This window comes from Oerskovia flava, assembly GCF_026163685.1.
Lineage (GTDB): Bacteria > Actinomycetota > Actinomycetes > Actinomycetales > Cellulomonadaceae > Oerskovia_A > Oerskovia_A flava.
This window is the reverse complement of sequence record NZ_JAOXSR010000009.1, coordinates 56,911-172,253: the sequence shown is the minus strand read 5'-3', so window position 1 is coordinate 172,253 and position 115,343 is coordinate 56,911. Positions and strand designations below refer to the sequence as shown.

The 115,343-nt window shown below is 71.5% G+C and carries 101 protein-coding genes, 3 tRNA genes and 1 other RNA gene (1 of these 105 running past the window's edge); 59 read left to right on the top strand and 46 right to left on the bottom strand.

The window, feature by feature from the left end; all coding sequences use genetic code 11:
* Window positions 1-88, top strand: partial view of a nucleoside deaminase gene (locus tag OHL10_RS14920; protein ID WP_265523046.1) — the 3' portion only. Its footprint begins 344 nt before the window's first position; only the last 88 of its 432 coding nucleotides appear in the window; its start codon lies beyond the left edge, outside the window; the stop codon is at window positions 86-88.
* Between the two features lie 36 nt (window positions 89-124).
* On the opposite strand, the gene OHL10_RS14915 is transcribed toward OHL10_RS14920, so the two are convergent.
* Window positions 125-967: an NAD-dependent protein deacetylase gene (locus OHL10_RS14915; RefSeq protein WP_265523016.1), complete on the bottom strand. Its 843-nt coding sequence runs from the start codon at window positions 965-967 to the stop codon at window positions 125-127.
* Between the two features lie 155 nt (window positions 968-1,122).
* Between OHL10_RS14915 and OHL10_RS14910 the strand changes: the two genes are divergently transcribed.
* Complete coding sequence (locus OHL10_RS14910; RefSeq protein WP_265523015.1) at window positions 1,123-2,802, top strand: glycosyl hydrolase family 18 protein; 1,680 nt, start codon at window positions 1,123-1,125, stop codon at window positions 2,800-2,802.
* Window positions 2,803-2,889: 87 nt separating this feature from the next.
* Here OHL10_RS14910 and OHL10_RS14905 read toward each other — a convergent pair whose 3' ends face one another.
* The 3 genes from OHL10_RS14905 to OHL10_RS14895 are packed head-to-tail and all read right to left on the bottom strand — an operon-like array spanning window position 2,890 to window position 6,061.
* Window positions 2,890-4,638 carry a carbohydrate-binding domain-containing protein gene (locus OHL10_RS14905; RefSeq protein ID WP_265523014.1) on the bottom strand — a complete coding sequence of 583 codons (1,749 nt, stop codon included), beginning with the start codon at window positions 4,636-4,638 and terminating at the stop codon, window positions 2,890-2,892.
* The gene (locus OHL10_RS14900; RefSeq protein WP_265523013.1) at window positions 4,638-5,462 is read right to left on the bottom strand and encodes a polyphosphate polymerase domain-containing protein; all 825 of its coding nucleotides are present in this window, start codon (window positions 5,460-5,462) and stop codon (window positions 4,638-4,640) included. Before OHL10_RS14900 ends, OHL10_RS14905 begins: the two co-directional genes overlap by 1 nt.
* Window positions 5,459-6,061, bottom strand: a complete 603-nt coding sequence (locus tag OHL10_RS14895; RefSeq protein WP_265523012.1) for a DUF4956 domain-containing protein — start codon at window positions 6,059-6,061, stop codon at window positions 5,459-5,461. The genes OHL10_RS14900 and OHL10_RS14895 overlap by 4 nt, the downstream gene beginning before the upstream one ends.
* Window positions 6,062-6,246: 185 nt before the next feature.
* Here OHL10_RS14895 and OHL10_RS14890 point away from each other — a divergent pair.
* Window positions 6,247-6,336: transfer RNA gene (locus OHL10_RS14890), tRNA-Ser, on the top strand.
* 124 nt (window positions 6,337-6,460) lie between these two features.
* On the opposite strand, the gene OHL10_RS14885 is transcribed toward OHL10_RS14890, so the two are convergent.
* From OHL10_RS14885 to OHL10_RS14860, 6 genes are all read right to left on the bottom strand, one after another.
* Window positions 6,461-7,708 (bottom strand): DUF2625 family protein, encoded by a 1,248-nt coding sequence (locus OHL10_RS14885; RefSeq protein WP_265523011.1) that lies wholly within the window; start codon window positions 7,706-7,708, stop codon window positions 6,461-6,463.
* 147 nt (window positions 7,709-7,855) lie between these two features.
* Window positions 7,856-8,350, bottom strand: coding sequence for a phage integrase central domain-containing protein (locus tag OHL10_RS14880; protein WP_265523010.1), 495 nt, complete (start codon window positions 8,348-8,350; stop codon window positions 7,856-7,858).
* Window positions 8,351-8,353: 3 nt separating this feature from the next.
* Window positions 8,354-8,581, bottom strand: coding sequence for a helix-turn-helix transcriptional regulator (locus tag OHL10_RS14875; RefSeq protein WP_265523009.1), 228 nt, complete (start codon window positions 8,579-8,581; stop codon window positions 8,354-8,356).
* A gap of 211 nt (window positions 8,582-8,792) precedes the next feature.
* Window positions 8,793-10,385 carry a replication initiator gene (locus tag OHL10_RS14870; protein WP_265523008.1) on the bottom strand — a complete coding sequence of 531 codons (1,593 nt, stop codon included), beginning with the start codon at window positions 10,383-10,385 and terminating at the stop codon, window positions 8,793-8,795.
* Window positions 10,378-11,889 (bottom strand): P-loop NTPase family protein, encoded by a 1,512-nt coding sequence (locus OHL10_RS14865; RefSeq protein WP_265523007.1) that lies wholly within the window; start codon window positions 11,887-11,889, stop codon window positions 10,378-10,380. Before OHL10_RS14865 ends, OHL10_RS14870 begins: the two co-directional genes overlap by 8 nt.
* Window positions 11,886-12,317, bottom strand: coding sequence for a plasmid replication, integration and excision activator (locus OHL10_RS14860; RefSeq protein WP_265523006.1), 432 nt, complete (start codon window positions 12,315-12,317; stop codon window positions 11,886-11,888). Before OHL10_RS14860 ends, OHL10_RS14865 begins: the two co-directional genes overlap by 4 nt.
* Window positions 12,318-12,483: 166 nt before the next feature.
* Between OHL10_RS14860 and OHL10_RS14855 the strand changes: the two genes are divergently transcribed.
* From OHL10_RS14855 to OHL10_RS14840, 4 genes are all read left to right on the top strand, one after another.
* Entirely contained in the window at window positions 12,484-13,251 is a 768-nt protein-coding gene (locus tag OHL10_RS14855) for a GntR family transcriptional regulator (protein WP_265523005.1), read from the top strand.
* 22 nt (window positions 13,252-13,273) lie between these two features.
* Complete coding sequence (locus OHL10_RS14850; RefSeq protein WP_265523004.1) at window positions 13,274-13,900, top strand: YdcF family protein; 627 nt, start codon at window positions 13,274-13,276, stop codon at window positions 13,898-13,900.
* A gap of 146 nt (window positions 13,901-14,046) precedes the next feature.
* On the top strand, window positions 14,047-15,909 hold the full coding sequence (locus OHL10_RS14845; RefSeq protein ID WP_265523003.1) for an HsdM family class I SAM-dependent methyltransferase: 1,863 nt from the start codon (window positions 14,047-14,049) through the stop codon (window positions 15,907-15,909).
* Window positions 15,902-17,074, top strand: a complete 1,173-nt coding sequence (locus OHL10_RS14840) for a restriction endonuclease subunit S (RefSeq protein WP_265523002.1) — start codon at window positions 15,902-15,904, stop codon at window positions 17,072-17,074. Before OHL10_RS14845 ends, OHL10_RS14840 begins: the two co-directional genes overlap by 8 nt.
* A 261-nt stretch (window positions 17,075-17,335) precedes the next feature.
* On the opposite strand, the gene OHL10_RS14835 is transcribed toward OHL10_RS14840, so the two are convergent.
* From OHL10_RS14835 to OHL10_RS14825, 3 genes are all read right to left on the bottom strand, one after another.
* On the bottom strand, window positions 17,336-19,801 hold the full coding sequence (locus OHL10_RS14835) for a TIR domain-containing protein (protein WP_265523001.1): 2,466 nt from the start codon (window positions 19,799-19,801) through the stop codon (window positions 17,336-17,338).
* Window positions 19,802-21,052: 1,251 nt separating this feature from the next.
* On the bottom strand, window positions 21,053-21,628 hold the full coding sequence (locus OHL10_RS14830) for a small multidrug efflux protein (RefSeq protein WP_265523000.1): 576 nt from the start codon (window positions 21,626-21,628) through the stop codon (window positions 21,053-21,055).
* A gap of 13 nt (window positions 21,629-21,641) precedes the next feature.
* Window positions 21,642-22,589 (bottom strand): protein kinase domain-containing protein, encoded by a 948-nt coding sequence (locus OHL10_RS14825; RefSeq protein WP_265522999.1) that lies wholly within the window; start codon window positions 22,587-22,589, stop codon window positions 21,642-21,644.
* A gap of 373 nt (window positions 22,590-22,962) precedes the next feature.
* Between OHL10_RS14825 and OHL10_RS14820 the strand changes: the two genes are divergently transcribed.
* Together OHL10_RS14820 and OHL10_RS14815 are read left to right on the top strand one after the other, a co-directional pair.
* Window positions 22,963-23,613: an NAD(P)H-binding protein gene (locus tag OHL10_RS14820; protein ID WP_265522998.1), complete on the top strand. Its 651-nt coding sequence runs from the start codon at window positions 22,963-22,965 to the stop codon at window positions 23,611-23,613.
* A gap of 86 nt (window positions 23,614-23,699) precedes the next feature.
* Window positions 23,700-24,074: a helix-turn-helix domain-containing protein gene (locus OHL10_RS14815; protein WP_425499018.1), complete on the top strand. Its 375-nt coding sequence runs from the start codon at window positions 23,700-23,702 to the stop codon at window positions 24,072-24,074.
* 6 nt (window positions 24,075-24,080) lie between these two features.
* Here the strand turns inward: OHL10_RS14815 and OHL10_RS14810 are convergent, their stop codons facing one another.
* Window positions 24,081-24,668 carry a ClpP family protease gene (locus OHL10_RS14810; RefSeq protein WP_265522997.1) on the bottom strand — a complete coding sequence of 196 codons (588 nt, stop codon included), beginning with the start codon at window positions 24,666-24,668 and terminating at the stop codon, window positions 24,081-24,083.
* Window positions 24,665-25,294 (bottom strand): ClpP family protease, encoded by a 630-nt coding sequence (locus OHL10_RS14805; RefSeq protein WP_265522996.1) that lies wholly within the window; start codon window positions 25,292-25,294, stop codon window positions 24,665-24,667. The genes OHL10_RS14810 and OHL10_RS14805 overlap by 4 nt, the downstream gene beginning before the upstream one ends.
* A 204-nt stretch (window positions 25,295-25,498) precedes the next feature.
* Here OHL10_RS14805 and OHL10_RS14800 point away from each other — a divergent pair, with 204 nt between their 5' ends.
* From OHL10_RS14800 to OHL10_RS14770, 7 genes are all read left to right on the top strand, one after another.
* Entirely contained in the window at window positions 25,499-26,530 is a 1,032-nt protein-coding gene (locus OHL10_RS14800; protein WP_265522995.1) for a LacI family DNA-binding transcriptional regulator, read from the top strand.
* 90 nt (window positions 26,531-26,620) lie between these two features.
* A complete protein-coding gene (locus OHL10_RS14795) occupies window positions 26,621-27,895 on the top strand; it encodes a sugar ABC transporter substrate-binding protein (protein WP_265522994.1) in 1,275 nt (424 codons plus the stop codon).
* A 46-nt stretch (window positions 27,896-27,941) separates the two neighbouring features.
* Window positions 27,942-28,922 (top strand): carbohydrate ABC transporter permease, encoded by a 981-nt coding sequence (locus OHL10_RS14790; protein ID WP_265522993.1) that lies wholly within the window; start codon window positions 27,942-27,944, stop codon window positions 28,920-28,922.
* Entirely contained in the window at window positions 28,922-29,749 is an 828-nt protein-coding gene (locus tag OHL10_RS14785; protein ID WP_265522992.1) for a carbohydrate ABC transporter permease, read from the top strand. Before OHL10_RS14790 ends, OHL10_RS14785 begins: the two co-directional genes overlap by 1 nt.
* Window positions 29,750-29,843: 94 nt before the next feature.
* Entirely contained in the window at window positions 29,844-31,727 is a 1,884-nt protein-coding gene (locus OHL10_RS14780; protein ID WP_425499020.1) for a glycoside hydrolase family 127 protein, read from the top strand.
* Between the two features lie 240 nt (window positions 31,728-31,967).
* Window positions 31,968-35,831: a LamG-like jellyroll fold domain-containing protein gene (locus OHL10_RS14775; protein ID WP_265522990.1), complete on the top strand. Its 3,864-nt coding sequence runs from the start codon at window positions 31,968-31,970 to the stop codon at window positions 35,829-35,831.
* A gap of 196 nt (window positions 35,832-36,027) precedes the next feature.
* Window positions 36,028-37,203: a polysaccharide deacetylase family protein gene (locus tag OHL10_RS14770; RefSeq protein WP_265522989.1), complete on the top strand. Its 1,176-nt coding sequence runs from the start codon at window positions 36,028-36,030 to the stop codon at window positions 37,201-37,203.
* Between the two features lie 38 nt (window positions 37,204-37,241).
* Here the strand turns inward: OHL10_RS14770 and OHL10_RS14765 are convergent, their stop codons facing one another.
* Window positions 37,242-39,533, bottom strand: coding sequence for a choice-of-anchor I family protein (locus OHL10_RS14765; protein WP_265522988.1), 2,292 nt, complete (start codon window positions 39,531-39,533; stop codon window positions 37,242-37,244).
* 170 nt (window positions 39,534-39,703) lie between these two features.
* On the opposite strand from OHL10_RS14765, the gene OHL10_RS14760 reads away from it, so the two are divergent.
* Window positions 39,704-40,180: an NUDIX hydrolase gene (locus OHL10_RS14760; RefSeq protein WP_265522987.1), complete on the top strand. Its 477-nt coding sequence runs from the start codon at window positions 39,704-39,706 to the stop codon at window positions 40,178-40,180.
* A gap of 6 nt (window positions 40,181-40,186) precedes the next feature.
* On the opposite strand, the gene OHL10_RS14755 is transcribed toward OHL10_RS14760, so the two are convergent.
* The 7 genes from OHL10_RS14755 to OHL10_RS14725 all read right to left on the bottom strand — a co-directional run bounded on the left by OHL10_RS14755 (window position 40,187) and on the right by OHL10_RS14725 (window position 46,571).
* Entirely contained in the window at window positions 40,187-40,315 is a 129-nt protein-coding gene (locus tag OHL10_RS14755; protein ID WP_265522986.1) for a hypothetical protein, read from the bottom strand.
* A 114-nt stretch (window positions 40,316-40,429) separates the two neighbouring features.
* On the bottom strand, window positions 40,430-41,590 hold the full coding sequence (locus tag OHL10_RS14750; protein WP_265523044.1) for an acetyl-CoA C-acyltransferase: 1,161 nt from the start codon (window positions 41,588-41,590) through the stop codon (window positions 40,430-40,432).
* Window positions 41,591-41,772: 182 nt separating this feature from the next.
* A complete protein-coding gene (locus OHL10_RS14745) occupies window positions 41,773-43,026 on the bottom strand; it encodes an acyl-CoA dehydrogenase family protein (protein ID WP_265522985.1) in 1,254 nt (417 codons plus the stop codon).
* Between the two features lie 96 nt (window positions 43,027-43,122).
* Window positions 43,123-43,803 (bottom strand): nicotinamide riboside transporter PnuC, encoded by a 681-nt coding sequence (pnuC, locus tag OHL10_RS14740; RefSeq protein ID WP_265522984.1) that lies wholly within the window; start codon window positions 43,801-43,803, stop codon window positions 43,123-43,125.
* A 112-nt stretch (window positions 43,804-43,915) separates the two neighbouring features.
* Window positions 43,916-44,704: a TetR/AcrR family transcriptional regulator gene (locus tag OHL10_RS14735; RefSeq protein WP_265522983.1), complete on the bottom strand. Its 789-nt coding sequence runs from the start codon at window positions 44,702-44,704 to the stop codon at window positions 43,916-43,918.
* 10 nt (window positions 44,705-44,714) lie between these two features.
* Entirely contained in the window at window positions 44,715-45,377 is a 663-nt protein-coding gene (locus tag OHL10_RS14730) for a DUF1684 domain-containing protein (protein ID WP_265522982.1), read from the bottom strand.
* Between the two features lie 75 nt (window positions 45,378-45,452).
* The gene (locus OHL10_RS14725; protein WP_265522981.1) at window positions 45,453-46,571 is read right to left on the bottom strand and encodes a class I SAM-dependent methyltransferase; all 1,119 of its coding nucleotides are present in this window, start codon (window positions 46,569-46,571) and stop codon (window positions 45,453-45,455) included.
* A 160-nt stretch (window positions 46,572-46,731) separates the two neighbouring features.
* Here OHL10_RS14725 and OHL10_RS14720 point away from each other — a divergent pair, with 160 nt between their 5' ends.
* Both OHL10_RS14720 and OHL10_RS14715 read left to right on the top strand, forming a co-directional pair.
* Window positions 46,732-48,195, top strand: coding sequence for a 3' terminal RNA ribose 2'-O-methyltransferase Hen1 (locus OHL10_RS14720; RefSeq protein ID WP_265522980.1), 1,464 nt, complete (start codon window positions 46,732-46,734; stop codon window positions 48,193-48,195).
* Window positions 48,192-50,834: a polynucleotide kinase-phosphatase gene (locus OHL10_RS14715; protein ID WP_265522979.1), complete on the top strand. Its 2,643-nt coding sequence runs from the start codon at window positions 48,192-48,194 to the stop codon at window positions 50,832-50,834. Before OHL10_RS14720 ends, OHL10_RS14715 begins: the two co-directional genes overlap by 4 nt.
* A gap of 30 nt (window positions 50,835-50,864) precedes the next feature.
* On the opposite strand, the gene OHL10_RS14710 is transcribed toward OHL10_RS14715, so the two are convergent.
* Both OHL10_RS14710 and OHL10_RS14705 read right to left on the bottom strand, forming a co-directional pair.
* The gene (locus tag OHL10_RS14710) at window positions 50,865-51,044 is read right to left on the bottom strand and encodes a hypothetical protein (protein WP_265522978.1); all 180 of its coding nucleotides are present in this window, start codon (window positions 51,042-51,044) and stop codon (window positions 50,865-50,867) included.
* A 172-nt stretch (window positions 51,045-51,216) separates the two neighbouring features.
* Window positions 51,217-51,429, bottom strand: coding sequence for a hypothetical protein (locus OHL10_RS14705; protein WP_265522977.1), 213 nt, complete (start codon window positions 51,427-51,429; stop codon window positions 51,217-51,219).
* Window positions 51,430-51,483: 54 nt separating this feature from the next.
* On the opposite strand from OHL10_RS14705, the gene OHL10_RS14700 reads away from it, so the two are divergent.
* Window positions 51,484-51,804 (top strand): hypothetical protein, encoded by a 321-nt coding sequence (locus tag OHL10_RS14700; RefSeq protein ID WP_265522976.1) that lies wholly within the window; start codon window positions 51,484-51,486, stop codon window positions 51,802-51,804.
* A gap of 1 nt (window position 51,805) precedes the next feature.
* Here the strand turns inward: OHL10_RS14700 and OHL10_RS14695 are convergent, their stop codons facing one another.
* Window positions 51,806-52,693 carry an LLM class flavin-dependent oxidoreductase gene (locus tag OHL10_RS14695; RefSeq protein WP_265522975.1) on the bottom strand — a complete coding sequence of 296 codons (888 nt, stop codon included), beginning with the start codon at window positions 52,691-52,693 and terminating at the stop codon, window positions 51,806-51,808.
* Window positions 52,694-52,760: 67 nt separating this feature from the next.
* Between OHL10_RS14695 and OHL10_RS14690 the strand changes: the two genes are divergently transcribed.
* The 7 genes from OHL10_RS14690 (at window position 52,761) to OHL10_RS14660 (ending at window position 62,868) form a co-directional block, all read left to right on the top strand.
* Complete coding sequence (locus OHL10_RS14690) at window positions 52,761-54,308, top strand: phytoene desaturase family protein (protein WP_265522974.1); 1,548 nt, start codon at window positions 52,761-52,763, stop codon at window positions 54,306-54,308.
* Between the two features lie 22 nt (window positions 54,309-54,330).
* A complete protein-coding gene (locus OHL10_RS14685) occupies window positions 54,331-55,254 on the top strand; it encodes an LLM class F420-dependent oxidoreductase (protein WP_265523043.1) in 924 nt (307 codons plus the stop codon).
* Window positions 55,255-55,722: 468 nt separating this feature from the next.
* Window positions 55,723-57,480, top strand: a complete 1,758-nt coding sequence (locus OHL10_RS14680) for a glycosyltransferase (protein WP_265522973.1) — start codon at window positions 55,723-55,725, stop codon at window positions 57,478-57,480.
* Complete coding sequence (locus OHL10_RS14675) at window positions 57,477-58,208, top strand: efflux RND transporter periplasmic adaptor subunit (RefSeq protein WP_265522972.1); 732 nt, start codon at window positions 57,477-57,479, stop codon at window positions 58,206-58,208. Before OHL10_RS14680 ends, OHL10_RS14675 begins: the two co-directional genes overlap by 4 nt.
* The gene (locus tag OHL10_RS14670) at window positions 58,205-60,349 is read left to right on the top strand and encodes a glycosyl hydrolase (RefSeq protein ID WP_265522971.1); all 2,145 of its coding nucleotides are present in this window, start codon (window positions 58,205-58,207) and stop codon (window positions 60,347-60,349) included. Before OHL10_RS14675 ends, OHL10_RS14670 begins: the two co-directional genes overlap by 4 nt.
* 49 nt (window positions 60,350-60,398) lie before the next feature.
* A complete protein-coding gene (locus OHL10_RS14665; RefSeq protein WP_265522970.1) occupies window positions 60,399-61,757 on the top strand; it encodes a uracil-xanthine permease family protein in 1,359 nt (452 codons plus the stop codon).
* A 178-nt stretch (window positions 61,758-61,935) separates the two neighbouring features.
* The gene (locus OHL10_RS14660; RefSeq protein ID WP_265522969.1) at window positions 61,936-62,868 is read left to right on the top strand and encodes a type IV toxin-antitoxin system AbiEi family antitoxin domain-containing protein; all 933 of its coding nucleotides are present in this window, start codon (window positions 61,936-61,938) and stop codon (window positions 62,866-62,868) included.
* A gap of 107 nt (window positions 62,869-62,975) precedes the next feature.
* Here the strand turns inward: OHL10_RS14660 and OHL10_RS14655 are convergent, their stop codons facing one another.
* The 9 genes from OHL10_RS14655 to OHL10_RS14615 all read right to left on the bottom strand — a co-directional run bounded on the left by OHL10_RS14655 (window position 62,976) and on the right by OHL10_RS14615 (window position 72,870).
* On the bottom strand, window positions 62,976-63,602 hold the full coding sequence (locus tag OHL10_RS14655) for a GNAT family N-acetyltransferase (protein ID WP_265522968.1): 627 nt from the start codon (window positions 63,600-63,602) through the stop codon (window positions 62,976-62,978).
* A 52-nt stretch (window positions 63,603-63,654) separates the two neighbouring features.
* Window positions 63,655-64,290 (bottom strand): LytR C-terminal domain-containing protein, encoded by a 636-nt coding sequence (locus tag OHL10_RS14650; protein WP_265522967.1) that lies wholly within the window; start codon window positions 64,288-64,290, stop codon window positions 63,655-63,657.
* A 25-nt stretch (window positions 64,291-64,315) separates the two neighbouring features.
* A complete protein-coding gene (locus tag OHL10_RS14645) occupies window positions 64,316-64,612 on the bottom strand; it encodes a type II toxin-antitoxin system VapB family antitoxin (RefSeq protein WP_265522966.1) in 297 nt (98 codons plus the stop codon).
* A 170-nt stretch (window positions 64,613-64,782) separates the two neighbouring features.
* Window positions 64,783-65,463 carry a response regulator gene (locus tag OHL10_RS14640; RefSeq protein WP_265522965.1) on the bottom strand — a complete coding sequence of 227 codons (681 nt, stop codon included), beginning with the start codon at window positions 65,461-65,463 and terminating at the stop codon, window positions 64,783-64,785.
* The gene (locus OHL10_RS14635) at window positions 65,460-67,991 is read right to left on the bottom strand and encodes a DUF4118 domain-containing protein (protein WP_265522964.1); all 2,532 of its coding nucleotides are present in this window, start codon (window positions 67,989-67,991) and stop codon (window positions 65,460-65,462) included. Before OHL10_RS14635 ends, OHL10_RS14640 begins: the two co-directional genes overlap by 4 nt.
* 7 nt (window positions 67,992-67,998) lie before the next feature.
* Complete coding sequence (gene kdpC, locus OHL10_RS14630; RefSeq protein WP_265522963.1) at window positions 67,999-68,574, bottom strand: potassium-transporting ATPase subunit KdpC; 576 nt, start codon at window positions 68,572-68,574, stop codon at window positions 67,999-68,001.
* A 23-nt stretch (window positions 68,575-68,597) separates the two neighbouring features.
* The gene (gene kdpB / locus OHL10_RS14625; protein WP_425499016.1) at window positions 68,598-70,682 is read right to left on the bottom strand and encodes a potassium-transporting ATPase subunit KdpB; all 2,085 of its coding nucleotides are present in this window, start codon (window positions 70,680-70,682) and stop codon (window positions 68,598-68,600) included.
* Window positions 70,679-72,343, bottom strand: a complete 1,665-nt coding sequence (gene kdpA, locus OHL10_RS14620) for a potassium-transporting ATPase subunit KdpA (protein WP_265522962.1) — start codon at window positions 72,341-72,343, stop codon at window positions 70,679-70,681. Before kdpA ends, kdpB begins: the two co-directional genes overlap by 4 nt.
* Window positions 72,344-72,781: 438 nt before the next feature.
* Window positions 72,782-72,870 (bottom strand) — tRNA-Ser (locus tag OHL10_RS14615).
* A 153-nt stretch (window positions 72,871-73,023) separates the two neighbouring features.
* On the opposite strand from OHL10_RS14615, the gene ffs reads away from it, so the two are divergent.
* The 8 genes from ffs (at window position 73,024) to OHL10_RS14575 (ending at window position 80,779) form a co-directional block, all read left to right on the top strand.
* Window positions 73,024-73,120: signal recognition particle sRNA small type (gene ffs / locus OHL10_RS14610), an RNA gene on the top strand.
* Window positions 73,121-73,576: 456 nt separating this feature from the next.
* A complete protein-coding gene (locus tag OHL10_RS14605) occupies window positions 73,577-74,491 on the top strand; it encodes a MetQ/NlpA family ABC transporter substrate-binding protein (protein WP_265522961.1) in 915 nt (304 codons plus the stop codon).
* Between the two features lie 50 nt (window positions 74,492-74,541).
* The gene (locus tag OHL10_RS14600; RefSeq protein WP_322645570.1) at window positions 74,542-75,843 is read left to right on the top strand and encodes a methionine ABC transporter ATP-binding protein; all 1,302 of its coding nucleotides are present in this window, start codon (window positions 74,542-74,544) and stop codon (window positions 75,841-75,843) included.
* Window positions 75,840-76,496, top strand: coding sequence for a methionine ABC transporter permease (locus tag OHL10_RS14595; protein ID WP_265522960.1), 657 nt, complete (start codon window positions 75,840-75,842; stop codon window positions 76,494-76,496). The genes OHL10_RS14600 and OHL10_RS14595 overlap by 4 nt, the downstream gene beginning before the upstream one ends.
* Before the next feature lie 48 nt (window positions 76,497-76,544).
* Complete coding sequence (locus tag OHL10_RS14590) at window positions 76,545-79,190, top strand: DNA polymerase III subunit gamma and tau (protein WP_265522959.1); 2,646 nt, start codon at window positions 76,545-76,547, stop codon at window positions 79,188-79,190.
* On the top strand, window positions 79,183-79,608 hold the full coding sequence (locus OHL10_RS14585; RefSeq protein WP_265522958.1) for a VOC family protein: 426 nt from the start codon (window positions 79,183-79,185) through the stop codon (window positions 79,606-79,608). Before OHL10_RS14590 ends, OHL10_RS14585 begins: the two co-directional genes overlap by 8 nt.
* A gap of 9 nt (window positions 79,609-79,617) precedes the next feature.
* Window positions 79,618-80,217 carry a recombination mediator RecR gene (recR, locus tag OHL10_RS14580; RefSeq protein ID WP_265522957.1) on the top strand — a complete coding sequence of 200 codons (600 nt, stop codon included), beginning with the start codon at window positions 79,618-79,620 and terminating at the stop codon, window positions 80,215-80,217.
* The gene (locus OHL10_RS14575; RefSeq protein WP_265522956.1) at window positions 80,210-80,779 is read left to right on the top strand and encodes a DUF5063 domain-containing protein; all 570 of its coding nucleotides are present in this window, start codon (window positions 80,210-80,212) and stop codon (window positions 80,777-80,779) included. Before recR ends, OHL10_RS14575 begins: the two co-directional genes overlap by 8 nt.
* 41 nt (window positions 80,780-80,820) lie before the next feature.
* Here OHL10_RS14575 and OHL10_RS14570 read toward each other — a convergent pair whose 3' ends face one another.
* A complete protein-coding gene (locus OHL10_RS14570; RefSeq protein WP_265522955.1) occupies window positions 80,821-81,981 on the bottom strand; it encodes an ABC transporter permease in 1,161 nt (386 codons plus the stop codon).
* The gene (locus tag OHL10_RS14565) at window positions 81,978-82,952 is read right to left on the bottom strand and encodes an ABC transporter ATP-binding protein (protein WP_265522954.1); all 975 of its coding nucleotides are present in this window, start codon (window positions 82,950-82,952) and stop codon (window positions 81,978-81,980) included. The genes OHL10_RS14570 and OHL10_RS14565 overlap by 4 nt, the downstream gene beginning before the upstream one ends.
* A 116-nt stretch (window positions 82,953-83,068) precedes the next feature.
* Here OHL10_RS14565 and OHL10_RS14560 point away from each other — a divergent pair, with 116 nt between their 5' ends.
* The 8 genes from OHL10_RS14560 to OHL10_RS14525 all read left to right on the top strand — a co-directional run bounded on the left by OHL10_RS14560 (window position 83,069) and on the right by OHL10_RS14525 (window position 91,671).
* The gene (locus tag OHL10_RS14560) at window positions 83,069-83,884 is read left to right on the top strand and encodes a TSUP family transporter (protein ID WP_265522953.1); all 816 of its coding nucleotides are present in this window, start codon (window positions 83,069-83,071) and stop codon (window positions 83,882-83,884) included.
* Between the two features lie 119 nt (window positions 83,885-84,003).
* A complete protein-coding gene (locus OHL10_RS14555) occupies window positions 84,004-84,702 on the top strand; it encodes a DUF2625 family protein (protein WP_265522952.1) in 699 nt (232 codons plus the stop codon).
* Between the two features lie 84 nt (window positions 84,703-84,786).
* The gene (locus tag OHL10_RS14550; RefSeq protein ID WP_265522951.1) at window positions 84,787-85,467 is read left to right on the top strand and encodes a GntR family transcriptional regulator; all 681 of its coding nucleotides are present in this window, start codon (window positions 84,787-84,789) and stop codon (window positions 85,465-85,467) included.
* A 15-nt stretch (window positions 85,468-85,482) separates the two neighbouring features.
* Entirely contained in the window at window positions 85,483-87,015 is a 1,533-nt protein-coding gene (locus OHL10_RS14545; protein WP_265522950.1) for an MmgE/PrpD family protein, read from the top strand.
* Window positions 87,015-87,920, top strand: coding sequence for a methylisocitrate lyase (gene prpB, locus OHL10_RS14540; RefSeq protein WP_265522949.1), 906 nt, complete (start codon window positions 87,015-87,017; stop codon window positions 87,918-87,920). Before OHL10_RS14545 ends, prpB begins: the two co-directional genes overlap by 1 nt.
* 58 nt (window positions 87,921-87,978) lie before the next feature.
* Entirely contained in the window at window positions 87,979-89,139 is a 1,161-nt protein-coding gene (locus OHL10_RS14535; protein ID WP_265523040.1) for a bifunctional 2-methylcitrate synthase/citrate synthase, read from the top strand.
* 177 nt (window positions 89,140-89,316) lie between these two features.
* Window positions 89,317-90,585 carry an aspartate kinase gene (locus OHL10_RS14530; protein WP_265522948.1) on the top strand — a complete coding sequence of 423 codons (1,269 nt, stop codon included), beginning with the start codon at window positions 89,317-89,319 and terminating at the stop codon, window positions 90,583-90,585.
* 12 nt (window positions 90,586-90,597) lie between these two features.
* Window positions 90,598-91,671 (top strand): aspartate-semialdehyde dehydrogenase, encoded by a 1,074-nt coding sequence (locus OHL10_RS14525; protein WP_265522947.1) that lies wholly within the window; start codon window positions 90,598-90,600, stop codon window positions 91,669-91,671.
* 74 nt (window positions 91,672-91,745) lie between these two features.
* Here the strand turns inward: OHL10_RS14525 and OHL10_RS14520 are convergent, their stop codons facing one another.
* Window positions 91,746-92,423 (bottom strand): hypothetical protein, encoded by a 678-nt coding sequence (locus OHL10_RS14520; RefSeq protein ID WP_265522946.1) that lies wholly within the window; start codon window positions 92,421-92,423, stop codon window positions 91,746-91,748.
* A gap of 192 nt (window positions 92,424-92,615) precedes the next feature.
* Between OHL10_RS14520 and OHL10_RS14515 the strand changes: the two genes are divergently transcribed.
* From OHL10_RS14515 to OHL10_RS14480, 8 genes are all read left to right on the top strand, one after another.
* The gene (locus OHL10_RS14515) at window positions 92,616-93,002 is read left to right on the top strand and encodes a GntR family transcriptional regulator (RefSeq protein WP_265522945.1); all 387 of its coding nucleotides are present in this window, start codon (window positions 92,616-92,618) and stop codon (window positions 93,000-93,002) included.
* A 4-nt stretch (window positions 93,003-93,006) separates the two neighbouring features.
* Window positions 93,007-93,933: an ATP-binding cassette domain-containing protein gene (locus OHL10_RS14510; protein ID WP_265522944.1), complete on the top strand. Its 927-nt coding sequence runs from the start codon at window positions 93,007-93,009 to the stop codon at window positions 93,931-93,933.
* Window positions 93,930-94,733, top strand: a complete 804-nt coding sequence (locus OHL10_RS14505; protein ID WP_265522943.1) for a hypothetical protein — start codon at window positions 93,930-93,932, stop codon at window positions 94,731-94,733. Before OHL10_RS14510 ends, OHL10_RS14505 begins: the two co-directional genes overlap by 4 nt.
* A gap of 84 nt (window positions 94,734-94,817) precedes the next feature.
* Window positions 94,818-95,837 (top strand): ABC transporter ATP-binding protein, encoded by a 1,020-nt coding sequence (locus OHL10_RS14500; protein WP_265522942.1) that lies wholly within the window; start codon window positions 94,818-94,820, stop codon window positions 95,835-95,837.
* Complete coding sequence (locus OHL10_RS14495) at window positions 95,834-96,646, top strand: ABC transporter permease (protein ID WP_265522941.1); 813 nt, start codon at window positions 95,834-95,836, stop codon at window positions 96,644-96,646. The genes OHL10_RS14500 and OHL10_RS14495 overlap by 4 nt, the downstream gene beginning before the upstream one ends.
* Before the next feature lie 83 nt (window positions 96,647-96,729).
* Window positions 96,730-97,464 carry a glutamine amidotransferase gene (locus OHL10_RS14490; RefSeq protein ID WP_265522940.1) on the top strand — a complete coding sequence of 245 codons (735 nt, stop codon included), beginning with the start codon at window positions 96,730-96,732 and terminating at the stop codon, window positions 97,462-97,464.
* 52 nt (window positions 97,465-97,516) lie between these two features.
* Complete coding sequence (locus tag OHL10_RS14485; RefSeq protein WP_322645569.1) at window positions 97,517-98,311, top strand: alpha/beta fold hydrolase; 795 nt, start codon at window positions 97,517-97,519, stop codon at window positions 98,309-98,311.
* Entirely contained in the window at window positions 98,308-99,852 is a 1,545-nt protein-coding gene (locus OHL10_RS14480; RefSeq protein ID WP_265522939.1) for a PP2C family protein-serine/threonine phosphatase, read from the top strand. The genes OHL10_RS14485 and OHL10_RS14480 overlap by 4 nt, the downstream gene beginning before the upstream one ends.
* 22 nt (window positions 99,853-99,874) lie before the next feature.
* On the opposite strand, the gene OHL10_RS14475 is transcribed toward OHL10_RS14480, so the two are convergent.
* Window positions 99,875-100,372 carry an NUDIX hydrolase gene (locus OHL10_RS14475; RefSeq protein WP_265522938.1) on the bottom strand — a complete coding sequence of 166 codons (498 nt, stop codon included), beginning with the start codon at window positions 100,370-100,372 and terminating at the stop codon, window positions 99,875-99,877.
* Window positions 100,373-100,799: 427 nt separating this feature from the next.
* Between OHL10_RS14475 and OHL10_RS14470 the strand changes: the two genes are divergently transcribed.
* From OHL10_RS14470 to OHL10_RS14455, 4 genes are all read left to right on the top strand, one after another.
* Window positions 100,800-101,888: a 3-deoxy-7-phosphoheptulonate synthase gene (locus tag OHL10_RS14470; protein WP_265522937.1), complete on the top strand. Its 1,089-nt coding sequence runs from the start codon at window positions 100,800-100,802 to the stop codon at window positions 101,886-101,888.
* A gap of 91 nt (window positions 101,889-101,979) precedes the next feature.
* Entirely contained in the window at window positions 101,980-102,765 is a 786-nt protein-coding gene (locus tag OHL10_RS14465) for a hypothetical protein (RefSeq protein WP_265522936.1), read from the top strand.
* A 199-nt stretch (window positions 102,766-102,964) separates the two neighbouring features.
* A complete protein-coding gene (sigK, locus tag OHL10_RS14460) occupies window positions 102,965-103,540 on the top strand; it encodes an ECF RNA polymerase sigma factor SigK (protein WP_265522935.1) in 576 nt (191 codons plus the stop codon).
* The gene (locus tag OHL10_RS14455) at window positions 103,533-104,306 is read left to right on the top strand and encodes an anti-sigma factor (protein WP_265522934.1); all 774 of its coding nucleotides are present in this window, start codon (window positions 103,533-103,535) and stop codon (window positions 104,304-104,306) included. The genes sigK and OHL10_RS14455 overlap by 8 nt, the downstream gene beginning before the upstream one ends.
* A gap of 195 nt (window positions 104,307-104,501) precedes the next feature.
* Here the strand turns inward: OHL10_RS14455 and OHL10_RS14450 are convergent, their stop codons facing one another.
* On the bottom strand, window positions 104,502-105,218 hold the full coding sequence (locus OHL10_RS14450; protein WP_265522933.1) for a fasciclin domain-containing protein: 717 nt from the start codon (window positions 105,216-105,218) through the stop codon (window positions 104,502-104,504).
* A 138-nt stretch (window positions 105,219-105,356) separates the two neighbouring features.
* Here OHL10_RS14450 and OHL10_RS14445 point away from each other — a divergent pair, with 138 nt between their 5' ends.
* On the top strand, window positions 105,357-107,336 hold the full coding sequence (locus OHL10_RS14445; protein WP_265522932.1) for a cytochrome c biogenesis protein DipZ: 1,980 nt from the start codon (window positions 105,357-105,359) through the stop codon (window positions 107,334-107,336).
* Between the two features lie 77 nt (window positions 107,337-107,413).
* Window positions 107,414-108,241, top strand: a complete 828-nt coding sequence (locus OHL10_RS14440) for a formate/nitrite transporter family protein (protein WP_265522931.1) — start codon at window positions 107,414-107,416, stop codon at window positions 108,239-108,241.
* A 3-nt stretch (window positions 108,242-108,244) separates the two neighbouring features.
* Here OHL10_RS14440 and OHL10_RS14435 read toward each other — a convergent pair whose 3' ends face one another.
* The 5 genes from OHL10_RS14435 to OHL10_RS14415 all read right to left on the bottom strand — a co-directional run bounded on the left by OHL10_RS14435 (window position 108,245) and on the right by OHL10_RS14415 (window position 113,751).
* Window positions 108,245-109,489, bottom strand: a complete 1,245-nt coding sequence (locus OHL10_RS14435) for an NAD(P)/FAD-dependent oxidoreductase (RefSeq protein ID WP_265522930.1) — start codon at window positions 109,487-109,489, stop codon at window positions 108,245-108,247.
* A 133-nt stretch (window positions 109,490-109,622) separates the two neighbouring features.
* Window positions 109,623-110,066 (bottom strand): methyltransferase family protein, encoded by a 444-nt coding sequence (locus tag OHL10_RS14430; RefSeq protein WP_265522929.1) that lies wholly within the window; start codon window positions 110,064-110,066, stop codon window positions 109,623-109,625.
* 228 nt (window positions 110,067-110,294) lie between these two features.
* Window positions 110,295-110,368 (bottom strand) — tRNA-Pro (locus OHL10_RS14425).
* Between the two features lie 114 nt (window positions 110,369-110,482).
* Entirely contained in the window at window positions 110,483-111,394 is a 912-nt protein-coding gene (locus tag OHL10_RS14420; protein ID WP_265522928.1) for a metallophosphoesterase, read from the bottom strand.
* Between the two features lie 47 nt (window positions 111,395-111,441).
* On the bottom strand, window positions 111,442-113,751 hold the full coding sequence (locus OHL10_RS14415) for a transglycosylase domain-containing protein (protein WP_265522927.1): 2,310 nt from the start codon (window positions 113,749-113,751) through the stop codon (window positions 111,442-111,444).
* A gap of 122 nt (window positions 113,752-113,873) precedes the next feature.
* Here OHL10_RS14415 and sp36 point away from each other — a divergent pair, with 122 nt between their 5' ends.
* Together sp36 and OHL10_RS14405 are read left to right on the top strand one after the other, a co-directional pair.
* On the top strand, window positions 113,874-114,038 hold the full coding sequence (gene sp36 / locus OHL10_RS14410) for a Sp36 family protein (RefSeq protein ID WP_265522926.1): 165 nt from the start codon (window positions 113,874-113,876) through the stop codon (window positions 114,036-114,038).
* The gene (locus OHL10_RS14405) at window positions 114,038-114,526 is read left to right on the top strand and encodes a RidA family protein (protein ID WP_265522925.1); all 489 of its coding nucleotides are present in this window, start codon (window positions 114,038-114,040) and stop codon (window positions 114,524-114,526) included. Before sp36 ends, OHL10_RS14405 begins: the two co-directional genes overlap by 1 nt.
* 102 nt (window positions 114,527-114,628) lie before the next feature.
* On the opposite strand, the gene OHL10_RS14400 is transcribed toward OHL10_RS14405, so the two are convergent.
* On the bottom strand, window positions 114,629-115,306 hold the full coding sequence (locus OHL10_RS14400) for a Crp/Fnr family transcriptional regulator (protein WP_322645568.1): 678 nt from the start codon (window positions 115,304-115,306) through the stop codon (window positions 114,629-114,631).
* Window positions 115,307-115,343: the final 37 nt, after the last annotated feature.

The window sequence follows — 115,343 nt, the reverse complement described above, 5'->3', positions numbered from 1 at the left end:
GGCGACGCACCGGCCCGAGGTGATCGGCGGGGTGCGGGCCGAGGAGTGCGGCGCGCTCATCCGGGAGTTCTTCGCGACGCAGCGCTGACGCGGGAGTGTCTGACGCGGGCGAGCCGGCGCGTCCTCAGAGCCGGGCGGCGAGCGCCGTGAGCGTCTCGGAGACGCCGGTCTCGAGCTTGAGGGTCGCGAGGTCGTCGCCGCGCGTGGCACCGCGGTTGACGATCACGACGGGCTTGTCGGTCTTCGCGGCGTGCCGCACGAACCGCAGCCCGCTCATCACGGTCAGCGAGGAGCCGGCCACGAGGAGGGCGTCGGCGTCGTCGACCATCGCGAACGCCCGCTGGACGCGCTCGCGCGGCACGTTCTCGCCGAAGTAGACGATCTCCGGCTTGAGGACACCGCCGCAGAACTCGCACGGCGCGGGGTGGAAGTGCGCGGTCTGCTCGATGACGGCGTCCGCGTCGGGGGCGATCTCGATGTCGGCGACCTCGCCGACCGACTCGAGGAACCCGGGGTTGAGCGCGCTGAGGCGCTCGGCGAGGTGCTCGCGGGAGATCACCCGACCGCACTGCAGGCAGATCACCCGGTCGTAGCGCCCGTGCAGGTCGATGACGTTGCGGCTGCCCGCGTCCTCGTGGAGCAGGTCGACGTTCTGCGTGATGAGGCCGACGAGGATGCCGCGGTCCTCGAGCGTGGCGAGCGCGCGGTGCCCGGCGTTCGGGTGGGTGCGGTTCACGTGCTGCCAGCCGACGTGGTTGCGGGCCCAGTAGTGGCGGCGGAAGGACTCGTCGCCGACGAACTGCTGGTAGGTCATCGGGGTCCGGGGCGGGGAGTCCGGGCCGCGGTAGTCGGGGATGCCGGAGTCCGTGGAGACGCCCGCGCCCGTGAGGGCGGTCAGCCGCTTGCCGCGGAGCAGGTCGAGGACGTCCTCCACCGTGGCGGTGGGCCGGTCGGTGTCGGAGCGCACCCCCCGAGCGTACGACGGGTGCCACGAGGTCGGCATGTGACGAGTTGGTTACCACTCTGGTCAAATGTGCTCCGCGTCACTAAAGTGCTAGGGGTCCGAACAAATGCTCGCACCCAGTCCCCGGGTTCGACCCGGAGAGAGCGATGAGGCCCTCCATGAGACGCATCCCCCACCCCCGACGAGCGATCGCGATCGGCGCCGCGCCACTGCTCGCGGTGTCGCTGCTGGCAGCACCGGCCGTCGCCGCACCGCCGTCCGCGCCCACCCTGGCCGGCCCCGACGACATCAACGGCTACCGCAGCGTCGGCTATCTCATGGCGGACACCCCCGTCACCCGCGACTTCCAGATCGCCGACCTCCTGCACACCGGCGCGATCGAGGACGTGACGCACCTCAACTACGCCTTCGGCAACGTCACGACCGACCTCGTCTGCGACATCCTCGACGAGCCCGGCGAGGGCGACGCGCAGAACGACTTCCTCCGGCTCGTCTCCGCGGCGGACTCCGTCGACGGCACCGCCGACAGCCCTGACCAGGCGCTCGCGGGCAACCTCAACCAGCTCCGGAAGCTCAAGGAGGTCAGCCCGGACACCAAGATCCTCATCTCGCTGGGCGGCTGGACCTGGTCGGACAACTTCTCCGAGGCGGCCTCGACCGCTGAGGGTCGGACGGCGCTCGTCGAGTCCTGCCTGAGCATCTACATCGACGGGAACCTCCCCGTCATCGACGGCAAGGGAGGCGAGGGCGTCGCGGCCGGCATCTTCGACGGGATCGACGTCGACTGGGAGTGGCCGGTCACGGGCGGCGAGACCGCCAACGCGCGCCCTGAGGACAAGGAGAACTTCCTGCTCCTCATGGAGGAGTTCCGTGCGGAGCTCGACGCGCGCGGCGCCGCAGACGGCGAGGAGTACCTCCTCACGGCGTTCGCACCTGCCGGCGGCTGGAACGCCGGCCAGGGCGGCTGGCTCGACCCGCGCCTGTTCGCGGTCGTCGACTTCCTCAACGTCCAGGGCTACGACTTCCACGGTGGCTGGGTGCCCCAGCAGACCGGTCACCAGGGCAACCTGTACCCGGACGGTGACCAGAACTGGGGCCTCGGCCTGACGGGCGCCATGGGCATGTACGTCGACGCCGGCGCCGACCCCAGCCAGCTCAACGCCGGTCTTGCGGCCTACGGGCAGGGCTGGTTCGGCGTCGAGAACGGCGAGGAGGCCTGGCAGCCCGCCGAGGGGACCCTCGGCACGGACTACTACGCCAAGCTGCGCGACGTCGGCACGGCGTACTTCGACGAGAGCCTCGGGGCGTCGTGGCGTTACGACGGCGACGCGTGGTGGAGCCTGGACGACCCGAAGTCCGTCACCGCGAAGGCCGAGTGGCTCGCGGTGCAGGGCTACGGCGGGGCCATGTGGTGGGACCTGTCGGGCGACTACAAGAACGAGCTCGGCGGGACCCTCGGCTCGACGCTGCGTGCGGCGACACCGGGCCCCGGCGTCGGCGGCGAGTGCGCCGCCCCCTGGTACTCCTCGGGCGTCTACACCGGCAGCGACGTCGTCTCCCACCAGGGCACGGAGTACGCCGCGAAGTGGTGGACCCGTGGGATCGCCCCGGCCGCGACGTCGGGCAACCCGTGGAAGGAGCTCGGCCCCTGCGGGACCGCGCCGGCCGTCGAGCTCGAGCCCTGCGGGCCCGCGTGGTCGCGCGAGACCACCTACACCGGCGGCCAGACCGTCTCGCGGGCCGGGGTGAACCACACCGCCCAGTGGTGGACGCGCGGCGAGGTGCCGGGCTCCACGACGTGGGGCGCGTGGGACGCCGGGTCGCCCTGCGAGGTGTGATCCGCACCTGAGCAGGACCTGAGCAGGACAGCACCGCCCGGTGGTGGGTCTCGACCCACCGCGGGGCGGTGCTGCGTGGTGGACCGGTCAGGCCCCCGGCGGTGTGCCGTGCCGCGGCCCGCCGGCGGGCGCATCGCCCGCGGTCACGCTGGTGGACTCGGTGCCGTCGGCGAGCACGGTGTAGGTCTCGCCGCTCGTGACGTCGTCCGCCGAGTAGACGAGGTTCCCCGTGTCCTTGGTGAGGGTGGAGGTCACGACCTGGGTGCCGTCGTCGGACACGATCTCGATCTCGGTCCCGGCCGCGAGGGTGGTGTCGAACGTGGCGGAGAGCCAGCCCTGCGCGGAGTCCGTGTCCGGGGCGGCGGCCATCCCGGAGCTGCCCGCCGTGAGAAGGGTGCCGCCCGAGACGATGAACGCGCCGTCGACGTCGAGCGCGCCGTCCCCGGCGCCCGTGGGGCCCTGGACGACCGTGTCGCCGCCGCTGACCGTGAGCGAGCCGTTCGAGTCGATCCCGTCGCCGTCCGCGTCGATCGTGAGGGTGCCGCCGGTGATCTCGAGCCAGATCTCGGAGCCGTCGCCCGCGGCGTTCACGCCGTCGTCGGAGGCCGCGACGGTGAGGTCGCCGCCCGCGAGCGTCATGGTGGACGCCTCGAGGCCCTCGACGGACGTCGTCACCTCGAGCGTCCCGCCACTGACCGTCAGGTCGCCGTCCGCGTGCACACCGTCGTCCCCGGCGGCCAGCGTCAGGTCGCCGCCCGTGAGCGCGATCGCGCCGTCCGAGTGCAGGGCGTCGTCGGCGGCGTCGACCGTCACGGTGCCACCGCCGATCACGACCCCGACGTCGCCCTTGAGGCCCTTGGCGGACGCGTCGTCGGCGACCGTCGCACCCGCGCCGCCCGCGGCCTCGACCGTCAGGTCGCCGTCCGCGACGATCACGTCGGTGGCGGCCTGCACGCCGTCGTCACCCGACGTGACCTTGACCGAGCCGCCGAGCAGCGCGACGTAGCCGGTGGTCGCGTCGTCCTCGTCGTCGGACGTCAGGCCGTCGCCACCGGCCGTCACCGTCACGTCGCCGCCGGTGAGGACGAGGTAGTCCTTGCCGCGGATGCCGTCGTCGGCGGCCTCGACCGTGATGGTCCCGCCGGCCACGACGAGCCCGTCCTTGCTCGTGATGCCGTCGTTCGTGTGCCCGACGACGGTCAGCTCGCCCGTGCCCGTGATCGCCAGGTCCGCGGTGGAGTAGAGGGCGGCGTTGGGCGCGTCGTCGCTCTCGTCGGTGGCGTACGCCTCGGCGTCCTCCAGGGAGTTCACCGAGCCGTCCGCGAGGACGATCACTGCCTGGTCGGCGTCCTCGACGACGAGCGGTGCGCCCGTCGAGCTCGTGATGTCGGCGCCGTCGAGCACGAGGCGCACCTCGCCGTCGGCCGCCGAGGAGACGACGACCTGGCCGTCGGCGAGCGTGCCCGAGACCCGGTACGTCCCCGGTGCGTTGATCGTCACGACCTGGTCGTCGACGCTCACGCCCGCGCCGTCCTGGGCGGTGTCGAGGTCGGACAGGTCGATCGCGACCTCGTCCGCCTCGTCCCAGGTCTCGTCGGCGAGGTCGGCGGTCTCGGAGGGGTCGGCGTTGTCGGCCATCGCCTCCTCGGGGGTCAGACCCGCGGCGGCGGTGGACGCGGCGGCCTGCTCGGTGGTGCTGGTCGAGCTCGTCGTGCCGGAGGTACCGGAGGTGCCGGCCGCGGTCGTGCCGGCCGAGCAGCCCGCGAGGGCCGCCAGGGCGAGGACCGCGGCTGCGGCGGTCGTGGTGGTGGAGCGTCGGTGTCGAAGGGGTCGCATCATGGTGTCCTGTCGTGAAGGAGGGGAGCTGTGCTCGTGGTCAGAGCGGGGTCCAGGTGGCGGCGGATCACGCGGCGCCACGGGGTCCCCGGGAGGTCGGGGCACAGGACCGCGAGGCCCGTGCCGTACTTCGAGATCCGCACGGGTCGGTGGCCGTGCGTCCACAGGAGACGGTCGAGGGCCGACGCCGTCGACCCCGTCTTCGTCTCGACGATGACGGTGTCCCGCGAGACCGCGGACACGCCGGGGCGATCGGCCGTCCGCAGGCTCCAGGTGAGACCGGTGTCGACCGTCGCCCGGGCGCACGCACCCGGCAGGGCGAGCGTCGTGCGGGAGTAGCGCGTCACGAGCCCGGCGTCCAGGTCGAGGTGAGTCACGCCGTCGACCCCCGCCCCGGTCAGGACCTGGTCGACGAACGCCCGTCCCGCCCCGAGGCGGGTGCGCTCCCCGACGGGGTGGGGGACGCGCTCCTTCACGGTCGCGCCGCGCGGGCCGCGGGTCTTCACCTCGAGCCACGTCGTGCCGGAGTCGAGGTAGGTCCGGGTGCGGACCTTAAAGCGGCGCCGGCGGCGGTGGGCCGCGAGGTGGTAGCTCGTGAGGTCCGGGGTGTCGAAGTACACCGACTCGTAGGCGAAGTCGCGACGCCCGTCGATCTCCAGGACCCGCGTCCCCGGCCCGAGCTCGGCGAGCACCCGCCGGGCGGCAGCGCCGTCGAGGACGTACTTGCGGTCGACGCGCGTCTGGAAAGAGGCTGTGCCGACGAGCTCCTCCAGTCCGATCGGGTCGAGCGCGAGGTCGGCGGCCCGGATGGACGAGGCGCTCATGCGAGCGCCCCGGCGGTGCGGGCCGGGGTCCGGACCGGGGCGGCGGGGGACCCGCCGCGGGGGAGCTCGAAGCGGACCTCGACGGTCGTGGTGTCGTTGACCAGGTCGAGGCGCTGGACGCTCACCGAACGGACCCGGCCGCCCAGCAGACCCTCGAGGTGCGCGGTGAGCGCGGCCTCGTCGCTGAACGCGTGATCGAGCACCACGAGCTGGCTGCGGTGCCGGTGCAGCAGCCGCGGGTGGTCCCCGACCGCCATGACCACGAGGATCATCCCCATCCCCACGACACCGAGCCACCCCGTGCTCGACGACAACCCGCCCAGCAGACCGATCGCCAGCGCCGCGAAGTAGTACGCGACCTCGTGCTGCGACAGCTCGTTCGACCGCAACCGGATGATCGACAGCACCCCGAACAGGCCCAGGCCGAGACCCGCACCGACCGCCGAGGACGCCAGGGTCGTCGCGACCACCAGGACACCCACGTTCACCCCGAGGTACGCGACCACCAGGTCCCGGCGCCGGTGGCGTGGGAAGTAGAGACCGAACGTGAGGATCGTGACCGCGACGAGGTCGACGGCGTACAGGGCGAGAGTCGGCATGAGGTGCTCCGTGGGTCTGGCTGGTGGGACTCCGTCAGTAGGCGCTCGCAGTCTGTGGACGGGCTGTGCGGAACCGCAGCGGCGTGTATGAGCTGTCCCAGGGGCCGTCGTCGACGGCGCTGCGCAGCCGGATTCGGCTCAGCGGCTCAGACCAGGTAGTCTTCTGCGGCCGGGTACTCCGGCTGGGTAGCGTGTCCGAGCGGCCTAAGGAGCACGCCTCGAAAGCGTGTGTGGGTGAAAGTCCACCGTGGGTTCAAATCCCACCGCTACCGCCACCCGAAGGGCCCCACCCGCGAGATTCCGCGGATGTGGGGCCCTTCGTCGTTCCCCGCACTCCGCTTTGCCCGCAGGCCGCGTTGAGAGAAGGGCCAGACCCGGCTCTCGGAACGTGTCGAGCGGTCAGAGCTTCGCCGAAGCTTCGTCGTAGAAGGCGAAGAGCTCCGAGAGCGGTACCGGGCGGCGTGAGACGTTGTCCAGATCGCGACCTTCCTCGCTGAAGGGTGGCGGATACATGCTGAACCCCTGGTCGGGTCCCAGGGCTTCGACGTCGCGCTGCCACGTGCTCCAGCGGAGGTCGGCGAACGTCTCGCCCATCGCTCCGGTGATGACCGCTTCCACGAAGGCGGAGTGTCCACCGCCGAGTCCGTCCCACTGCAGAGTGTCCGGGCCGAAGTAGCAGACCTGCCCGGGCGCCACGCCCAGACCGCCCCCGTCGATCGCGAAGCGCCCACCCACTGCGTCGTACCCCACCAGCATGTACGGGGGCGGCGTGGGGTTGTCGGGGCTCAGCTGGTTGGCCGTTGCGAGGTCCGGCAGGCCGTCTCCGCCACCCCCGAGAAGGCGGAACCATCCGTGGTCGGCGGTGATCGCGCCGCAGTTGAGGGCGAGGGCACCGAGGGTCGACCGGGCGGTGACCTGAAGAGACTCCAGCGTGCGCAGGCCCTGAGCGCTCGAGACGGGCAGAGCCCGCGTACTGGGCGCGGTATCGATGAGTTCGCGGAGCCTGGGCCACGCGGGGTCGTCGACGTCGGCAAGCTGGGCACCGCTCTGGAGAACCATGGCGCCAGTATGCAGCGTGGGTCGCGGAGGACCTTCCGTGGTCGCTGCCGCCTCGGCGACGAGCTGGTCGATGACGATCCGCAGGTCCGGCGCCACGTGGGTTCGCTTCACGTAGTGCCGCACGGTGGTGCCCTCGTCGGCATGACCGAGCAGCGCCGTCGCGTTCCCGATCGTCGTCGAGTTCGCGACCTGCGTCGCCACGTTGCGTCGGAAGTCGTGCGGAGTAACCGTAGTGCCGATGGCGGCCTGCGCCTCGCGGAGCTGGTCGCGCACCCGGCTGGGGGAGCGGGGCGTAGCCCGGGTGGAGGGGAACACCAGGCCGTCTGAGCCGCCGTCCAGGCCGAGGTCCAGCGCCTCACGGATCGCGGCGACGACGAACGTGGGGAGCCTGATCGTGCGCCGCAACGAGTCGGACTTCGGCTTGGGCTGCCGCACGAGCCGGCCGTCGGCCCGGACGACGGTCCCGGTCACGGTGAGCGTCGGGACCTCGGCGTCGAGGTCGACGTCCGCCTCCCGCAGAGCCAGGCACTCGCCGATCCGCAGCCCGGTGCCGAGCATCGTGTCCACGATCTGCGGCAGAAGCCTCACGTTGCGGCGACCACGGGCGAGCGCGGGACGGTCCTCCCACTCGCGAACGGCCTTGCGCAGCAATGCGATTTCCTCAAGCCCGAGCGTGCGCACCTCGGCCCGCCGTGGCTTGCGAACGGTCACCGCGTCACGGACCGGGTTGAACGGCTAAGCGCCGTAGCGGACGCACATCATCATGACCTGGGACATGACGTTGCGAGCCTGCCTCGCGGTGTCGTACTTCTGCGCCGTGCTCAGCGCCATGAGCACGCGGTTCACCGCGACGGGTGTGACCTCCCGGACCCGCAGCAGGCCGAGCGCGGGCCGCAGGTCCCGATCAAGAACGCCGCGGTACGTCTCGAGCGACTGCATGGTGATCTGGCCCTCGACGCGCTTCTCCGCGATCCAGTGATCGAAGACGACACCCATGCGGGTCGTCGGGGTGATCGTCGCCGTCCCGGGGACCGTGGCCTCGCTGCTCGCGTGGTGCAGCTTGTCCTCCAAGGCTCGCTGCGCTGCGGCCCCCGACGGACCTCGCGACTCGTACTTGTGCAGCACGCCCGTGAAGTCGCGGTACTGCGCCTGCGCACGCCACACGCCAGGGGTGATCTCCTTGCGGCTGATTCGGCCCCACCGGCCGGGCTCGATGGGCTTGCGTGCCATGCCTCAGCCCGCCGCGCCGGAGTCGGTCACGCGGTCGAGCCACTGCTCGACGTCGGCGGGCCGGTACCGGAGCCGCGCCCCGACCCGCACGACCTTCGGGCCGCCGCCGCGGCTGGACCACGCGTACACGCAGTGCAGCGTCACACCGAGGTATTCGGCCAACTCCTCGGGCGTCATGAGGCGTCGGCGGGTCGCCGCGCCGTCGATCTGGCTCACGCTGGTGGTGCTCATGGTGGTTACCCCTACGTCGTTGTGGTGATGGGTGATCTGTTCTCGTGCCGTCGCGGCGGCGCGGTTCCGTAAAGACCTGTTGGCGGCCAGAGTCGGCGGTCTAGGCTCTCCTCGAACCCGCCCAAGGCGCGCCTACCCGGTAACAGCGCGTCCAGCCCGCAGTGTGGAGAGGGTGGCAGCCCGTTCGAGCCGGGCCGGGTCCGGGAGACCCTCACGCTGCGGGCGTGATCGGGACTCCGCCCCGTTGGGGGATGCCCAGCTGCGGTCGCTGGCCGGCGCGTTCCTGCGCTTTCCACTGCGCGTACTCGCGGGCGCGTGCTGCGGCCGCGTCGGCCAGCGCCTTGTCGCCGGGATTGGTCCACCCGGAGCCCACGTAGGACCAGGAGCCGACGACGAGAGTCGTCTCGTCCTCGGCGAGCAGGCGGGCCTCGAGGTCGGTGATGTCCATCGGGGTTCCGTCCCGCTCGGCATCGGCCTTGAGCCGCTGGAACCGGAGGCGAGCCCGGCGCAACCGCCCGAGCGGGATCGAGTAGCGCCGCGACTTGCTCGAAAAGTGACCGCGGAAGCCCAGCATGTGCGCCCACTTCGCGAGCAACCGGTACGGGCCGTCGGCGCACTGCCCGCAGACGCAGCCCTCGTCGTCCTCCAGGTCCGGGCCGGTGAGGCCACGGCAGGCGGTACGGGCGCGCTCGGCGAGCCACCTGCACGTGCGGACCATGCGCTGGTGGTGCGGACGCGGCGACGCGAGGTCGGTGCCCGTTCCCTTGGTCGAGTACTTCGCAAGGTAGCCAGCCACCTGCTCGGGCCGCAGGTCGTCGGAACCGTCCTCGTTCTCCGGTACGCCAGTGCGCACGCACCGCACGTCGAGCTGCGTACCGAAGCGCAGCACGCGCGGGACGTCCGCACCGTCCACCGGAGGAGCCGTGACGACGACCGCTCGGGCGGCAGCCCGCGCCGCATGCGCAAGGGTTGCGCCGTCGAGGGGAGCGGGACTGCCCGGGCCGTCGGGACCGTCGAGCCGAATGAGGGCGTGGAAGTGCACGAGGCCGCGCACCTGGTACTCGGCGACCTTGGCGAACTGCGAGGAGGCCACCGTGCCGAGCGCCGACTCGCGGACGCCCAGAGCCTCGGCGACCTGACGTCGCAACGCGATCGTGAAGCGCCGCCACAGTTCCGGGGCGTGCCACTGCCACACGACGGCCGAGTGCCAGTCGTAGCAGGCCTCGCACAGCGGCGACCCGACGAGAGGATCGATGTCGGAGTGCTGCGTGGTGCACGCGCGCGGGCTGCCGTGTGGACATGTCCCGGTCCCGTGCGGTCGGCAGCGGGCGGACCTGCCGTGCTTGGAGCGGACGCCGTGGACATGGCCGAACGACGGGGCGGTGAGGGTCGCGAAGACCAGCGGGTTGTCCGCGACGGCGGTCGGCACGGTCTTGCCACCCAGGAGGCCCGCCCGGATCATCTCGAACGTGTCGCGCGCATAGACGCGGGAGCAGGCCGGGCAGACGGATTCGCGCCGGCTACCGCACGCCCGGTACAGCAGGCCGAGCGGCGCGTCGTCGGAGCTGAACTGCGACAGGACCTCACCCGTGGCCGCGTCGACTGTGGTCGAGGAGCCGCGCAACCGGATCGGGTGCGAGCAGAAGCCCGTACGGGCGGCGGCGTCGGAAAACGCTGCGGCGGTGCGGTCGCGCAACCGTGCAGAGATCCCGGCGACCGCCGCCGGGGCAAGGTTCCCGAGGTCGAGCGGGGCGTCCAGCCCGAACCCCGGGAACCCACCCTGCGCGGGAGAGACGTCAGTCATTCGACGCCTCAGCGGCGGACGTCGTACGGGTCGCCGTCTCGCGCGGCTTGCGAGGAGAACGCGGCTTGCGCGGTGCGCGAGGGACTCGCTGCTCCTCGGCCGGGACCCTCGTGGGAGTGTCCGCCTTGTCGTCGACGACGGGCGTCGGCGGGCCGACGAAGATCGGCGGCGGCACGTACCGGTCGGGCGCCGGGTACGTGTGGGCGACCATCCGGATGAACGTGTCCTCCCAGAAGTCCGCCCGGACCCGCTCCACGTTCCCGTCGTCCGCGACCACGTAGCCCGTGCCGGGGTGCGCCGGGCTGATCTGGTGCGCGGGTGCGACGTCGGCCATGCCCTCGCCGAGCACCATCGCCGTCTCGGACGCGGAGCGCAGCCGCAGCGCGACAGTCTGCGTGAACAGGCCGCGCATCGCCACGGTCTCCTTGCGCGGGTCCTGCACGAACGCGACGACGAGCACACCGAGCGCACGACCCTGGGTGAGGACGCGCCGCAACAGGTCGGATGCCTCGCTCTGCACCTGCTTGGACGCGTAGGCGGTCAGGACGGCGAGCTCGTCGATGAGGAGCACGTGCACCGGGTCCCCGGGCGACGGCACGAAGTCGCGCGTCCTCCCGTACATGGCCCTCTGCCGCAGGTCGACGACGGAGAGCAGGTCCCGCAGCGCATCGACGGCCTGGTGCTCGTCGGTGCTCACGCGGTAGAACAAGCCGTCACCCATGCCGATCTCGATGCCGCCCTTGAGGTCGATGCCCCAGAGCCGCACGATGCCCGCCTGCACGGCCGGGGCAAGGTTTCCGGCGATGCCCCAGAAGACTGAGCCCTTGCCGGAGCCCGAGCACCCCACGACGAGCGTCTGCAACCCGCGCAGCGTGAGCCGCCACCGGTTGCCGTCCTGGATACGGCCGAGCTGCACCCCGGTCGGGTCGACGTCGCTCGGGATCGTCGCGTAGAGCGGCTGGTCGAGGAGATCGGCCATCGTCAGCACGATGTCGAGCACCCCGGGACGCACGCGACGGCTCGTCGACGCCTCGGCGCCCATGATCGTGCCGACCGCCTCGACGGCACCACGCAGGTCGTCGAGCGTCTGACCCGAACGGGCGCGGACACGGATCGTCAGCGCGTTGTCGTGTGCCCGGACCCGGAGCAGCCGCGGGACCGTCCGGTTCTCCCGAACGACCCGGTCAGCGAGCCCGCAGGACTCCGCCATCGAAGGCCACTGCTGACGCACGTACCTGCGCCACCTGTGACGACGCAGCGGGCCGCCGAGCAGCGGCTCGTACGTCATCGGGCTGAACACCGCCCAGAATGCGCGGACGAGGTTCCAGGCAGGGACAGACCAGTAGAACGCCGTCGACAGTGCGTCGTAGCCGAGGAGGCCGAACACGCCGCCCGCGAGCAGCGTCGCTGCGATCCACCGCCACGCTCGGACGGTCCACCGCAGCGCGAGCCACATCGCGGACAGGACGCGGCGGACCCCCTGCCAGAGCCGCGCGGTGATCACGCCGCGGCCTTCGGGCTCGTCTTCGCCGCCTCGCGGGACTGGCCGGGCGCGACGAGGTCGGATGCACGGAACGACCAGGCGATACGCGGGCGCATCCCGTTGTCGTCGACGTAGGGGAGGGCCGTCAGGCCCACGAACTCGACCGGCGTCCACGGGAACCCGGACTTGTTCTCCGGCGGGACCGGCTGGTACTTGGCCGCGAACTTCACCGTCACGCCGATCTCCTTGCGGCCGGCGTCCTCGTCACCGTCGATCACGACGCACTGCCACAGTGGCAGGCCCGTCTCCTTGTCGTGCTGCTGCGGGCGCGTACCGTCCGGCCGCTGCGCCGCGTTGAAGTCCGCCACGGGCTCGACCTCCCCGCGCAGGAACGCACCCTTCGGGAACGCCACCGAGTGCTCGATGTCGAACCGCTGCTTCATCGCCATGCTGGTAGCTCCTTCGCCATGTGCCCGCCTGGACCGGGCTGACCCCTCCGAGATAGAGGTGGTTCTAACAGAACGTAGCAGACTCGCATGGATAGAACCACCCCTACTCTCCAAGTGTCGTCGACGAAGGTGTTAGCACTACCCTTAAGTGCTAGGAGGTGAGGTTGTGGCACACGGCTACAGGGAGCTCGCGGGTATCCTGCGGGAGGGCATCCATCGAGGTGACTACCCGCCGGGCTCAACGCTGCCCAAGCAAGCCGACCTCGCCCGCGACTACGCGGTCAACATCAAGACCGTCCGCAACGCTGTCGCGCTTCTGGAGTCCGAAGGTCTCGTCACGCCCGTGCGTCGGCGTGGAACCGTTGTCCGGTCGCGCCCTCCGATGCGTCGTCTCGGCATGGAGCGCTACGCCAAGAGCAACTGGAAGTTCGGTGACCGCGTTGCGTTCGTCGCCGACCGCGAGACCAACGGGCAGACGTGGCACCGGAACGACCAGACTCAGACGGTGGAGCGGCTCACGGCTCCGACGCACGTGGCGGACGCGCTGCAACTTGAGCCCGGGTCGGAGGTCTACGCGCGAGCGCGCCTCGTACGCCACGAAGGCCAGCCCACTCACACCCTCACGAGCTACTACCGTGCCGAGGACGTGGCGGGCACGCCCCTCGCCGATCCATCGCCGGGTCCCGCCGGGCGCGGGGGAGGATTCGCCGTGCTCACTCTGCAGGGCCTCGAGCCGGACGAGATCACTGAAACACTAACGGCACGCATGCCGACGCCGAACGAGTCCGCCGTGCTCGAGATGCCCGTCGGTGAACCAGTCATGGTGCTGCACCGAACGACCAAGACCAGAGGTGGACGTGTTGTCGAGTACGCCGAGGGCATCCACGCGGCTTCCCGGTTCGCATGGACCTACACCTTCACGATGCCCGACTGATGAGAGGTCTCGCATGACCGTGATGGAAGACGCCCAGGTCCTCTGGGACTACCACCAGCTACACCACGAGCCCCGGGACACCGACATAGCGATTGGCCTAGGCAGCCACGACATCGGCGTTGCAGAGCATGCCGCAGAGCTCTGGCACGAGGGTCGTTTCCCCCTCATAGTCTTCTCGGGTGCGAACGCACCCACGACAGTCGGCGTCTTCCCTCGTGGCGAGGCCGTGCACTACACCGCGCGGGCCAGGGAGCTCGGAGTGCCAGACGACGCGATACTCACCGAGACGCGCGCCACAAACACCGGCGAGAACTTCACCTTCACCCGTGAGCTATTAGATCGACTTGAGGTGCGTCCAGCGTCAGCCACGATCATCAGTCGGCCGTACCAGCAACGCAGAGCCATTGCAACTTCCCGAAAGGTCTGGCCCAGTCTTGACGTCGTCGGGTCAGCTAGGGCGCAATCCCTTGAGGAATACATTTCTTCGGTCGGTGACGAAGAGCGGGTCCTCAACATGCTCGTCGGCGATACGCAGAGAATCTGGGTATACGCCGAAGCCGGCTTTGCCGAGCGTCAGCATGTTTCCCAATCCGTACTTGAAGCATATCGCCGCCTTGTCGATAGAGGCTACAAGAGTAGACTTGTCTAGCTATGCCCGGTACACGACTTCGGGCGCTGGGGCGGCTCGAAGGTCAAGCCACTACTGGCGCTGAAAGGTGCCTGGGATAGCCTTGAACATCCATCAGCGGGGCCAACCTACCTCCCGCATACATTTCGATCTAGAGGAGCCAACGCGTGGCGGAGAGCACGACAGAGAACCTGTTCCGTGAATTCTATGGGGCCTCAACGTTTACAGAGAAGCGTGACATCCCCAAGAAGTTCGGGTTCCAGTCCAAGCGCGCGACTTCGACGGTTGACGGATTTCCAGATTTCTTCAAGGACATGGGCTCATGGCTTATTGTTGTAGAGGCCAAATCAGGCGCTCAAGGGCCCAAATCAGACCACGCGGCCGCCGAGGCTGACATTCGCAGCTATATGACTACGAACGCGGTGCCGCATGTTGACATCGTCGGCATCGCTGTCTCCGGGCAGGCCCAGGAGTCGCTTCGCGTTACCCACTTCCTTCGCAGGGGCGGTACGGACGAGATTGAGGAGCTCGCCGAGCCGCGCAGCCTCGTAAGCCTCGCCGCCTTGACGAAGCACTATGAGACCGCCGCCTTTGGCGACCCGCTCTCTGACGCCGAACTGCGCCGGTTCCTGGTGCAGATAAACGAGCGATTCCACAAGGATTCTCGCGTCCGTGACACCGAACGGTCGCTCTTCTTTTCAGCCCTGATGATCGCGCTCGACGACCAGCAGTTTCGCAATGTCTACATGTCGATGGGTAAGCCCGAAGACGAACGTCTTGTTGAGGCGCACTACCTCAACAACCAGGTTATCGATGCCGTCCGTCGCCAGCTGGTCAAGAAGGTAAACTCAGAGTCGAAGAAGATTGACTGGGGCGATCGCTTTGCGTTCGTCAAGACGGTCGATATTCCGCTGGCGGAGTACAAGAAGATCGTTAGTGACATTGACGAGCGAGTTCACCAGCCGTCGAAGAACGCGACGAAGCGGGACATCCTGGGTCGAGCATACAAGGTGTTCTTATCTCGTGCAGGCAAGATGGATAACAAGAATATTATCCTGACGCCGGACCATATCAAGACCCTCATGGTCGATTTGGCATCGCTCGTTCGCGACGACGTCGTCCTTGACACCTGCATGGGGGCTGGGGGCTTCCTCATGGATGCGATGGAGCAACTCGTCGACCAGGCGCACGGCGACGAGAAGCGGATCGACCACATTCATGAACGCCAGCTGATTGGTATTGAACTCGATCCGATTCTATTCGCCCTGGCTTGCTCAAATATGTTCCTCCACGGTGACGGGCGATCCAACCTCCTATTCCGGGACTCTTTGGTCACGCGCGGTAGAACGTTTGCTGTCGCGGCCCCGGATCTCCGACTACGCGACTATATCAAGAGCCTAAAGCCCACAAAGTGCATAATAAATCCCCCGTACGAGAATGACCTTGCGATTCCCTTTACTATGTCGGCGATTGAGTACCTCGAGGAGGGAGGTCGGCTCGTCATAATCATGCCGAACAACACCCTCTCGAAGGCGAGCAGCGAGAAGGCGGCCCTTGCGATTCTCGGCAGGGCTCGTCTCGACTTCGTGATCGATATGCCGCAGCAACTCTTTTTCGAACAGAACCGCGGCGTAAAGACCTCCATCTTTGGCTTCACAAAGACTAGTACTGGTCATACCCAGGACGCACTGGTGACCTTCGTTGACATGACCGAGGACGGCCACAAGGTGCAGGTGCACTACGGCAGGCGTGACACCGGGGCGTGGCCGGCGATTAGCCGGAACGTTAGGCGAGCTATTCGTGACAGCGTTGAGGACGAGGCGGCGAGGTCGTGGCGTACTCCGATCTTCACCGACTCCGGCCGGTTGGTGGCGCGTGGCGTCTGTCCCAATCCGTGGCCACAGGCCGAGTCGCACGATCTGGATTCGGCGATCGCGGATTGGCAGGAGGCGCGCGCGACCCGGGAAGAAGCACAGGCCGCAATGGATGCAGTGCTGACAGAAGCTGGCATCGGAGGATTCGATGGCTGAGTGGCCTCTGACTACCGTCGGTGAGCACGTCGCTCGGAGTCGGGAGAAGGTCTCGGTCGAGCCCGAGACCGAGTACGACACGATGGGTGTCCGGTGGTACGGGAAGGGCGCGTACCTCCGTCCTCCCAGCAGGCCGAAGACCAAGTCCCTCGGCATCGCCCGCGAGAGCGACTTCGTCTTCTGCCGTATCGACGCTCAGAACGGTCCCTTTGCAGTAGTGCCTCCCGAGCTCGATGGTGCGTTGGCTACAAATGAGTTCCCGCTCTACAAAGTTGACCCGGATGCGTTGGATTCGCGTTTTCTGGTGTTGTGCTTCTCGAACCGAGCCACGCTTGACCAGATCGACGGCCTCAGGGAGGGTCGAGATGGCAGGGCTCGTTGGAAGGAGCCAGACTTCGAGGCGTGGCAAGTCCCGCATCCGCCGGTGCCGGTTCAGAAACGTATCGTGACTGTCATCTCGGCTGTCGATAAGACCATCGGAGCTCTCGAGGGCGAGATCGAGGCGACCGGGGCTGTTCGCGCCGCTCTATTGCATGAGCTCCTTCAGCGGCGGGACGAGACTTGGGAAGATCTTCCCGTTGGGAAGCTAGGTCCGCTCACGCGAGGCAAGCGCTTCGTCAAAGCGGACTATGTACCCGAAGGCATCGGCTGTATCCACTACTCACAGATCCACACGGACTTCGGGGCCTACACGCGGGAAGTCGTCTCGCACTTGCCGGAGACGATGCGTTCGAGGTTGCGCTTCGCAGAACCGGGCGACCTGGTGATCGCAGGAACCAGTGAGAACGTGGAAGGTGTGCTCAAGGCGGTTGCTTGGTGTGGAGAGGAGCCGGTCGCTGTCCACGACGACGCGTACATTCTCAACCATTCGCTCGAGCCGCGCTTCGCCGCATACCTCTTTGCATCACCGGGCTTGCGCGAACAGGTGCAGCATGTGTACTCCGATACCAAGGTCGTGCGCGTATCCAGGGACAACCTCGCCCGCATGACCGTGCCTGTCCCGCCGCCAGCCGTGCAGGCGGAGATCGCTGACGCGATCGACGCCCTTGACCGCCAGGTCGCGGCGGTAGCAGAAGAGGTTGAGCGAACTCGCACGGCGCGGTCCGCTCTAGTTGAGGCGCTGTTAAGTCGTCGAGTCGAAGTCGCTGATGCGAACGAAGATTAAGTGGCTCAACTCAGATGACGCACGTCGACCTAGGCGCTCCTGCCTGGATTGCCGGAGTGCAGACATCACACAGGAGGGTCAACTGCCTATGACAGGCGTGGTCCTGTACGGCTAGTACTGGCAGACACTTTGACGCGCATCGGCTCGCTACACCGGTCAATGAAGCCGTCGCACTGCGAAGAGGCCGAAACGGCGCTCTCAAGTTCCTTTCGTAGATGGATCGGGCGGACCCGCTGTTGGCAGCAGATTCACAAGTGCTCGTTATTCGAAGTACTTCGGGTGGCGCTGCGAATGTTCCAGTACCAGCGCGAGGCCACCGGTGCTATCCAACTCCTTGGCAAGCAACTTCACCTGCGCGGCGGCCTGTCCCACCGACAATTCACTTGCTTCCCCTCGTGCAATCAGTATCCTGATTGCTAGCGCGAGATTCTGTGAATCACGTTGCGCCTTGAGAGCCTCATCGACGGTCGCCTGCGCTCCCGACAGGTCGCGCTCCGCCAGTGCGAGTTTGGCACGAACGTTGAGTACCACTGCCCGGGGCGCACTCGGAGATTTCTCTGCGGCCGCTAGAGAGATCTTCGCATCCTCGACTGCGCCGTCGTCGATCTGCATGCTGGCTAGCGAGAGTCGCGAGTCAACAAAGCTCGGATCAATTTCTATCGTGCGCTTGAACTCTTCCATTGCCCGGGGTCGATCGTTAAGTCTTAGCGCGATTCGGCCCAGTCTATGGCGGTATCGTGGATTATTCGGCTCGCGGCGGACCGCGCGGCTCATCATCTCCTTGGCTTCAGGGAACAGCCCTTGCGCTTCCAGCGCTTGCGAGTAAACGGAGAGGGCGTAGGGCGTGTCACCGCCCGTATCTATTGCTGTCTTTGCCGCTGCTGCGGCTCCGGGCCAATCCTCAAGCCGAATCCGAACCTGTGCGATGTCTGCATAGAGCTGTGCGGCATTCCTGCGGAACGGGATAGCTCGCTCGTACCACTGAATAGCCTCTCGCCACTTTCGGTCAATTTGCTCGACCCGCCCACGATCACGAAGAACGGCGCCGTTTCGTGGGTTCTCAGCAACGAGCTGGTCTCCAATTTCGCGCGCTTCAGGAAGCCGCCCGAGACTAGCCAGGGTCTTGATGATCACCTGGTTAGCAGGTAGGTCGATCTCGGCGTTTCCTGTGAGACTCTCCTGTAGGTGCTGCAGGGCCAAGTCGTACCTCCGCTCCTGAAACAGTTCGAGCCCGGTCTGATACAGCGTTCCGATGAGCCCTTGTCGAAGATCACGGGCTTCGCCGAGGCGACCGGCCAGACCAAGAACCTTAACGGTAGAGAGAAGAGTTGCGACGTACGTGTCGTCTGTCGTCGAGATCGCCGAGAGGCGCGCGACGAGCAGGTTGGCTAGGGCATTGGTCCGTTCCGTGTACTCCGGATTCTTACGATAAGACCGCAAGAAGTAGTCTCGGAGCAGTGGGTGAAGACTCAGGGTTCTTGAGTGTCCGATCCGAACGAGCGAATACTCAGTGCCCTCATTGACGGCAGCGTTGAAGTCCTCCGCAGAGAGGCCAAGCACCGATGCAAGATCCTCGCCGCTTAGTGGCCCGTCTACGAGAGAGAGCGCCTCAAGAAGATGCCATGTCGATGCCGCGACGCGCGCTGGGTCGATGAGGTCGGTGGCTATCTCATGACGCTTGTCTATCAGGGCCTTGTGCGCGAGTGGCAATTGGGGTGCGATTACCTCGAGGGCAAGAGGGTGTCCGTCGAGTTCTTTCGCAATCTCTGTCAACTCAGGGTCACTCCCGATCGCCCCGTGGGATCGAAGAAGTGGTAGTGCGTGCTTGTTGGCAAGACCCTGGAGGTAAAAGCTTGCCATTGCCTGCTGCGCCTTTGGGCGTCTGCGTGATGTGAAGACGATGAGTCGATCGGTATTCTCGCCAGTCTTGTAGACGGCGTCGACGACCTGAGCGGCGAGGCGACCATATGAGCCGTCCTCCGTGATCCAGTGCTCGGCGTCCTCGAATACTAGTACGCCCCCAGCATCGACGAAGTCGGCAATGAGACCGTGACTATGTTCCACAAGTGTGGTCAGGTCGGCATCCGAGTCTGCGGGTGCTGAGTGTACAGCGGAAGCTAGTTTCAGGTTTAGTTCTGGCTCTGCAGTTCCCTCAGTGACCACAATGGTCGCAACTGTGCCGGATCCAGCGGTGAGTCGATGTAGTGCTTCGCGTGCAAGAGAGCGTTTACCGCTTCCCGGTACTCCGCATATCCAAACGGCTACGTGTTCTGAGTCATATAGGAGCTCCTCAATCCTCCCGATCTCATCATTGCGGTTGAAGAAGCGGCGCCTTGGAACGGGCGCCGGAGCTGTTCGACTGAGAGCAGCCGCAATTTCGTGGGCGGTCTTGGCGTTCCTTGCTTGCAAGAAGGGCCGGAACCGAAGCGGAGGTTTGGTGTCATCAAGGCAAACAATGCGAAGCGCGATGGCGCTGTCTTCGAGATAGCGAGTGAATGCGAGCGTTGTCTCGTACTGCACCCACTTCGATGCGGCGGAGTGGCGCGACCAGAGCAGAATAAAGTCCGTGGCGGCCTCGATGCCGTCGCTGATTTCGTGCCAGAGAATGTCGCCAAGGTCGATTTCGTGCAGATCGACCCAAGCGTCACCGTGCAACTGGTCCTTCAACTCTAGGGCAATAGGCTTGTCCGGTCCGGCATGGGAGATGAAGAACCGCTTGGTCGCCATTGACGCCCCTTGTGTCGGACCTGGTCATCCTGTCTGCAGCCCATGATACGGCCTACGCTCCGCGCCATGAGGGAGTCCGGCACCACGGAGGATGCCGTCGCCGAGTGCGGAGGATCGCCCTGACGCTCCTCGCGAAGGGGTCTGTGTAGTTGTGGTCGACTCCCGGAACGGACCTAACTCTGTGCCGCGGTTTTTTGCGTTTCCTCATGCGGTGGCGTGAGGAGTTTCCCTACTGACTCAAGGAGCGCGCGCCCCGAGCTGGGCGCCCGCTCGGTGTCGGCCACGGACGCGAGGACGACGCGCGGCGGCTTGCCGCGCGTCATCCATGGGTATTTGGTGGCCCCACACCTCATCGCGCCGAAGGCGACGACGCCGCGGCGTCCGGTTGCACGGCCGCTCGGTGGGACCCCGCGCTCCGCTCGCTACGCGCACCCCACCGCTCGACCGCGCTGCCCGGCCGTCGCAGCGTCGTCGCTTGGGAGCGGTGCCGGGGTTGCGCTCCGTAATCTGCGGACGGTCACGGCGGGCGGCGCCCGTAGCCCTTTGCGTACCGCTGCCGCCTACCAACCGTCCGCGCGTCGGCGCCTCTCGCTCCGGAGGCCATGGGTATTTGGTGGCGCTATCGTGTGTCCGGGAGCGTCCGTGGGAGCATCTCCGCAGGTCAGACCCATGGGTATTTGGTGGCGCCGGCCCGGCTGCGTAGGGCGTTGCCGCGAGAGTCTGGCCACCTGCCGCAGCGGGCGCGCTCCGCTCGGCCGGCCCATGTGCATCTGGTGGCGCGTGGTGAGAGCTACACCGTCCGATTTCGTGCGTAAGCGCAGGTCAGCCCATGGGTATTTGGTGGCGCCCCTGGGCTTCGCCCCGAAGGCTACGTCGGCTGTATCGCCGAGGAGGGCTGACTCTGCATCCCTCCGCCTGTAGACGGATGACCCACCTCTTTCCCTCCGTTTTGGCGACAGTTCGCGTGCTCCAAGACGCAGGCCAGTCCAAGCGGCTCCTGAGTATCACCGCAGGTCAAGAGCGGTTTCCTCCAGTTGCGACCTACGACGTCGAAGCCGACCATCCAAGCCCACCGCTACCGCCGACTGAATGGCTTAACGTCCGCAGAGTTCTGCGGACGTGAGATCCCTTCGTCGTGCCGGACCTTCAGTTCCTAATCCGCCTCGCGCTCGCCCGCGAGCCGGGCTGCGGATGAGCGTATCGGGGATGACTGGCGCCTGGAAGTGGTCGTGCTTGCTGCTCGGACACGGCTCACGACACGTCCACGACGTAGGTGAGCGCGGCCCACATCGAGACGGTGGCGACGGTCGTCCAGAGGATGATGGCGACGGCTTGCCAGAGCAGGACCCACCGGCGGGGAGTTCCGCCGCCCACGAGGATCGCCGCTGTGATCTGGGTCGGAATGGCGAGAGGGCCGAGGATGCTCGCGCCGGGGACGCCGAAACGGACGAGCCACCTGTTGAAGCGCTGACGCCCCTTGGACTCTGGCTTCTTGGTCACGGTGTCCTGAAAGGGGTCCCCCTCGACGCTCGGCCCCGTTCCCGCAGCTCCGCTCACGCGGACCAGGCGGGATCGTCGATCGACGACAGCCGTCCTAGCGCGTGCGGTGACCGCGACGACGAACAGCACGGACAGGAAGTTCCCCGTGACGGCTGCAATGGCCACGACGACGGGAGGGAGACCACCGACAACGCCGATGAGGGCCGCTACCTCACCTTCGACGAACGGGATCGCGCCCGCGAGCATGACGATGAAGGGCTGGACGACCTCGGGTACCTGGGCGACGAGCTCCTGGAAGTTGATGATGAGCTGTTCGACGGGATTCATGTCTGACGTTCTCCTAAGCCGATCGTGTGGACGTCGTGGTGCTGTGCCAGGACGGATGGAACGGGAGGACGTCGCACGACGCGTCCCCGGAGTCGTCGTCCCCGCGGTGCCTACCCGTCGCTGCGGACCGGAGCGTTTCCCGGAACGATCGAGCGCTCTGGAACCTGTCGTTCCTGTCCTTGGCGAGCGCCGTGAGCAGCACCGTGTCCATTGCCGGCGGGACCTCGGAGCGGTAGTCGCTGGCTGGCGGTGGGTCCTGGTGCACGTGCTGGTAGGCGACGGCGACCGGGTCGTCACCCACGAAGGGCGGCCGTCCGGTCAGCATCTCGAAGAGCAGGCAACCCGCGGAGTACAGGTCGCTCCGAGCGTCGGCGACCTCCCCGTGCACCTGTTCGGGAGGCAGGTACTGGGCGGTGCCGAGGAACGCGTGGGCCTCGGTCGCCGTAGCGCCGGGATCACCACCGACAGACGCGATCCCGAAGTCCACGACCTTGATCCCGCCGTCGGGCGTGACCATGACGTTGGCGGGCTTGATGTCGCGGTGGACGACGCCCGCGTGATGACTGAACTCCAGCGCCGACAGGACCCCCACCTGATTCCGGATCGACTCCTCCAGTGCGAGCGGGCCCTCGCGGAGGAGGTCCCGCAGCGACGGGCCGGCGACGTACTCCATGACGATGAACGGGACGCTCGGCTCGTCCGCCCGGCTGCCTGCGACGTGCTCCTCCCCGACGTCGTGCACGGAGACGATGCCGGGGTGGTTGAGGCCGGCGACCGTCTGCGCTTCCCGCCGGAACCTCGATCGGAACAGCGGATCGCGGGCCAGGTCTCTGCGGAGCACCTTCACCGCGACCCAGCGTTCGAGAAGGACGTCACGACCCAGGTGGACGACGGCCATCCCACCCTGACCGAGGACGTCACGGAGCTCATAGCGTCCGCCCAGCACGCGGTCGGTGCCCATGAGGTCTCCTGCCTTCTGATGGTCGGTGCGTCCTGCGCGCAGGTCCGGATACCCGGCCCGAGCGACGTCGTCAGGCTCGCACCGGCGGTCGAGCCCTCGCATCGGTGACAACTACGTAGGCCACCACTGTCCGGAGCGACCTCTCGAGGCACGCGTGCGGAGCTCCAGCGTCCCCGAGGGGCCGGTGCGGCCCACCAGAAGATCGGTGGCGTCTACCGACGCGAAGGCCAGGCCGCGACGGGCAGCCTGGCAGCATGCACCCGTACCGCGCTCACCTTTCCCAGGCAGGTCTGCTCTCGCCGACCCGTTCGCCCGATCGCCACCCGGCGTGTCCACGGACCGCCGCAGGACCCGTGCGGCAGGGAGCGGACCGATGAAGGTCTTCGTCATCGGTGTCAGCGGTGCCGTCGGTCGGCTGCTGGCGGAGAACCTGATCGACCGTGGCGACGACGTCGTCGGACTGGTCCGCCGTGAGGAGCAGCGAGCAGAGCTCTCCGCCCGGGGAGTCGGGGCGCACGTGGCCGAGCTCGCGGACGCGACCGCCGACTCGCTGGCGCCCCTTCTCGCCGGGGTGGACGCCGTCGTCTACACCGCCGGGTCGAACGGCGGTCCGCGGGAGGTCACGGCCGCCATCGACGGCGACGGTGTGGTGAAGGCTCTCGAGGCGGCGAGCCTCGCTGGTGTGCGTCGCTTCGCACTGGTGTCCGTGCTTCCCGAGGCCGAGCGTGGGAAGCCCCTCGGCGACGAGGTGGAGTTCTACTTCGCGGTGAAGAAGCTGATCGACGTCACGGTCAGCATGAGCGACCTGGACTGGCTGATCCTTCGGCCGTCCCTGCTCGTCGACCGCGACGGGATCGGGACGGTATCGCTCGGTCCTGCCCAGCCCCACGACGAGATCTCACGTCAGGACGTCGCCGCCACCCTGGCGGAGCTGCTCCACGAGCCCCGGATCCGCCGACAGATCCTCGAGCTCACTCAGGGCTCGACGCCGGTCGGACTCGCGGTGCTGGCGAACGTTCCATGACCGGCCGGTCGAGACTCGGTAGGCGCGCTTCTCTGCTGTGAGCAGATCCTGCTGCCACGCGCCCGGCCGCCGTCCTACGATCGACCATGGCCGAAGACGTCGTGACCGTGAGACCTCGAAGTGCTGCCGAGCTGCCCGCCGCGGCACCTCCCGAGCCGAAGAAGCCGCGTGAGCCCCTGTGGCGGCACATGCTCGGTGACCGGTTGCGTGGCCTGCGGCACGAGCGCGGCGAGACGCTGGGCGAGATCGCGCGTCGCGCCGGGGTCTCCCCGCAGTACCTGTCCGAGATCGAACGGGGTCTCAAGGAGCCGTCGAGCGAGATGATCGCCGCCGTGACGGGCGCCCTGGACATCGCGCTGGTCGACCTCACGCTCGACATCGCCGAGAGCCTCATCGCGGCGCAGCGTCCGTCCACCTCGCACGCCTCGCTCAGCCGGTCCGACGTCGCACTGGCCGCCTGACCCCCGTCAGCGCTGCTCGATCACGTGGTCGAGCAGGCCGTAGTCGCGGGCGGCTGCGGCGGTGAACACGCGATCGTGATCGGTGTCGGCGCGCAGCGTCTGGACGCTCTGCCCGGTGTGCCGGGCGAGGACGTCCTCGATGTCCGCGCGGATCCGCACCACCTCGTCGGCCTGCAGGATGAGGTCCGGGATCGTCCCGCGACCCTGGGCCGCCGGCTGGTGGAGGATGATCCGGGCGTGCGGCAGGGCTGCCCGCTTGCCGGGGGCGCCGGCGGCGAGGAGGACGGCGCCGACGGCGACCGCCTGCCCCACGCACGTGGTCGCGACCTGCGGACGGATGAACCGCATCGTGTCGTAGATCGCGAGCGCCGCGCTCGGGTCTCCGCCCTCGCAGTTCACGTACAGCTGGATGTCGGCGTCGGGGTTGTCCGACTCCAGGAACAGCAGCTGGGCGATGAGCGCGTTCGCGACCCCCGCGTCGATCGCGGTGCCGAGGTAGACGATCCGCTCGGTCAGCAGGTGTGAGTACACGTCCATGACCCGCTCGCCGCGAGGGTGCTGCGCGATGACGTTCGGGATGGTGTAGCTGCTCATCGGGCACCTCCGCCGACCGCGCCGCTGAAGCCCGGCGTGATCTGGTTCCGCGGCTTGTAGTCGTCGAAGGACTGGACGATCGTGTCGATGAACCCGTACTCGCGTGCCTCCTCGGCGGTGTACCAGTGGTCGTGCAGCGAGTCCTCGAAGACCCGCTCGACCGGCTGCCCGGTGTCCCGCGCGATCAGCCCGAGCACGGTGTCCCGGGTGTGGCGCAGGTCGTCCGCCTGCAGCTCGATGTCGACGGCGCTGCCGCCGATCCCCGCGGACCCCTGGTGCATCAGGACCCGGGCGTGGGGGAGGGCCTTGCGCTTGCCCTTCGTGCCCCCGGAGAGCAGGAACTGCCCGGCGCTGTACGCGATGCCGAGCACGAGCGTCGAGACGTCGTTCGGGATCGTGCGCACGACGTCCCGGATCGCGAGCATCGCGGGTACCGACCCACCGGGTGAGTGGATCCACAGGGAGATGTCCGCTGACTGGTCCTCGGTCGCCAGGGTGATGAGCTGCGTCGCCAGCAGCGCCCCGTTGTCGTCGTCGAGCACTCCGTCCAGCACGAGCACACGTCGCTCGTAGAGCTCGCGCCGGACGGTCTCCGTGAACTGCGGTCGTTTCGATGTCTCGCTCATGCCTCCACAGTGCCCCCGGAACCGGCGCCGGCAGGGGCGGATCTGCCGTCGGCAGAGCGGCTCACAGCAGAGGAGCTAGCCCCGCCCCACACCCCGAACGTCGAATCGGTTCGAAAGGATCACCCGTTCGCCAACGCACAAGACTGTTGCCATCAGGCGATCCTGACTGCTACTTTCGAACCGGTTCGCACAGAGGAGGGCATCGTGGCCACCATCGGAGACGTCGCACGTGTCGCAGGCGTGTCGCGCAGCACGGCGTCGTACGCGCTGTCCGGCAAGCGCGCGATCTCGGAGGACGTTCGCACCCGCGTCATGGACGCGGTGCGCAGTCTCGGGTACACCCCGAACGCGGGCGCTCGGGCGCTGGCGACCTCGCAGACCATGGTCATCGGGCTGCTCGCGCAGTTCCTCGAGGACGAGTTCGCGCCGGCGATGCTGCAGTACATCCTCGGTGTCTCGAACACCGCGCGGGAGCTCGGCTACGACATCCTGCTCGTCACCGAGGACGACGGGACGCGTGCGCTGCGTCGCATCACCGACTCACGCATGGTCGACGGCGTCGTCCTGCTCAACGTCGCCGAGCACGACGAGCGGCTCCCGCTGCTGCGGGCCGCGCGGCAGCCCGGCGCGCTCGTCGGGCTCCCGGAGGACTGCTCCGGCGTCGACGTCTTCGACCTCGACTTCGAGGAGGCCGGCCGCGCGATGGTCGACCACCTCTACAAGCTCGGGCACCGCGAGCTCGTCCTGGTCTCGCAGCCGGACCACGTGGTCGAGCGGGGCGGCGCCTACGTGTGGCGCCTGCAGAACGCCGCGCACGAGCAGGCGCGCCAGCGAGGCGTGACCCTGCACTCCGTGTTCGGCGCCTCGCACCAGCCCGAGGTCGGGCGCGACCTGCACGCGGTGCTCGACGCGCACCCCGGCGCGACGGGCCTGCTCGTCAACAACGAGGCCGCCGCGGCCGCGCTGCCGAGCGTCCTGCACGAGCGGGGGCTCACCGCGCCTGGTGACCTGTCGGTGCTCGGGCGCTACTCGGACGAGTTCGCCCGCACGTTCTCCCTGCCGTTCTCGTCGATCGAGAGCGCGCCGGACCGGTTGGGCCGCATGGCGGTCCGCCAGCTCGTCCGCCGCATCGAAGGGGAGGTCGGGCCCGGTGAGCCGCACGTCGTGCGGTTCGTCTCGCCCGAGCTCGTCGATCGCGGCAGCACGGGTGCGCCTCCGCGGCGTACCGGGGGCTGACCAGCCCCGTCAGACCTGCTCCCCGGGGGGAGGGGCGGCACACAGACCGGTCGTCGACGCCGTCGGCCGGACGTTCGAGGAGGAACAGCAATGCAGAACATCAGACGCAAGCCCGTCCTGGTGGCCGCCACCGCCGCCGCGACCACCCTCACCGTCGGTCTCCTGGGAGCCTGCTCGTCGGGCGAGGGCGGGTCGGGCAACGGCACCGGCGACTCCGCCGCGACCGGCACGTACACGTGGTGGGACCCGTACCCCCAGCACGACGACTCGTCCGACTGGGCCGGCCGGGTCCAGCAGTGCGGCGAGGACGCCGGGGTCACGATCTCGCGTACCGCGTACGACACGACCGCGCTCACCAACCAGGCGCTCCTGGCCGCGCAGGAGGGCACGTCCCCGGACGTGATGCTCCTCGACAACCCCGCGGTCTCGACGCTCGCCGACACCGGCATGCTCACGACGGTCGAGGAGCTCGGCCTCGACACCTCCGCGGTCGACGAGAACCTGCTCGCCGCAGGCGTCGTCGACGGCGAGACGTACGGGATCCCGATCGGCGCGAACACCCTCGCGCTCTACTACAACAAGGAGATCCTCGACGAGGCCGGCGTGGACCCGGCGTCCGTCACGGACTGGGCCTCGCTCACCGCGGCGCTCGAGCAGGTCGACGCCGCCGGTCACCGCGGCATCACCTTCGCCGGGATCGGCACCGAGGAGGGCTCCTTCCAGTTCCTGCCGTGGTTCTGGGGATCCGGCGCGGACCTGCGCGAGCTCGACTCGCCGGAGGCCGTGGAGGCCCTCGAGCTGTGGAAGGGCTGGCTCGACGAGGGCTACGCCCCGAACTCCGTCATCGGCAACTCGCAGAACACGACGTGGGAGGAGTTCCTCACCGGGAGCTTCGCGTTCGTGGAGAACGGGACGTGGCAGGTCAACAGCGCGGCCGAGGCCGGGTTCGAGACCGGGATCATCCAGATCCCCGCGCGCGACGGCGGCGGCGCACCGGCACCGACGGGTGGCGAGTTCATCATCACCCCGGTCCAGAGCGACGAGGCGCGGTACGACGTGACGCGGCAGATCGTCGAGTGCATGACGACCCCTGAGGGCTTCGTGCAGACGGCGACGACGTTCGCCTACTACGTGCCGCCGACGGCGGACGGCCAGGACGCTCTGCTCGAGGAGAACCCCGAGCTCGAGCCGTGGGTCGGTGCGGTGCGCGACGCGAAGGGCCGCACGAGCGACGACCTCGGCACGAGCTACCCGCCGATCTCCGAGGCGCTGTGGACCGCGGTGCAGAACGCGCTGTCCGGTGCGCAGACGCCGCAGGAGGCGCTCGAGGCCGCGCAGGCCGACGCCGAGTCGGCGACGAGCTGACCGCGACAGTTGTGAACGCTCACACGATCTGATCGAAGGACGTGACATGACGACCTCCCCGACGGCCGTCGGGACGCGTGGCGCCGACGCCGGGACGGGCTCCGTGCCCGTCCCGGCGGCGGGACCCCGCCGCCGGCGCCGCAGCCCCGGGCCGAGCCAGTGGACCGCGGTCGGTTTCGCCGCCCCGCTGCTCGTCTACCTCGTGCTGTTCTACGCGTACCCGCTGATCCGCAACATCGACCTCAGCGTGCACGACTACACGATCCGCGCGTTCGTCCAGGGCAACGCCGAGTTCGTCGGTGTGGAGAAGTACGTCGAGATCTTCACCTCGTCGACCTTCTCCACGGCGCTCGTCAACACCGCGCTCTTCACGGTCGTCTCGATCGTGTTCCAGTTCTCGATCGGCCTGGCCCTGGCCGTGTTCTTCCGGTCGAGCTTCCGCCTCTCCAGCGGGCTGCGGGCGCTGTTCCTCGTGCCGTGGCTCCTGCCGCTGATCGTCTCGGCCTCCACCTGGGCGTGGATGCTCAACAGCGACAACGGCATCGTCAACTCCGTGCTGAGCGCGTTCGGCATCGGCCAGATCAACTGGCTCACCTCGCCGGACACCGCGCTGATCTCCGTGATCATCGCGAACATCTGGCTGGGCATCCCGTTCAACCTCGTCATCCTCTACTCCGGGCTGCAGAACATCCCGGGCGAGGTGTACGAGGCGGCCTCGCTCGACGGCGCCGGTGCGTGGCGCCAGTTCTGGAGCGTCACGTTCCCGCTGCTGCGGCCTGTCTCGGCGATCACGATCCTGCTCGGGCTCATCTACACGCTCAAGGTCGTCGACGTCATCTGGATCATGACGACGGGCGGTCCGGGCGACGCCTCGACGACGCTCGCGGTGTGGTCCTACCGCGAGGCCTTCGGCACCGGCCAGCCCGACTTCTCGCCGGCGGCCGCCGTCGGCAACGTCCTCATCCTCATCGCGCTCGTCTTCGGGTTCCTGCACCTGCAGCTCCAGCGACGGCAGGAGGCCCCCTGATGAACCGCCGTCCCTACGGCAAGACCTGGTGGAAGACCGCTCTCGGCCTGTTCTTCACCGCGCTCATGCTCTTCCCCGTCTACTGGATGGTCAACGTCTCCCTCACCGAGACGAGCGACCTGCGGTCCGACCCGCCGCGGTGGTTCCCGTTCGAGCCGACGTTCGTCGGCTACACCGCCGTGTTCGACCAACAGCTGCCGTCCCTCGCGACGAGCCTGCTCATCGGCTTCGGATGCGTGCTGCTCACCGTCGTCATCGCGGCACCCGCGGGCTACGCGCTCGCGCTGCTGAACCTTCGGGGCGGCAGGACGCTGAACTTCCTGCTCCTCGTCGCGCAGATGATCCCGGCGGTCGTCATGGCGATGGGCTTCTACGCGATCTACGTCCGCCTCGGGCTGCTCAACACCATCCCCGGGCTCATCGTCGCGAACTCGACGATCGCGGTGCCGTTCGGCGTCCTGCTCTTCACGGCCTTCATGTCGGGCATCCCGCGCGAGCTCCTGCAGGCCGCGCGCATCGACGGCGCGGGCGCCTGGCGCACGTTCCGGTCGGTCGTGCTGCCGGTCAGCCGGAACTCGACGCTGACCGTGTCGCTCTTCGCGTTCCTGTGGGCGTGGTCGGACTTCATCTTCGCCTCGACGCTGAACCGCAACGGGGACCTCATCCCCATCACGCTCGGCATCTACAAGTACATCGGCAACAACACGACGCAGTGGAACGCCATCATGGCGACCGCCGTCGTCGCGTCCGTCCCCGCGGCGATCCTCCTGGTCGTCGCCCAGCGTTACGTCGCCGCGGGAGTCACCGCCGGCGCAGTGAAGGACTGAGCTCGTGACCCAGCACGTCACCCTGACCGGCGCCGCGGCGTCGTCCACCCTGCCCGACGCCGGTACCCGGGCCCACGCTCGGCTCGCCCGGCCGGTGGTCCCGGCGGGCACGCACCGCGGTGCGGGCCTGGGCGAGGTGCGGCTGACCGGAGGGTTCTGGGGCCGGTTGCAGGAGACCAACGCGGCCGCGACGCTGGACCACTGCCTCGCCTGGATGGAGCGGCTGGGGTGGGTCGAGAACTTCGACCGGGTCGCGCAGGGCACGACCGGTGGGCACCGCCCCGGCTGGCAGTTCTCGGACTCCGAGGTCTACAAGCTCGTCGAGGCGCTGGCGTGGGAGCACGGCCGGACGGGGGACGCGCGGGTCGAGGCGATGCTCGGCGGGCTCGTCGACCGGATCGCCGCCGCGCAGGACGCCGACGGCTACCTCAACACCTGTTACGGGCACGCGGGCCAGCCGGGCCGGTACACCGACCTGGAGCGGGGTCACGAGCTCTACTGCACGGGCCACCTGCTGCAGGCGGCCGTCGCGCGGGTCCGGACCGTCGGCGAGGACCTGCTCGTCGCGGTGGCGCGCCGCGCGGCCGACGAGGTCTGCCGGGAGTTCGGCGCGGGCGCCCGGGAGGGCCTGTGCGGGCACCCCGAGATCGAGGTCGGGCTGGCCGAGCTCGGCCGGGCGCTCGACGAGCCGCGCTACACCGAGCAGGCGCGGTTGTTCGTCGAGCGACGGGGCCGCGGCACGCTCGGCCCCATCCCGCTGCTGAGCCCGGCGTACTTCCAGGACGACGTGCCGGTGCGCGAGGCCGACGTCTGGCGCGGGCACGCGGTCCGCGCGCTCTACCTGGCGGCGGGCGCCGCCGACGTCGCGGTCGACACGGGGGACGACGAGCTCCTCGCCGCGGTCGAGCGGCAGTGGTCCCGGTCCGTCGAGCGACGGACGTTCCTCACCGGGGGCATGGGCTCGCGGCACCAGGACGAGGGGTTCGGCGACGACTTCGAGCTCTCGCCCGACCGCGCCTACTGCGAGACGTGCGCCGGGGTCGCGTCGGTCATGGTCTCGTGGCGGCTGTACCTCGCGACGGGGGAGGTGCGGTACGCCGACCTCATGGAGCGCACCTTCTACAACGTGGTCGCGACGTCGCCGCGGACCGACGGCCGGGCGTTCTTCTACGCGAACCCGCTGCAGCAGCGGGTCGCGGGGGCGGACGTGCGCCCGGACGCCGAGAACCCGCGGGCCGAGGGCGGCGTCCGCGCCCCCTGGTTCGACGTCTCCTGCTGCCCGACGAACGTGGCGCGCACGCTCGCGACCTGGCACCTGTACGCGGTGTCGGTCGACGGCGACACCGTCACCCTGGTCCAGCACGCCGCCGGTGACGTGCGGGTTGTGCTCGACGACGGCGGCGAGCTCGCCCTCACCGTGCGCACCGGCTACCCGCGCACGGGCGACGTCGCGGTGGAGGTCACGGGTGCCCCGGACCGGCCCGTCACGCTGCGGATGCGCGTCCCGCACTGGGCCGACGGCGCGAGGCTCACCGACCCGGACGGGACGGCCGGTCCGGCCGCGCCGGGCTGGGCTGAGGTGACCCGGACGTTCGCCGCGGGCGACGAGGTCGTGCTCCGGCTGCCCGTCGCCCCCCGCCTCACGTGGCCCGACCCGCGGGTCGACGCCGTGCGCGGGACCGTCGCCGTGGAGCGCGGGCCCCTCGTGCTGTGCCTCGAGTCGGTCGACCTGCCCGCGGGCGTCGAGCTCGAGGACGTCCGCCTCGACGTCGCGGCGCCGCTGGCGGACGACGACGACGGCGCCCGCGCCCGCGGCCTGGCCCTGCCGCCCACCGGCGACGGGACGGGACGGCCGCCCTTCGCGGCGGGTCCGCCGAACCCGGGCGCCGGCGAGCCGGTCGAGCTGCGGCTCGTGCCGTACCAGCGGTGGGCCGAGCGCGGCCCGTCGACCATGCGGGTGTTCGTGCCGACCGCATGAGCGCCGCGCCCGCCTGAGAGTCCGCCCCGGCGCTGCCGGGGCGGGACGGGCACGTCCACCGCGGAACCGGTTCGACGGCGATGCGGACGATCGAGGAAGGAGGAGGCACCACCCCCGAGGGGGAGCTCGTACGACGACGTTCGAGCGCGCGCCGGCAAGCGCGCGGCGACAGAGAGGTACTCGATGAGGTACTCGACGAAGAGCACGACGCAGTCGCGGCGCACGCCGCGACGGACGGCTGTGGCACTGACCACCGTCTCGGCGCTGGGCGCCGGACTCCTGGGAGGGGCGTTCGCCGCGCCTGCCACGGCCGCGACGCCCGAGCCCGACCTGCACTACACGATGGACGCGCTCGACGGCACGACCGTCACCGACAGCTCCGGCAACGACCTGCACGGCACGCTCTCGGGCAGCGCCGAGCTCGTGGACGACGAGGCCGGCGGCTCGGCCCTCGACCTGCACGGCGGCACGGGCGGCGGCTACGTGACGCTGCCGCGCGGCGCCCTCGAGGGCGCGCAGGACCTCACGGTCTCGACGCGGGTCCGCTGGGACGGCACCGGCGGTGCCTGGCAGTGGATCTACGCGCTCGGCACGAACAACCAGCGCTACCTGTTCTCGACCCCCTCGAACGCCGACGGCCGCCTGCGGACCGCGGTGACGACGAACGGCGGCGGGGCGTCGGAGACGACGGTCACGGGGTACTCGCCCCTGGCCGCGGGGGACTGGGCGACACTGACCGTCACCCTGGACACCGACGCCGACCGCCTGACCACCTACCTGGACGGCGTGGCGGTCTCCTCCGCGACCACCGGGATCTCCGCGGGCGAGCTGCTGACGGCCGGGGCGTCGTCGGCCGGGTACATCGGCCGGTCGTTCTACCCGGACCCGCTCTTCAACGGTGCGATCGACGACTTCCGGGTCTATCACGCGGCGCTCAGCGCAGAGCAGGTCGCGGAGCTGGCGGGCGACGACGTCCCGACCCTGACCGGTGTCACGCAGGGGCAGGTCGCGGTGCGGACCTCGGTCGGGACCGCGCCCGAACTGCCCGAGAGCGTGCGGGCCACCTTCAGCGACGGCGTCGACCGGAACGTCCCTGTGGTGTGGGACGACGTCGACCCGGCGGACTACGCGGCCAGCGGCACGTTCCTCGTCGCGGGCGACGCGGCGGGCACCGCCGTGACCGCGCGGGTCACGGTGACGCGCGGGGAGCTGCGCATCGACCTCGGCACCGACACCGGCGCCTTCCACGGCGGCGCGTCCGGTGTCCTCTACGGCCTGTACGCCGACGGCATGCCCACGGACAACCTCGTCGAGGGCATGAACGTGCGGACCGTCGCGACCAAGGCGCAGGACGGCGCCCAGCACCCGGGCTCCGACGCGCTCGAGATCGTCGGCCAGCTCGGCGACACCACGGGCGGCGACGTCTACCTGCGCGTCACCGACTGGTACCGGGGCTTCCCGTACCAGTGGCCGGGCAGCACGCCCCAGGCCAAGCTCGCGGACTACATGGAGGTCCTGGACGAGCAGCTCGCGATGATCCACGACCTCGACCCGCAGTACCTGGACAACCTCGTGATCGAGCCGTTCAACGAGCCCGAGGGCAACATGTTCGGCACCGGGCAGTGGAGCTACAACAGGACGAGCTGGCTCAACGACCCGACGGACTACTTCGCGGCCTGGGACGCCACCTACCGGCGGATCAAGGAAGAGTTCCCGGACATGCGCATCGCCGGCCCTGGCACGAGCATCCTGTACAGCCAGGTGCAGGGCTTCATGCAGCACGCCGTCGCCGAGGACACCGTCCCGGACATCATCACGTGGCACGAGCTCACGCACCCGCAGAGCATCCGTGACTCCGTCGAGCGCTTCCGCGGCTGGGAGGCCGCGGCGTTCGCCGGGTCCGACGACGAGGGCACCGAGCTCCCGCTCAACATCAACGAGTACGCGTTCAACTACCACACCTCGGTCCCCGGCCAGATGATCCAGTGGATCTCCGCGATCGAGGAGTCCAAGGTCGACGCGATGATCGCGTTCTGGAACATCAACGGCAACCTCGCGGACTCCGCCGTCCAGACGAACCGCGGCAACGGGCAGTGGTGGCTCTACAACGCCTACGCGCAGATGAGCGGCCACACCGTCGAGGTCACGCCCCCGTCGCCCGGGACGAACTACTCCCTCCAGGGCGTCGCGACGCTCGACGAGGAGCAGTCCGTCGCGCGGGCCATCATCGGTGGTCAGGACGGCCCGGTGCCGGTCGACGTCGCAGGCGTCCCGTCGGAGCTCTTCGGCGACGACGTCCGGGTCACCGTCCGGGAGATCCCCTGGACCGGTCAGCTCGGCGACTCGGCCCAGCCCGCGCACCTCACCGAGGGCGTGTACGCGGTCGAGAACGGCACCGTCACCCTCGAGTTCGGTGAGGGCGACCTGCCCGAGCTCGTCGAGTCGTCCGCGTACGAGATCGTCGTGACGCCCGCCGGGTTCGGCGAGACCACCGCGGCGGTCCCGACCGTCTGGGCGGGCAGCTACGAGGCCGAGGACGCCGAGTACACCGGCAGCGGCTACACCCGCAACGGCCCCGAGGGCTCGCCGAGCGACGTCGGCAAGTTCTACACCTCGGGCGGGTTCAACGTGGGCGGCCTGCGGACGGGCTCGAACGGCGTGCTCGACTTCGAGGTGACCGTGCCCGAGGACGGCACGTACGACCTCAGCGTCTTCGCCAGCACGCTCAACACCTACTCGCTGGTGCAGGAGAACGGTCCGACGAACGTGTTCGTCCGGGTCGACGGCGCGCAGGAGCAGGAGATCCACCTGCCGCTGGGCTACAAGTGGGTCGTGTGGGACCACAGCGACACGACCGTCGAGCTCACGGCGGGCACGCACACGATCTCGCTCGCGGCCCAGAGCCTGGACGGCGAGGGCGTCACGCGTGGTGACGCGCTCATCGACCGCATCACCCTGTCGCTGCCGGACGACGGCGCGTCGAGCGACGTGTACGAGGCCGAGCTGGCGCAGATCGACGGTGGCAGCACCCTGTACTCGGCGCCCGAGGGCGTCGAGGGCCAGGCCTCCGGTGCCGGTGTCGTCGAGCTGGCGGCCGACGAGAGCGCCACGTTCTGGGTGTACTCGCCGATCGACGGCGAGGCCACCCTGGGCGCCGACGTCCTCGGAGACGGGCAGGGCACCCTGACCGTCAACGGCCAGGACGTCGCGGACCTCACGGGCTCGGCGGAGATCGCCGTACACCTCGCGGGCGGCGTCAACAAGGTGACCGTGACGGGCGGCGCGGAGCCGCTGCTCCTCGACCGCCTGCGGGTCGAGGCGGGTCAGGGTGCGCTCGACGCCACCGAGTACCAGGCGGAGGACGCCGAGCTCGCGGGCGACGCGACGGTCACGGAGCTCTCGCTCGCCGAGGGCGGCCAGGCCGTCACCGGCGTCGGCGGGGATCCCGGCAACGACAGCGCGCTGACGTTCCGGGTCGAGGCCGCCACGACGGGCACGCACGCGGTCGTCGTGCGCTACTCCAACCCGGAGCAGGTGGACGGCACCCACTACAACCCGAACCCGGTCGCCCGGCACGCCGACTTCTCCGTCAACGACGGTGAGCCGGTGCGCGTGATGTTCGTGCCGACGTTCCACGAGAACAACTTCTGGGAGCGCACCGTGCTCCTCGACCTCGAGGAGGGGGAGAACACCATCTCCCTGCGCTCGGAGGAGGCGACCAACTGGGACGGCGAGACCTACGCGTCCGAGACCTGGTCCGCCGACTTCCTCCTGCGGGCACGGCACGCCCCGATCGTCGACCGCATCACGGTCTCACCGCTCACCGCGAGCACGGCGGCGACCAGCCCGGTCGAGGTCACGGCCGAGTCCCGGTGCATCGGCTCACGGGCCTATGTCGCGGTGCGGGCCACCAACGTGTCCGACGCCGCGGTCGACGTCACGCTCACGACCCCGTACGGGTCCCGATCGCGGGCCGAGGTCGGCCCGGGGCAGAGCCACTTCCAGTCGTTCGCGGTCCGCGCGGCCACCGTGGCGGCGGGCAGCGCCGAGGTCGAGGCCGGGGGTGTGACCACGACGCACGAGTACGACGCCGCGACCTGCTGACCTGCAGCCGGACGTCCTGAGCGGCGGCGGTGCCCACGTGCGATGCACGCCGGGCGCCGCCGTCGCCATTCGTAGGACGACTCGGATCGGCGCCGGACCCGCGCGGCGTGCGCACGTGCCCGACGTCGTCCCCTAGCGTCGTCCTCGACGGCAGGCCCGTCCGACCGGGGCGGGCCGACGGCGGAAGGACCGGTGCGTGGTCCCGTCGGAGGGAACGCCCCTGAGCGCGCGCTCGCGCAGCATCGTCGCGAGCGTCCTCACCGTGGTCGTGCTGCTGCTCACCGCGACGTGCGCGGTGCGGCTCGGCGTCGACGTCGTCACGGCCGCACGGCCTCCGGGGAAGGCGGCGCCGCCCGCGCCCGTCGTCCCGGAGGTCCCCGTGCGGGCCGAGACCAACGTTCCGATGGTCGCGCTCGAACCGGGCGAGGAACCGCCGCAGTTCGTCATCTTCTCCTTCGACGGCGCCGGCTGGCACGACCGCTGGCAGGAGTTCATGACCGCCGCCGAGCAGGTCGACGCCCGCTTCACCGGGTTCCTCACCGGCATCTACCTGCTCACCGACGAGCGCCGCGACGAGTACACCGGCCCCGGGCACTCGACCGGTCGTGCGTCGATCGGGTTCGGCGGCGACGAGGAGGACGTGCTGCGGCTCGTCGAGGACCTCAACCAGGCCTACGCCGCCGGCCACGAGCTCGGCACCCACTACAACGGGCACTTCTGCTCGGACAACCCGCCCGGCGGCAACCAGTGGTCCACCGCCGACTGGGACGACGAGCTCGACCAGTTCTTCCGGTTCCTGCGCCGCTGGGACACCCTCAACGAGATCCCGGACGCCCCGGCGCTCGCGTTCGGCCCGGACGACGTCAAGGGCGGCCGGACGCCGTGCCTCGAGGGGGTCTGGGAGGAGCTCGCCCCCGCGTGGGAGGCGCACGGTCTCACCTACGACTCGTCGAAGCCGGGACACGGCATGGCGTGGCCGCAGGTCGAGGAGGGTGTGTGGCAGTTCCCGGTGCCCTCGACGCGCTCACCCGCGTTCGGCACCGTGCTCGCCATGGACTACAACTTCTGGTTCAAGTACAACGGTGCGCGCGACGCCCCCGACGAGGCGGACGAGATCCGGGCCGGGGTCCTCGAGACCTACCGCCACATGCACACCACCGCGAGCGAGGGGAACCGGGCGCCGATCGTCGTCGCCAACCACTTCAACCGGTGGAGCGGCAACGCGTTCAACCCCGCGGCCCTCGACTTCATGCTCGAGGTCTGTGGCGAGCCGGACACCGTCTGCGCGACCTACCAGGACGTCATCGCCTGGATGGAGCTCCAGGACCCCGAGGTCCTGGCCGAGCTGCAGTCCCGCGAGCCGGTGCTCTGACCCGCGGGACCGCAGCTCGACCCTCGCTCACCGCCTGCTCACCGCACGCGGACCGTGAGGTCCTTGCTCGCCGTGGTGCCGGCGTCGTTCGTCGTCTCGATGCGGTAGGTGTACGAGCCGCGCTCGCGACCCTCGAGCGGCACCCGGACCTGCTGGGCCGCGGGCGTGCGGTCCGTCAGCTCGCCGGCGGCCACCTCGACGTCGTCCTCGTACAGGACCCAGCTGGTCGCGTTGGTGCCCCACCACATGTCGGCCTGGACGGTGTAGTCGCTGCCGCCGCGGTGGTTGTCGTGGCTCAGCCGCGCGACGCCCGGGTTCGCGTCGGTCACCTTCACCGTGTGCGTGCGGCACGGCGTGGTGCCCGCCGCGTTCACGAGCTCGCACGTGTAGGCGTAGGTGCCGTTCGTCCGGCCCGTGAGGGGGACCTCGATCTTCTGCGCGGCCGGCGTGGCGTCCACGAGGCGCTGGGTGTGGACGAGCTCGCCGTCCTCGAAGAGGCGGAACGTCGTGCCGTTCTGGCCCCACCACAGGTTCGCGGTGATGGTGTACGACCCGCCGCGGATGCCGTCCCACGAGCTGTCGTCGCTCAGCACGGGCTTGCCCGGCGCCGTCGTCGGGGCCGGACCGCCCACGGAGAACAGCGTCGTGGTCCCGGAGACCTCGCTCGCGACGGCGAGCAGCGGGGTGCCGGTCGGGGAGTCCGCGCCCGGGATGAACGCCAGACCCTCGGGCCCGAGGTCGCCTGCCTGCGCGAGCGCGGCGTCCTGGTCGTCGGCGTCCTCGACGGAGACCGACAGGTCGCGGTTGTTGACGTACGTGACGTACCGCGCGTCGTCGGGCGTGGTGATGTCGTAGACGATCACGCCGCCTACGCGCTCGAAGCCGATGAACGCGTAGGTGCGGCCGTCGACCTCGCCGATGGCGAGGTTCTCCGGCTCGGGGCCCTTGTCGTCCGAGCGGCCCTCGAGGTTCGTCGCCGAGTGGTTGGAGTTGAACGCCTCCGGCGCGACCGCGGCCGTGATCTGCTCGAAGTCGTCACCGGAGTCGAAGACCCGCTCGCCCGCCGTCGTCCAGATGGAGAAGGACCGGGCGCCGAACGCGTACAGCTCCTCGTAGCACGAGCCGTCCGCGGCGAGCCCGCTCGCGGTTGAGACGTTGAGGCGGCCGAGGTCCGCGTCGCCCCGCAGGCCGGCCGCCGGGCTGTCCGTGCACACCGGCGCGAGCCCGCCCTTGCCGAGGTCCTTGACGCGGGCCGGCTCGGCGTAGTCGCCCCACTCGCGCGCGTCGCCCTCGTTGGCGGTGACGAGGTAGGTCTCGCCGTCCGCGACGTAGGCGTTCATGCCGTCGGGCATGTACAGGCCCTTGACGGGCACGGGGCGGATGTCGATCCGGCCGTCCCGGTCGGACGGGTCCATGCCGTTGCCCGGCAGGGAGTGGTCCTTGGCGCCCAGCGGCCAGATCTCCGTGACCTGCGCGGCGTCGAGGTCGACGACGGCGGTCGCGTTGTTCTCCTGGAGCACGACGTAGGCCGTGGTCGAGGAGGCGTCGACCACGACGTACTCCGGCTCGAGGTTCGCCGACACCGGGCGCTCCGCGTCCTCGAGCCCGGCGAAGATCCGCACCTCGTCGGGCAGGGTGGCGCTCCCGCCCTCCTCGAACGCGTGGAAGGTTGCCGTGCGGACGGCGTCCTGCCCCGGCACCGCGACGGTGCCCGGCAGGTCCACGACCGAGACGGAACCCTCGGGGTCGACCGTGTAGTCGTCGTCGGGCTCGCCCTCGTTCGCGACGACGGCGCGGCGGCCGTCGGGCGTCACGGTCACCATGTCGGGCAGCGCGCCCACCCGGACCGCGCCGAGCGTCGCCCCGTCGTCGGCGGCGTCGAAGAGCACGAGCCAGCCGTCGTCGGTCTTCACGTCGGACTGGACGGCGACGATCCCGAGACCGTCGGGGCGCACGGCGACCGAGTTGGCGACCGCACCCGCCGGGACGGTGGTGCCGTCCGCGGAGCTCACCCCGGTCGTGTCGAGCGTGTGCAGCAGCACCGGCTGCGTCGGGTCCGCGATGTCGAGGACCTGCACGGCACCCTGCGCGGCGTTGACGACGAAGAGCCGCTGGGACGCGGCGTGGTGCGCGACGATCTCCGCCGCCGACTCGTCGAACACGCCGCTCTCGAAGGTGCCGAGCGGGGAGAGGGACAGCGCGGCATCCTCGGCGGAGTCCGAGACCGGGTCGTCGACGATGCCCGCGGCCGCGGGCAGGGTGGCGGTGGCCAGCGCGGCGCACAGGCCGAGGCCGAGCGTCGTGGCGAGCGCGCGGGAGGGCAGGTGCACGGGGGAGCCTCCAGGATGTGGGGCGCGCGCGAGCCGCGCACCGGACGTCGTGGACGCTAGGTGGCGCCGATGACCGGCCGGTGGAGCGTGGCGGTCGCGCCGGTGGCGTGCGCGTGAACGCGGGGCAGGTCGCACGGCGCGTGGGCAGGAAGAGGGTGTAGGAAGAGGGGATGGCGCTCAGCGCGGGACTGCTGCTCTACCGGGTGCGCGACGGCGCACCCGAGGTGCTGCTCGGCCACATGGGCGGTCCGTTCTGGGCCCGCAAGGACGCGGGGGCGTGGACGATCCCCAAGGGAGAGCCGGACGCCGGTGAGGACCTGCACGCCACGGCGGTGCGGGAGTTCACCGAGGAGCTCGGGGCGCCGCCGCCCGACGCGCAGGTGCCGGACCTCGACCTGGGGGAGGTGCGCCAGCGCGCCGGGAAGGTGGTGCGGGTCTGGGCCCGGGCCGGTGACCTCGACCTCGACGCGGAGCGGGCGGGCTCGAACACCGTCGAGGTCGAGTGGCCGCCGCGGTCGGGGCGGCGGCTGGAGTTCCCGGAGCTCGACCGGGTGGGCTGGTTCGACCTCGACCGCGCGCGGGGTCTGGTCGTCAGCGCGCAGGCCGAGCTGCTCGACCGCCTCGACGCGGCCCTGCGCGCCGGGTGAGGTGCGTCAGGCGAGCAGCTCGGGAGCGGCGAGGACACCGGCGACGAGGCCGAGGACGACGGCCGCCACGGCGGTCGGGACGTGCAGCGGTCGCGGTCGGACGATCGCGGTGCGGGTGCGCTGGAGCAGTGCCATGCGGTGGTGCCTCGTCTCGGGGGGTTCGGGACCCAGGTGGGCCGTTCTACCGAGAGAGACAGTGCGGGCGGCTGTTCATGACGCCGCCCGCACGACCAGGTGCTGCGACGTGCGTCACGCCCGCAGGACGAGCGCGTCTCCCTGCCCGCCGCCGCCGCACAGCGCCGCGGCGCCCGTGCCGCCGCCCCGGCGCCGCAGCGCGAGCGCGAGGTGGAGCGCGAGGCGGGCCCCGGACGCCCCGACCGGGTGGCCGAGGGCGATCGCGCCGCCGTCGGCGTTGACGCGCTCGGCGTCGATGCCGAGGTCCGCGACCGACTGCAGCGCGACCGCGGCGAACGCCTCGTTGATCTCGACGAGGTCGAGGTCCCCGACGGCGATCTGCTCGCGCTCCAGCGCGTGCTCGATCGCGCGCGCGGGCTGGGAGTGCAGGGAGTTGTCGGGGCCGGCGACCTGTCCGGCCGCACCGATCTCGGCGAGCCACGGGAGCCCGTTGCGCAGCGCGAAGGCGCGGCTCGTCACCACGACCGCCGCGGCGCCGTCGGACAGCGGGGAGCTGGACCCGGCGGTGATGGTGCCGTCCGCGACGAACGCGGGCTTCAGCCGGCTCAGCGCCTCGAGCGTCGTGTCGGCGCGGATGCCCTCGTCGTCGGCGACGACGACGGGCTCGCCGCGGCGCTGCGGGACGCTCACGGGGGTGATCTCCTCGGCGAGGTGACCGGCGTCGCGCGCGGCGGCCGCGAGGTGGTGCGAGCGGACGGCGTACTCGTCCTGCTCCGGGCGGGCGATCCCGCGCGTCGTGCAGCCGAGGTCGGTGGCCTCGCCCATGATCCGGCCGTCGAACGGGTCGCGCAGGCCGTCGTAGGTGAGCGAGTCGGCCAGGGTGGCGTCGCCGAAGGTGTACCCCGCCCGCGAGCCGAGCAGCAGGTGCGGGGCGTTCGTCATGGACTCCTGGCCGCCTGCGACGACGACGCTCGCCTCACCCGTGCGCACGAGGCGGGCCGCGTCGATGATCGCCGTGAGGCCGGACAGGCACAGCTTGTTGATCGTGACGGTCGGCACGTCCCAGCCGATGCCCGCCGCGATCGCGGCCTGGCGTGCCGGACCCTGCCCCGCGCCGGCCTGGATGACCTGGCCCATGATGACCGTGTCCACCTGGTCCGCGCGCACCTGGGCGGCCGTCAGCGCCCCACGGATGGCGTGGGCGCCGAGCTCCGTCGCGGACAGCGACGCGAGCGCCCCGCGGAAGCGCGTGAACGGCGTGCGGGCACCGTGCAGGAGGACGGGCGTGCGCTCGTCCTCGGGTGTGGTGGGGACCTGCGCGCCGGTCTGGTCGGTGTGCTCGGGGACGGTGCTCACGGTGTGCTCCTGGCTCGGGTCGAGACGAAGGCCCCGGCGCCGCGAGGAGGGGCGAGCGGCGCCGGGGAGCGGAGGGCGCGGGCCGTGCCCGCGCGGGTGGGTCAGGCGAACGCCGAGACCCCGGTGATGTCGCGGCCGACGATGAGCGCCTGGACGGACTCGGTGCCCTCGTAGGTGTGCAGGGCCTCGATGTCGGCGAAGTGCCGGGCGACGCGGTGCTGCAGGAGGATCCCGTTGCCGCCGAGCATGTCGCGCGCGACCGACGCGATCTGCCGGGCGCCCCGCGTGCACGTGTACTTCGCGAGCGACGCCTGCGGCCCGGAGAGCGTCCCGGCCTCCTCGAGGCGCGTCATCGCGGCGACCGTGAGCTGGAGCTGGGTGAGCGTGCTGAGCATCGACGTCAGCCGCTCCTGGACCATCTGGTTCGCCGCGAGCGGGCGCCCGAACTGCACGCGCTGCCTCGCGTAGGCGACCGCGGTCTCGTAGCACGCGACCGCGTGCCCGACGGCGGCCCACGCCACCCCCAGTCGCGTCGCCGCGAGCACCCGGCCGGTGTCCTTGAAGGACCGTGCGCCGGGCAGCGCGTGGTCGGCGGGGACGAACACGTCGTCGAGCACGACGTGCGCCTGCCAGATCGCGCGGAGCGACACCTTGCCGGTGATGGTCGTGCCGGTGTAGCCGGGGGTGTCCTGGGGGACGACGAACCCGTGGACCTGGCCGTCGCCGTCGTCCGCACCGTCGTTGCTGACGAGGCGCGCCCACACGACGGTGATGTCGCCGGAGGACCCGTTGCCGATCCACTTCTTCTCGCCGTCGAGGACGTACCCGTCGACGCCGTCGCGGGTCGCCCGGCGGGCCGTGGTCTCGAGCGAGACCGAGTCGGAGCCGTGCGTGGGCTCGGTGAGCGCGAACGCCCCGAGGATCTCGCCGCGGGCCATGGGCTCGGCGTACCGGGCGCGCTGCTCGTCCGAGCCGAGCATCTGGATCGACCGCAGCGCCAGGCCGCCCTGGACACCGCAGATCGTGGCGACCGAGCCGTCGCCCCGCGACATCTCCATGGCGGCGAGGCCGGCGCCGAGCACGGAGACGCGGGGGTGGTTCTCGACGTCGACGCCGTCGCGCAGGAGGTCGACCTCGCCCATGCGCTTGACGAGGTCGAGCGGTACCTCGGCGCGCTCCCAGTGGTCGTCGATGACGGGCAGGACCTCGTCCTGGACGAACTGCCGGACCAGCTGCTGGTGGGCGCGGTCCTCGGCGGTGGCGTGCGCGAACGCGCCGGCGTAGTCGACGTCGAGCGGGGTGGTGAGGTCGTAGGACGGCTCGGTGACACCGGGCGTGACGGGTGGGGTGGGCATCGGTGCTCCCTGGTCTCGGACGGGCTCCCCCCATCGTGCGCTGATATCAGGTCTCACGTCAAGAGACGCAGTATCAGACGGCCTCCGAGCGGCACCTCAGGTCGTGAGCACCCGCGCCCGGCGGTCGACGCGCCACCACACGAAGAACCCGACGAGGGTGAAGGCGCCGTAGAACATGTACATGAACGCCGAGGCGTAGTAGCCCGCGCTGAGCAGGAGCGGGACGCCGACGACGTCGACCGCGACCCACACGAGCCAGAACTCGACCCAGCCCTTCGCCATGCCGTACGTCGCGAGGAGGGACCCCATGAAGATCCACGCGTCCGCCCAGACGGGCTCGTACGACTCGAGCGCGCGGAAGACCGGGGTGAGCAGCGCCGTCCCGCCGACCAGCGCGACGACGAGGAACACCCGCTCGCGCGCCGACGCCCAGCGCGGCACGACGCCGACGCCGTGGCTGTCGGCGTCCGCGTCACCGGTGCGTGCACGCACCGCGCGCCACTGCACCCAGCCGTAGACCGACACGGCGAGGAACATGACCTGCCGGGCGGCCTGGCCGAGGAGGTTGACCGGGTTCGGCGTCGCGAACACCGCGCCGAGGAACACCGTGAGCAGGAGCAGGTTGCCCACGATGCCCACGGGCCACGCCCACACCTTGCGCCGCATCCCGCCGAGCGCGGAGGCCAGCCCGAACCCGTTGCCGACGATCTCGCGCCAGAGCAGGTGCTGGTCACCGAGGGTGAGCTGCGCGTCGAACAGCGCGTCGATCAGGTCCATCTCGTCCTCGTCTCCCGGGCGGCCGCGCCGCTCACGGGGCGGTCAACGCGAAGAACAGGGGCGCGCATTCCCGCTGGACGCGTGCACTCGCCGGAGGCCGCGGGACGCCCGCTCAGGAGAGCGCGTCGCGGACGGCGCGGGAGACGGCGGCCGCGACGTCGTCGGGCCGCTCCGCGCCGCCGGCACCCTCGACCACGGTGACGACGACCCGTGCGCGCCCGGCCGTGCCCGCCTCGACGTCGGTCGAGGCCGTCCCGGTCGGGTGCGCCGCGCCGCGCGGCGCCGCCGCCCGGCGCAGGTCGGCGAAGGCTTCCTCGAGGTCGGGTCGCAGGTCGAGACCGGGGGCGCGCAGCCACCGGCGCAGGAGCGCGTTGTGCACCGCCACGACGGACGCCGCGAACGCGACCGACGCGGTCGACGTGCGGGCGCTCTCCGGGAGGGTGTCGCGCAGGTAGGCGGTGAACGCCCGCTCGTAGCGGTGGGTCGTGACGAGCTCGCGGTCGCGCAGCGCCGGCACCTGCTGGAGGAGCTGGTGGCGGGCGAGCGACGTCTCGCGCTGGGCGACGTGGTGGTCGAACACGAGGCGCGCCGCCCGGCACACCTCGACGTACGGGTCGTAGGACGCGTCCCACGCCCGGTCCGGGTCGGTCGGCGCGCCACCGTTCCCACGGGCCTCCGGGCGGGTCGCGGCGAGCAGCACGACGACCTCGTCGAGGAGGAGCTCGTGGTCGGCGAAGATCACGTCCTCCTTGGAGCGGAACCGGCGGAAGAACGTGGCGCGGCTGATGTGCGCGGCGTCGGCGATGTCCTCGACGGTGGTCTGCTCGTAGCCCTGCCGCGTGAACAGCTCGATGGCGGCGTCGACGGCCTGGGTGTGCGTGCGGGATCGGACGGCGCTCATGGGTGGGACGTTACCCGGGTGTCCCGCCCGGCTGCTGCTCGCCGCACCCCAGGGCGACGTCCAGCACGTTCCCGGGCGGGGCGAGCGGGCACGCCCACGCGGGGTCGTAGGCGCACGACGGGTTGTACGCGAAGTTGAGGTCGACGACCAGCGTCGGGCCGTCGTCGGCCGTCCCCGAGCCCGTGCCCGACGGCACCCGGCCCGGTCCGAGGTCGGCGCCCTTGACGGTGTCGAGCAGGTAGCGACCGCCCCCGTAGGTCCAGGTGCCGGCCGCGGCGTCCTTGACGGGGACGAACAGCCCGCCGCCGTAGGAGCGCAGCGCCCACACGTCGAGCCCGCCGAGGCCGGGCAGCTCCAGGCGGCCCACCCGTTCGAAGGGCACGACGCCGTCGGTCCCCGTGGGCACGTCGAGGCGGGCCGTCCCCGCGGCCCGGACCGGGACCTCGAACCGCATCGCCGGGTCGTAGGGGCCGACGGGCAGGCCGGTGAACGCGGCGCGGTCCTCGGGCAGGAGCGGCGAGGCGGGGTGCTCGGCGAAGAGGTCGTCGCGGGCCGCGACCCAGTACTCGTGCGCGGCGGCCGGGTCGTCGGCCGCGAGGGCTCGCACGGTCGCGTACAGGTGGTGGACCCGGCGGCGCCAGTCGACGACGTCGAGCTCGGGGACGGGGCTCATCGAGACAGCGTCGCAGGGATCGCCCGGCGCCGCAGCGGCGCCGGAGCCCGGTCTGTCAGGCCGGCCATGCCGGCCTCAGGTCAGGCGGTAGAACCGGAAGAACGCGAAGTCCTCGATCGGCAGGACCTCGACCCCCGTGAAGCCGGCCTCGAGGGCGTACCGGCGCAGGACGGGTGGTCGGATCACGGTGCCCGTCCCGGCCGACGGTGACGAGGACAGCCCGTCGGGCAGGCAGAACAGGATGCTGTACCCGTACATGACCCGCTCGACGTCGTCGCCGGGGGCCTGCAGGTCGTCCGCCACGGCCTCGTCCATGACGACGACGACCCCGTCCGGCCGGACCGCGCGCCGCACGCCCTCGAGCACCTCCACGGGGCGCGGCATGTCGTGGACGCACTCGAACGCGAACGCGGCGTCGAACGGCTCGGCGCCCAGGGACTCGGCCGCGTCCGCCTGGTGGAAGGTGACCCGGTCCGTCAGACCCGCGTCCCGGGCGTTCGTCCGGGCGGCGGCGATCGACGGGGTGTCGACGTCGACGCCGTGCAACGACGCCTCGGGGTAGGCCTGCGCGAGGGCTAGCGTCGACCAGCCCAGGCCGCAGCCGACGTCCAGGACGCGCGCGCCGGGACGGCTCAGGACGTCGTGCACCTGCGGCACCCCGGCCAGGGCGGGTGCGAGCTCGCGCTCGAACCAGGGTCGGTTGACGGCGGCCTGCGCCTCGCGGGCGTCTTCGCCGAGCTGCTCCCAGCTCACCCCGCCACCGTGGCGGTACGACTCCAGCAGGTGTTCGAGCTGGGGTCCCGCGGCCGCGACGAACCGGCTCAGCGGCGCGACGTACGACAGGCTGTGCTCGTCGGTGAGCACCTCGGCGTGCGCGGCCGGCAGGGCGAAGCGCCGCAGGTGGGGCCCTTCCGGTCCGCCGGGCGGCGCACCGTCTGTCGGGTCGCCCGGGGCGACGACCAGCAGGCCCGAGGTGGCCTGCTGCTCGAGCCACTCGCGGGCGTACCGCTCCTGGGTGGCGGTGCTCGCGGCGAGCTCGGCCGACGTCAGCGGGCCGGCCCCGGCGAGCGCCCGGTACCACCCGAGCCGGTCGCCGAGGTAGACGCTGAGGATCTCGAACGCGCCGAGGGTCGAGGCGAAGAGCCGTTCGGCGAACGCCTCGGCCGTGGTCGTCGTCTGCTGGTCCGTGCTCATGGAGGCTCCCGTCACCGGCGCTGCCGCCCGTGAGCCACCTCGCTCCCGGCGGTGCGCGTCTGCGGGCCCCGGACGACGGGGTCCTGCCTCCTGACGGTAGTCCTGTGCCCGCGGCAGGTCGAGACCTGTCGGCAGGCCCACCCGTGGCAGCATGACGGCCATGCTCGTGACCCTCTCCGCGTCGGCGACCCCGGACGCCGGCCTCGTCGACGCGACCGACCTCGGGTACCTGCTGCACAAGCACCCCGACCGCGCGCAGACGTTCGACCTGGCGGTGGGCCGCGCGCACGTGCTCTACCCGGAGGCGACCGCGCAGCGGTGCACGGTGGCGCTGCTCCTCGAGGTCGACCCGGTCGGGATCGTACGGAACAAGCGGTTCGGCGGCTCGGACGCGTTCTCTCTCGCGCAGTACGTCAACGACCGCCCCTACGCCGCGTCCTCGATGGTCGCGGTCGCGGTCGGTCAGGTCTTCCGCAGCGCCATGGCGGGGCGGTGCGAGGCCCGCCCCGAGCTCACCGGCGTCCGGCTCGACCTGGAGATCCACGTGCCGTCCCTGCCGTGCCGCGGCGGGGCGGACCTCGCGCGCCGGCTCTTCGAGCCGCTGGGCTGGACCGTGGCCGCGACCCCGGTGCCGCTCGACCCGGCGGTGAGCGGCTGGGGCGACTCGCGCTACGTGGACCTGCGGCTGACGGGGTCGCTGCGTCTGGCGGACGCCCTCAACCAGCTCTACGTGATGCTGCCCGTGCTCGACGATGCCAAGCACTACTGGGTGTCGACCGACGAGGTGGACAAGCTCGTGCGCGCCGGGGCCGGGTGGCTCGCCGAGCACCCCGAGCGGGACGAGATCATGCGCCGCTACCTCGCCCACCAGCGCCGGTACGTCGCCGACGCGACCGAGCGGCTGGTGACGCTCGACGGCGAGGTGGGTGCCGACGTCGGGCAGGTCGAGCCGGACGAGCAGGTGCTGGCCCCGCCGCCGCTCGCCAGGCAGCGCGCCGACGCCGTGCTCGCCGTGCTGGCGGAGGTCGGCGCGGGCAGCGTGGTCGACCTCGGCTGCGGCGAGGGGATGCTGCTGCGCCGGCTCGCCGACGACCGGCGCTACACCCGGCTGCTGGGGACGGACGTGTCCGCGCGCGAGCTGGACCGCGCGGCCACGCGGTTGCGCCTGCACGAGGCGAGCGACGCCGAGCGCGAGCGGGTGCGGCTGCTGCAGTCGTCGCTGACGTACACCGACGACCGGTTGACGGGCTTCGACGCGGCCGTGCTCATGGAGGTGATCGAGCACGTGGACCCCTCGCGCCTCGACGCCTTCGAACGCGCCGTACTCGGTCACGCCCGCCCGCGGGTGGTGGTCGTGACGACGCCGAACGTCGAGTACAACGTGCACTACCCGACCCTCGGTGGCGGGGACGGCGCCACGATGCGGCACCCCGACCACCGGTTCGAGTGGACCCGCGCGCAGCTGCGCCACTGGGCGCAGGCCGCGGGTCGGCGGTTCGGGTACACGGTCGAGCACCGGGGCATCGGGCCGCAGGACGCGGTGACCGGACCGCCCACCCAGATGGTGGTCCTCACCCGCGTCGACCGCGCCACCACCGACGGGACCGAGGGGAGCGCAGCATGAGCGAGCAGCGGGAGCTGAAGGTCCCGGCGACGAGCCTCGTGGTGCTCGTGGGCGTCTCGGGCTCGGGCAAGTCGACCTTCGCGCGCGAGCACTTCGGGCGCTACGAGACGGTCTCCTCGGACGTCTGCCGCGGGCTGGTGTCCAACGACGAGAACGACCAGGCCGCGACCGGGCGGGCGTTCGAGGTGCTCGGGACGATCGTCGCCAAGCGCCTCGAGCAGAACCTCCTGACCGTCGTGGACGCCACGAACGTCCAGCGGGCCGCGCGGGCGTCGCTCGTGGACCTGGCACGCACGCACGACGTGCTGCCCGTCGCGATCGTGCTCGACGTGCCGGAGCAGGTCGCGCTCGAGCGCAACGCCGCACGCCCGGACCGGGACTTCGGTGCGCACGTCGTGCGGCGCCAGCGCTCCGCCCTGCGGTCGTCGCTCAAGAGCCTCCAGCGCGAGGGCTTCCGCACGGTGCACGTGCTGCGCGGCGTCGACGAGGTCGCGGCCGCCCGCATCGTGCGCACCCCGCTGCTCACCGACCGCCGCGACGAGACCGGTCCGTTCGACGCGATCGGCGACGTCCACGGCTGCCTGCCGGAGCTGGTGACCCTCCTCGGGGAGCTGGGCTACGACGTCGTGCGCGACGACGCGGGCCGGCCGGTCGACGCGTCGCACCCGGACGGGCGGCGGGCGATCTTCCTCGGCGACCTCGTCGACCGCGGCCCCGACTCTCCCGGCGTGCTGCGCCTCGCCATGGGCATGGTGCGCGCGGGCCACGCGCTCGCCGTCCCCGGCAACCACGAGCACAAGCTCGTGCGCGCGCTGGCCGGGCGCGACGTCAAGGTCTCCCACGGCCTCGAGACGACGCTCGCGCAGCTCGCCGCGGAGACCGAGGAGTTCCGGGCCGACGTCGCGCAGTTCTGCCGCGACCTCGTCTCGCACCTCGTGCTCGACGGGGGAGGCCTCGTCGTCGCGCACGCAGGGCTCAAGGAGGCGTACCACAACCGGGCCTCGGGCCGGGTGCGCAGCTTCGCGCTCTACGGGGACACGACGGGCGAGACCGACGAGTTCGGCCTGCCCGTGCGTTACCCCTGGGCGAACGACTACCGCGGGCGCGCCATGGTCCTGTACGGGCACACCCCGACACCCGAGGCCGAGTGGGTCAACGGCACGATGTGCCTCGACACCGGGTGCGTCTTCGGCGGGAAGCTCACCGCCCTGCGCTACCCCGAGAAGGAGCTCGTGTCGGTCCCCGCGGCGCGGGTCTACTACGAGCCGGCGCGACCGTTCCTGCCCGAGGACGCCGAGCCGGCAGCGCAGCGCGAACCCGACCTGCTCGACGTCTCGGACGTCCTCGGACGGCGCTCGGTCGAGACCGCCGTGCACGGGCGCGTCACCGTGCCCGAGGAGAACGCCGCGGGCGCCCTCGAGGTGATGAGCCGCTTCGCGATCGACCCACGCCTGCTCACCTACCTGCCGCCGACCATGAGCCCGGTCGCGACGTCGACCCTGCCCGGCCACCTCGAGCACCCGGACTCCGCCTTCGCGACCTACGCGCGCGACGGCGTCGAGCGCGTCGTGTGCGAGGAGAAGCACATGGGGTCCCGCGGCGTGCTGCTCGTGGCCCGGGACTCGGGGGCCGGCTCGTCCCGCGTCGTCGCCGAGCGCTTCGGCATCGACGCACCCGGCGCCGTGCACACCCGGACCGGCCGGTCGTTCCTCGGGGACACCTCGGGCGACACCGCGACCGGCGAGCTCCTCGGCCGGGTCGCGGCCGCGGCGTCCGCCGCGGGCCTGTGGGACGAGCTCGGCGCCGACTGGCTCGTCCTCGACGCGGAGATCCTGCCCTGGTCGCTCAAGGCGGAGTCGCTGATCCGGGACCAGTACGCGAGCGTCGGGGCCGCCGCGCGCGCGGTGATGCCGTCGGCGCTGTCGGTCCTGGCCGCCGCGCAGGCCCGCGGGCTCGACGTGGCCGACCTGCGCGCCCGGACCTCCGCACGCGCCGCCGACGCCGACCTCTTCGCGCAGGCGTACCGCCGCTACCGGTGGGAGACGGGGGCCGCGGGCACCGCCGGTGCCCGCGCATCGGCGCTCGACGGGGTGCAGGTCGCGCCGTTCCAGGTGCTCGCGAGCGGGTCCGTCGACGGCGCGGGTGCGACGTACGCCGACCGCGACCACGGCTGGCACCTGGCGCTTGCCGACCGCCTCGTGGAGAGCGACCCCGCGCTCTTCCGCACCACCCGGCGCACGGTCGTCGAGCTGGGGGACGAGGCGTCGCGCGCCGACGGCGTCGCCTGGTGGGAGGAGCTCACCGCGGCCGGGGGCGAGGGCATGGTCGTCAAGCCCTGGCAGAACCTCGTACGCCGTACCGGCGGCAAGGGTGCGGGCGGGCTGGTCCAGCCCGGCCTCAAGGTGCGCGGCCGCGAGTACCTGCGGCTGATCTACGGGCCGGAGTACACCGAGCCGGCGAACCTCGAGCGTCTGCGCGAGCGGTCCCTCGGCCGCAAGCGGTCGCTCGCGCTGCGCGAGTACGCCCTGGGTCTCGAGGCGCTCGACCGGGTGGCGCGGGGCGAACCGCTGTGGCGGGTGCACGAGGCCGTGTTCGCGGTCCTCGCGCTCGAGTCGGAGCCGGTCGACCCGCGGCTGTGATCGGCCGGCGCAACCCGGGCGGTGGGCTCGTCAGTCGAGGGTCGCGAACGACCCGAGGGCGAGCGCCGAGAAGAGCACCACCGCGACGACCACGGCGAGGGCGACGAGCCACCCGTTCGCCCGCTCGACCGGGGGGACGTCGTCGCGCCGGACGGGCGCGAGGCGACGGCGTCGGGCGCGTGCTGCGGTCGTCACGTCCTGAGCGGTCACGAGGTCCTCCGGTGCTCTGCGGCCGTCGGGGTGCCCGACGACGTACCCCCGAGTCTTCCTGCAGACCCTCCGCCCGCACATCGACCGTCCGGTGGATCCTCCTGCGCCGCCGCTCATCCCCGAGGGGGAGCAGCGACGTACGCCGCGAGGAGGACTCGGCCCGCGGGGCAGGTCAGCGAGGTGCGTCGCGCCGCTGGTCCGTGCGCTGGAGGTACCGGATCTCGCGGAGCGCGACCGCCCCCGCCAGCACGAGCGGGATCCACGCCCACGTCCGGCCGCGCAGGAGCGAGAAGACGCTCACCGCCACCACGAGCAGCGCTCCGAGGACCGTGACGATGCTCGACCAGCGCACACCACGCGCTGCGCTCGCCGGGTCGGGTGCCATCCGTGCAGACTACCGACCCTTCACGGGGCGTGCGGCACCTGCGAGGATGCCGGGGTGACGAGCACCGAGCCCTCCGGCGGTGGCCCGGGCCCGGGTCCCGCGACCGACCCGGTCGACGACGACCCGGTCGGTTCCGCCGCGCTCGTGCTCAGCCTGCTGCTGGGTTTTGTGGTCGTCATCGGCCTGCTGATCTGTGTCGTCGTCGACGCGCCGATGCCGGTGGTGGCCCTCTTCGTCGGCCTGTCCGTCCTGGGCGCGCTCGCCTCGACCCTCTACGCCGTCCGCGACGGACGTCGCCGCGGCGCCTCGGGCCCGCGCCTGGTGTGGTCCACCGTCACCGCGCCGGCCCGCTACCTCGTGTCCTGGTGGTTCTGAGCTACCGGTGGTTCTGCGCCCCGACGGCGATCTGCTCGAACACCGCGAGGTCGGCGTCGAACAGCGTCCCGGGCACGGGCCAGTGCAGGACCATCTCGGTGATGCCCGCCTCGGCGTAGGCGCCGACGACGTCGGCGAGCTCGCCGGCCGAGGCCAGGGGGCGGTCGGGCGTGAACCCCGTGAGCAGGATCCGTTCCACGGTCGCCGGGTCCCGGCCCGCCTCGGCGCACGCGGCCTCCAGGTCGGCGACCTGCCGCGCCACGCCGCCGCGCGACGCGGCGACCGTCCCCTCGGGTCCGACCCGCGGGTCGCCCGTCGTCACCCACGCCTGGCCGTACCGCGCGGCGAGCCGGAGCCCGCGCGGACCCGTCGCCGCGATCGCGAACGGCATCCGCGGGGACTGCGTGCTGCCCGGGATCGTCCGGGCGTCGAGCGCCCGGTAGTGCCCCTCGGTGTGCGTGACGACGCGCTCGGTGAGCAGCCGGTCGAGCAGCACGGTGAAGTCCCGCAACCGGTCCGCCCGCTCGCGCAGGGACCAGCCCTCACCGCCCAGCACGGTGGCGTCCGCCGCCATCGTCCCCGCCCCGAGCCCGACCGTCACCCGCCCGCCGGACAGGTCGTCGAGCGTGACGAGGTCCTTCGCGAACGTCACGGGCTCGCGGTAGTTCGGCGAGGTCACGAGCGTCCCGAGGCGGATGCGCTCGGTCACCGCGGCGGCCCCGGCCAGCGTCGGCACCGCGCCGAACCACGTGCCGTCCCGGAACGGCTCCCGCCACGACAGGTGGTCGTACGTGTACGCCGCGTGGAACCCGAGGTCCTCGGCGCGGCGCCAGAGGTCACGGGCCTCGCGCCACGGGTAGATCGGCAGGATGACGGTCGACAGGCGCATGAGCAGACTCTACGGAACGTCGCCCGGCGGTCGGGTCCCAGGCGCGACCGCGCACTACGATCGCCGCATGCTCACCTGCGACGTCGCCGTGGTCGGCGGCGGTCACAACGCTCTCGTCGCCGCGACGCTCCTCGCCCGCGAAGGGCTCGACGTCCTCGTCCTGGAGCGGTTGCCGCACGTCGGTGGCGCCGCGATCAGCGCCCGCCCGTGGCCCGACGTCGACGCCCGCCTCTCGCGCTTCTCCTACCTCGTGAGCCTCTTCCCCGACGAGCTCGTGCGCGACCTGGGGCTCGACCTCGAGCTGCGCTCGCGGTCGACCGCGTCCTGCACGCCCTACGAGGGCCCGGACGGCCCGGCCGCGCTGCTCGTCGAGACGACGCCGGGGGAGGCGACCCGCGCCTCGTTCCGTGCGCTGACCGGCTCGGACGACGAGCTCGACGCGTGGGAGGACTTCGGGGCCGAGGTCGCCGCGGTCGCGGGTGTGCTCGCGCCGACGCTGCTCGAGCCGCTGCCCCGCGAGGGCGATGTGCGGGACCGGGTGCGGGTCGCCGTCGGGCAGCAGATCTGGGCGGACCTCGTCGACGAGCCGCTGGGGCGGGCGATCGAGCGGCGCTTCACGCACGACCTCGTGCGGGGCGTCGTCGCGACGGACGCGCTCATCGGGACGTGGACGTCGCTCGACGACGCCGCCCGCGCCGCCAACCGGTGCTTCCTCTACCACGTCGTCGGCAACGGGACGGGGGAGTGGCGGGTGCCGGTCGGCGGGATGGGTGCCGTGAGCGCGGAGCTGGAGCGCGCCGCGCGGGAGGCGGGCGCGACGCTGCGCACCGGGCACGAGGTCACGCGCGTCGAGCCCGGGCCCACGTCCGTCCGGGTGAGCGCGCTCGACGGCGCCGGGCACGAGGTCGTCGTCGAGGCGCGGCACGTGCTGTGCGGGGCAGCGCCCGCCGTCCTGGCGGACCTCCTCGGTGCACCGCGCCCCGCGACGCCGAAGGGCTCGCAGCTCAAGGTCAACCTCCTCGTCTCCCGCCTGCCCCGCCTGCGCTCGGGCGTCGACCCGCGGCTCGCGTTCGCCGGGACGTTCCACGTGGGGGAGTCGATGAGCCGTCTCGAAGCCCTGTACCGCGACCCGGCGAGCGGGCTCGGGACCGCCGGCGAGCTCTACTGCCACACGCTCACCGACCGCTCGATCCTCGGGCCGGAGCTCGCGGCGAGCGAGGCGCAGACCCTCACCTACTTCGGGCTGCACACCCCGTACGACGACCTGCTCGCCCCCGGCGCGAGGGAGGTCGCCTACGAGGCCTTCGTCGCCGCGCTCGACGCCCACCTCGCCGAGCCGCTCGCCGACGTGCTGCTGCACGCCGAGGTGAAGTCCCCGGCGGACATCGAGGCCGAGCTCGCCATGCCCGGCGGGCACATCTTCCACGGCGACCTCGACTGGCCCTGGCTGCCCGACGACGCCCCCGCCGACACCCCCGGCGCACGCTGGGGCGTGGCCACCGCGCACGACCGGATCCTGCTGTGCGGCAGCGGTGCTCGACGTGGCGGAGCCGTGAGCGGCGTCGCGGGGCACAACGCCGCGCGGGCACTTCTCGAAGAGCTCGGAGGCGTGTGAAAGTCTGGGCGGCATGACCCAGATCGACCTGCGCATCTTCACCGAGCCCCAGCAGGGGGCCACCTACGACGACATCCTCGCGGTCGCGCGCGCCACCGAAGACCTCGGCTTCGACGCGTTCTTCCGCTCCGACCACTACCTCTCCATGGGTGACGGCGACGGCATGCCCGGCCCCACGGACGCGTGGACCACGCTGGCCGGCCTGGCCCGGGAGACCAGCCGCATCCGGCTCGGCACCCTCGTGTCCTCCGCGACGTTCCGCCACCCCGGCTTGCTCGCCATCCAGGTCGCGCAGGTCGACCAGATGTCGGGCGGGCGTGTCGAGCTGGGCCTCGGCGCCGGGTGGTTCGCGCGCGAGCACGAGGCGTACGGCATCCCGTTCCCCGCCAAGCGGTTCGGGATCCTCGAGGAGCAGCTCGCCGTCATCACGGGGCTCTGGCAGACGCCCGTGGGCGAGCGGTTCGACTTCGCGGGCGAGCACTACACGCTCACCGACTCGCCCGCCCTGCCCAAGCCCGCGCAGGCGCGCGTCCCCGTCATCGTCGGCGGCCACGGACCGCGCCGCACCCCGGCGCTCGCGGCCCGCTACGCGAGCGAGTTCAACGTCGCGTTCCCGGACCCGGGCGTCCTGCCCGAGCGGCTCGAGAACGTCCGCGCCGCGTGCCAGGACGCCGACCGCGACCCCGACGACCTCGTGTACTCGGCGGCGTACGTCCTGTGCGTCGGGGCGGACGAGGCGGAGTTCCGGCGCCGCGCGGCCGCGATCGGGCGCGAGCCCGACGAGCTGCGGACCAACGGGCTCGCCGGCACGGTCGCGGAGGTCGCCGACAAGATCGCCACGACCGCCGAGGAGGGTGCGACGCGCTTCTACCTGCAGGTCCTCGACCTGGCCGACCTGGACCACCTGGACCTCGTCGCCCGAGAGGTCGCGCCGCAGCTTCTCTGACGAGCGGCTGTGCGCCATTCGGACATTCTGCTGGACGCGCGTCCAGCACCTGGACGGTCGGCACGTTCGGACGCGTGAATTCTGCGTTACCGGCGATGAACCGGGCGTTTCGGGTGGGTGCGCGAGGGGTGCGCACCGCGCACCGCAGCGGCGGCGCCGGGGGTGCCCGCCGCCGTCGGGCAGCGGGCCCTCGCGTGCCGGTGACCTGCGACGTCAGGCAACCGCCGGTGCGTGGCGCGGGGTCGTCAGGCGACGCCGACGAACCTCCGAGGGGCGCGACCCCGCCGGACCGGGGTCCGGGGTCGCGGGCTCGTTGAGCCGTCAGGGGTGCTGACGGCGCGCCGGGTCCCGCTGCTACCTTGCGACCAGACGACGAGGTGGCCCGCTGATGCGGGCCACCTCTTGTCGTCGGAGGACATTCCGGATTCCCGGGAACCCGTCCGGGCTCCCCGACAGATCGAGGTCGCCATGGCCGTCTCCGAGTTCGACCGACTGATCGTCACCCCCCGCCGCTCCGACCACGTGCGCCCCGCGCACCCCCTGCGCGCCCGCCGTGCCCTGCCCGACGACGCCCGCCCGGGCGCGCCCGAGAAGGACGAGAACCACACGTCCCGCTCGCCGTCGCTCATGATGATCGTGCTGCTCGCGACCCTCGGGGTCGTGGCCTACTCGTTCTTCCTGCTCAACCCCGCGAACCGTGGCGACTTCCTGCCGTACTCGATGGTCATCGTCGCCGAGACCGTCCTGGTCGCCCAGGCGCTCCTGGCGATGTGGACCATCCTCTCCAGCAGCCACGACCCGCGCGGCTTCGCCTACCACCACGCCCGCGACCGGCTGCACGACGTCCCGGAGATCATCCGGGACCGCACCGAGGACGACCCGAGCCGCTGGGCCGTGTACCTGCACGACAAGCCCGTCACGATCGACGTCTTCATCACGACCTACGGCGAGGACGTCGCCACGATCGAGCGCACGGTCCGGGCAGCGCTCGCCATCCGGGGCGTGCACCGCACGTGGGTCCTCGACGACGGCAAGTCCGACGAGGTGCGCGACCTCGCCGCCCGGCTGGGCGCCCGCTACCTGCGCCGCCTCACCAACAACGGCGCCAAGGCCGGGAACGTCAACTACGCGCTGTCCATCGCGAAGGGCGACTACTTCGTCATCTTCGACGCGGACTTCGTCGCCAAGCCCGAGTTCCTCGCCGAGACCGTGCCGTTCTTCGTCAGCGACGACGTCGCGTTCGTGCAGACGCCGCAGACGTACGGCAACCTCAACAACCTCATCTCGCGCGGCGCCGGGTACATGCAGGCCGTGTTCTACCGGTTCATCCAGCCGGGCCGCAATCGGTTCAACGCGGCGTTCTGCGTCGGCACCAACGTCATCTTCCGCCGGGCCGCGATCGACGACATCGGGGGCATGCACACCGACTCGAAGTCGGAGGACGTGTGGACGTCGCTCATGCTGCACGAGCGCGGCTGGACGTCGGTCTACATCCCGACGACGCTCGCCGTCGGCGACACCCCGGAGACGATCGAGGCATACACCAAGCAGCAGCTGCGGTGGGCGACCGGCGGGTTCGAGATCCTCCTGCAGCACAACCCGCTGAGCCCGCGCCGGCGCCTCACCCTCGACCAGCGCCTGCAGTACACGGTCACCGCGACCCACTACCTCGCCGGGATCGCGCCGCTGATCCTCCTGCTCGTGCCGCCCCTGCAGATCTACTTCGACCTCACGCCCATGAACCTCACGATCTCCTGGGCCACCTGGCTGCTCTACTACGCGGGCTTCTACGCCCTGCAGATCGCCATCGCGTTCTTCACCCTCGGGTCGTTCCGGTGGGAGGTCCTGATGCTCGCCGCCGTGTCCTTCCCCATCTACACGCGCGCGCTGTGGAACGCGATCACCGGCAAGGAGCAGTCCTGGCACGTCACCGGACGGTCGTCGACGGGCGAGGCGAAGGTGGCGTCCCCGTTCAACTTCATGATCCCGCAGGTGCTCGCGTTCGCGTTCCTCGCACTCACCTCGCTCGTCGGGATCTGGAAGGGCTGGGGCGACGCGATGCCGAGCCTCGCCCTCGCGTGGAACCTCACCAACACGCTCATCCTCGGCGCCTTCATCGCGACGGCGTTCCGGGAGTCGGCCCGGCTCCGCCACGAGGTGCGCAGCCGTCGCCGCCGCTCCCTGCGGCAGGGCGCGTCGACCCGCATCCTCGGAGGAGTCTCATGACCTGGTCCAACCGCCTGCGCCTCGCCGCCGGCCTCCTCGTCGTCCTCGCGGTCGTCGCCGTGGCGACCGTCGTCCTCAACCAGCGCATCGCCCAGGCCACCAGCACCACCGCCACGATCCGGTCCACGACGTACGACGTCGGCACCGACTTCGCGGGGACCCTCACCGAGTCGTTCGTCGTCGAGGGCGACGCCGTCAGCGCGGGGGACGAGCTGTTCGCGGTCCAGAGCCTCACCCTCGAGCACGCCCTGTCCGTCGGACTCGTGAGCGCGGAGTCCGCCGCCTACGAGGTCGAGGCGGACGGGACCATGACGTTGCTCGCCCCCGCGAACGGCATCGTCACCGACATCCCCACCGGCGTCGGGTCCTTCCTCCCGGCGGGGACCGTCGTCGCGACGGTCGAGCGCGCCGACTCGCTCTTCGTCGACGCGCATTTCACGCTCGACCCGCGCGACTACGCCCGGGTCGAGGACGACGCCACCGTCGTGATCGTCCTGCCCAACCAGGCAGAGATCGTCGGCGAGGTCGCGGCGATCACCGTCCAGAACATCGAGAACCAGGCCGAGTCGACCGTCGAGGTCCGCAGCGCCGACCTCGTGCGCGGGTCCGAGCACGGGCTCATCACCTCCGGCACCCCCGTCACGGCGAGCCTGCAGCTGCGCGACGACGGGGCGCTCGCGGGCGTCGGCGACTCGTTCGGGCAGTTCCTGCGCAAGGTCGGGCTGTGACGACGCCGCGAGGTGGCCTGCGCCTCGGGGCGCTCGCCGTGGCCGCCCTGATGCTCTCCGGGTGCGGGATCTTCGGCACGTCGGCGGCGGAGGAGGGCGCCGCGGACGGCGCTGCGGGCGGCTCCGGCACCGCCGGCTCGGCGGGGTCCGGTACCGCCGGGCTCACGGGGGCCGCGCTCGACGTCGACCCCTCGGTCCTGCCGCAGGAGTCCGTCGCGCCCACGCCGACGATGCGGCTCGCGGACGGGCTCGTCCCGCCGACGAACCGCTGGTTCTCCGGTCTCGTCTTCGGCGCCGGGCCGCAGCCCGTCTTCCCCGTGCCGCTCGCGTTCGGGGTCACCGACGGCGGCTACGCCTTCACGCTGCCCGAGATCGTCACGAGCGAGAAGGCGATCCTCGGCTCCTACGGCCCGCAGGTCGGTGTGGACGTCGGCGCGACGTCGACGCTGGTCTCCGCGTACGACACCGTCTCCGTCTCGCTCGACCTGCTCGACGACGCGGGCGAGGCCCTCGGGACCGTGACGATCGCCGAGGGGTCGCCCCTGGTGTCCTACACGGCGGCGACGGCCCAGACCGCGACGCTCTCCCAGGCCGTCAGCGCGGGCGACGTGCCCGGTACCTGGACGACCGAGGTGGGCGGACGCGACTACGTCCTGGTCGGGGACGGGCTCGAGGCGAGCGACGTGTCCGACGACGGGCGCGCCGTCGGGCTCGACGCGGGCGACCCGCTCGTGTGGTTTCCCGTCCCTGACGAGCTGCCGGGGGGTGAGGGGGACGCCGTCGAACGACTCGCCGCGGCGGCGGCGCGCCCCCTGACCGGGACGTCGCTCGCCTACGGCGTGGACGAGGACGTGACCACGACCGCGATCACCTACCTGACCGGCGGTCCCGACGACGCCGCGGACGACGGGACCGCGATCGTGCGGCTCCCGCACCAGCAGGGCGGCACGGTCGACGGCCAGGACGTCTGCGACCTCGGGACGTACCGGACCGTCTACGGCACGGCCGACCTGTGCCTCGGGAACGAGCTCGCCTGGAGCTCGCCGACACTCGCGCCGCGCGGCGCGCTGGACCTCGACGGGCTGGCCGACGCCGACCGGGCAGAGCTCGTCGAGCAGGTGCGGGCCGACGCGGCGGCTCGCGAGGCGCTCCCGTCCGACACGTACTTCGGGGGCAAGGCCCTCGCGCGGGACACGAACCTCCTCGTCCTGGCGGACCAGCTCGGCCTGGACGACGTCGCGGCCCCCCTGCGCACCGAGCTCACCGACGCGGTGCGCGAGTGGGCCGAGCCCGACGGCTGCGAGACCCGGGACGCCCGGTGCTTCGTGTACGACCCGGTGCTGCGCGGCGTCGTCGGGAAGACACCGTCGTTCGGGTCGGAGGAGTTCAACGACCACCACTTCCACTACGGGTACTTCCTCTACACCGCGGGGGTGCTCGCCGCCGACGACCCGGAGCTGGCCGCAGAGCTCGCACCCGTCGTCGACCTCCTCGCGGCGGACGTCGCGAACGGCGCGACCACGGACGACTTCCCCGCCCTGCGGGTCTTCGGCGCCTACCGCGGCAGCTCGTGGGCGTCCGGGTACTCGCCGTTCGCCGACGGCAACAACCAGGAGTCCTCCTCGGAGGCCGTCAGCGCGTGGAACGGGCTGGCCCTGTGGGCGGGCGTGCGCGGCCTCGACGATCTCGAGACCCAGGCGACCTGGCTGCTGTCCCAGGAGGCGGCCGCGGCCCGCGCGTACTGGACCGACCTCGACCTCGACGACCCGGTGTACGACGGGTTCGAGCACACGATCACGTCGCTCAACTGGGGCGGGAAGCGGGACTACGCCACGTGGTTCAGCGCCGAGCCGAGCGCGATGCTCGGCATCCTCGTCCTCCCGATGAGCCCCGCCGCCGACTACCTCGCCGGTGACCCCGAGCGCATCCGCGCCAACGTCGCCGACGCGCTCGCGGGCGAGCCGCAGGCCGCCGCGTCGTGGGACGTGATGTTCGGCGACTACCTGCTCATGTACGCCGCGCTCGCAGGACCCGACGACGCGGCCGCCTCCCTGGAGGTCGCCCGCGGGCTGCCCGAGGAGCGCCTCGACGACGGACTCACCCGCAGCTACCTGCTCGCGTGGATCATGGCCTACGCCTGACGGCTATCCTGCGTCCTGGCGTTGCACGAGAACCCACGGACGGAGTCCCATGAGCACCCCCACCACGTCGACCCGCGGCCCCTGGTCGGTCCACGGCGACGGCCGGCGCGTCGCGCCCGGCGAGGTCGTCTCGCCCGGCGAGCGACTCACCTGGCCGCGCACCCTCGGTATCGGGATGCAGCACGTCGTCGCCATGTTCGGCGCGACGTTCCTCGTCCCCCTCCTCACAGGGCTCTCGCCGGCGACCACGCTGTTCTTCTCCGCGATCGGCACCTTCGGCTTCCTGCTCATCACCCGCAACCGGCTGCCCAGCTACCTCGGGTCCAGCTTCGCGTTCATCGCGCCGATCGGTGCCGCCACCGCCTCGCACGGTCAGTCCGTCGCGGTCGGCGGCATCCTCGTCACCGGGGTGACCCTCGCGATCGTCGGGATCGTCGTGCACGTCGCCGGTCCGCGGTGGATCGACCTCACCATGCCGCCCGTCGTCACCGGCACGATCGTCGCGCTCATCGGGCTCAACCTCGCGCCCGTCGCGTGGGGGACGTGCCAGCAGGACGTCGTCGGCGGCGAGATCGTCGAGACCTGCACCAACGGGTTCCGCGCGGCCCCCGTCACGGCGCTGTTCACCCTCGCCGCGATCATCGCCATCACCGTGCTGTTCAAGGGCATCCTCGGGCGGCTCGCCATCCTCGTCGGCGTCGTCGCGGGGTACGTGTTCGCCGCCGTGCGCGGCGAGGTCGACCTCACCGCCGTCGGCGAGGCCGCCTGGTTCGGGTTCCCGCAGTTCGTCGCACCGTCGTTCGACGTCGCGGTCCTCGGCCTCTTCGTCCCCGTCGTCCTCGTGCTCGTCGCCGAGAACGTCGGGCACGTGAAGTCCGTCGCCGCGATGACCGGCACCAACCTCGACCCGATGATGGGCCGTGCGCTCTTCGCCGACGGACTCGCGACAACGCTCGCCGGGACCGGCGGAGGCTCGGGGACCACGACCTACGCCGAGAACATCGGCGTGATGGCCGCGACCCGGGTCTACTCCACCGCCGCGTACTGGGTGGCGGCCGCGACCGCCCTCGTGCTGAGCATGTCGCCGAAGTTCGGCGAGCTCATCAACTCGATCCCCGCCGGTGTCCTCGGTGGAGTGACGACCCTCCTCTACGGCATGATCGGCATCCTCGGCGCGCGCATCTGGGTGCAGAACAAGGTCGACTTCTCCGACCCCGTGAACCTCACCACCGCCGCCGTGCCGCTCGTCATCGGCATCGCGAACTTCACGTGGCATGCCGGCGCCGTGAGCTTCGAGGGCATCGCGCTGGGGACGGCGGCGGCGCTCGCCATCTACCACGTCATGCGCACCCTCTCCCGCTGGCGCGGCACGTCCCAGGAGCCGGCCAGCCCGGCGTCCGCCCCCTGACGCCGAACAGGCGGATTCTCGGCAGGAACGACGCATCCTGCCGAGAAACCGCCTGTTCGGCGACTGGGGTGGTGTGCACAGGGCCCAGGGAGGGAGGGCCCGTCCACAGGCCGTGGCGCGCGGCTGGGTGCGGCGCGGTGCGGCGTCGTGGGATGTCCGGGTGCCTCCTCGTCGACCTGTGCCACCCGCGCTCGAGACGGTCGCCTCCGCACAGGAGGGTCTCGTCTCCACCGCGCAGTGCCGCGCCGCCGGCGTGAGCGCCGACCGCCTCGCCCGCCTCGTGCGGTCCGGCGGATGGTCCCGGGTGACGAGGGGCGTCTACGACTCCGACCTCACCCGGGTGCGCGACCGACCCTGGGCGCACCGGCACCGCCGCGCGGCGTGGGCCGCGCTCCTCGCGTTCGGACCGGACGCGATCGCCGTCGGCTCGTGCGCACTCGCACTGCACGGCATCCAGGGCCTGCCGAGACGGGTCGTCCCGGAGGCCGCGTTGCCAGGGGCAGGGCGCCTCGTCTCCCGCGACGGTCTGAGGCTGCGGCAGTTCGACGACGGGATGACCGTCCGGCGCGTCGCCCGGCGGCTCGTCGTCACTCCCGACTGGGCGCTCGCGCAGGCGGTGCCGGAGCTGGACCGGGAGCACGCCGTGTCGGTCATGGACTCCGCGCTGTACCAGGGAGCGGTGACGCGCAGCGAGCTCGACCGCGCGCACGACCTGGCCCGAGGCCGACGGGGCGTGGCGCGGACGCACGCCTGGTGGGAGCTCGCCGACGCGCGCGCCGAGTCTCCGCTCGAGACCCGGGCGCGGCTCGAGTGCGTCGACCACGGTCTCCCACCCGACCAGCTCCAGGTCCCGCTGCCCGACGCCGACGGCACGCTCCGGCGCGGCGACATGGGGTGGCGGCTCGACGAGGAGCGCTGGCTGATCGCCGAGATCGACGGCGCGGAGGTGCACGACACACCGAGCGCCCTGTTCGCCGACCGCACCCGGCAGAACTCGCTGGTCACCAGCGGGCGCGTGCACGTCCTGCGTTTCACCGCCCGCGACCTGGGTGGGGACGGAACTGTCGCGCGCAGCGTCCGCCGAACGCTGCGAGCCCTCGCCCCCCGCTGACCCCCGCCCCCCGGGCCTCGCCGAACAGGCGGTTTCTCGGTAGGAACGACGCATCGTGCCGAGGAACCGCCTGTTCGGCGACTGGGGAGGGGGTGGGGGCCGGGCCGTCAGAGGCGCAGGCCGAGGACCAGGCCGCCGTCGGGGGTGTCGAGCTCGGTGAACCCGAGGTGCCGGTAGAAGCCGATCGCCGCGGTGTTGCCCGGCGCGACACCGAGGTGCAGCCCGGAGACGCCGCGTGCGCGCAGGGCGTCGAACAGCGTCTGGAGCAGGCGCCTGCCGTTGCCGCCGCCCTGTGCCTGCGGCAGCAGGTCGACGTGCAGGTGCGCGGGGTACGCGGTGGCGATGGAGCGATCCGTCGTGCGGGGCGCGTGCACCTGACCGACGAGCTGGGCGTCGGGCGAGCCTTCGGCGAACGCGCCGCGGGGATAGCGCTGCCGCAGGGGCGGCCACCACTCGCGCGCGCAGCGCGCCTCGAACGCGGCGGTGTCCTGCGTCCCCACGACGTACCCGACGGGACCGGTGCCGTCGTCGAGCACGAACGCGAGGTCGGGTTCGAGCGCGAGGTAGGCGCCGAGGTAGATCTCGCCGATCAGTCGCGGGTCGGAGTACTGACCGCTCGCGTCCTGCCCGGAGTCGCCGGTGCGCAGGCAGATGTCGTACAGCCGGTCGACCTCGGCGGTGTCGTCGGTGCGCGCCGGGCGGATCGTGGGGGAGGGCGTGGTGGAGAGAGTCATCGATGGCCGTTCAGGGTCGCGCGGGCGGGTGGGAGTCGGGCGGGGCGAGTGCCTACTCCTCCGCCTCCTCCTCGTCGGGCACCGGGCCGGGTCGAGGCGTGATCTCCTCGAGGGGCTCGCAGCCCTCGGCGTCGACGAGCGGCGTCTCGGCGTCGAGCTCGACAAGCTCCGGGTCCACCAGCCGCTCGAACTCCGTGCCGAGGACGAGGTCGATCCCCGTACCCTCTCGGTCGTCCAGGAGGAGAGCGACGTTCTCGTAGTGGGCCGCGAGCGTGTACGCCGCGGCGACGCCCTCGGCGCCGAACCTGACCTGGGTGCGGGCCGTCTCCGCGACGTTCCCGGTGCCGGTGACGACGAAGCCGCGGCGTTCGAGGATCTCCTCGTTGGCGTTCGCGATCCCGCCCGTCCCGGACCCGTTGAGCACCATGACCTCGATGTCGCTGTACGCCACCGGCAGGGTGTCCTCGGGTAGGCAGGGCGCCGGGACGTCGGCGAGCGGGTCGATCACCTCTGGCGTGGTGAAGTCGCGGGCGAACGGCGCTTCGATCGCCCCGGTGTAGATCGCGAGCGCACCGATGCCGCACACCGCCAGGAAGGCGATGAGGAGCCCGAAGACGACGGCCTGCCGCTCGTGCATGCGCCGGCGGCGCTGTGCGCGAGCGGGGTCCTGGTCGGTCTTCGTGGTCACGCCAGAAACTTACCCGAACGGCGCATCATTTTACGGTCAGCACGCGGGCGTGGAGGATCGCGCGCTGCTGCAGCGCCGCCCGGACAGCCCGGTGCAGACCGTCCTCGAGGTACAGGACGCCGCGGTACTCGACCACGTGCGCGAAGAGGTCGCCGTAGAACGTCGAGTCCTCGGAGAGCAGGTTGTCGAGGTTGAGCGTGCGCTTGGTCGTGACGAGCTCGTCGAGGCGGACCTGCCGCGGCGGGACGTCGGACCAGTCCTTGGGGGTCACGAGACCGTGATCGGGGTACGGACGGTCGTCGCCCACGGACTTGAAGATCATGGGGGTCAGTCTAGAGGGGGCGAGGCGCTCTACCTGGTCGTCAACCCCCCGACCGTCACGTCATCACCACGATGTCGCCACGAGACCCCACCGGGCGCGGTGCAGGGCGCCGCGCACCGCACGCAACTGCCGGGGTGCGACCCCCTGTGCCTCGTCAGCACACGGTGCGATCACGGTTCGAGACGGTATCCCATCCCTGCCTCGGTGATCAGGTGCCGGGGACGAGCCGGGTCGGGCTCGAGCTTTCGGCGGAGCTGGGCGAGGTAGACGCGCAGGTAGTGGGTCTCCCGGTCGAGATGCGGACCGCGTAGCTCCTGCAGGAGCTCACGACGTCCGACGACCTTGCCCACGTTGCGGGCGAGGATCTCGAGCATGTGCCACTCGGTCGGTGTCAGACGCACGTCGTCGCCCGCCGCCGTGTGCACGCGGCGGGCCGCGAGGTCGACCGTGAAGGCTGCGGTCCGCACGACCGGGGGTGAGTCGCTCGGTCCTCGCCTCCGCACCGCGGCGCGGATCCGTGCGAGGAGCTCGTCCATCCCGAAAGGCTTGGTGACGTAGTCGTCCGCCCCGGCGTCGAGGGCCTCCACCTTGTCGTCGCTGGTCTGGCGGGCGGAGAGCACGACGACGGGCACCGCCGACCAGGCCCGCAGCGCGCGGAGCACCTCGAGCCCGTCGAGGTCGGGCAGGCCGAGGTCGAGGACGACGAGGTCCGGGTGCCAGGTCGCGGCCGCGTCGAGACCGCCGACCCCGGAGTGAGCGATGCTCACGTCGTACCGTTTCGCGCGGAGGGTGACCGCGAGCGCCCGCGCCAGGGCGGGCTCGTCCTCGACCACGAGCACACGAGTCGTCATCGCACGTCTCCGTTCAGGGGCAGGTTGACCACCATCGTCAGGCCACCGCCGGGTGTGTCTTCTGCCTCGATCGTGCCCCCGTTCGCCTCGACAAAACCGCGCGCCACCGCGAGGCCGAGGCCGACACCCTTGCCGCCGGGCGCGTCGCCGAGACGTTGGAACGCGGTGAACATCAGGTCCTTGCCCACGTCGGGCACGCCCGACCCGTGATCGACGACGCGGATCACCATCGTGTCGCCGAGGCACTGCGCGCTCACGTTCACGAATTCTCCCGGTGGGCTGTGGCGCACGGCGTTCTCGACGACGTTGGCCAGTGCCCGCTCGAGCAGCCCGGCGTCGACCCTCAGGAGGGGGAGCGACTCGGGGACGTCGATCTCGACGGCGCCGGCAGGGACGGAGTCGACGGCACGAGGGATGATCTCGTCCAGTGCGCGTGGCTCGAGCCGCGGCGTGACGGACCCCGAGTCGAGGCGGCTCATGTCGAGAAGGTTGTCGATGAGCAGCTGCAGACGGTCGGCGTTGTGGTCCAGGTCGGCGAGGAGCTCCGCCCGGTCGGTCTCCGGGATTCCGCGAGTGGTCAGCAGCGCGCTGATCCCGGCCTTCATCGCCGCGAGCGGCGTGCGGAGGTCGTGCGACACGGCTGCGAGCAGGGCGGTCCGTATGGCACCGCGCTCGCGCTCGGCCCGGCTCGCCCTGGCCTCCGCACGGAGGTGGTCGCGCTCGAGGACGGCCTCCGCCTGGTGGCCGACGGCGCGTGCGAGCCGTAGGTCGTTCGCCGACATCGACCTGCCCCACAGCCGGAGCCGGAGGTTCCCGGAGATCGGCGCCACATGATCGTCGCCGTCCGGCGATGGGGTGCCGACCGCGTCCACGTGGCGCCACGCCCCTGTGGCGTCATCCCGCCGCTCCAACGCCACGGCAGCGAGCTGGAGGGTCTCGCGCAGCTGCGCGAGCATCGACGGGACGGCGTCGCCGCCCCGCAGGATGCTTCCGGCGATGGTGGTCAGAGCGTCCGCTTCCGTGCGCGCTCGCGCAGCCTCCGTGGTGCGGCGTGCCGCGATGTCGACCACGGCGGACACGGCGACCGCCACGGCGACGAGCACCACGATGGCCAGGGCGTTCTGCGGCTCGGCGATCGTCCAGGTGTACAGCGGGGGTGTGAAGAGGTAGTTGCTGAGCAGGCCGCTGGCGACAGCCGCGAGGAGTGCGGGCAGCAGCCCGCCGATGATCGCGACGCCCACGGTCAGTGCGAGGAAGAGCATCAGGACGGTGGGCAACGCGTCGAGGCCGCCGACCGTCCGCAGGCCGAGGGCAAGCAGAGGTGGGCCGATCGTCGCGAGAGCCCATCCGGCGACGACTCGCCGTCGGCTCAGTGCGCCACGGCGTGAGCGGCTGAACCTGCTGCGCCCGGCGTGCTCGTGCGTGACGACGAGGACGTCCGTCTCGCCGGAGTCGCGGATCACTTCCGGCGCGATCCCGGGGGAGAACGCCGCTGCGACACGGGGTCGTCGGGTGGCGCCGAGCAGGATCTGGCTGGCGTTGACACCGCGCGCGAAGTCCAGGATGGCCCGCGCGACGTCGTCCGCCATCACGGTGTGCCAGCTGCCTCCCAGCGACTCGACCAGGGTGCGGAGGCGTACGCGGGAGTCCGGCGCGACGTCGGCGAGCCCGTCCTCTCGCAGGACGTGCAGGGCCAGGAGCTCGCCACCGCTCGCGCGCTGTGCGAGACGGGCGGCTCTGCGGATCAGCGTCTCGCTCTCGGGCCCGGCGGTGACGGCGACGACGACTCGCTCCCTGGTCGCCCACGTGGCGTTGATCCCGTGCTCGCGCCGGTAGGTCTCGAGGGCGTCCTCGACCCGGTCTGCGGTCCAGAGCAGCGCGAGCTCGCGCAGCGCGGTGAGGTTGCCCAGGCGGAAGTAGTTCGCCAGGGCGGCGTCGACCTTCTCGGCCTTGTAGACGTTCCCGTGCGCGAGCCTGCGGCGCAGCGCCTCCGGGCTCATGTCGACGAGCTCGATCTGGTCGGCGCGCCGAACCACCTCGTCCGGGAGGGTCTCTTGCTGCTGGATACCGGTGATCGACGTCACGACGTCGTTCAAGGTCTCCAGATGCTGGATGTTCAGGGTGGTCACGACGTCGATGCCCGCGGCCAGCAGCTCGTCGACGTCCTGCCACCGCTTCGCGTTCCGGCTCCCCGGCACGTTGGTGTGGGCGAGCTCGTCGACGAGCGCGACCGTCGGGCGGCGAGCGAGCACGGCGTCGACATCCATCTCGGTGAAATGGGCTCCGCGGTACCGGACCGTCGTGCGGGGGACCACGTCGAGGCCCTCGACCAACGCGGCCGTGTTCGGTCGGTCGTGGGTCTCGACCAGGCCCACGACGACGTCCACGCCTCGTCCCCGTCGCCGACGACCTTCGTCGAGCATCGCGTAGGTCTTGCCCACGCCGGGGGCGGCACCGAGGTACACCCGCAGGTGACCGCGTCGCGTGCGCCGTGCTGACACCTCGCCGGGGTCGGTCTCGTCGGTCATGGCACGCTCAGTCAAGCACAGCCAGGGTGGCGTTGAGCTCGAGGACGTTCACCCGCGGCTCGCCGAGGACTCCGAGCTCGCGGTCCGTCGTCGCCTCGGCCACGTGGCTACGCACGATGTCTTCGTCGAGCCCTCGGGCCTGGGCGACGCGGGGGACCTGCAGCGCGGCGTACTCCGGCGAGATGTGCGGGTCGAGGCCCGAGCCGGACGCCGTCAGGGCGTCGGGAGGGACGAGCTCAGGATCGACGCTTTCCCGTCCGGCGACCTCTGCGCGGCGCTGCTCGACCGTCGCGAGCAGGTCGAGGTTCTCAGGTCCCAGGTTCGAGGCACCCGAGGCCAGCGGGTCGTACCCGTCTCCGGCGGCGGACGGGCGTGGCAGGAACCACTCCTCTCCGTCGAACGGCTGCCCGATCAGTCGAGACCCGACGACGTGTCCGTCGACCTCGATCATCGCGCCGTCGGCACGATCGGGCATCGTGCGGCCGATGGCGTAGACGGCTGTCGGGTAGGCCAACCCGGTGAGGACGGTCAGGACGAGCAGTACTCGCAGGCCGGCGAGAGAGGTACGAAGGAAGGCGGTCACGGGTGTGCTCCGATGGGTCTGGCTCAGAGGCCGGGGACGAGTGAGACGACGAGGTCGATGAGCTTGATGCCGACGAACGGAGCGACAAGCCCTCCGACGCCGTACACGAGCAGGTTGCGTCGCAGCATGGACGCCGCGCCGGCAGGCCGGTACCGCACACCCCGCAGTGCCAGGGGGACGAGCGCGACGATGACGAGCGCGTTGAACACGACGGCTGAGAGCACCGCTGACTGCGGCGTGGACAACCCCATGACGTTGAGCCCGTCCAGCTGGGGGTACAGGCCCGAGAACATGGCCGGGATGATCGCGAAGTACTTGGCGACGTCGTTCGAGATCGAGAACGTCGTCAAGGCGCCCCGGGTGATGAGCAGCTGCTTGCCGATCGCGACGATCTCGATCAGCTTCGTCGGGTTGGAGTCGAGGTCGACCATGTTCCCGGCCTCCTTGGCAGCGGACGTGCCGGTGTTCATCGCCACACCGACGTCGGCCTGAGCAAGCGCCGGCGCGTCGTTCGTGCCGTCCCCGGTCATCGCGACGAGCCGCCCCTCGGCCTGCTCCTTGCGGATCAGACCGAGCTTGTCCTCCGGCGTGGCCTCGGCGAGGAAGTCGTCGACCCCGGCCTCGTCGGCGATCGCCCTGGCCGTCATGGGGTTGTCGCCGGTGATCATGACGGTGCGGATGCCCATCCGGCGGAGCTCGGCGAAACGTTCCCGCATCCCGGACTTGACGACGTCCTTGAGATGGATGACGCCCAGCGCCCGAGCAGGGCCGTCGGCGCGCCGCTCGGCCACCACGAGCGGTGTCCCGCCCGATGCGCTGATCGCGTCGACCAGGGTGCCGACATCGGCGGTCGGGTGCCCTCCGTTCTCGCGGACCCATCGCATGACGGCGCTCGCTGCCCCCTTGCGGATCTCCCAGGTGCCGTCCCGCTGGGCCAGGTCCACTCCGCTCATGCGGGTCTCGGCCGTGAAGGGCACGAAGGTCGCGTCGGGCAGCTGGCCGGCGAAACGGTTGCGCATGGCATAGCGCTCCTTGGCGAGCACCACGATCGACCGGCCTTCCGGCGTCTCGTCGGCGAGACTCGACAGCTGCGAAGCCTCTGCCACCTGCTCTTCGGTCACGCCGACTGCGGGGACGACCTCGACGGCCTGTCGGTTGCCCAGCGTGATCGTGCCGGTCTTGTCCAGCAGCAGGACGTCGACGTCGCCGGCTGCCTCCACGGCGCGTCCGGACAGTGCCATGACGTTGCGCTGCACGAGCCGGTCCATCCCTGCGATGCCGATCGCGGACAGCAGCGCGCCGATGGTGGTGGGGATCAGGCAGACCAGCAGGGCGACGAGCACCACGAGCGGCTGGGCCTGCCCCGCGTACGTCGCGAAAGGCTGCAGGGTGACGACGGCCAGGAGGAACACCAGGGTCAGGGACGCGAGGAGCAGGTTCAGCGCGATCTCGTTCGGTGTCTTCTGCCGCGCGGACCCCTCGACGAGCCCGATCATCCGGTCGAGGAACGTCTCACCCGCCTTGGCCGTGATGCGGACGACGATACGGTCGGAGAGCACCTTCGTCCCGCCGGTCACTGCGCTCCGGTCACCGCCCGACTCGCGGATCACGGGGGCCGACTCGCCGGTGACGGCGGACTCGTCGATGCTCGCGATGCCCTCGATCACGTCCCCGTCGCCCGGGATGATCTCGCCGGCCTCGACGACGACCAGCTCGCCGACCGCGAGCGCCGCGCCGGGCACGCTCTCCTCACGGCCGTCGACGCCGAGCCGACGCGCCAGGGTCTGGGTGCGCGTGCGGCGCAGCGAGGCAGCCTGCGCGCGACCGCGACCTTCGGCGACGGCTTCGGCCAGGTTGGCGAACAGCACGGTGGCCCAGAGCCACAGGGTGATCGACCAGGAGAAGACGCTGGGTTCGGCGACGGCGAGCGCGGTGGCGGCCACGGAGCCGACCCAGACGACGAACATCACGGGGTAGCGGATCTGATGACGCGGGTCGAGCTTGCGCACGGCGTCCGGCAGCGAGCGCCAGAGCAGGCGGGGTTCGAAGGCGCCTGGTCGGGTGCGCGTGGGGCCGGTCACGGGGCGGGTGGGCAGGTCGACGGTCACAGCAGAGCCTCCGCGATAGGTGCGAGTGCGAGGACGGGGAAGAAGGTGAGCCCGGCCACCACGAGAACGACGAACCCCAGCAGGCCGGCGAACACCGGGCCGTGGGTGGGCAGGGTCCCGGCGCCGACGGCGGCGGGTTGCTGGCGAGCGAGGCTGCCGGCCAGTGCGAGGACGAGGATGATCGGCACGAAGCGGCCGAAGAGCATGCCCAGGCCCAGCGCCGTGTTCTGGTACGGCGTCCCGGCACCGAAGCCCGCGAAGGCGGATCCGTTGTTGTTCGTCGCCGAGGCGTAGGCGTACAGGATCTCCGACAGGCCGTGCGCACCAGGGTCCTGGACCGATGCCTCGACCAGCGCGGGAGTGCCTGCCGTGATCGCCGCGCCGACGAGAAGAAGAGTGGGCATCGTGAGGATGTAGAGCGCCACGAGCGTGATCTCGGGGCGGCCGACCTTCTTGCCGAGGTATTGCGGTGTCCGGCCGACCATGAGGCCTGCGAGGAAGACGGTGAGCACCGCGAGGACGAGCATCCCGTAGAGCCCTGCGCCGACCCCGCCGGGTGCCACCTCGCCCAGCATCATGTTGAGCAGCGTGACTCCGCCGCCCAGAGCGGTGTACGAGTCGTGGAAGCTGTTGACCGAACCGGTCGACGTCCCGGTCGTCGAGGCGGCGAAGAGTGCGGAGGCCCCTTCGCCGAAGCGGACCTCCTTGCCTTCCATCGCCGCGCCGGCGGCTTGCGGCACGGTCCCGAACCCGCGCGTCTCCGCCCAGGTGATCACACCGACCGCGGTCGCCCAGATCGACGCCATGACGGCGACGATCGCCAGGCCCTGGCGACGGTTGCCGACCATGCGCCCGAACGTCCGGGGGAGGCTGAAGGGGATGGCCAGGAGGAGGAAGATCTCGAGGAGGTTGGTCAGCGCGCTCGGGTTCTCGAACGGGTGGGAACTGTTCGCGTTGAAGAACCCGCCGCCGTTGGTGCCCAGGTTCTTGATCGCCTCCTGCGAGGCGATGGGGCCGCCGACGATCGTCTGCGTGGCGCCGTCGAGCGTCGTGACTCCCTGGGCGCCGGTGAAGTTCTGCACGGCACCCCCGAGCACGAGGAGCACGGCGGCGAGGAACGCGAGCGGGAGCAGGATCCGCACCGTGCCCCGCACCAGGTCGACCCAGAAGTTGCCGAGGCGGTCGGTGCGGTGGCGGACGAACCCGCGGACGAGTGCGACGGCGACGGCGATGCCGACCGCCGCGGACACGAAGTTCTGCACTGCGAGTCCGGACATCTGCACGAGGTGGCCCATCGTCGCTTCACCGGAGTACCACTGCCAGTTCGTGTTCGTCACGAAGGAGACGGCGGTGTTCCACGCGCCGTCCGCGCCGACGGCGGGTAGCCCCAGCGAGAGGGGGAGACGGTCCTGCAGACGCATCAGCGCGTAGAGGAGAAGGATGCTGACGAGGGAGAACCCCAGGACGGAACGGGCGTAGACCGGCCAGCGTTGGTCGGCGTCGGGTCCCACCCCGCCGAGGCGGTAGACGAGGCGCTCGACCCGAAGGTGCCGGGTGTCGGTGAACACGCGTGCCATGTAGTCACCGAGCGGTACGTGCACGACGGCGAGAGCTGCGACGAGGATGGCGACCTGCAGGGCGGTCGCGAGCTCGGGCGACATCACGTTCCCGGCTTCAGCAGGGCGCGCAGCAGGTAGCCGCCAAGGACCACCGCGACGACGAGGCAGACGGCGGAATCCACGGTCACAGCTTCGACACCCCCGCGACGACGGTGCTCAGCACGGCGAAGCACGCACAGGTCAGGGCTACGAAGACGAGATCGGTCACGGCTCACTCCCTTGGTCGACGCCGCGCGTCGGCGGCGTCGGCGACCACGGTGGCCGCCTCCGCCATTCACCACCTTCGGGCGGATGCCGTCTGACCGTCCTGACGCATTCCTGACGCATCCCGCAGCCGTCCTGACGGGACCCGTACGGTGCATCGCCTCAGACCGGTGCCGTGGGCCGGTCTCCTCGCCGGGGCGCGTGCTGCGGCGTGACCGCACAGCGAACAGCGAAGGGCCCGTGATCTGCATCTCTGCAGTTCACGGGCCCTTCATGTGGCGGAGGATGGGGGATTCGAACCCCCGAGGGCTGTTAACCCAACACGCTTTCCAAGCGTGCGCCATAGGCCACTAGGCGAATCCTCCTGGAGTGCTGCGGCCGTAGATCGTCCGCGTGCGGACCGATCAGCAGCAGCGGAACGAGGATACCGGACCGTGCGGCTGTGGCCGAATCGCTCCTGCTCCGAGCGCCCTGCGGTGCCGGTTTCGGGTGCGCCGGGGTCCTGGGCTAGTCTGGGCGCAGACCCCTCGTGCGGCGCTATCTTGCCGAACTCCCCCAGGGCCGGAAGGCAGCAAGGGTAGGTGAGCTCTGGCGGGTGCACGAGGGGTCCTTTGCGTCTCCCACGGGTGTGACGTACGTCGTCGCGCCACAGCCTCTCCGTGGCGAATATCGCGACAAAAGATGCCGAAACACCCCACCTGATCCACCAGGCGAGCAGAACACGGTCCACATCGTGGACTTTGCCGGGTCGGAGGTGGCGTCGTGCGGGTTCTCGCGCTCATGATGGTCGACATGCCCCGCTCCACGACTGCCGCCTCGGCCGTACCCGCAGCCTCCTGCGCCGGTACGTGTCGCTGTCGCGGTATGCGCGGAGCCGGACGAATGTGCGGCTGACCCGGCTCCGGACCTGACGGACCGCCGGACTCTGCACCCCCGCAGGCCCGACCTGCCCGACCGCTCCGCGGTCACCCACGCTCGCCACGAGGCTGATGGCCCGTCGACGGCACCCCCGCACCCCTCATCTCGGAACCGCGCCCACCTCGCGCGCGTCCGCCGCCGGAAGGACCCCGCATGTCACGCACGACGTCCCGCACCCGCCTCGCCTGGACCGCTCTCGCCGCCACCACGGCGCTCGCCCTGTCCGCCTGCGCCTCCGGCTCGGAGAGCACCGACCCCGCCGCCACGGGAAGCGCTGACGACCCGATCCGCATCGGTGTCGTGAACTCCGCCGAGGAGTACTGGGACCTGTTCGTCGAGGCCGCCGCCGCCGAGGGCATCACGGTCGAGCTCGAGAACTTCTCCGACTACCAGCTGCCGAACCAGGGCCTGACGGACGGCGACCTGGACCTCAACCAGTTCCAGCACCTGCAGTTCCTCGCCGGGTACAACGTGAACTCCGGCAGCGACCTCGTGCCCGTCGGCGCCACGGCCGTCTACCCGCTGGGCCTCTACTCGACGCAGCACGCGAGCGTCGAGGACATCCCCGAGGGCGGCGAGGTCGCGATCCCCAACGACGAGACCAACCAGGCCCGCGCGCTGCTGGTCCTCCAGGAGGCCGGGCTGCTCACGCTCGAGGGCGGCGGCAACTCGTTCTCCACGCCGGCCGACGTCGTCGCGGACGAGTCCCGCGTCACGGTGACGCCCGTCGACGCCGGGCAGACCGCGCTCGCGCTCACCGACGTCGACGCCTCGATCATCAACAACGACTTCGTCGGCGACGCCGGTCTGGCCGCCGAGGACGCCATCTACTCCGACGACCCGGACGCCGCCGCTGCCGAGCCGTACATCAACATCTGGGTCGCCCGTGCGGACGACGCCGACAACGAGGTGTTCGCCCAGCTCGTCGACATCTTCCACACGCCCGAGATCGAGGCGGCCGCGCAGGAGGCGTCCGGCGGCACCGCGATCTTCAAGGACAACGCCCCCGACGAGCTCCAGGGGATCCTCACGGAGATCGAGGAGAACCTGCAGGCCAACCAGGGCTGACGGCACCTGCGGCACCGTCCCTCCTCGACCCAGGCAGGAGCCACGCCTCCATGAGCGGCACCCCAGCGAGCGGCACCACCCCGACCGGCGGACCGCCGTCGACCACGACGGCACAGCCCGCCGTGCGGTTCGTCGACGTCACCAAGACGTTCGTCACCGGCAAGCACGAGGTGCGGGCGGTCGACGGCGTCAGCCTCGACGTGCACGCCGGGGAGATCTTCGGCGTGATCGGGTACTCCGGGGCGGGCAAGAGCACGCTCGTGCGGCTGATCAACGCGCTCGAGAAGGTCACGTCCGGGTCGGTCGTGGTCGACGGCACCGACATCACCACCCTCGGTGAGTCGAAGCTGCGGCACGTGCGGGCCGGCATCGGCATGATCTTCCAGCAGTTCAACCTCATGAGCTCACGGACGGTCGCGGCGAACGTCGCCTACCCGCTCAAGGTGGCCGGCTGGCCGAAGGAGGAGCGGGCCGCACGGGTCGCGGAACTGCTCGAGTTCGTGGGCATCGCCGACAAGGCGCGCCAGTACCCGGCGCGGCTCTCCGGCGGGCAGAAGCAGCGAGTGGGCATCGCCCGGGCGCTCGCGACGAACCCGAAGATCCTGCTCGCGGACGAGGCGACCAGCGCGCTCGACCCCGAGACGACGCAGGACGTGCTCGCCCTGCTCCGTCGGGTCAACCGCGAGCTGGGCGTCACGATCGTGGTCATCACGCACGAGATGGACGTCGTCCGGCAGGCGTGCCACCGTGTCGCGGTCATGGAGGAGGGCAAGGTCGTCGAGCTCGGCGACGTCTACCAGGTCTTCTCCGCCCCGCGGCACGGTGCCACGCGCCGATTCGTCGCCACCGCGCTCAAGGACCGCCCCGCGCCCGACGTCGTGGAGCGGCTCCGCGCCCGGCACACCGGCCGCATCGTGACGGTCGGGATCGACGAGGCGAGCGGGTCCAGCGCCCGGCTCACCAGCACCCTGCGCGCCCACGGCGTCGACGGGACCGTCGTCTACGGCGGCATCACCGAGGTCGCCGAGCGCCCCTACGGGTCGCTCACGGTCGAGCTCGTCGGCCCGGACGACGCCGTCGAGCGTCTCGTCGCCGACCTGCGGTCCTTCACGGACGTCGTCGACCTCGGGACCGCGGCCCGGCCGCTCGACGACCCGTCCGTCGTCGTGCACGCCGACCACCCGGAGGAGGGGCCCGACCCGGAGCACCGCTCCGCCGGCGCGGAGACCATCGGTCCGGCGGGCGGTGTCCGACCGTTCGGGTCGGGTGTGTTCGGAGGGCCCGGTGGCAGCGTCGGCGGGAACGACCCGGCCGCCGGCCGCCACATCGTCGACGGAGGTGACGAGCGATGAGCTGGGACCGTCTTGTTCCGCTGCTGGTCGAGGCGTTCGGCCAGACCATGTACATGGTCCTCATCACGCTGGGCGTGGGTGGGGTCGCCGGGCTGCTGCTCGGGCTGGGGCTCTACGTCTCGCGGCAGGGCAGCTTCCTGCAGAACTCCGTGGTGTTCAACGTCATCAACGTCGCCGTGAACATCGTGCGACCGATCCCCTTCATCATCTTCATCGTGGCGATCGGGCCGCTCACGCAGGCCGTGGTGGGCCGGCGGATCGGGATCGAGGCCGTGACGTTCGCGATGACGATCATGGCGGCGTTCGTGTTCGCGCGGCTCGTCGAGCAGAACCTCGTGAGCATCGACCCGGGGGTGATCGAGGCCGCGCGGGCCATGGGTGCGTCGCCGCTGCGGATCATCTTCACGGTCCTCATCCCGGAGGCGCTCGCGCCGCTGATCCTCGGGTACACGTTCCTGTTCATCGGTGTGCTCGACATGTCCGCCATGGCGGGATACCTCGGCGGTGGTGGGCTGGGAGACTTCGCGATCGTCTACGGCTACCGGCAGTACAACTGGGAGGTCACGGTCGCGGTCGTCGTGATCATCGTCGTGATCGTCCAGCTCGTGCAGTGGCTGGGGAACACCCTCGCGCGCAAGGCCCTGCACCGATGAGGTTCCGGCACGTCGTGGATGTGGGTCGGGCCGTCTAGAGTTGCCGGGGTGAGCACCGCCCTGTACCGCCGCTACCGGCCCGAGACCTTCTCCGAGGTGATCGGCCAGGACCACGTGACCGGTCCGCTCATGCAGGCGTTGCGCACCGGTCGCATCACGCACGCCTATCTGTTCTCCGGCCCCCGTGGCTGCGGCAAGACGACGTCGGCCCGCATCCTCGCGCGCACGCTCAACTGCGTCGAGAACACCCCCGAGACGCCGATCGACACCCCGTGCGGGCAGTGCCCCTCGTGCATCGAGCTCGCGCGCGGCGGGTCGGGCAGCCTGGACGTCGTCGAGATCGACGCGGCGTCCCACAACGGCGTCGACGACGCCCGCGACCTGCGGGAGCGCGCGGCCTTCGCCCCGGCGCGCGACCGCTACAAGATCTTCATCCTCGACGAGGCCCACATGGTCACGGCGCAGGGCTTCAACGCGCTGCTGAAGATCGTCGAGGAGCCGCCGCCGCACGTGAAGTTCATCTTCGCGACGACGGAGCCGGACAAGGTCATCGGGACCATCCGCTCTCGCACGCACCACTACCCGTTCCGCCTCGTCCCGCCGGACGTGCTGGGCCCCTACCTCGAGCAGCTCTGCACGGCCGAGGGCATGGAGATCGGCGCGGGCGTCGTGCCGCTCGTGACCCGCGCGGGCGGCGGTTCGGTCCGCGACTCGCTGTCCGTCATGGACCAGCTCATCGCCGGCGCGGACAGCGGCACCGTCGACTACGAGCGCGCCGTCGCGCTGCTCGGCTTCACGCACGCCACCCTGCTCGACGACGTGGTGGAGGCGCTCGCGGCACGCGACGGCGCGAGCATCTTCCGGGTCGTCGACCAGGTCATCGCCACGGGCCACGAGCCCCGCCGGTTCGTCGAGGACGTCCTCGAACGTCTGCGCGACCTCATCGTCATCGCCGTGTCCGGGGACGCCGCCGACGCGGTGCTGCGCGACCTGCCCGCGGACCAGCTCGCCCGCATGAAGACGCAGGCGGGGAACCTCGGCGTCGCCGAGCTCTCCCGCGCAGCCGACCTCGTCAACGCCGCGCTCACCGAGATGAGCGGCGCCACGTCGCCGCGGCTGCACCTCGAGCTGCTCTGCGCGCGGCTCCTGCTCCCGGGGGCCGACGACGGCGCGGCCGGGTTCGCCGCCCGGCTCGACCGTCTGGAGCGGGGTGGGCTGGGAGCGGGCGCCGCGAGCGGTCCCGTCCCTGCCGCGCGGGTCGCCGCCGCCGCACCCAGCGCCGCGCCGCCCGTCGCGCGCCCGTCGATCGCCGGGCCCGCCGGTGGCCTGAGCGGGGCCGCCGCCGCCCGTGCGGCACTGCAGGCCGCGAAGCCGGTCGCCGCGACGCCGCCCGTCCAGCCCACGGAGCCGCCGCCCGCTGAGGCCGCACCGGCAGGACCCGGCGTGGCAGAGCCGACGCCCGCCGAGCCGGTCTCGCCGGAGTCCGCCGCGTCGACCGACGCTCCTGAGGCGTCCGACACCGCGGAGCCGACCGAGACTGCAGAACCGACCGAGACTGCAGAACCGGCCGAGACCGCAGAGCCGATCGACACCGGTGAGCAGCGCGATCACGCCGAGGCCGCGGTCCCGGCCGCGCCGGACGCCGCGTCGCAGCAGGCCGCGGCGAGCGCGGCGGTCGGCTCGCTGAGCACGGAGGTGCTGCGGCGGCGGTGGCCGGAGGTCCTGCAGACGCTCAGCTCGAGCCGGGTGACGTGGTCCCTGGTGAGCGCCAACGCCCAGGTCGCGGAGCTGACCGCCGAGGTGCTGTACCTGGCGTTCCAGACCCCGGCCCTCGCGCGGACGTTCTCGTCCTCGCGGCACACCGGCGCGGTCCAGGAGGCCGTCTACCAGACGCTCGGGTTCCAGGTGCGGGTCGAGGCCCGGCTGGACGAGGGTGGTGGGTCCGCCACCCCGGCAGCCCCGCCCGCGGCGGGTGACCCGGGTGCGGGGACGGCCACGCTCCCACGCGCGTCCGTCCGGGCACCCGAGAGCCGCTCGACCGTCACGGACGCCCCGTCACCGGTCCAGGCACCGGACCAGGTGTCGAGCCCGACCTCTGGCTCCGGACCGACGACCGTTGCGCAGGGCAACACCGGCCACGGCTCCGGCCGTGTCAGTGCCGGCACCGGCACCGGCACTGACACGGCCCGGACTGCTCAGGGCGCCTCGCCGCAGCCCGCAGCGGTCGCCGTGGTCGAGCGCCCGGCCCCGGCGAGGACGCCCGTCGTCGACGCGGCGGACGAGGCCTGGCTCGCCGGCGTCCCGCTGCACGAGCCGCCGGCCGACCTCGACGACGCGCCCGAGGCGCCGCCCGTCTTCGAGGACTCGGCCCCGGCACGGTCCGCTTCCGCACCGTCCTCCCCGCGACAGTCCTCGGCGGTGCCGACTGCTCCTGCGCAGACGGCTCCTGCAACGACAGCGCCGGCCCCGGGTCGCGCGGCGACGGGCACGGTGCGGGAGTCGCGGCGTCAGGCGGCTGAGCGGCAGGCTGCGGAGCAGCGTGCCCGGACGTCGACCGCGGTGGTGCAGGGGTCCGACGACGAGCCCTCGGAGGACGACGTGGATCTCGCGTCGACGGGCCTCGTCGGCGCACCGCTCGTCGCGACCATGCTCGGTGGCGTCATCGTCGAGGAGATCATCGACAACGGTGCCTGAGCCGACCGCCCCGGACGCCGCGACCCGCGGTGCGCTCCACCATGTCGAGCTCTGGGTGCCCGACCTCCGGCGCGCCACCCGCTCCTGGGGGTGGCTGCTCACCGAGCTCGGCTACACGCCGTTCCAGGAGTGGGAGGATGGTCGTAGCTGGCGGCTCGGTGCGACCTACGTCGTCGTCGAGCAGAGCCCCGGGCTGACGTCCGCGGCCCACGACCGCACGAGGCCGGGGCTCAACCACCTGGCGTTCAGCGCCGGGACGCGGGCGGACGTCGACCGGCTCGCCGAGGCGTGCACGGAGCACGGCTGGGCGCTGCTGTTCACCGACCGGCACCCGTACGCGGGCGGCCCGGACCACTACGCGGCGTACGTCGAGGACGTCGACGGCTTCGAGGCCGAGCTCGTCGCGACGGACCCGTAGGCTGGGGGCGTGTACGAAGGCGCGGTCCAGGACCTGATCGACGAGCTCGGCCGACTCCCCGGGGTCGGCCCCAAGAGTGCCCAGAGGATCGCCTTCCACCTGCTGGCGACGGACGCCACCGACGTGCGTCGTCTGGTGGACGCCCTCACCGAGGTGAAGGCGCGGGTGCGGTTCTGCGAGACCTGCGGGAACGTCGCCGAGTCCGAGCAGTGCCGGGTGTGCCGCGACCCGCGGCGCTCGACCGCCGTGATCTGCGTGGTCGAGGAGCCCAAGGATGTCGTCGCGATCGAGCGCACCCGAGAGTTCCGTGGCAAGTACCACGTGCTCGGCGGTGCGATCAACCCGATCGAGAACGTCGGGCCCGACGACCTGCGCATCAAGGAGCTCCTCGGGCGGCTCGCGGACGGGGAGGTCCAGGAGGTCATCCTCGCGACCGACCCGAACGTCGAGGGCGAGGCGACGGCGACCTACCTCGCTCGAATGCTCGGCCCCATGGGCCTGCGCGTGACTCGCCTCGCGTCCGGGCTGCCTGTCGGGGGAGACTTGGAGTACGCCGACGAGGTGACCCTCGGACGGGCGTTCGAGGGCAGGAGGTTGGTCGGTGGCTGAGGTGACGTCCGGGTCGGACCTGCGCGGGGTCGCGCAGGCGGTCTCCGGCCAGTCGCGCGCCTTCCTCGAGACCACGGCCCAGGTCGCCTCCGGTGCCGTCCCCGAGGCGGCACTGCCGCTCTTGCTGCTCGCGACCTCCGACATGCTCGCCGCCGGAGCCCGGCTGGGCGCGATGGTCGACGTCGTGCCGGTCGAGCGCTTCGAGCCCGACGCCGGTCCCGACACCGACGTGGACCCGCTGCGGGAGGGTCTCGCCCAGCTCCTGGACAGCCTCGACGAGTACGTCGAGATCGTCGACCCGGTCCTGGGGGCCGAGGTCGGCCGTGCGTCCGTCTCGGGCGACATCGCGTGCATCGCGGAGTCGCTCGCGAAGGGCCTGCAGCACTACGACTCCGGCCGCGAGCTCGAGGCGCTGTGGTGGTGGCAGTTCTCCTACCTGTCGCTGTGGGGCGAACGAGCCGCCAGCGCGCTGCGGGTCATGCAGCTCGTGCTCGCGCACCTGCGCCTCGACGTCGAGGACGACGTCGCCGCCGAGGCGGAGTACGACGCCCTCCAGTCCTGACGGGTAGCCCGCCAGGACCGGAGTCCTCGAACCGGGCCGCCTCAGGCGACCCGGGTGCCCCGCGGCAGCTTCCGGTGCGGGATCCGCAGCCGGCGCACGGCGACGAGCACACCACCGATGCCCAGCAGCAGGTTGACGCCCAGCCCCCACGGCCACACGGGCGACGAGTCGGGGACCCGCTCCGCGACCGGCGAGTCGCCGACCGGGTTGCCGTACCAGTCGAAGCAGTAGTCCACCTCGTCCGCCGGCCCGCTGCGGGCCTCGCGGACCGCCCAGCGGATACCGGACAGCGGGTCGGCGGCACCCATGAACTCGTCGTCGACGGGGGAGCCAGCCGCGTCCGCGACGACGACGAACGGGTTGACCGCGAGCAACCACCACGTCCGCTCGGTGTGCACGACCCACTGCTCCTCGGTCCGCCACTCGCACTGCGGCGAACCGGTGGGCTCCACGAGTCCGTCGTAGGTGTCGGCCGGTGCCCACACGCGGACCGGCTCGTCCCGGACAGTCACGAGCGGCGTGGTGAGGCCGAACAGCACGACGGAGACGATCGACAACCCGCCGACCACGAGGTAGGTGAGCACGGCCGAGCCCGAGGTCTTGGTCGTCAGCGCGGAGAACCCGAGCCCGACGGCGCAGACGACACCCAGCATGATCGCGAGCAGCCCGAGCGTGCTGAGCAGCGCGACGACGGACAACCCGCCCAGGACAAGAGCGAAGGCGATGAACGGGATGCTCGCCACGAGGAAGGCCAGGGCGGCGGCCCACGCGGCCAGCAGCTTCCCGACGACGATCTCGGCCGCCGTCAGCAGCGTGACCTGGAGCGTGGCGAGGGTGCCGGCGTTGCGGTCGCCGTTGATCGCCGACGCGCTGAGCGTCGGGGCGACGAGCAGGCCGAGGAACAGCACGAAGAAGACGACGATGCCGAAGACGAGCGGGCCGAGCGGTGTCCGAGGGTCGTCCATGCCGGGAGAATCGGACAGCAGCCCGACCGCTCCCGTGGTCAGCAGCGTGATGCCGCCGACCACGACGAACCACACGACCAGGGCGATCTTCCAGCGCGTCGAGCGCAGGCGCTGGCGCAGCTCCAGGGTCGCGACGGTCCGCACGCCGTTCCAGCTCAGCGCCCAGTCTCCTCGAGGGGCGATCTCGCCGGGGACGGCCGCGGGGGCGCCGGTGCCGGTCTGCGTGTCGGTGCTCATCTCCGCTCCTCCTCGAGTGCCAGATATGCCTGTTCGAGCGCGCCGCTGGACGGTGCGATGCTCGCGATCGGGACTCCCGCGCCGACCGCGTCGCGCAGGAGCGCGGCCGCCGAGGGGTCGCCGTCGAGCGACAGGAGCGCGGCGCCGTCCTCCTCGACGGTGAACGGCACGCCCGCCGCGGTGAGCCAGGCGGCGAGGGGCTCGGGATCCAGCGCGCGGACCCGCCACGTGCGCCGGGCGGCGGACGCCGACTCGACGGACTCGGAGGCCACGGTGCGACCGCGGGAGAGGAACACCGCGTCGTCGGCCATCTCGTCGAGCTCGGCGAGGACGTGGCTCGAGACGAGCACGGTCTTGCCCTCGGCGGCGAGCCGGCGCAGCAGCCCGCGCAGATCGACGCGCGAGCGGGGGTCGAGGCCGCTCGCGGGCTCGTCGAGCAGCAGGACGTCGGGGTCGTGGACCAGCGCGCGGGCCAGGCCCAGGCGCTGCTTCTGCCCTCGGGACAGCACGTGCGCGGGGGTGTCCGCGTACTCGGTGAGGTGCACGAGCTCGAGGAGCTCGGCGGCGCGCTGCACGCCCAGCTCGCGAGGGAGCCGGTATGCGGCGGCGACCGTGGTCAGCACCTCGCGGGAGGTCAGGGAGTCCCACGTTCCGAAGGTGTCGGGCATCCACCCCGTGCGGGCGCGGGCCGCGTAGTTCTCGGTTACCGGGTCGTACCCGGCGATGCGCACCGAACCCGTGTCGGGGACGAGCAGACCGGCGAGGACGAGCAGCAGCGTCGTCTTGCCCGAGCCGTTCGGCCCGACGAGCGCGGTGACCGCTCCGGGACGGGCGACGAGGTCGACGCCGTCTACCGCGCGGACCTCGCCGAAGGCCCGGTGCACATCGGTCACGACGATGCCGCCATGCCCCGTCACCGTCCCCGACCGGTCGTCGCCGCTGTCGCCCGGTGGTGCCCCTGCGCTGGTCATGAGCAGACACTAGCGGGTTCTGGTGCGCCCCAAGGGAGTTTCACCCATTCTTCACGACGTCCGTGTCTGCGGCCCAGGACGACGGTTCGAGGCCGACCACATGGTAGGAGTAGGGCGTGACCCTCCACGCCGTGACGTTGCCCGGCGCGGAGGGTCTTGATCTCGACGTCCTCACGGTCGTCCTGCTGCTCCTGGCGGCGCTCACGGCCGGATGGATCGACGCCGTCGTCGGGGGCGGCGGCCTGGTCCAGCTCCCCGCGCTGCTGCTCGTGCCCGGCATCAGCCCCGTGCAGGCGCTCGCGACGAACAAGCTCGCGAGCATCATGGGCACCTCGGTGAGCGCCGCGACGTACTACCGCCGCGTCGGTCCCGACCTCACGACCGCGGGGCCGATGGCGCTCGCGGCCCTGGTCGGCGCCGTCGGCGGCGCTGCGCTCGCCGCCCGCATCCCCGCCGACCTGTTCACGCCGATCATCCTCGTCGTGCTCGTCGGGGTGGCCGCCTACACGCTGCTGCGGCCAGGGCTCGGCCACACGACGGCGCTGCGCTGGGAGGGCAACGGCCACCGGTGGGCGGCGGCCGGCATCGGGCTGGTCATCGGGGCGTACGACGGGCTGCTCGGCCCGGGGACGGGGACCTTCTTCGTCATCACGCTGGTGAGCGTGCTGGGCTACGCGTTCCTGCCGGCGTCGGCCCTGGCGAAGATCGCGAACTTCGCCACGAACGCCGGCGCTCTGATCTTCTTCGTGCCCTACGGTGCGGTGATCTGGGGGCTCGGCCTGGCGATGGGCGTGGCGAACCTCGTCGGCGCGTACATCGGCGCCCGCATGGCGGTCGCCCAGGGCAGCGGGTTCGTGCGCGTGGTCTTCGTCCTGGTCGTCGGAGCGCTGATCTGCACGCTCGGGTACGACGTCGTGGCCGGGCTCGTCTGAGCAGTTCTGGGCCCCCGGAGGGCCTGGTGCGCACGACATCTCTCGCAAAGACCCCGTATGCGCTTCCGGTTGCGCATCCGCCGTTCCCGTGCTGAGGCTGGCATGGCATGATGCGCGCCATGGGTCTCAGGACGACTGCGGAGCTCGCAGAGGTCGACGACCCGGCGTGGCCGACCCTCTCCCGGATGCTCGGGCGCGCCGGGGTGGACGTCCTGCCCGCGCCCCCGTGGGCACCGGAGGTGCTCTACCGCCTGCAGGTCACGACCCGCTCGACCCTCGGCTCCCTCGCCCTGCACACGGGCGGCGTGCTCGTCGACGAGGGCTGGCTGCGCCTCCTGGGCGGCGGCGGGGAAGGGCTGCTCGACCTCGCGACCGCCAACGGTCTGGGTGATCCCACGGAGCAGAGCGCCGCGCCGTCCTGGCTCGTCGTCGCCGTCGACGTCCTCGGCGGGACGTTCGCCCTCAACGGCGGCGGCCTACCGGGCCCGCTAGGGGACGTGCACTACTTCACGACCGACTCCCTCACGTGGTTCGACCTCGGGTTCGGCCAGGCCGCGTTCACGGAGTGGGCCGTCAGCGGGGGCACGGACGAGTTCTACGCCGGCCTTCGCTGGCCGGGGTGGGAGCGCGACCTCGCCGAGCTCACGCCCGCCGAGGGGCTGAGCGTCTACCCGCCGCTCTGGTCGGACGAGTCCCTGGGCATCGCGGCGGCCACCCGCACGCCGACGCCCCTGGCGGAGCTCGCCGCGTGGCAGCTCGAGCTGGGAGAGCGGATGGCCGCGATCCAGAACGTCGACGAGGATCCCGTCAGCTACTGACCCTCCCGTTCGCCGCGCGCGGTGGTTCTCGCGCTGCCACCTCTACCTGTATACAAGTGCGCAACCCCGTGGCACGATGATCGGGTGACGACGACGCACCTCGCCTCGACCCCGCGCCAGTCCGGCGCCCGGGCCGTCTACGAGCTGCTGCGCGAGCGCATCATCACCGGCACCCTCGCCCCCGGTGAACGGCTCACCGAGCCCGTCCTCGCCGCCACCCTCGGCGTGAGCCGCACCCCGGTCCGTGAGGCGCTACGGCTGCTGCAGGCCGAGGCGCTCGTCGTCGAGCTGCCCACCGGTGGCGTACGGGTCGCACCCCTCGACGTCGCCGACGCCCGGCGCGTCTACGACGTCCGCGCCCGCCTCGAGGGCCTCCTCGCCCGGGACGCGTGCGAGCGCGCCGCACGGGCCGACGTCGCGCGCCTCGCCCGCCTCGTCGACCTCATGGACGTCGTGCGGGACCACGACGAGGAGGTCCTGCGCGTCGGCGGACAGTTCCACCGCGAGATCGAGGCGCTCGCGGACAACGCCTGGTGCTCCGCGCTGCTGCGGCAGATCCGCGGCCACGTGGACCGCTACCGCGCGCTCGCCGCCCGCGAGCGCGTCGGGACGACCGACCACGTCGACGAGCACCGCGCCGTCGCCGACGCCATCGCGGCCGGCGACCCCGACGAGGCCGAGCGCGTCATGCGCGCCCACATCGACCGCAGCGCCGCGCTGGCCGAGCGCGCCCTGACCCCACCCCCGGCCCCACCCCCGACCTGAGAATCGAGAGCACCCGTGCCCTACACCCACCGTCTGCGCGTCTACCCCAGCGCCGAGCCGCTGGCGCGCCGCGACCAGCTCGCGTGGAAGCTCGCCGAGCTCGCCACCGACCCGGTCGAGGTCACGCCCGAGGTCACGGACATGGTGATCAACCGCGTCATCGACAACGCGGCGGTCGCGGCGGCCAGCCTCACGCGCGGCCCGGCCGTCGCGGCGCGCGGTCAGGCCCTGGCGCACCCGTACACACCCGGCGCGACGGTCTTCGGCTGCGAGCCGGCGACCCGTACGAGCCCGGAGTGGGCCGCCTGGGCGAACGGCGTCGCGGTGCGTGAGCTCGACTTCCACGACACGTTCCTCGCGGCGGAGTACTCGCACCCGGGCGACAACATCCCGCCGATCCTCGCCGTCGCGCAGCACGCCGGACGCTCGGGCGCCGAGCTCGTCCGTGCGATCGCCACGGGCTACGAGATCCAGGTCGACCTCGTGCGGGCGATCTCCCTGCACCGTCACAAGATCGACCACGTCGCGCACCTCGGCCCCTCCGCGGCCGCGGGCATCGGCACCCTGCTCGGGCTCGACACCGAGACGATCTTCCAGGCCGTCGGCCAGGCGTTGCACACGACCACCGCGACCCGGCAGTCCCGCAAGGGCCAGATCTCCACGTGGAAGGCCCACGCGCCCGCGTTCGCCGGAAAGGTCGCGGTCGAGGCCGTGGACCGGGCCATGCGCGGGCAGACGTCGCCCGAGCCGATCTACGAGGGCGAGGACGGGGTGATCGCCTGGCTCCTCGACGGACCGGACGCGAGCTACGACGTCGTGCTCCCCGCCCTCGGCGAGCCTAAGACGGCGATCCTCGACACCTACACCAAGGAGCACTCCGCGGAGTACCAGTCGCAGGCACTCATCGACCTCGCACGTGCCCTGCACGACGAGCACCCGTGGCTGGCCGACCCCGACAACGTGGCCGGCATCGTCATCCACACGAGCCACCACACGCACGTCGTCATCGGCTCCGGCGCGAACGACCCGCAGAAGTACGACCCCACCGCGTCGCGCGAGACGCTCGACCACTCGATCCCGTACATCTTCGCGGTCGCGCTGCAGGACGGCGGCTGGCACCACGTCGACTCCTACGCACCCGAGCGGGCCGCCCGCCCCGACACGGTCCAGCTCTGGGGCAAGGTCACGACCGCCGAGGACACGGAGTGGACGCGTCGCTACCACGCGACCGATCCCGACGAGAAGGCGTTCGGCGGACGCGTCGAGATCGAGCTCGCCGACGGCGGCCGGCTGGTCCGCGAGATCGCCGTCGCCGACGCGCACCCGCTCGGGGCGCGGCCCTTCGGCCGCGAGCAGTACGTGCGCAAGTTCCGCACCCTCGCGGCGGGCGTGCTCGCCGACGACGAGATCGAGCGGTTCCTCGCCCTCGCCGAGCGGCTCCCGACGCTCACCACGGCGGAGGTGCGCGAGCTGACGATCGTCGCCCGACCGGGCCTGCTGGACTCGGTGCCCGCACCGACCGGACTCTTCGAGCTGGGAGGCGAGTGATGCTGTACAGCCGGACCACGCCGTCGGACAAACGGCGGACGCTGCGCGAGGCCCTCGCGTCGGGTGAGCTGCAGCGCTTCCCGGGCGCGTTCAACCCCTTGTCCGCGCGGTTGATCCAGGACAAGGGCTTCGAGGGGGTGTACGTGTCCGGGGCGGTGCTGTCCGCCGACCTCGGGCTGCCGGACATCGGCCTCACGACGCTCACCGAGGTCGCGGGGCGCTCGCAGCAGATCGCCCGCGTGACGGACCTCCCGGCGATCGTGGACGCCGACACGGGCTTCGGCGAGCCCATGAACGTGGCCCGCACCGTGCAGACGCTCGAGGACGCGGGCGTCGCGGGCTGCCACATCGAGGACCAGGTCAACCCGAAGCGCTGCGGGCACCTGGACGGCAAGGAGGTCGTCGGCCTCGACGAGGCGACGAAGCGGCTCCGCGCCGCCGCCGACGCCCGCCGCGACCCCGACTTCCTGCTCATGGCCCGCACCGACGTGCGCGGGACGGTCCCCGGACCGGACGGGCTGCGGCTCGCGATCGACCGGGCGAAGGCGCTCGTCGACGCCGGGGCGGACGCGATCTTCCCCGAGGCGCTGGCCGACCTCGCGGAGTTCGAGGCCGTCGCCTCCGCGGTCGACGTGCCCGTGCTCGCCAACATGACCGAGTTCGGCAAGTCCGAGCTGTTCACGACCCGCCAGCTCGCCGACGCGGGCGTGCGGATCGTCATCTACCCGGTGACGCTGCTGCGCGTCGCGATGGGCGCGGCCGAGCGGGCGCTCGACGAGATCGCCGTGACCGGGACGCAGGCGGGCCAGGTCGAGGGGATGCAGACCCGTGCTCGGCTCTACGAGCTCGTCGACTACGCCGGCTACAACACGTTCGACGCCGACATCTTCACCTACCGCCCCTGAGCGACTCACCACCGGGCACCACGCCTCACCGGCCGTTCACGAAGGAGTGACCATGACCATGAGCACCACGTCCGAGTCCAGCACCACGTCCGGCACCCCCAGCACCCCTCCCGGGTCCGAGATCCGCAAGGGGCTCGCCGGCGTCGTCGTCGACACCACCGCGGTCTCCAAGGTGAACCCCGAGACCAACTCCCTGCTGTACCGCGGCTACCCCGTGCAGGACCTCGCGGCCAGGTCGAGCTTCGAGGACGTCGCGTACCTGCTGTGGCACGGCGAGCTCCCCACGCCCGAGCAGCGCGCCCGCCAGGACGCCGTCGAGCGGTCGTCCCGCGCCCTGCCCGGCAACGTGCGCAACGCGATCCTCGAGCTCCCGACGACGTGCCACCCCATGGACGTGTGCCGCACCGCGGTCTCCCAGCTCGGGGCGCACGACCCCGACGCCGAGGACTCCTCGCCCGAGGCGGAGCAGGCCAAGGCGCTGCGCCTGTGGGCGGCGCTGCCCGCCGTCGTGGCGCTCGACCAGCGGCGACGCCGCGGCCAGCAGATCGTCGAGCCCGACGAGGACCTCACCTACGCCGAGAACTTCCTGCGGATGACGTTCGGCGAGGTGCCGGACCCAGCTGTCGTCCGCGCGTTCGAGGTCTCGATGGTCCTGTACGCCGAGCACTCGTTCAACGCGTCGACGTTCACCGCGCGTGTCATCACCTCCACGCTCTCGGACCTGCACTCGGCGGTCACGGGTGCGATCGGCGCGCTCAAGGGCCCCCTGCACGGGGGTGCCAACGAGGCCGTCATGGCGACGTTCGCGGAGATCGGCTCGGCCGACCGTGCCGAGGCCTGGCTCGAGGCGGCCCTGCGGGACAAGCGCAAGATCATGGGGTTCGGCCACCGGGTCTACAAGCACGGCGACTCGCGCGTGCCGACCATGCGCGCGACCCTCGACGACCTCGTGCGCCACTACGACCGCCCCGACCTCCTCGAGCTCTACGTGGCGCTCGAGACCGCCATGACGTCCCGCAAGAACATCCTGCCGAACCTGGACTACCCGGCCGGCCCGGCCTACCACCTCATGGGCTTCGACACCCCGATGTTCACCCCGCTGTTCGTCGCCTCCCGCGTCACCGGGTGGACCGCGCACGTCATGGAGCAGCGCGCCGCCAACGCCCTCATCCGGCCGCTGAGCGAGTACGTCGGGCCCGAGCAGCGCGAGGTGCCGTAGGGGCTCGGACCGCCGGCCCGGGCCTTCCGCGCACGTGCCACGGCGCGGTCCACGACCCGGTCCACATCATGGGCGCACTTGCGTCGGGAGGGTCGACGCGCTCATGATCGGTCGACTCGTACATGAACTGGTGGGCGTTGAGATAGACGAGACCAGCGACGAACGGAGAACACGCACGTGGCACTCATCGTGCAGAAATATGGCGGTTCCTCGGTGTCTGACGCCGAGAGCATCAAGCGGGTGGCCAAGCGCATCGCGGAGTCGAGGCGGGCCGGGAACGACGTGGTGGTCGTGGTCTCGGCGATGGGGGACACCACCGACGAGCTCATCGACCTCGCCCGGCAGATCACCCCACTTCCTCCCCAGCGCGAGATGGACATCCTCCTCACGGCGGGTGAGCGCATCTCGATGTCGCTCCTGGCGATGGCGATCACCAAGCTCGGGGTCCGGGCCAAGTCCTTCACGGGCCAGCAGGCCGGGCTCATCACCGACGCGGTCCACGGCAAGGCGCGCATCGTCGACGTCGTCCCGCACCGCATCCGCGAGACCATCGAGAGGGGCCAGGTCGCGATCGTGGCCGGGTTCCAGGGGGTCACGGAGTCGAACGACGTGACCACGCTCGGCCGCGGCGGGTCGGACACGACCGCCGTCGCGCTGGCCGCCGGCCTCGACGCGGACGTCTGCGAGATCTACACGGACGTCGACGGCATCTTCACCGCCGACCCGCGCATCGTCCCGACGGCCCGCAAGGTCGACCGCATCACCTACGAGGAGATGCTCGAGATGGCGGCGAGCGGGGCCAAGGTCCTCGCCCTGCGCTGCGTGGAGTACGGCCGCCGGTACGGCGTGCCGATCCACGTGCGCTCGTCGTTCTCCGGCAAGGAGGGCACCCTCGTCACCCGCAACCCCGAGGAAGCAGCAGACACCATGGAAGCTCCGATCATCTCCGGCGTCGCCCACGACCGCAGCGAGGCCAAGATCACCGTCGTCGGGGTCCCCGACGTGCCGGGCACGGCCGCGCGCATCTTCGAGGTCGTCGCGGCCTCCGGCGTGAACATCGACATGATCGTGCAGAACATCTCCGCCGCGAAGACGGGTCGCACGGACATCTCGTTCACGCTCCCCGAGGGCGACGGTCCGGCCGGCATGGCAGCGCTGAGCGGCATCCAGGCGGAGATCGGTTTCGACTCGCTGCAGTTCGACGACCAGATCGGCAAGCTCTCGCTCGTGGGCGCGGGCATGAAGTCGCACCCGGGGGTCTCCGCGAAGCTCTTCGGGGCGCTGCGGGACGCGGGCATCAACATCGAGATGATCTCCACCTCGGAGATCCGTATCTCGGTCGTCACCCGCGCCGACAGCCTCGACGACGCCGTGCGCGCCGTGCACACCGCGTTCGAGCTCGACACCGAGGCCGAGGCCGTCGTCTACGCCGGCACCGGCCGCTGAGAGGAGCAGACCATGAGCGAGCACGCACAGCACGGACTGCACCTCGCGGTCGTCGGCGCCACGGGGCAGGTCGGCGCGGTCATGCGCCGGCTCCTCGAGGAGCGCGACTTCCCGATCGCGAGCATCCGCTTCTTCGCCTCGGCCCGGTCGGCGGGCACGACGCTGCCGTTCCGCGGCCAGGACGTCGTCGTCGAGGACACCGCGGCCACGCCCACCGAGGACCTGCGGGGCATCGACGTCGCCCTGTTCTCCGCCGGGGGCACGACCTCGCGGGCGCAGGCGCCGCGGTTCGCCGAGGCGGGCGCCGTCGTGATCGACAACTCGTCGGCCTGGCGCCTCGACCCCGACGTCCCGCTGGTCGTCTCCGAGGTGAACCCGGAGGCGATCCGTGAGGTCCGCAAGGGCATCATCGCCAACCCGAACTGCACCACCATGGCCGCGATGCCCGTGCTCAAGCCGCTCGCGGACGCCGCGGGCCTGGAGCGCCTCATCGTGTCGACCTACCAGGCGGTGTCCGGTTCCGGCCTGGCCGGTGCCGAGGAGCTCGACACCCAGGTGCGTGCCGGCACCGACCAGGACACTCTCGGCCTGGTGCACGACGGCGGCGCGGTCACCTTCCCCGAGCCCGTCAAGTACGTGCGGAACATCGCGTTCAACGTGATCCCGCTCGCCGGGTCGATCGTCGACGACGGCTCGGAGGAGACCGACGAGGAGCAGAAGCTCCGCAACGAGTCGCGCAAGATCCTCGGCCTGCCGGACCTGCTCGTGGCGGGCACGTGCGTGCGTGTGCCGGTGTTCACGGGGCACTCGCTCGCGATCCACGCCGAGTTCGCCGAGCCGCTGTCGCCCGAGCGTGCGCGCGAGCTGCTCGCCGCCGCCCCGGGTGTCGAGCTCGCCGACGTCCCGACGCCGCTCCAGGCCGCCGGTGCGGACCCCTCGTTCGTGGGTCGCATCCGGGCGGACCGGTCGGTGCCGGGCGGGCGCGGTCTCGTGCTGTTCGTGTCGAACGACAACCTGCGCAAGGGCGCGGCGCTCAACGCGGTGCAGATCGCCGAGCTCGTCGCGGCGGACCGCGTCCCGGCCTGAAGCGCGAGGTAGAACCCTAGTCCGCGAGAGAGAACCCCTGTCCGCGAGGTAGAACCCTGGTCCAGACCAGGGTTCTACCTCGCGGACAGGGGTTCTTCTTCGTGCTGCGGGGCCACGTGGGTGCCGAGCGTCGGGGCCAGCACCCACAGTGCTGCTGCCGCGAGGACGTGCCACAGGGCGTGACCCTGGAACCAGGAGCCCGGGTCGCACAGGAGCCAGCCGGTGCGGCTGAGCGTGCCGACGGCCGAGCCGACGGCGAGGAGCGCCATCGCGGTGAGGAGTCGCGCCCGGACGGCCGGGCGCCACCACGCGCGGAGCAGCGACGCGCCGACCGCCACGACGGCGGTGACCACCTGGGCGATCATCGACCCGGTCGTCGAGACGGCCGCGAGCACCACGCACCCGAGGGTCGGGACGAGCCACCACCAGGTGCGCATCCGCCGGCCGGTGAGGTCGGCGAGCGCGTCCGCGGCGACCAGTGCCAGCACCCCGAAGAGCGGCGGGTCGTGGGCCACGGGGTTCCAGGAGGGCGCCGGTCCGTGCTGGACGACCGAGCCGACCCCGACGAGCGCCACGAGCAGCGCGAAGGCGAGCTGGGTGCCCGGGGGAGCGCCGGCGTCGGACCGTCGGGTGCGGGTGAGCCACAGCGCGAGGCCGACCGCGACGAACGCGAGGCTGGTGGCGGTGCTCAGCGGCTCGGCCCACGGCGCGCCGCCGGAGTGCTCGCACGCGGACCCCACACTCGCTCCCACACGTCCACCTCCCGTACTCCGGTCGCCGAGATAGAACCCCAGTCTGCGAGGTAGAACCCTGGTCCGCGACCAGGGTTCTACCTCGGCGACCGGGGTTCTACTTCGCGTGGGCGGGTTGACCTTTCGCGTTGCTCTATGGTTCATTAGTGAAGTAACGAACCGTAGAACCAGAGAACGCGAGAGGATGGGTGCATGTTCGACGGACCGGAGCCCATCTACCTCCAGATCGCCCAGCAGATCCGTGCCCAGGTCCTCAGCGGGGACCTCGCGGAGGAGGAGCAGGTCATGTCGACCACGCAGTACGCCACGACGTTCCGCATCAACCCGGCCACGGCGGCCAAGGCGTTCGCCGGGCTCGTCGACGAGGGCGTGCTCTACAAGCGCCGCGGCGTCGGCATGTTCGTCGCGACCGGTGCCCGCGAGCGCCTGCTCGCCGAGCACCGCGAGCACTACTTCGCGGACGTGCTCGGCCCGGCGCTCGTCCAGGCCGACCTGCTCGGTATCCCGGCCGCCGACATCGTCGACCACGTCCTCGGCCGGTCGACGACCCCCCGCACCCCCTCGTACCCGGAGGCGTGAACCCATGACCACCGCACCCTTCGGCGCCGAGCTGCGTGACGTCGTCGTGCGCTACGGCCGCAAGGACACCGAGCGTGCGCTCGACGGCGTGACCCTCTCGATCCGCCCCGGCACGATCACGGGCCTGCTCGGGCGCAACGGGGCCGGCAAGACGACGCTCGCCGCGCTGCTCGCCGCGTTCCGCCGGCCGACGTCCGGCTCCGTCCTCGTCGGCCCGGCCGGTGGGCCGCTCGACGACCCGTTCGAGAACCCGTGGGTGATGATGCACACGCAGCTCGTGCGCGAGAGCGGCGACGTCTGGGGCGACAGCAAGGCGTGCGACACGCTCGACTACTACGCGGACCTGCGCCCCGACTGGGACGCGGACCTGGCGGGACGGCTGCTCGACGAGCTCGAGGTCGACGTCCGCAAGTCCCCGGACGCCCTGTCGCGCGGCAAGCGCTCGGCGCTGGGCGCGGTGATCGGGCTCGCGTCCCGCGCCCCGCTGACGATCTTCGACGAGGTCTACCTCGGGATGGACGCGCCCAGCCGCTACGCCTTCTACGACGCGCTCGTCGCGGACTACACCGAGCACCCCCGCACGATCCTGCTCTCGAGCCACCTCATCGACGAGGTCGAGCGGCTGTTCGAGGACGTCGTGGTCATCGACCGCGGGCGCGTCCTGCTCGCCGAGCCGGCCGAGGACGTGCGGGGGCGGGGCGTGAGCCTCACGGGCCCGGCCGACACGATCGAGCCCTTCGTCGCCGGTCACCAGGTGCTGGCCCGCCAGCACCTGGGCCCGACGTCGCAGGTCACGCTCTTCGGCGAGCTCGACGCCGCGCAGCGCGCGGCCGCGACGCAGGCCGGCCTCGAGATCGGAGCGGTACCGCTGCAGGACCTCTTCGTCCACCTGACCCGCAAGAGCTCCGACCTGAAGGAGGACGCACGATGAGCACGCCCGAGCAGACCAGCACGCACGCAGGGTCGCAGGCGGCCCGGGCGATGGCGGCACGTGCCCACCGGCGGGGCACCCGCGCGGCGGCCACGTACCTCGTGAGGTCGGCATGGCTCGTCGGAGCGGCGTACTGGGTGGTCGTCCTCGCGATCGGCGCGGTCATCCTCTACATCGAGCTGCGCGGGGACGACGTGAGCATCAGCGCGGTCGGGGGCCCGGCGTCGTCGGCGAGGTTCTTCCTGCTCGTGCTGGGCATCATCCTGCCGCTCGGCATGATCGCCCTGCACGTGTCGGCAGGCGGCACACGCCGTTCCCTCACGCACGGCCTGTGGGCCGGCAGCCTGGTCACGGGCGTGACGTTCGGCCTGGCGACGACGCTCGTCCTGTGGTGCGGGGGCTGGCTGTTCACCCGCCAGGGCTGGACGATCGAGCCCGAGCGGGCGGTCTACGGCGACTGGTCGCAGATCGGTTCCGTGCTGGTCGTCGAGTCGCTCTACTGCACGGTGTACTTCCTCGCGGGCATGATCATCGCGCTCGCCTACTACCGCACGGGCGGCTGGCTCGGGACGCTGCTCATCCCGGTCGCGCTCGTCCCGCTCCTGGTCGCGGAGACCACGCTGCAGTCCGGCTACTTCGGCAGCCCGCTGTCCGGCGCGCTCGGCGTGCCCGAGATGTCGGGCTGGCTGGTACCGCTCGGCGGGCTCGCCGCCGTGGCGCTCGCCGCCGCCATCCTGCAGGTCGTCCTGCGCGCCATCCCCGTCCGTCCCGTCGAGTTCGGTCAGTCCGTCACGGGCTGACCTCCGCACCACACACCACCCCACCCGATCTCGGACGGCGCCGCGCGCCGCCCGGCGGTCGACCACACCCTCAGGGAGGTCACCATGACCCGCACCACCCACCAGCCCGACGGCGGCAGCATCGCTGTCGAGGTCCGGAACCTCCGCAAGGAGTACGCCACGAAGGACGGCACGAAGGTCGCCGTCGAGGACGTGTCGTTCAGCGTCCGCCGCGGCGAGATCTTCGGCGTGCTCGGTCCGAACGGGGCCGGCAAGACGACGACGGTCGAGTGCCTCGCGGGACTGCGTCAGGCCGACGGCGGCGCGGTCCGCGTGCTCGGGGTGGACCCGCAGGCCCACCCGGAGCTCGTCCGCTCCACGCTGGGCGTCCAGCTCCAGGAGTCCGCGCTCAACGACAAGATCACGGTCGCCGAGGCGATGCGTCTGTTCGCGTCCTTCTACGACGCACCGGCCGACACGGCGGAGCTGCTGAGGCTCCTCGACCTTGACGAGCACCGCGACGTCGCGTTCGGCAAGCTCTCGGGCGGGCAGAAGCAGCGGCTGTCGATCGCGCTCGCGCTCGTGGGCGACCCCCAGGTCGCGATCCTCGACGAGCTGACGACCGGCCTCGACCCGCAGGCGCGGCGCGCCACCTGGGAGCTGGTCGAGCGTGTGCGCGACCGCGGCGTGACGATCCTGCTCGTCACGCACTTCATGGAGGAGGCGGAGCGCCTGTGCGACCGCCTCGTCATCATCGACCGTGGTCGCGTCGTCGCGGCGGGCACGCCCGCCGAGCTCATCGACAGCATCGACGCCGGCCGCACCGTCCGGCTCCGCGTCCCCGCCGGCGAGACGCAGCGGGCCGAGCACATCCTCGCCGGCCTCGCCGACGTCACGTCGGTCACGACCGAGGGTCGCGAGGTCGTGGTGGTCGGCACGCCCCGGATGATGCTCGCCGTCGAGCGGGCGCTCGCGGAGGAGGACCTGGTGCCCGACGGCGTCCGCACCGTCTCCCGGTCCCTGGAGGACGTGTTCGTCCACGTCACGGGCCGGACCTACGACCCCGACACCGGCGCCGAGTCCGGCGCCGGCACGACGACCCGCTCGGAAGGAGCACGATCATGACCGCGACGGCGACCACGACATCCCTGCGAGGTGCCGGACGAGCGCGGACGGGCCGGAGAGGCTTCGGGGCGATGCTCGCGACCGAGGCACGGCTGTGGCTCCGCGAGCCGGGGACGGTGTTCTTCGCGCTGGCCTTCCCCACGGTGCTGCTGCTCGGCGTGGGCTTCGCGATCCCGGGCATGCGTGACCCGATCACGGGGGCCGAGCCGCCGTGGGAAGGGCTCGTCGCGATCGCGGCGTTCGTGCCGATCGTGCTGGCGGCGGCGATCGCGACACCGGCGCTGACGACGATGCCGGTCCACATCGCGACGTTCCGGGAGAAGGGGGTCCTGCGGCGGCTCTCGACGACGCCGATGCGACCTCAGGCGATCCTCCTGGCGCACCTGGTGATCAACCTCGTCGCGGTGACGGTCGCGGCGGTGCTGGCGCTCGTCGTCGCCCAGCTCGCGTTCGGCCTGCCGGTGCCGGAGTCGACCGGCACGGTCGTGCTGTCCTTCGTGCTCGCGGTCGCGGCGATGTACTCGCTCGGGACGCTCATCGCCGCCCGCGCATCCACGGCGAGCACGGCGTCGGCGATCGGGACGCTCGTCTACTTCCCGCTGCTGTTCCTGTCGGGGCTGTGGACCCCGGGGCCGATGATGCCGGAGGCGGTCGAGCGGGTCGCCCAGTTCACCCCCCTCGGGGCGGCGGCGCAGGCGATGACCGCCGGCTGGTTCGTTCAGGACTTCCCGACGCTGCAGGTCGTCGTCATGGCGGCCTGGACCGCGGTGCTGCTGCCGCTGGGCGTCAAGCTGTTCCGCTGGAGCTGACGTACCCGCGGGCCCGGACGGGCCGCAGGACGGGGGTGCTCGCCAGAGCGCCCCCGTCCTGCGCGCCGCATAGGCTCCGAGACATGAAGCCGTTCCTCCTGCTGGCCTCGCGGGCCGACGACGTCGCGGCCGACGGCGAGTACGCCGCCATGTGCCGGTTCGGCGGGCTGAGCACCGGCGAGCTGCACCGCGTCCGGATGGAGGACGGGCCGTTGCCGCCGATCCGCCTCGACGACTACGCGGGGGTGCTCGTCGGCGGCAGCCCTTTCAACTCCGCGGACGACCCGGCGACCAAGTCCGCCGTCCAGGTCCGGGTGGAGGCCGAGCTCGAGCCGCTGCTCGACGAGATCGTGGACCGGGACTTCCCCTTCCTCGGGGCCTGCTACGGCGTCGGGACGCTGGGACGCCACCAGGGCGCCGTCATCGACGAGACGTACGCCGAGCCGATCTCCCCGGTGACCGTCACCCTCACCGACGCCGGCCGTGCCGACCCGTTGCTGGCCGGTCTGCCCCGCACGTTCGAGGCGTACGTCGGGCACAAGGAGGCCGTGCGGGAGCTGCCCGCGCACGCGGTGCTCCTCGCGTCGAGCCCGACGTGCCCCGTCCAGATGTTCCGTGTGCGCTCCCACCTGTACGCGACGCAGTTCCACCCCGAGCTCGACCTCGACGGCATCCTCACCCGGATCGAGGTGTACCGGGACTTCGGGTACTTCCCCGCCGAGGAGGCGGACGTCGTCGCGGCCCGGGTACGTGCGGGCGACGTGTGGGCGCCGCACCGCCTCCTCGCGGCCTTCGTTTCGAGGTACCGGACGGACTGATCCGTCGCCGTGGGGGCGTCACGCCGGGGCCGCGGAGCCCTACGCTGTCCTCGTGGACCTGGCGCAGCACGACGTCCGCCTCACCGGACCGGCCGAGGCGCAGGCGATGGTGCTCGCGCATGGCTTCGGCTGCGACCAGTCGATGTGGCGCTACGTCGCGCCGCAGTTCGCGGACGAGTACCGCGTCGTGCTGTTCGACCACGTCGGGGCCGGTGGCGCGGACCCCGCGGCGTACGACCCGGTCCGGCACGCCGACCTCGCGGGCTACGCCGACGACGTGATCGCCCTGCTCGACGAGCTGTCGCTCGGGCCCGTGGTATTCGTCGGCCACTCGGTGAGCGCCATGATCGGCGTCCTGGCCGAGGGGCGACGTCCCGACCTGTTCGACCGCCTCGTGCTCGTCGGTCCCAGCCCGCGCTACGTCGACGCGCCCGGGTACCGGGGCGGGTTCAGTGCCGACGAGATCGACGAGCTGCTGGCGACGATGGACGAGAACTACCTCGGCTGGTCGAGCGTGATGGCGCCGGTGATCATGGGGAACGCCGAGCGGCCCGAGCTGGGCGCCGAGCTCACCGAGGCCTTCTGCCGGACCGACCCGGCGATCGCCCGGCGCTTCGCCCGCACGACGTTCCTCTCCGACAACCGCGCCGACCTCGCAGGGGTCCGCGCGCCGTCCCTGGTGGTCCAGTGCCGCGAGGACGTGATCGCACCGGTCGAGGTCGGCCGGTTCGTGCACGACCAGCTTCCCGACAGCACGTTCGCCCTGATCGACGCCGTCGGGCACTGCCCCAACCTCAGCGCTCCCGACGAGCTGGTCGGCGCGATGCGCCAGTTCCTCGGCCCGTGACGACCCAGGACCGCGCGCGGGCGTGGGCCGAGGCGCCCGTCGGGCTGCTGCGGCTGGGCACCGACGGCACCATCCTCGACGCGAACGACACCTTCTGGCGCTGGACCGGGCGCGCCGACCTGCCCGTGGGTGAGGGTGGTCTGCGCCTCGCGGACGTCCTGACGGTCGGCGGGAGGATCTACTGGGAGACGCACGTCGGGCCTCTGCTGAGCCTGCAGGGGACCGTCGAGGAGGTCGCGGTCGAGCTGCGCGGCGCCCAGGGGCGGCTGCCGGTCCTGCTCTCGGTCGCGCGGAGCGCGGCGGACGGACCGGTCGCCTACGACGTCACGCTGGCGGCCGCACGGGAACGCACCCGCTTCGAGCGTGAGCTCGTCGTCGCGCGCGCGGAGGCCGAGCGAGCGGCCGCTCGGCTGCAGACCGTGCAGCGGGTGACCGAGGCGCTGTCCGCCGCCGCCGGGGTCGAGGGAGTGCGGCGCACGGTGCTCGGCGCCGCCGTGCGGGACCTCGGTGCGCGGTCGGCGTCCCTGTGGCTCGACGGCGCCCGCGACGGGCTGACGTTCGCCGGGTCGGTGGGCGAGCACGGGTCAGTTGGTGAGCACGGGTCGGTCGGTGAGCGAGGGGCGGTGGAGCTGCCGCCGCTCCACGGGCAGCGCGTGGTGACCGCGTCGGACGGCGTGGTGATCGTCCCGCTGGCAGGCGGGCGCTCGGTGCACGGTGTGCTCGTGCTCACCCCGCACGACCGGCCGGGGGACGACCCGCCGGACCTCGCGGTCCTCGCGGTCGTCGGCCAGCAGGCGGGTCTCGCGCTCGACCGTGCGGCGATGCACGAGCAGAGCGTGTCCGTGGCCCACGAGCTGCAGCGGGCGATGCTCGAGCACGACCTGCCCGCGGACCCGCGGTTCACGGTGACGTCGGTGTACCGGCCCGGGGTGCGTGACCTGGAGGTCGGCGGCGACTGGTACGACGCGTTCCTCGTCGACGACCGGACGCTCGCCGTGCTGGTGGGCGACGTCGTGGGGCGGGGACTGCAGGCGGCGATCACCATGGGCCAGCTCCGGACGGCCGCGAGGGTGCTCGCCGGGCCGCGGACAGGCCCGGCCGCCCTGCTCGACGGGCTCGACGACTTCGTCACCCGCCGCGGGGTGGGCTTCATGGCGACGGTCGTGTACGCCGCGCTCGACCTCGGGACCGGCGCGATGCGCTTCGCCTGCGCCGGCCACCTGCCGCCGCTGCACCTGCGCGACGGCGACGCCACGTTCCTGTGGGAGGGGCGCTCCACACCGCTGGGCGTCCCCGGTGCGGGGCCGCGCGGGGAGCACGAGGTCCGGCTCGCGGCGGGCGACTCGGTGCTGCTCTACACCGACGGGGTCGTGGAGCGCCGCGACCGGTCGCTCCAGCGTGGCCTGGACCTCCTCGCGGAGGCCGCTGCGCGCTCGGCCCGGCACGGGCCGTGGACGGACGGACTCGTCGAGCGGTCCCTCGACAGCACCGCCCACGAGCGTGACGACGCGTGCGTGCTCCGGCTGCGCTGGCATCCCTGACGGTCGACGCCGCCGGCGAGCGTCAGCGCACGAAGAACGGCCCGGCCCCGGGTTCCGCGAGCCAGCCGAGGGTGTGGCCGAGCCGTTCCGCGGTCGAGCTCGCGACGTCGTCGGGCAGGTCGTCGGGGGCGAACCACGCCACGGCGAGCGACTCGTCGTCGGCGACGTGGGCGCCGGCCGCGGACGCGGGGGACACGGGTCGGCACAGGAAGCACAGGTCGAGGTACTGGCTGCGGTCGCCGTTGGGGTACTGCACCGGTTCGGTGACGGTCACGGCGGTCAGCGCGTCCACGACGACCTCGACCCCGGTCTCCTCGAGCACCTCGCGCGCGAGGCCGACGGCCGGGTCCTCCCCGGGTTCGAGGATGCCGCTGATCACGGCCCACTGCCCGGTGTCGGCGCGCCGGCCGAGCAGCAGGCGGCCGTCGTCGTCCACCACGACGGCGGAGACGCCGGGCATCCACAGCAGGTCGGTCCCGATGCGGGTGCGCAGGGCGGCGACGAAGTCGGGGATCGGCATGGGGCGAGCCTAGGCGCTGGCAGTGTGTCACGGGGCGTCCGTGTCGGTCATGGACACTCTTGGGTCCGCGGCGGACCGGCCGGGTGACGCTCGGCGGTCCTGTGCTATGGTCCCGGCGTGGACAACGTTCGTTGGTATTGGCGCTTTACGCTGGCTCCCGGTGGAGCCGAGCGGGCGTTCGCCTGACCAACCTTCCACCCGGAGCCAGCACAGGGCCTTGGACGCGACCTGCGTCCGGGCCCTTCGTCATTCAGACGGGCCGACTCCGACACGAGACGGTGAGCCGGTTCCCGTCTGGGCCCAGCCGACCCCCGCCCAGCAGAACCCGCACCTTCAGGAGCCCCTCGTGACCAGCACCACCGCCCCCCGCCCTGCAGCCGACAGCGATACCGTCGGTGCGACAGCCCACCGCGATACCGTCGGAGTCGTGAGCGACGACGCACGCACCGAGCTGCAGGCCTCGACGAGCGACCTGCGCATCAGCGCGCTCGACCCGTTGCCGGCCCCGCTCGGGATGCTGGCGGACCTGCCGCTCGGCGTGACCCGCAGCGACCTGGTGACCGCGTCGCGCCGCGAGGTCCGCGACATCCTCGTCGGTGACGACGACCGCCTGCTCGTCATCGTCGGCCCGTGCTCGGTGCACGACCCCCAGGCGGCGCTCGACTACGCCCGCCGTCTCGGTGAGGTCGCCCGTGACCTGAGCGACGACCTCGCGATCGTCATGCGGGTGTACTTCGAGAAGCCGCGCACCACCGTCGGGTGGAAGGGCCTCATCAACGACCCGCACCTCGACGGGTCGCACGACGTGCACCACGGCCTGCGCCTCGCCCGCGAGGTGCTGCTCGGCGTGCTCGACGCCGGTGTGCCGGCCGCGTGCGAGTTCCTCGAGCCGACGAGCCCGCAGTACATCGCGGACGCCGTGTCCTGGGGCGCCATCGGTGCGCGCAACGCGGAGAGCCAGGTGCACCGCCAGCTCGCGTCGGGCCTGTCCATGCCCATCGGGTTCAAGAACGCGACCGACGGTGACGTGCAGATCGCGGTGGACGGCTGCATCACGGCCGCGAGCGAGCACACGTTCTTCGGCATGGACGGCGAGGGCCGGGCGGCCGCGGTGGAGACCGCGGGCAACCCTGACTGCCACGTCATCCTGCGCGGTGGGCGCTCCGGGCCCAACTACGGGGTGGACGACGTCGCGGACGCCCTCGCCGTGGCGCGCACCTCGGGCCTGGGCGGGGCCGCGGAGCACGGCCTCGTCGTCGACGCGTCGCACGGCAACTCGGGCAAGGACCACGTGCGCCAGGCGGAGGTCGTGCGCGAGCTCGCGGCGCGCCTGGCCGCGGGGGAGCAGGGCATCACGGGGCTGATGATGGAGAGCTTCCTCGTCGCGGGTGCCCAGAAGCCCGCGCCGTCGGGCCTGACCTACGGGCAGTCGGTCACGGACGCGTGCATGGACTGGGACACGACCGCCACGCTGCTCGGCGAGCTGGCCGCCGCGGTGCGGGAGCGCCGGGCCTGACCCGCGCGCGCCCGCTCCGGCGGGCGCGGCCGGCCCGGCCGACCGCTGGGCACCGGAGCGTCCAGCGGTCGGTCTGTGCTTGTCTCCCTGCATGGTAGATGCCAGGGCGAAGCGGATCCTGTTCCGGACCTACTGGTCCCACGGGTGGATCGAGGACGACGAGAGGTCGACGCCGCCGGACGACCTCGCGTACGCCATGGCGCAGGGCGTGATGTTCGACCCCGTCTCGTGGTCGCACGACGAGAGCGTCGAGGCGGTTCAGGCGTTCCGCGAGCGCTCCTTCGCCCAGCGCGTGGGGGCTGTCTTCGTCGCAAGCCTGTCGTCGCGACGGCTGGACCTGCGGTCCGCACTGGCGAGCTGGTCCATGATCGAGCACGTGGCCTCGCACCCGTACGTGGGCGCCGGCCACGCCTGCAACACCTGTCGCGACGCGCGCCCGGACGCCGAGCTCGTCGCCTGGCGGACCAGCCCTGACCTCGACCTGAACGTGCTCAGCTTCGAGCGCCTCAAGTGGGGCGGGGTCCGCCACGACCAGCTCGACTACGCCCGGTTCGACCTCGAACGCTTCGCCCTCACCGAGCCTGTCCTGCCGACGCCGACCGACCGGGACCTGTTCCGCACGGTCCTGGACACGATCAGCGCGGTCCCCGAGACGACCACCGCCGGGGGCCTGGTCCGCGCGCTCAAGCCCGCCCTGCCCGGCACCGCCGCCGAGCACCGCGCGCTCGTGGAGATCCTCGGCGCCAGCGGGGTGCTGCGTCCCGGTGGCCCTGACCGCCCGGAGCACGCGCGCTCGGACTGGGGCGCGAGCGGGCAGTGGCGTGGCGGCGACCGCTACGACGAGCAGCGCGTCCACCTCCTCCTTCCCGCCCTCTGAGCGGCACGGCGGCGCGGTGGCGGAGCCGGACCCATCCGCGCGGCCGGCGGCGTCGAACCACTGGTGCCCCGACACCTGTCGGGGACGCGCTGCGCCCGGCGCAGCGCGACGGAGATCCGGGACCAGCCCGGGCACGAGACGGGACACGAGCGACGGACGGGCAGGACGAGTGCGGGTGCGGTGAGGCAGACTGATCCGCGTGCCACCCGTGAGGACGAGCGAACCAGACGCTCTCGATGCCGCGCTGCGTGCGTGCGCCGACGGAGATCCGGACGCGTTCGCCCCCGTCTACGACGCGCTGTCCCCGGCTGCCTACGGCACGGCGGTCGCGGTGCTCCGTGACCCTGACCACGCGGCGGAGGTGACGCAAGAGGTGATGATCGAGGTGTGGCAGACGGCCGCGCGGTTCGACCCCGCGCGTGGTTCCGCGCGCACGTGGGTCGTGACGCTCGCGCGCCGTCGCGCCGTCGACCGCGTCCGTGCGGAGCAGGCGCGCCGCAACCGCGACCAGCGCGACGCCGACCGGCAGGCGGGCGAGCGCGAGCGGGACGTCGTCGTGGAAGAGGTCGAGCAGGCGTTCGAGACCGCCGCCGTCCGCAACTGCCTCGGCTCGCTCACCCCGACGCAGCGCGACGCCGTCCTGCGTGCCTACTACGGCGGGCTGACGTACCGGGAGGTCGCCGCCGAGCTCGGAGCCGGTCTGCCGACCGTGAAGACCCGCATCCGCGACGGGCTGATCCGTCTGCGCGACTGCCTGGGGGTGAACCGTGGCTGACGACGTCCAGGGCACCGGGAGCACCGGAGGCCCCCCGACGGGCGGCGCGTGGGACCTCCTCCCGGCGTACGCGCTCGACGCGCTCGACGACCTGGAGCGCCGAGCGGTCGAGCGGCTGCTCGAGACCGACCCCGACGCCCGTGTGGCGCTCGACGAGTACCGGGACGTGGTGGCGGCCTTCACGGTCGACGCGCCCGCGCCCGCGCACCTGCGCTCGCAGACGCTCGCCGCCGTGCAGGACCTCGCCGCCGCGCCGACGACGCCGTTCTCCGCACCCGCCGGTGCGCCCGCGCGCCGCACCTCGCCGCAGGGCGCCCAGCGTGCCCCCCGCCGCTGGGGGGTGGCGCTCGCGGCCGTCGCGGCCGTCGCCGCGTTCGCCGTGCCGACGACCCTCGCGGTCCAGGCGGTCCAGGAGCAGCGCTCCCTGCAGGAGCAGGCGGACGTCGTCGCGCAGATGCTCGCGGACCCCGACGCCCGGCTCGTCGCCGCCCCCGTCGCCGGGGGCGGTGATGCGAGCGTGCTCGTGTCCGGCGACCACGCGCTCTTCACCACCGCGGCGCTGCCCGCCGCAGGGCCGGACGAGGACTACCAGCTCTGGGTCATCGACGACGGCACCATCAGCTCCGCCGGTGTCCTCACGGTGCGCGACGGCGCGACGACGGCCCTCGTGGACGCCTCGCCCGGCCGCGTGGTGGCGGTCACGGTCGAGCCGGCCGGTGGGTCCGAGCAGCCGACCACGGACCCGGTGGTAGCGCTCGAGACGTAGGTCGCGGGGCGGGCGTCACGCACTCGGGAACGAGTTCACAGAAGAGCCGGGCACACAGAAGGGCCGGGCACACAGAAGAGCCGGGTGCTCCTCCAGGCCGTAGGCCCGGGGTCGCACCCGGCTCTTCCTCCCTCGCACTCCTGGAGCGAGGGACCGGCCGCCGCACCATGACGGGAACGGCGGCCGGGGGTCAGGTCACATCGACGGCATGAGCACCGAGTCGACGAGGTAGACGGTCGCGTTCTGCGTCATGACTCCACCGCAGACGACGTTGGCGTCGTTCACCATGAGCTCGTCGCCCTCACCGGTGACCTCGAGGGTGCTGCCCTCGACCGTGGTCTGCTCGCCGACGACCTGGTCGGGCGTCATCTGGCCGGGGACCACGTGGTAGGTGAGGATCTGCGTGAGCAGGTCGGCGTCGGTCGACAGGGCCTCGATGGTCTCCTCGTCGATCTGCGCGAAGGCGTCGTCCACCGGCGCGAAGACGGTGAACTCGTCACCGTTGAGCGTGTCGACGAGGTTCACGTCGGGGTTGAGCTCACCGCTCACCGCGGCGACCAACGTGGTCAGCAGCGGGTTGTTGGAGGCGGCGACCGCGACAGGGTCGGTCGACATGCCGGTGATGGAGCCGGCGCCGTCCGGGACCTCGGTGGCGTAGGCCTGGCAGCCGGGGCCCACGAGGTTCGCGGCCGGGTCCATGGCCATGTCGTCGGCGTCGTCCGACTCCATGTCCTCTGCCATGTCGTCGGACATGTCGTCCGACTCCATGTCCTCGGTCGCCATGTCGTCGGCGCTCTCGGTCATCGTGTCGTCAGCGCCGGTGTCGGTGTCCGAGCTGCAGGCCGACAGGCCGAGCACCGCGAGCGTGGCGATGCCGGCGACGGCGTACGAGGTGCGGGTTCGAACGTTCATCGGTCTCTCCTCGGGTCGTCGCCCCGCCGCGTGCGGGGCGTCTCAGGAGTGGTTCGGAGGCCGACGAGGGGTGGATGGGTCGGACGGGGACTTTTTCTGCGGAGCCATCCGCGGGGGCCGTCGTGACGAACCGGGTGCATGGAGACCCTCATCCTCATCGGCCTGATCGGTGGCCTCATCACCGGCATCTCACCGTGCATCCTCCCGATGCTCCCGGTGATCTTCTTCGCCGGCGGTGTGCAGGGTGCCCGGGGCACCCGCACGGGCGCCGACGACGGTCCGGACGCGGGCACGTCGCCCGGCAGCCCGACACCGGCGCTGTTCGCCGGCCTCCCCGGAGCCGTGACGGTCGGGCCCAAGGGCCAGGTCCGTACGGCCACATCCCGCGCTGCGGGCGGCACGCTCGTCCTCGACGTCTCCGCCGACGGCGGACGCCAGGGCTCCGGTGACGGGGACGACGGGCGCAGCGCCCGCCGTCGGGCAGGCACGGCAGACCGTGCCGCCGGGCGGCGTTCGTGGCGCCCCTACCTGGTCATCGCGGGCCTTGTGGTGAGCTTCAGCGTCTTCACCCTGCTGGGCTCGCTCCTGCTGAACGCGCTCGGGCTGCCGCAGGACCTGTTGCGATGGGCCGGGCTGACGCTCCTCGCGCTCATCGGTGTCGGCATGATCCTGCCCCGGTTCGAGGAGGTCCTCGAGAAGCCGTTCGCGCGCATCGCCGCGCTGGGCTCCCGGCGGGGCGGGACGTCGCCCGACAAGGGCGCGTTCCTGCTCGGCCTCGGCCTCGGCGTCCTCTACGTCCCGTGCGCGGGGCCCGTGCTCGCGGCGATCACGGTCGCGGGTGCGACGGGCAACATCGGTGCCGACACGGTCGCGCTCACGGTGTCGTTCGCGGTGGGCGCCGCGATCCCGCTCCTCGTCTTCGCCCTGGCCGGTCGCCGGGTCGCCGAGCGGGTCAAGGCCTTCCAGCGTCATGCCCGCGCCATCCGCGTCGGTGGTGGCGTCGTGATGATCGCCCTCGCGGTCGCGCTCGCGTTCAACCTGCCCGCCGCGCTGCAGCGGGCGCTGCCGGACTACACCGGCGCGCTGCAGGAGCGCGTCGACTCGTCCGAGACCGTGCGCCAGGCGCTCGACCTCGGCGGCATCGTCACCGACGAGAACCGCGAGCTCTCGAACTGCTCCAACGGGGCGCCGGAGCTCGAGGAGTGCGGCACCGCCCCGGAGCTCACCGGCATCACGAACTGGTTCAACACCCCCGGCGACGAAGCCCTCACGCTCGAGGGCCTGCGCGGCCAGGTCGTGCTCGTCGACTTCTGGGCGTACTCCTGCATCAACTGCCAGCGCGCGATCCCGCACGTCAACGACTGGTACGCGACGTACGGCGACGTGGGCGACGGGTTCGAGGTGCTCGGCATCCACACCCCGGAGTTCGCGTTCGAACGGGAGACGCGCAACGTCGTCGCCGGCGCCGAGAACCTCGGCGTGACGTACCCCGTCGCGCAGGACAACTCCTACTCCACCTGGACCACCTACCGGAACCGCTACTGGCCGGCCCAGTACCTCATCGACGCCGAGGGCACCGTGCGCCACATCCGCTTCGGCGAGGGAGGCTACGCGAACACGGAGAAGCTCATCCGCGAGCTGCTCGAGGACGCGAACCCGGGCGTCGAGCTCCCGGAACCGTCCGCCGTCGACGACACCACACCGGACGGTGAGACGACCCGGGAGACGTTCTTCTCCGTGGGCAAGGTCGTCAACTACTCCGGCGAGCCCCGGTACGCCGCCGGCGAGCAGGAGTACACGCTCAGCGACCCGCAGCCGCAGGACACGTTCTCGCTCGGCGGGACCTGGGAGGTCGACTTCCAGGGCGCCACGCCCGTGTCCGACGACGCGCGGGTCCGCCTCGCCTACCGCGGCACCGACGTCTTCACCGTCCTGAGCGGGGAGGGGACCGTCGTCGCGCACGTGCGCGACGCGGACGGGAGCGTCGACCGCCGCGAGCTCGACGTCACGGGCGCCCCGAACCTCTACCCGGTCCTCGAGGGGTCGGGACCGACCGAGGGGGTCGTCGAGCTCGAGGTGCCGCCGGAGGTGCAGGTCTTCACGTTCACGTTCGGCTGACGGTCAGGAGGTGAGACGCCGAGGGTCAGCATCAGGGCACACCGGGGCGCCATGCCCCGGTGTGCCAGGGTGAGAGGGTGCTGAGCCTCCGCGCCACCCTGACCGAGCAGTCCCACGCCGCTCAGGGCAAGGTGGCGGCCGCCACGCACCCGGCCCGCTACCTCGTGGCGTCGATGCTCGCCGGGGCGTACATCGGGATCGGGGTCGTCCTCATGGTGGCGACCGCGGGCCCCTTCCTCGCGGCCGGGGACCCCGCGGAGCGGCTCGTCGCGGGCGCCGTCTTCGCGGTGGCCCTCACGCTCGTGGTCTTCGCGGGCGCGGAGCTGTCCACGTCGGCCATGATGATCCTCACCCAGGGGGTCGTGACCCGCGCCGTGCGGGTGCCGGGCGCCGTCGGGACCCTGCTGTTCTGCTTCGTCGGGAACCTGCTGGGCTCGATGGTGTTCGCGTTCGCCGTCGTGCAGTCCGGGGTCCTGCGGTCCAACGCGGCCGCCGGCGAGATGGTCACGACGATGCTCGCGGCCAAGGCCCACGAGGGGCCGGGCGAGCTCTTCTTCCGCGGGGTGCTGTGCAACGTGCTCGTGTGCGTCGCGATCTGGGCGTGCACGCGCCTGCGGTCCGAGGTGGCACGCGCGATCGTGATCTTCTGGGCGATCTTCGCGTTCATCGCGTCGGGGTTCGAGCACGTCGTGGCCAACATGACGACGTTCGGCCTCGGCCTCTTCGCGGGCGAGGGCGCCACGACGATCGCCGAGCTCGGCCGGAACCTGCTGTGGGTCGGGCTGGGGAACCTCGTCGGAGGAGCAGTGGTCGTGGGCCTCGGCTACGCGCTCGTCGCCGGGGGAACGGGCGAGGGCTCACGGACCGCCGCGCCCGCCACGGACCCCAGCTCCCTCGTCGACTGACCGTCAGTCCCGGAACGCCTCGAGCTCGGCACGGTCGACGGGACGGTTGCGGCCGATGAGCTCGGTCGCCCGGTCCATCCGGTCCCACGTGTTGACCGCCATGACGGCCTGCACCCGACCGCCCAGGAGCCAGAACGCCACGAGCTCGCGCTGCTCCACCGAACCGCTCACCACCAGCTCGTCGTAGCCGTCCGGGCCGTCGACGAAGCCCAGGTACTCCATGCCGACGTCGTACTGGTCGCTGAAGAAGTACGGCAGCTGGTCGTACACCTCGCCCGGATCCAGGGCGTCCAGCATCGAGCGGGCGGCGAAGGTGCCCTGGTGCAGGGCGGTCGCCCAGTGCTCGATGCGCAGCGGACGGCCGTAGCGCGGGCTCGGCACGCTCGCGACGTCACCCGCGGCGAGCACGTCGGGAGCGGAGGTCCGCAGCTGCTGGTCCGTGTGCAACCCGCCGGTGCCCGTCTCGACGGTCAGACCCGCCGCATCGCCGAGACCGGTCCTCGGGGCGGCACCCACGGCGACGAGGACGGCGTCGGCCGCGACGTGCGTCCCGTCCGCCATCTCCACGCCGGCGGCCCGGCCGTCGCTCCCCGTGATCGCCACGACCTCGGCGTGCCGGTGCAGGTGGACGCCGTGCGAGGCGTGCAGCAGGCCGTAGAACTCACCCATCTCCGGGCCCAGGACACGTTCGAGCGGGTGCGCGTGCCGCCCGATCAGCGTCACGTCGAGCCCTGTCGACCGGGCGGACGCGGCCACCTCGAGACCGATCCAGCCGTCACCGACGACCGCGAGCCGGCCCGACCCGTCGCTTGCGACCGCGGCGAGCGTCGTGGCCAGGTGGTCGCTCTGGTCGAGGGTGCGCAGCACGTGCACACCGTCCAGGTCGACGCCCGGGACGGACGGCACCCGCGGTGACGAGCCGGTCGCGAGGAGCAGCCGCGAGTAGTCGAGCGCACCGCCGTCCGCGAGCGTCAGGCGGTGGGCGTCGGTGTCCAGGGCCGTGACCGTCCGGCCCGTGCGCACCTCGACCTCGTGCTCGGCGTACCAGGACTCCGCGAGCGGGAAGACGGTGTCCCGCCCCACCTCACCCCGGAGGTAGTCCTTCGACAGCGGTGGCCGCTCGTAGGGGAGGTGGTCCTCGTCCGTGACGACGACCACGTCACCCGTGAAGCCCTCCTCCCGCAGACCCTCAGCGGCCTTCGCGGCCGCGAGACCTCCACCGACGACGACGTACGGAGCCTGCGCCATGTCTCCTCCAGGGGATCGACTGCCTCGTCCAGTCTCGCGCCGAGTGCTGCTGGCCGCGCGACGGCGGGACGACAAGGGCCTCCGGGGCGACCCCGTGCCGGAACCGACGTCGCTCGACCGCGGTGGGCGGAGGTCACCAGTAGCGCGGCACGTCGGCCCGGTAGGCGTCGTACCCGACACCGAACCGTTCGCGCAGCGACCGTTCCTCACGCAGTACCGCCCGATGCAGCAGCGCGGCGCTCACCGGGCACGAGGCAAGCATCCAGGCGTTGCGGGTCGCGCCGGCGAGGCCGACGTGGATCATGCTGAAGCCGAGGTACATCGGGTTGCGGGAGCGGCCGTGCAGACCCCGGGTGACGAGTGCGCCCGGATCTTCCGGGGATCCGGGCCCTCGCTCCCATACCGCCGCGGAGAGCAGGGCGAAGCCACCGCAGCCGACCGCCACACCGGCCGGCCGGGTCCAGGAGGGGAGGCGGAGCGGCCACGAGTACTGTGCCAGCGCGGCCGCAGCGATGCCGACGATCGTCTCCGACGGTAGCGGAGTGCGCTCCCACGCCGACCGTAGCCTTCCACCCATACCCGCGACGCTAGGCGACCGACACGGCGTGCGCATCGTGGACGCCGCCACCGGAGATCCTGGGTTGGCCGAGATCCCGGGTGAGCGAGACCCGTGCGAGCTCACGCTCGACCCACGCGCGACGACCACCCACCGGCCGACCACACCGACCCGACCCCGGAGAGCAGAAAGCCGGACCTACGAAAACGTAGGTCCGGCTGTCCTTGATGCCCTGAGACATCCCATATGTCGGGGTGACAGGATTTGAACCTGCGACCTCGTCGTCCCGAACGACGCGCGCTACCAAGCTGCGCCACACCCCGATTGTCTCGTCACGCTGCTCGTCGTTGCCGAGCCACCCACGGAGAACCGTGTGCTGCGTGCGAAGCCTGCTCAGAATAGCCGACGAATGCCCTCTGGACGAAACCGGCCCACGCTCACACCGACGTCAGGGTGAGGAGCGTCGCCTCGGGGCGGCAGGCGAAGCGCACAGGAGCGTACGGCGAGGTGCCGGCACCCGCCGAGACGTTGAGCCAGGTCGACCCCGCACCACCCGGTGCGTCGGGTCGAGGACCCGGCCAGCCGTGCAGACCCTTGGCCCGCCGACGGTCGATGTCGCAGTTCGTGACGAGGGCACCGAAGCCGGGGACGTTGAGCTGCCCGCCATGGGTATGGCCGGCCAGGACGAGGTCGGCGCCGTCGTCGTACATCGCGTCCAGTACCCGACGGTAGGGCGCGTGCGTCACGGCCAGGCGGAGGTCCGCGGTCGTGGCGTCCGGCGCCTCGGCGTGTGTCCCCCGAGGCGCCTCACGCGGCGGGAAGACGTCGAGATCGAGGTGCGGGTCGTCGACCCCGACGAGCGCGATCCGCCGCCCGTCGACCGTCAGGGTGTCCCGACGGTTCGTCAGGTCCGCCCAGCCGGCGCTCCGCATCGCGCGGGCGAGCTCGTCGGCAGGCAGGTCCGGCGGAGGCATGGCCCGACGGCTGCGTGCGTCCGGCAGGAGATACCGGGCGGGGTTCTTCGGCACGGGGGAGTAGTAGTCGTTCGACCCCATGACGAACGCGCCGGGCGCGGAGGCGAGCAACGGCTCCAGGGCATGGAGCAGGGGACCGAGGGCCTGCAGGTGCGCCATGTTGTCGCCCGTGTCGATGACGACGTCCGGCCGGAGCTCCGCGAGTGAGCGCACCCAGTCGATCTTGCGCTGCTGCCCGGGCGTCAGGTGCAGGTCGGAGAAGTGCAGGATGCGGAGGTCGCGCTGACCGGCAGGGAGGACCGGCACGGTGACCTCGCGCAGCGTGAAGAGCTTCGTCTCCACGTGCGCGTAGGCCAGAGTGCCGACGGCGAGCACCGCAAGAGAGCCGAGCCCGACCCGCCGACCGCGACCTCGGGCCCCGGTCAGTCGTCGTCCTCGTCGCTGTTGCCGCCACCGTTGCCGCCGCCGTTGCCACGGCCGTTGCCGCCACCGTTGCCGCCGCCGCTGTCGTCGTCGGAGTCGCCGCCACCGGAGCCGCTGCCGCCACCGGAGCCGCTGTCGCTCGACGGCGGTGGGGGCGTCGGTGCAGGGCGCTTGCCGAGCATCGACGGCTTGATGTCGTTGAAGTCCTCGACCGGCTTGCCGTCCAGCGCGGCGTTCATGTAGTCGCGCCACGTCGGGGCGGCCAGGTCGGAGCCGAACCACCACCGCTTGCCGACACCGTTGATGTAGAAGAGGCCTGAGCTGTTCGCCCGCATCTCCACGTCTTCCTCGGCGTTGCCAATCCAGACAGCTGTCGCGAGCTGCGGCGTGTAGCCGATGAACCAGGTGTGCTTGTTGAGGTTGGCCGTCCCGGTCTTCCCGGCGCTGGGTCGACCGGACAGCTGGGCGCCGCGGCCGGAACCCTGCGTCATCACGGCCTGCAGCGCGTGCGTCACACCGTCGGCGACGTCGGACTCGAGTGCGTTCTTGTTGCAGCTCGCCGACGGAACGTCGAACTCCTCGCCCTTGGTCGTCGTGACCTTGGTGAGGGCGATGGGCTCGCAGTAGGTGCCGCCCGAGGCGAAGGTCGCGTACGCGGCCGCCATGTGCAGGGGAGCAGAGTTCTGCGTGCCGATGACCATGGACGGCATCATCTGCACACCGCCCTCCTTCTCGACCGTGCGCGACGGCGTGAAGCCGACGGACTCGGCCGTGGACTTGATGTCGCACAGACGTAGCTGGCTCTCCATCGTCGCGTAGGCCGTGTTGATGGAGTTGTAGGTCGCTTCGAGGACGGAGATGTTGCCCTGGGCGTTGCGGCCGTCGGAGTTGCCCGGACGCCACGGCGTGCCCTCGTTCGTGACGTACGGGGTGCACCAGTTGAAGTCGGTGTTGTTCCAGCCGCGTTGGTTGGCGTTGACGTTCTCCAGCAGCGTGTTGCCCGACTTGAGCCACTCGGCGAGCACAAAGACCTTCCACGTCGACCCGGGGGAGAAGCCGCTGGACGCGCCGAACAGCTGGTCCGCGTTGTAGTTGACGGCGGTCGTCCCCGGGTCGGGGTTCTCCGTCGCGTCGTACGGCCGGTTCTGCGCCATGGCGAGGATCTTGCCGGTGCCGGGCTCGACCGACACGATCGCCGACTCGATACCGCTCGGGTCGTCCGGCGGGACGGCCGCGCGAGACTCCTTCTCGGCCGCCTTCTGCATCTGCGGGTCGAGCGTCGTGACGATCCGCAGGCCGCCGCGGTACAGCAGCGCGTTGCGCTCGTCCCGTGTCTCGCCGAAGGCGGGGTCGGTCGTGATGACCTTCGTGACGTAGTCGCAGAAGAACGCGGCACCCTTGGCGGACTGGCACCCCACCTGGACGGGCTGGACCTTGAGGCTGTCCTCCAGCGAGATGTCCTTGGCCTCCTGCCACTCCTCGTACGTCAGGTAGTGCTGGGCGTACATGGCCTGCAGCACGATGTTGCGCCGCTTCTCGGCCTGCTCGGGGTTCTCGACCGGGTCGTACTCGCTCGGCCCCTTCGTGACGCCGGCGATGGTCGCGGCCTGCACGGGAGTGAGCTTCGCCGCGGAGGTGCTGAAGTAGTGCCGCGCGGCGGTCTCGACGCCGTAGACCTTGGTACCGAACTGCGCGATGTTGAGGTACGCCTCGAGGATCTCGTCCTTGGTCATCCTCTTCTCGAGAGAGATCGCCAGCTTCGCCTCGCGGAGCTTGCGGGACATCGTGTCGTCCCGGGCGGCCAGGACGCCCAGCGGGTCGTCGGCGCGCACCGCCTGTTCGATGAGGACGTTCTTGACGTACTGCTGCGTGAGCGTCGAGGCCCCCTGCTGGGCGCCGCCACCGAAGTTGTTCACCGCGGCGCGAGAGATGCCCTCGAGATCCACACCGCCGTGCTCGTAGAAGCGCTTGTCCTCGATGGCGATGACCGCGTGCTGCATGTGCTCGGACGTCTTCTCGAGGGGGACGACGACCCGGTTCTCCGAGTGGAATCGCGCGAGCAGGGTCTTGCCGTCGTTGGCGTACACCCGTGACTGCTCGGCGAGGGGACCCGGCTCGAGCTCGTCCGGCAGCTCTTCGAAGAGCTGGACCGTGTTGTCCGTCACGGTGTTCGCGCCGGCAGCGAGCGGGATGACCAGCCCGGCCGCGAGCACACCACCGACCCCGGAGACGAGGACGAAGGCCAGCAGGAGCGCGACGAGCTGATACGCGTTGACCTGCCGACCGCGAGGGCGCGCAGAAGAAGCCATGGTAAATAGGGTAGATGAGGCCTCAGACGCGTGCCGGGGCTCGGGGGCCTCCGCGATGTGCACGTTGTGTGAGCATCCGCACCGACCAGGAGCGCTCGTCGGTTTGGGACTACGCTCTCGCCATGCCAACAACGTGGGAGTACGCGACCATTCCGCTCATCATTCACAACACCAAGGCCGTGCTCGACCAGTGGGGGGCGGACGGCTGGGAGCTCGTCCAGGTCGTGACCGGCCCCGACGGCAACGGGCTCGTCGCCTACCTCAAGCGCCCGACGGGCACCCCGTAGTGGCGGGTTCGGGCCCGGGCACGATCGCGGCGCGACTCGCAGAGCTCGGCATCACGCTGCCCGAGGTCGCGGCCCCGGTGGCGGCCTACGTGCCCGCCGTGCGCACCGGCGACCTCGTGCACACCTCGGGGCAGCTACCGTTCGTCGACGGCGCGCTGGCGGAGTCCGGGAAGGTCGGTGAGGGGGAGGGGCTCGTCGCCCCGGCCGACGCCGCCCGGCACGCCCGCACGTGCGCGCTCAACGCCCTCGCGGCCGTGCACGCGCTCGTGGGAAACCTCGACGCCGTCGTGCGGGTCGTCAAGGTCGTGGGCTTCGTCGCGAGCGACCCCGGGTTCACGGGTCAGCCCGCGGTGATCAACGGGGCGAGCGACGTGCTCGGCGAGATCTTCGGCGCTGCGGGTGTGCACGCTCGCAGCGCGGTCGGCGTCGCGGTCCTCCCGCTCGACGCCCCCGTCGAGGTCGAGCTCGTCGTCGAGGTCGTGGCCTGACGGGTGGGCTGACCGAACGAGCGGGACGCGGGACGCAGCACGACGCAGGGCTCGGCACCATGGTGCCGAGCCCTGCGTCGTGCGGGTCGGACGGTCGCGGCCTCAGCGCGCGCGACGCTCCAGGCGGTCCAGGTCGAGCAGGACGACGGCGCGCCCTTCGCGCCGGACCCACCCGCGGGTCGCGAAGTCGGCGAGCGCCTTGTTCACCGTCTCGCGGGACGCGCCGACGAGCTGGGCGAGCTCCTCCTGCGTGAGGTCGTGCGCGACCCGGACGCCCTCGTCGGTCTCCTCGCCGAAGCGGGTGGAGAGGTCGAGGAGCGCCTTGGCGACGCGGCCGGGGACGTCGGAGAAGACGAGGTCGGCCAGCGTCTCGTTGGTGCGGCGCAGGCGCCGCGCGAGCGCGTTGAGCAGGTGCTTGGCGACGCTCGGGTGCTTCTCGATCCACTCGACGAGCTGGTCGTGGCCGAGCTCGTACAGCTCGGCGTCCGCGACGGAGCTCGCGGTCGCCGTGCGGGGCCCGGGGTCGAACAGGGAGAGCTCGCCGAACATCTCGCCCGGGCCGAGGATCGACAGGAGGTTCTCGCGCCCGTCGTTCGAGCGGCGGCCGAGCTTGATCTTGCCGTTCGCGATCACGTAGAGGCGGTCACCCGGCTCACCCTCACGGAAGAGGATGTCGCCCCTGGTGAGCTCGATCTTCTGCATCGAGTCGAAGAGGGTGCGGGTCTCCTCGCGCTCCATGGTCGCGAAGAGAGGGGCCGAGAGCACAACGTCGTCGTCCACGCGAACTTCCTTCGTCTGTCGGGGTGTCCCGGTGCAC

Coding starts and splice junctions, on each gene's coding strand:
- OHL10_RS14805 (WP_265522996.1), bottom strand. CDS start 25,294: ATGAGCGAGACATCGAAACGACCGCAGTTCACGGAGACCGTCCGGCGC.
- OHL10_RS14645 (WP_265522966.1), bottom strand. CDS start 64,612: ATGATCTTCAAGTCCGTGGGCGACGACCGTCCGTACCCCGATCACGGT.
- OHL10_RS14510 (WP_265522944.1), top strand. CDS start 93,007: ATGACCACCGCACCCTTCGGCGCCGAGCTGCGTGACGTCGTCGTGCGC.
- OHL10_RS14715 (WP_265522979.1), top strand. CDS start 48,192: ATGAGCGAGCAGCGGGAGCTGAAGGTCCCGGCGACGAGCCTCGTGGTG.
- OHL10_RS14790 (WP_265522993.1), top strand. CDS start 27,942: ATGACGACCTCCCCGACGGCCGTCGGGACGCGTGGCGCCGACGCCGGG.
- OHL10_RS14725 (WP_265522981.1), bottom strand. CDS start 46,571: ATGAGCACGGACCAGCAGACGACGACCACGGCCGAGGCGTTCGCCGAA.
- OHL10_RS14445 (WP_265522932.1), top strand. CDS start 105,357: ATGGAGACCCTCATCCTCATCGGCCTGATCGGTGGCCTCATCACCGGC.
- OHL10_RS14825 (WP_265522999.1), bottom strand. CDS start 22,589: ATGGGCACCGACCGCGTGCTGGGCGGACGCTATGAGCTCCGTGACGTC.
- OHL10_RS14760 (WP_265522987.1), top strand. CDS start 39,704: ATGGCGCTCAGCGCGGGACTGCTGCTCTACCGGGTGCGCGACGGCGCA.
- OHL10_RS14505 (WP_265522943.1), top strand. CDS start 93,930: ATGAGCACGCCCGAGCAGACCAGCACGCACGCAGGGTCGCAGGCGGCC.
- OHL10_RS14815 (WP_425499018.1), top strand. CDS start 23,700: ATGGCCGAAGACGTCGTGACCGTGAGACCTCGAAGTGCTGCCGAGCTG.
- OHL10_RS14515 (WP_265522945.1), top strand. CDS start 92,616: ATGTTCGACGGACCGGAGCCCATCTACCTCCAGATCGCCCAGCAGATC.
- OHL10_RS14905 (WP_265523014.1), bottom strand. CDS start 4,638: ATGCGACCCCTTCGACACCGACGCTCCACCACCACGACCGCCGCAGCC.
- OHL10_RS14900 (WP_265523013.1), bottom strand. CDS start 5,462: ATGAGCGCCTCGTCCATCCGGGCCGCCGACCTCGCGCTCGACCCGATC.
- sp36 (WP_265522926.1), top strand. CDS start 113,874: ATGCCAACAACGTGGGAGTACGCGACCATTCCGCTCATCATTCACAAC.
- OHL10_RS14730 (WP_265522982.1), bottom strand. CDS start 45,377: ATGAGCCCCGTCCCCGAGCTCGACGTCGTCGACTGGCGCCGCCGGGTC.
- OHL10_RS14910 (WP_265523015.1), top strand. CDS start 1,123: ATGAGACGCATCCCCCACCCCCGACGAGCGATCGCGATCGGCGCCGCG.
- OHL10_RS14745 (WP_265522985.1), bottom strand. CDS start 43,026: ATGCCCACCCCACCCGTCACGCCCGGTGTCACCGAGCCGTCCTACGAC.
- OHL10_RS14755 (WP_265522986.1), bottom strand. CDS start 40,315: ATGGCACTGCTCCAGCGCACCCGCACCGCGATCGTCCGACCGCGACCG.
- OHL10_RS14490 (WP_265522940.1), top strand. CDS start 96,730: ATGAAGCCGTTCCTCCTGCTGGCCTCGCGGGCCGACGACGTCGCGGCC.
- OHL10_RS14450 (WP_265522933.1), bottom strand. CDS start 105,218: ATGAACGTTCGAACCCGCACCTCGTACGCCGTCGCCGGCATCGCCACG.
- OHL10_RS14735 (WP_265522983.1), bottom strand. CDS start 44,704: ATGAGCGCCGTCCGATCCCGCACGCACACCCAGGCCGTCGACGCCGCC.
- OHL10_RS14840 (WP_265523002.1), top strand. CDS start 15,902: ATGGCTGAGTGGCCTCTGACTACCGTCGGTGAGCACGTCGCTCGGAGT.
- OHL10_RS14640 (WP_265522965.1), bottom strand. CDS start 65,463: ATGACGACTCGTGTGCTCGTGGTCGAGGACGAGCCCGCCCTGGCGCGG.
- OHL10_RS14415 (WP_265522927.1), bottom strand. CDS start 113,751: ATGGCTTCTTCTGCGCGCCCTCGCGGTCGGCAGGTCAACGCGTATCAG.
- OHL10_RS14875 (WP_265523009.1), bottom strand. CDS start 8,581: ATGAGCACCACCAGCGTGAGCCAGATCGACGGCGCGGCGACCCGCCGA.
- prpB (WP_265522949.1), top strand. CDS start 87,015: ATGCTGTACAGCCGGACCACGCCGTCGGACAAACGGCGGACGCTGCGC.
- OHL10_RS14500 (WP_265522942.1), top strand. CDS start 94,818: ATGACCCGCACCACCCACCAGCCCGACGGCGGCAGCATCGCTGTCGAG.
- OHL10_RS14830 (WP_265523000.1), bottom strand. CDS start 21,628: ATGAATCCCGTCGAACAGCTCATCATCAACTTCCAGGAGCTCGTCGCC.
- OHL10_RS14705 (WP_265522977.1), bottom strand. CDS start 51,429: ATGGCACCCGACCCGGCGAGCGCAGCGCGTGGTGTGCGCTGGTCGAGC.
- OHL10_RS14605 (WP_265522961.1), top strand. CDS start 73,577: ATGTCACGCACGACGTCCCGCACCCGCCTCGCCTGGACCGCTCTCGCC.
- OHL10_RS14655 (WP_265522968.1), bottom strand. CDS start 63,602: ATGACTCTCTCCACCACGCCCTCCCCCACGATCCGCCCGGCGCGCACC.
- kdpA (WP_265522962.1), bottom strand. CDS start 72,343: ATGTCGCCCGAGCTCGCGACCGCCCTGCAGGTCGCCATCCTCGTCGCA.
- OHL10_RS14785 (WP_265522992.1), top strand. CDS start 28,922: ATGAACCGCCGTCCCTACGGCAAGACCTGGTGGAAGACCGCTCTCGGC.
- OHL10_RS14635 (WP_265522964.1), bottom strand. CDS start 67,991: ATGACCGACGAGACCGACCCCGGCGAGGTGTCAGCACGGCGCACGCGA.
- pnuC (WP_265522984.1), bottom strand. CDS start 43,803: ATGGACCTGATCGACGCGCTGTTCGACGCGCAGCTCACCCTCGGTGAC.
- OHL10_RS14595 (WP_265522960.1), top strand. CDS start 75,840: ATGAGCTGGGACCGTCTTGTTCCGCTGCTGGTCGAGGCGTTCGGCCAG.
- OHL10_RS14820 (WP_265522998.1), top strand. CDS start 22,963: ATGAAGGTCTTCGTCATCGGTGTCAGCGGTGCCGTCGGTCGGCTGCTG.
- OHL10_RS14835 (WP_265523001.1), bottom strand. CDS start 19,801: ATGGCGACCAAGCGGTTCTTCATCTCCCATGCCGGACCGGACAAGCCT.
- OHL10_RS14675 (WP_265522972.1), top strand. CDS start 57,477: ATGACCTGGTCCAACCGCCTGCGCCTCGCCGCCGGCCTCCTCGTCGTC.
- OHL10_RS14570 (WP_265522955.1), bottom strand. CDS start 81,981: ATGAGCACCGACACGCAGACCGGCACCGGCGCCCCCGCGGCCGTCCCC.
- OHL10_RS14795 (WP_265522994.1), top strand. CDS start 26,621: ATGCAGAACATCAGACGCAAGCCCGTCCTGGTGGCCGCCACCGCCGCC.
- OHL10_RS14810 (WP_265522997.1), bottom strand. CDS start 24,668: ATGAGCAGCTACACCATCCCGAACGTCATCGCGCAGCACCCTCGCGGC.
- OHL10_RS14720 (WP_265522980.1), top strand. CDS start 46,732: ATGCTCGTGACCCTCTCCGCGTCGGCGACCCCGGACGCCGGCCTCGTC.
- OHL10_RS14690 (WP_265522974.1), top strand. CDS start 52,761: ATGCTCACCTGCGACGTCGCCGTGGTCGGCGGCGGTCACAACGCTCTC.
- OHL10_RS14535 (WP_265523040.1), top strand. CDS start 87,979: ATGAGCACCACGTCCGAGTCCAGCACCACGTCCGGCACCCCCAGCACC.
- OHL10_RS14525 (WP_265522947.1), top strand. CDS start 90,598: ATGAGCGAGCACGCACAGCACGGACTGCACCTCGCGGTCGTCGGCGCC.
- OHL10_RS14495 (WP_265522941.1), top strand. CDS start 95,834: ATGACCGCGACGGCGACCACGACATCCCTGCGAGGTGCCGGACGAGCG.
- OHL10_RS14435 (WP_265522930.1), bottom strand. CDS start 109,489: ATGGCGCAGGCTCCGTACGTCGTCGTCGGTGGAGGTCTCGCGGCCGCG.
- OHL10_RS14860 (WP_265523006.1), bottom strand. CDS start 12,317: ATGGCGATGAAGCAGCGGTTCGACATCGAGCACTCGGTGGCGTTCCCG.
- OHL10_RS14895 (WP_265523012.1), bottom strand. CDS start 6,061: ATGCCGACTCTCGCCCTGTACGCCGTCGACCTCGTCGCGGTCACGATC.
- OHL10_RS14465 (WP_265522936.1), top strand. CDS start 101,980: ATGGTAGATGCCAGGGCGAAGCGGATCCTGTTCCGGACCTACTGGTCC.
- OHL10_RS14430 (WP_265522929.1), bottom strand. CDS start 110,066: ATGGGTGGAAGGCTACGGTCGGCGTGGGAGCGCACTCCGCTACCGTCG.
- OHL10_RS14665 (WP_265522970.1), top strand. CDS start 60,399: ATGAGCACCCCCACCACGTCGACCCGCGGCCCCTGGTCGGTCCACGGC.
- OHL10_RS14475 (WP_265522938.1), bottom strand. CDS start 100,372: ATGCCGATCCCCGACTTCGTCGCCGCCCTGCGCACCCGCATCGGGACC.
- OHL10_RS14850 (WP_265523004.1), top strand. CDS start 13,274: ATGGAAGACGCCCAGGTCCTCTGGGACTACCACCAGCTACACCACGAG.
- OHL10_RS14870 (WP_265523008.1), bottom strand. CDS start 10,385: ATGACTGACGTCTCTCCCGCGCAGGGTGGGTTCCCGGGGTTCGGGCTG.
- OHL10_RS14695 (WP_265522975.1), bottom strand. CDS start 52,693: ATGCGCCTGTCGACCGTCATCCTGCCGATCTACCCGTGGCGCGAGGCC.
- OHL10_RS14555 (WP_265522952.1), top strand. CDS start 84,004: ATGGGTCTCAGGACGACTGCGGAGCTCGCAGAGGTCGACGACCCGGCG.
- OHL10_RS14600 (WP_322645570.1), top strand. CDS start 74,542: ATGAGCGGCACCCCAGCGAGCGGCACCACCCCGACCGGCGGACCGCCG.
- OHL10_RS14680 (WP_265522973.1), top strand. CDS start 55,723: ATGGCCGTCTCCGAGTTCGACCGACTGATCGTCACCCCCCGCCGCTCC.
- OHL10_RS14565 (WP_265522954.1), bottom strand. CDS start 82,952: ATGACCAGCGCAGGGGCACCACCGGGCGACAGCGGCGACGACCGGTCG.
- OHL10_RS14880 (WP_265523010.1), bottom strand. CDS start 8,350: ATGGCACGCAAGCCCATCGAGCCCGGCCGGTGGGGCCGAATCAGCCGC.